The sequence below is a fragment of the Bradyrhizobium sp. BWC-3-1 genome, from assembly GCF_032917965.1.
GTDB classification, from domain to species: Bacteria; Pseudomonadota; Alphaproteobacteria; order Rhizobiales; family Xanthobacteraceae; genus Bradyrhizobium; species Bradyrhizobium canariense_D.
Window position 1 is genome coordinate 7,281,360 of the sequence record NZ_CP136625.1, and the last position, 113,588, is coordinate 7,394,947.

At 64.2% G+C, this 113,588-nt stretch carries 105 protein-coding genes, 2 tRNA genes and 4 pseudogenes (1 of these 111 only partly in view); 55 read left to right on the forward strand and 56 right to left on the reverse strand.

The annotated features are described in order from the left end of the window. The 4 genes from RX329_RS35030 to mobB all read right to left on the reverse strand — a co-directional run. Positions 1-963, reverse strand: the 5' portion of a protein-coding gene (locus RX329_RS35030; RefSeq protein WP_018456153.1) for an OFA family MFS transporter. 693 nt of this gene lie to the left of the window's left edge; 963 of the gene's 1,656 nt are visible here — the first part of the coding sequence; it begins with the start codon at positions 961-963; its stop codon lies off the left edge, out of view. A 318-nt stretch (positions 964-1,281) separates the two neighbouring features. Then, a complete protein-coding gene (locus tag RX329_RS35035; protein WP_018456154.1) occupies positions 1,282-1,545 on the reverse strand; it encodes a sulfurtransferase TusA family protein in 264 nt (87 codons plus the stop codon). A 66-nt stretch (positions 1,546-1,611) separates the two neighbouring features. Then, positions 1,612-2,868, reverse strand: coding sequence for a gephyrin-like molybdotransferase Glp (gene glp / locus RX329_RS35040; RefSeq protein ID WP_317245032.1), 1,257 nt, complete (start codon positions 2,866-2,868; stop codon positions 1,612-1,614). Between the two features lie 9 nt (positions 2,869-2,877). Then, complete coding sequence (gene mobB, locus RX329_RS35045) at positions 2,878-3,405, reverse strand: molybdopterin-guanine dinucleotide biosynthesis protein B (RefSeq protein ID WP_085350470.1); 528 nt, start codon at positions 3,403-3,405, stop codon at positions 2,878-2,880. 207 nt (positions 3,406-3,612) lie between these two features. Between mobB and fdhD the strand changes: the two genes are divergently transcribed. After that, positions 3,613-4,503: a formate dehydrogenase accessory sulfurtransferase FdhD gene (fdhD, locus tag RX329_RS35050; protein ID WP_018456157.1), complete on the forward strand. Its 891-nt coding sequence runs from the start codon at positions 3,613-3,615 to the stop codon at positions 4,501-4,503. Next, the gene (mobA, locus tag RX329_RS35055; RefSeq protein WP_317245033.1) at positions 4,448-5,125 is read left to right on the forward strand and encodes a molybdenum cofactor guanylyltransferase MobA; all 678 of its coding nucleotides are present in this window, start codon (positions 4,448-4,450) and stop codon (positions 5,123-5,125) included. Before fdhD ends, mobA begins: the two co-directional genes overlap by 56 nt. A 7-nt stretch (positions 5,126-5,132) precedes the next feature. Here the strand turns inward: mobA and RX329_RS35060 are convergent, their stop codons facing one another. From RX329_RS35060 to RX329_RS35070, 3 genes are read right to left on the reverse strand one after another with little or no spacing between them, the layout of a single operon-like run. Next, positions 5,133-7,082, reverse strand: coding sequence for a molybdopterin biosynthesis protein (locus RX329_RS35060; RefSeq protein WP_018456159.1), 1,950 nt, complete (start codon positions 7,080-7,082; stop codon positions 5,133-5,135). A gap of 12 nt (positions 7,083-7,094) precedes the next feature. Continuing rightward, complete coding sequence (locus RX329_RS35065; protein ID WP_018456160.1) at positions 7,095-8,201, reverse strand: molybdopterin-binding protein; 1,107 nt, start codon at positions 8,199-8,201, stop codon at positions 7,095-7,097. Positions 8,202-8,255: 54 nt separating this feature from the next. Then, a complete protein-coding gene (locus tag RX329_RS35070; protein ID WP_018456161.1) occupies positions 8,256-9,089 on the reverse strand; it encodes a substrate-binding domain-containing protein in 834 nt (277 codons plus the stop codon). Positions 9,090-9,390: 301 nt separating this feature from the next. On the opposite strand from RX329_RS35070, the gene RX329_RS35075 reads away from it, so the two are divergent. Together RX329_RS35075 and RX329_RS35080 are read left to right on the forward strand one after the other, a co-directional pair. Beyond that, positions 9,391-10,284, forward strand: coding sequence for a helix-turn-helix transcriptional regulator (locus RX329_RS35075; RefSeq protein ID WP_018456162.1), 894 nt, complete (start codon positions 9,391-9,393; stop codon positions 10,282-10,284). A 99-nt stretch (positions 10,285-10,383) separates the two neighbouring features. After that, on the forward strand, positions 10,384-11,613 hold the full coding sequence (locus RX329_RS35080; RefSeq protein WP_317245034.1) for an ABC transporter substrate-binding protein: 1,230 nt from the start codon (positions 10,384-10,386) through the stop codon (positions 11,611-11,613). A gap of 184 nt (positions 11,614-11,797) precedes the next feature. Here the strand turns inward: RX329_RS35080 and RX329_RS35085 are convergent, their stop codons facing one another. Continuing rightward, positions 11,798-12,775 carry a TAXI family TRAP transporter solute-binding subunit gene (locus RX329_RS35085; RefSeq protein ID WP_317245035.1) on the reverse strand — a complete coding sequence of 326 codons (978 nt, stop codon included), beginning with the start codon at positions 12,773-12,775 and terminating at the stop codon, positions 11,798-11,800. A gap of 106 nt (positions 12,776-12,881) precedes the next feature. Here RX329_RS35085 and RX329_RS35090 point away from each other — a divergent pair, with 106 nt between their 5' ends. The 5 genes from RX329_RS35090 to RX329_RS35110 all read left to right on the forward strand — a co-directional run bounded on the left by RX329_RS35090 (position 12,882) and on the right by RX329_RS35110 (position 20,391). Further along, the gene (locus RX329_RS35090; protein ID WP_317245036.1) at positions 12,882-13,856 is read left to right on the forward strand and encodes a tripartite tricarboxylate transporter substrate binding protein; all 975 of its coding nucleotides are present in this window, start codon (positions 12,882-12,884) and stop codon (positions 13,854-13,856) included. 378 nt (positions 13,857-14,234) lie between these two features. After that, a tRNA-Ile gene (locus RX329_RS35095) sits at positions 14,235-14,310 on the forward strand. 206 nt (positions 14,311-14,516) lie between these two features. Further along, positions 14,517-16,256: a restriction endonuclease gene (locus RX329_RS35100; protein ID WP_317245037.1), complete on the forward strand. Its 1,740-nt coding sequence runs from the start codon at positions 14,517-14,519 to the stop codon at positions 16,254-16,256. A 746-nt stretch (positions 16,257-17,002) separates the two neighbouring features. Next, entirely contained in the window at positions 17,003-18,556 is a 1,554-nt protein-coding gene (locus RX329_RS35105; protein ID WP_317245038.1) for an ATP-dependent nuclease, read from the forward strand. Positions 18,557-18,636: 80 nt separating this feature from the next. Further along, complete coding sequence (locus RX329_RS35110; protein WP_317245039.1) at positions 18,637-20,391, forward strand: amidohydrolase; 1,755 nt, start codon at positions 18,637-18,639, stop codon at positions 20,389-20,391. A gap of 34 nt (positions 20,392-20,425) precedes the next feature. Here the strand turns inward: RX329_RS35110 and RX329_RS35115 are convergent, their stop codons facing one another. The 4 genes and pseudogenes from RX329_RS35115 to RX329_RS35130 form a co-directional block, all read right to left on the reverse strand. After that, positions 20,426-20,998, reverse strand: coding sequence for a CGNR zinc finger domain-containing protein (locus RX329_RS35115; RefSeq protein WP_085350352.1), 573 nt, complete (start codon positions 20,996-20,998; stop codon positions 20,426-20,428). Continuing rightward, complete coding sequence (locus RX329_RS35120) at positions 20,995-21,849, reverse strand: DMT family transporter (protein WP_317245040.1); 855 nt, start codon at positions 21,847-21,849, stop codon at positions 20,995-20,997. The genes RX329_RS35115 and RX329_RS35120 overlap by 4 nt, the downstream gene beginning before the upstream one ends. A gap of 41 nt (positions 21,850-21,890) precedes the next feature. After that, on the reverse strand, positions 21,891-22,217 hold the full coding sequence (locus tag RX329_RS35125) for an antibiotic biosynthesis monooxygenase family protein (protein WP_018455651.1): 327 nt from the start codon (positions 22,215-22,217) through the stop codon (positions 21,891-21,893). 63 nt (positions 22,218-22,280) lie between these two features. After that, a pseudogene (locus RX329_RS35130) lies at positions 22,281-23,156 on the reverse strand (alpha/beta fold hydrolase). Between the two features lie 262 nt (positions 23,157-23,418). On the opposite strand from RX329_RS35130, the gene RX329_RS35135 reads away from it, so the two are divergent. The 5 genes from RX329_RS35135 (at position 23,419) to RX329_RS35155 (ending at position 25,072) form a co-directional block, all read left to right on the forward strand. After that, on the forward strand, positions 23,419-23,547 hold the full coding sequence (locus RX329_RS35135; protein ID WP_018455653.1) for a hypothetical protein: 129 nt from the start codon (positions 23,419-23,421) through the stop codon (positions 23,545-23,547). A 139-nt stretch (positions 23,548-23,686) separates the two neighbouring features. Then, positions 23,687-23,896 carry a hypothetical protein gene (locus RX329_RS35140; RefSeq protein WP_018455654.1) on the forward strand — a complete coding sequence of 70 codons (210 nt, stop codon included), beginning with the start codon at positions 23,687-23,689 and terminating at the stop codon, positions 23,894-23,896. A 120-nt stretch (positions 23,897-24,016) separates the two neighbouring features. Further along, the gene (locus RX329_RS35145; RefSeq protein WP_018455655.1) at positions 24,017-24,196 is read left to right on the forward strand and encodes a hypothetical protein; all 180 of its coding nucleotides are present in this window, start codon (positions 24,017-24,019) and stop codon (positions 24,194-24,196) included. 240 nt (positions 24,197-24,436) lie between these two features. Beyond that, complete coding sequence (locus tag RX329_RS35150; RefSeq protein ID WP_204513728.1) at positions 24,437-24,670, forward strand: hypothetical protein; 234 nt, start codon at positions 24,437-24,439, stop codon at positions 24,668-24,670. Positions 24,671-24,775: 105 nt separating this feature from the next. After that, positions 24,776-25,072: a hypothetical protein gene (locus RX329_RS35155; RefSeq protein ID WP_026232997.1), complete on the forward strand. Its 297-nt coding sequence runs from the start codon at positions 24,776-24,778 to the stop codon at positions 25,070-25,072. A 69-nt stretch (positions 25,073-25,141) separates the two neighbouring features. On the opposite strand, the gene RX329_RS35160 is transcribed toward RX329_RS35155, so the two are convergent. The 5 genes from RX329_RS35160 to RX329_RS35180 form a co-directional block, all read right to left on the reverse strand. Further along, entirely contained in the window at positions 25,142-25,432 is a 291-nt protein-coding gene (locus RX329_RS35160) for a hypothetical protein (RefSeq protein ID WP_085350348.1), read from the reverse strand. Positions 25,433-25,588: 156 nt separating this feature from the next. After that, positions 25,589-26,080 carry an Hsp20/alpha crystallin family protein gene (locus tag RX329_RS35165; protein ID WP_317245041.1) on the reverse strand — a complete coding sequence of 164 codons (492 nt, stop codon included), beginning with the start codon at positions 26,078-26,080 and terminating at the stop codon, positions 25,589-25,591. Positions 26,081-26,445: 365 nt separating this feature from the next. After that, positions 26,446-27,318 carry an RNA polymerase sigma factor RpoH gene (gene rpoH, locus RX329_RS35170; protein WP_317245042.1) on the reverse strand — a complete coding sequence of 291 codons (873 nt, stop codon included), beginning with the start codon at positions 27,316-27,318 and terminating at the stop codon, positions 26,446-26,448. Positions 27,319-27,343: 25 nt separating this feature from the next. Next, the gene (locus RX329_RS35175; RefSeq protein ID WP_018455661.1) at positions 27,344-27,526 is read right to left on the reverse strand and encodes a hypothetical protein; all 183 of its coding nucleotides are present in this window, start codon (positions 27,524-27,526) and stop codon (positions 27,344-27,346) included. Positions 27,527-27,646: 120 nt separating this feature from the next. Then, a complete protein-coding gene (locus tag RX329_RS35180; RefSeq protein ID WP_247294627.1) occupies positions 27,647-28,198 on the reverse strand; it encodes a TetR/AcrR family transcriptional regulator in 552 nt (183 codons plus the stop codon). Between the two features lie 115 nt (positions 28,199-28,313). Here RX329_RS35180 and RX329_RS35185 point away from each other — a divergent pair. From RX329_RS35185 to RX329_RS35195, 3 genes and pseudogenes are all read left to right on the forward strand, one after another. After that, positions 28,314-29,156 (forward strand): annotated as a pseudogene (locus tag RX329_RS35185) (oxidoreductase); the annotation flags it as partial. Between the two features lie 61 nt (positions 29,157-29,217). After that, positions 29,218-30,219: an NADP-dependent oxidoreductase gene (locus RX329_RS35190; protein WP_317245043.1), complete on the forward strand. Its 1,002-nt coding sequence runs from the start codon at positions 29,218-29,220 to the stop codon at positions 30,217-30,219. A gap of 212 nt (positions 30,220-30,431) precedes the next feature. After that, positions 30,432-31,265 (forward strand): enoyl-CoA hydratase-related protein, encoded by an 834-nt coding sequence (locus RX329_RS35195; protein WP_317245044.1) that lies wholly within the window; start codon positions 30,432-30,434, stop codon positions 31,263-31,265. Between the two features lie 15 nt (positions 31,266-31,280). Here RX329_RS35195 and RX329_RS35200 read toward each other — a convergent pair whose 3' ends face one another. The 6 genes from RX329_RS35200 to RX329_RS35225 all read right to left on the reverse strand — a co-directional run bounded on the left by RX329_RS35200 (position 31,281) and on the right by RX329_RS35225 (position 36,289). Then, positions 31,281-32,078 carry an adenylate/guanylate cyclase domain-containing protein gene (locus tag RX329_RS35200; protein ID WP_247294637.1) on the reverse strand — a complete coding sequence of 266 codons (798 nt, stop codon included), beginning with the start codon at positions 32,076-32,078 and terminating at the stop codon, positions 31,281-31,283. Positions 32,079-32,211: 133 nt separating this feature from the next. Beyond that, positions 32,212-33,396 (reverse strand): adenylate/guanylate cyclase domain-containing protein, encoded by a 1,185-nt coding sequence (locus tag RX329_RS35205; protein ID WP_085350341.1) that lies wholly within the window; start codon positions 33,394-33,396, stop codon positions 32,212-32,214. A gap of 149 nt (positions 33,397-33,545) precedes the next feature. Further along, the gene (locus RX329_RS35210; RefSeq protein WP_317245045.1) at positions 33,546-34,127 is read right to left on the reverse strand and encodes a HutD family protein; all 582 of its coding nucleotides are present in this window, start codon (positions 34,125-34,127) and stop codon (positions 33,546-33,548) included. A gap of 73 nt (positions 34,128-34,200) precedes the next feature. After that, positions 34,201-35,049 carry an SDR family oxidoreductase gene (locus tag RX329_RS35215; protein ID WP_317245046.1) on the reverse strand — a complete coding sequence of 283 codons (849 nt, stop codon included), beginning with the start codon at positions 35,047-35,049 and terminating at the stop codon, positions 34,201-34,203. Between the two features lie 9 nt (positions 35,050-35,058). Beyond that, positions 35,059-35,610, reverse strand: a complete 552-nt coding sequence (locus RX329_RS35220) for a carboxymuconolactone decarboxylase family protein (RefSeq protein WP_317245047.1) — start codon at positions 35,608-35,610, stop codon at positions 35,059-35,061. After that, on the reverse strand, positions 35,588-36,289 hold the full coding sequence (locus RX329_RS35225) for a TetR/AcrR family transcriptional regulator (RefSeq protein WP_317245048.1): 702 nt from the start codon (positions 36,287-36,289) through the stop codon (positions 35,588-35,590). The genes RX329_RS35220 and RX329_RS35225 overlap by 23 nt, the downstream gene beginning before the upstream one ends. A 117-nt stretch (positions 36,290-36,406) precedes the next feature. Between RX329_RS35225 and RX329_RS35230 the strand changes: the two genes are divergently transcribed. From RX329_RS35230 to RX329_RS35240, 3 genes are all read left to right on the forward strand, one after another. Then, positions 36,407-37,396, forward strand: a complete 990-nt coding sequence (locus RX329_RS35230; protein ID WP_317245049.1) for a tripartite tricarboxylate transporter substrate binding protein — start codon at positions 36,407-36,409, stop codon at positions 37,394-37,396. Positions 37,397-37,421: 25 nt separating this feature from the next. Continuing rightward, entirely contained in the window at positions 37,422-37,958 is a 537-nt protein-coding gene (locus RX329_RS35235; RefSeq protein ID WP_247410398.1) for a VOC family protein, read from the forward strand. A 114-nt stretch (positions 37,959-38,072) separates the two neighbouring features. Continuing rightward, the gene (locus RX329_RS35240; RefSeq protein ID WP_247294648.1) at positions 38,073-38,885 is read left to right on the forward strand and encodes a class I SAM-dependent methyltransferase; all 813 of its coding nucleotides are present in this window, start codon (positions 38,073-38,075) and stop codon (positions 38,883-38,885) included. 24 nt (positions 38,886-38,909) lie between these two features. On the opposite strand, the gene RX329_RS35245 is transcribed toward RX329_RS35240, so the two are convergent. From RX329_RS35245 to RX329_RS35255, 3 genes are all read right to left on the reverse strand, one after another. Beyond that, a complete protein-coding gene (locus RX329_RS35245) occupies positions 38,910-40,466 on the reverse strand; it encodes a L,D-transpeptidase (RefSeq protein WP_317245050.1) in 1,557 nt (518 codons plus the stop codon). A 329-nt stretch (positions 40,467-40,795) separates the two neighbouring features. Beyond that, on the reverse strand, positions 40,796-41,845 hold the full coding sequence (locus RX329_RS35250; RefSeq protein ID WP_018455677.1) for a fatty acid desaturase: 1,050 nt from the start codon (positions 41,843-41,845) through the stop codon (positions 40,796-40,798). Positions 41,846-42,026: 181 nt separating this feature from the next. Beyond that, entirely contained in the window at positions 42,027-43,463 is a 1,437-nt protein-coding gene (locus RX329_RS35255) for a lipopolysaccharide biosynthesis protein (RefSeq protein WP_317245051.1), read from the reverse strand. A 305-nt stretch (positions 43,464-43,768) separates the two neighbouring features. Between RX329_RS35255 and RX329_RS35260 the strand changes: the two genes are divergently transcribed. Next, the gene (locus RX329_RS35260) at positions 43,769-44,836 is read left to right on the forward strand and encodes an endo-1,4-beta-xylanase (RefSeq protein ID WP_317245052.1); all 1,068 of its coding nucleotides are present in this window, start codon (positions 43,769-43,771) and stop codon (positions 44,834-44,836) included. 3 nt (positions 44,837-44,839) lie between these two features. On the opposite strand, the gene RX329_RS35265 is transcribed toward RX329_RS35260, so the two are convergent. The 3 genes from RX329_RS35265 to RX329_RS35275 form a co-directional block, all read right to left on the reverse strand. Continuing rightward, positions 44,840-45,790, reverse strand: a complete 951-nt coding sequence (locus RX329_RS35265) for a DUF6492 family protein (protein WP_317245053.1) — start codon at positions 45,788-45,790, stop codon at positions 44,840-44,842. A gap of 95 nt (positions 45,791-45,885) precedes the next feature. After that, on the reverse strand, positions 45,886-46,680 hold the full coding sequence (locus tag RX329_RS35270; protein WP_018455681.1) for a protein-L-isoaspartate O-methyltransferase family protein: 795 nt from the start codon (positions 46,678-46,680) through the stop codon (positions 45,886-45,888). Beyond that, positions 46,677-50,147: an ATP-binding protein gene (locus RX329_RS35275; RefSeq protein ID WP_317245054.1), complete on the reverse strand. Its 3,471-nt coding sequence runs from the start codon at positions 50,145-50,147 to the stop codon at positions 46,677-46,679. Before RX329_RS35275 ends, RX329_RS35270 begins: the two co-directional genes overlap by 4 nt. Before the next feature lie 142 nt (positions 50,148-50,289). On the opposite strand from RX329_RS35275, the gene RX329_RS35280 reads away from it, so the two are divergent. The 4 genes from RX329_RS35280 (at position 50,290) to RX329_RS35295 (ending at position 59,003) form a co-directional block, all read left to right on the forward strand. Beyond that, a complete protein-coding gene (locus RX329_RS35280; RefSeq protein WP_085416059.1) occupies positions 50,290-56,739 on the forward strand; it encodes a non-ribosomal peptide synthetase in 6,450 nt (2,149 codons plus the stop codon). 141 nt (positions 56,740-56,880) lie between these two features. Next, entirely contained in the window at positions 56,881-57,051 is a 171-nt protein-coding gene (locus RX329_RS35285) for a hypothetical protein (RefSeq protein WP_162847227.1), read from the forward strand. Between the two features lie 243 nt (positions 57,052-57,294). Continuing rightward, a complete protein-coding gene (locus RX329_RS35290; protein ID WP_018455684.1) occupies positions 57,295-58,026 on the forward strand; it encodes a 4'-phosphopantetheinyl transferase family protein in 732 nt (243 codons plus the stop codon). Next, positions 58,023-59,003, forward strand: coding sequence for an LLM class flavin-dependent oxidoreductase (locus RX329_RS35295; RefSeq protein ID WP_085357886.1), 981 nt, complete (start codon positions 58,023-58,025; stop codon positions 59,001-59,003). The genes RX329_RS35290 and RX329_RS35295 overlap by 4 nt, the downstream gene beginning before the upstream one ends. 138 nt (positions 59,004-59,141) lie before the next feature. Here the strand turns inward: RX329_RS35295 and RX329_RS35300 are convergent, their stop codons facing one another. The 3 genes from RX329_RS35300 to RX329_RS35310 all read right to left on the reverse strand — a co-directional run bounded on the left by RX329_RS35300 (position 59,142) and on the right by RX329_RS35310 (position 63,264). Next, positions 59,142-60,167, reverse strand: coding sequence for a histone deacetylase family protein (locus RX329_RS35300; RefSeq protein WP_018455686.1), 1,026 nt, complete (start codon positions 60,165-60,167; stop codon positions 59,142-59,144). A gap of 126 nt (positions 60,168-60,293) precedes the next feature. Continuing rightward, complete coding sequence (locus RX329_RS35305; RefSeq protein ID WP_026233001.1) at positions 60,294-61,235, reverse strand: SMP-30/gluconolactonase/LRE family protein; 942 nt, start codon at positions 61,233-61,235, stop codon at positions 60,294-60,296. Then, entirely contained in the window at positions 61,192-63,264 is a 2,073-nt protein-coding gene (locus RX329_RS35310) for a PQQ-dependent sugar dehydrogenase (RefSeq protein ID WP_085350474.1), read from the reverse strand. Before RX329_RS35310 ends, RX329_RS35305 begins: the two co-directional genes overlap by 44 nt. Before the next feature lie 206 nt (positions 63,265-63,470). Here RX329_RS35310 and RX329_RS35315 point away from each other — a divergent pair, with 206 nt between their 5' ends. The 3 genes from RX329_RS35315 to RX329_RS35325 all read left to right on the forward strand — a co-directional run bounded on the left by RX329_RS35315 (position 63,471) and on the right by RX329_RS35325 (position 65,707). After that, the gene (locus RX329_RS35315; RefSeq protein WP_007606355.1) at positions 63,471-63,704 is read left to right on the forward strand and encodes a DUF6894 family protein; all 234 of its coding nucleotides are present in this window, start codon (positions 63,471-63,473) and stop codon (positions 63,702-63,704) included. A gap of 9 nt (positions 63,705-63,713) precedes the next feature. Continuing rightward, positions 63,714-63,890, forward strand: a complete 177-nt coding sequence (locus RX329_RS35320) for a hypothetical protein (protein WP_162847226.1) — start codon at positions 63,714-63,716, stop codon at positions 63,888-63,890. 227 nt (positions 63,891-64,117) lie between these two features. After that, positions 64,118-65,707: a gamma-glutamyltransferase family protein gene (locus RX329_RS35325; protein WP_317245055.1), complete on the forward strand. Its 1,590-nt coding sequence runs from the start codon at positions 64,118-64,120 to the stop codon at positions 65,705-65,707. A 2-nt stretch (positions 65,708-65,709) separates the two neighbouring features. On the opposite strand, the gene RX329_RS35330 is transcribed toward RX329_RS35325, so the two are convergent. Genes RX329_RS35330 through RX329_RS35345 form a run of 4 tightly spaced genes read right to left on the reverse strand, consistent with a single transcriptional unit; the run spans position 65,710 to position 69,179 of the window. Continuing rightward, a complete protein-coding gene (locus tag RX329_RS35330) occupies positions 65,710-66,996 on the reverse strand; it encodes an NAD(P)/FAD-dependent oxidoreductase (RefSeq protein ID WP_085357882.1) in 1,287 nt (428 codons plus the stop codon). A gap of 12 nt (positions 66,997-67,008) precedes the next feature. Next, entirely contained in the window at positions 67,009-67,740 is a 732-nt protein-coding gene (locus RX329_RS35335) for an amino acid ABC transporter ATP-binding protein (protein ID WP_018455692.1), read from the reverse strand. Further along, entirely contained in the window at positions 67,737-68,390 is a 654-nt protein-coding gene (locus RX329_RS35340; RefSeq protein WP_317245056.1) for an amino acid ABC transporter permease, read from the reverse strand. The genes RX329_RS35335 and RX329_RS35340 overlap by 4 nt, the downstream gene beginning before the upstream one ends. Positions 68,391-68,420: 30 nt before the next feature. Further along, on the reverse strand, positions 68,421-69,179 hold the full coding sequence (locus RX329_RS35345) for an ABC transporter substrate-binding protein (protein ID WP_018455694.1): 759 nt from the start codon (positions 69,177-69,179) through the stop codon (positions 68,421-68,423). A 180-nt stretch (positions 69,180-69,359) separates the two neighbouring features. On the opposite strand from RX329_RS35345, the gene RX329_RS35350 reads away from it, so the two are divergent. Then, positions 69,360-70,016: a helix-turn-helix domain-containing protein gene (locus tag RX329_RS35350; protein WP_018455696.1), complete on the forward strand. Its 657-nt coding sequence runs from the start codon at positions 69,360-69,362 to the stop codon at positions 70,014-70,016. Positions 70,017-70,122: 106 nt separating this feature from the next. On the opposite strand, the gene RX329_RS35355 is transcribed toward RX329_RS35350, so the two are convergent. Next, positions 70,123-71,388: a D-amino acid dehydrogenase gene (locus tag RX329_RS35355; RefSeq protein ID WP_085350328.1), complete on the reverse strand. Its 1,266-nt coding sequence runs from the start codon at positions 71,386-71,388 to the stop codon at positions 70,123-70,125. Between the two features lie 69 nt (positions 71,389-71,457). Continuing rightward, positions 71,458-72,786: an aspartate aminotransferase family protein gene (locus tag RX329_RS35360; RefSeq protein WP_085350327.1), complete on the reverse strand. Its 1,329-nt coding sequence runs from the start codon at positions 72,784-72,786 to the stop codon at positions 71,458-71,460. A gap of 149 nt (positions 72,787-72,935) precedes the next feature. Between RX329_RS35360 and RX329_RS35365 the strand changes: the two genes are divergently transcribed. Both RX329_RS35365 and RX329_RS35370 read left to right on the forward strand, forming a co-directional pair. Beyond that, entirely contained in the window at positions 72,936-73,484 is a 549-nt protein-coding gene (locus RX329_RS35365; protein ID WP_007600574.1) for a cupin domain-containing protein, read from the forward strand. A gap of 140 nt (positions 73,485-73,624) precedes the next feature. After that, entirely contained in the window at positions 73,625-73,777 is a 153-nt protein-coding gene (locus RX329_RS35370) for a hypothetical protein (RefSeq protein WP_018455699.1), read from the forward strand. A gap of 42 nt (positions 73,778-73,819) precedes the next feature. Here RX329_RS35370 and RX329_RS35375 read toward each other — a convergent pair whose 3' ends face one another. Genes RX329_RS35375 through RX329_RS35385 form a run of 3 tightly spaced genes read right to left on the reverse strand, consistent with a single transcriptional unit; the run spans position 73,820 to position 77,617 of the window. Continuing rightward, on the reverse strand, positions 73,820-76,075 hold the full coding sequence (locus tag RX329_RS35375; protein WP_085357880.1) for a xanthine dehydrogenase family protein molybdopterin-binding subunit: 2,256 nt from the start codon (positions 76,073-76,075) through the stop codon (positions 73,820-73,822). Then, positions 76,062-77,123 carry an FAD binding domain-containing protein gene (locus RX329_RS35380; RefSeq protein ID WP_085357878.1) on the reverse strand — a complete coding sequence of 354 codons (1,062 nt, stop codon included), beginning with the start codon at positions 77,121-77,123 and terminating at the stop codon, positions 76,062-76,064. Before RX329_RS35380 ends, RX329_RS35375 begins: the two co-directional genes overlap by 14 nt. Beyond that, positions 77,120-77,617, reverse strand: coding sequence for a (2Fe-2S)-binding protein (locus RX329_RS35385; RefSeq protein WP_085357876.1), 498 nt, complete (start codon positions 77,615-77,617; stop codon positions 77,120-77,122). The genes RX329_RS35380 and RX329_RS35385 overlap by 4 nt, the downstream gene beginning before the upstream one ends. 242 nt (positions 77,618-77,859) lie before the next feature. Between RX329_RS35385 and RX329_RS35390 the strand changes: the two genes are divergently transcribed. Continuing rightward, positions 77,860-78,501: a TetR/AcrR family transcriptional regulator gene (locus tag RX329_RS35390; protein ID WP_026233005.1), complete on the forward strand. Its 642-nt coding sequence runs from the start codon at positions 77,860-77,862 to the stop codon at positions 78,499-78,501. Positions 78,502-78,554: 53 nt separating this feature from the next. Continuing rightward, positions 78,555-78,962, forward strand: a complete 408-nt coding sequence (locus RX329_RS35395) for a DUF4864 domain-containing protein (RefSeq protein WP_085357872.1) — start codon at positions 78,555-78,557, stop codon at positions 78,960-78,962. Here the strand turns inward: RX329_RS35395 and RX329_RS35400 are convergent. Beyond that, positions 78,959-80,224, reverse strand: coding sequence for an MFS transporter (locus RX329_RS35400; RefSeq protein WP_026233006.1), 1,266 nt, complete (start codon positions 80,222-80,224; stop codon positions 78,959-78,961). The genes RX329_RS35395 and RX329_RS35400 overlap by 4 nt on opposite strands. A 152-nt stretch (positions 80,225-80,376) precedes the next feature. Here RX329_RS35400 and RX329_RS35405 point away from each other — a divergent pair, with 152 nt between their 5' ends. The 8 genes from RX329_RS35405 to RX329_RS35440 all read left to right on the forward strand — a co-directional run bounded on the left by RX329_RS35405 (position 80,377) and on the right by RX329_RS35440 (position 87,762). Further along, a complete protein-coding gene (locus RX329_RS35405; protein WP_085383678.1) occupies positions 80,377-80,823 on the forward strand; it encodes a hypothetical protein in 447 nt (148 codons plus the stop codon). Between the two features lie 79 nt (positions 80,824-80,902). After that, complete coding sequence (locus tag RX329_RS35410; protein ID WP_018455708.1) at positions 80,903-81,187, forward strand: hypothetical protein; 285 nt, start codon at positions 80,903-80,905, stop codon at positions 81,185-81,187. Between the two features lie 9 nt (positions 81,188-81,196). Next, positions 81,197-82,618, forward strand: coding sequence for a TolC family protein (locus tag RX329_RS35415; RefSeq protein WP_085357868.1), 1,422 nt, complete (start codon positions 81,197-81,199; stop codon positions 82,616-82,618). A 13-nt stretch (positions 82,619-82,631) separates the two neighbouring features. Continuing rightward, the gene (locus tag RX329_RS35420; RefSeq protein WP_317245057.1) at positions 82,632-83,969 is read left to right on the forward strand and encodes a copper oxidase; all 1,338 of its coding nucleotides are present in this window, start codon (positions 82,632-82,634) and stop codon (positions 83,967-83,969) included. Positions 83,970-84,004: 35 nt separating this feature from the next. Then, positions 84,005-84,460 (forward strand): cupredoxin domain-containing protein, encoded by a 456-nt coding sequence (locus tag RX329_RS35425; RefSeq protein WP_085383679.1) that lies wholly within the window; start codon positions 84,005-84,007, stop codon positions 84,458-84,460. Between the two features lie 16 nt (positions 84,461-84,476). After that, positions 84,477-84,779, forward strand: coding sequence for a copper-binding protein (locus tag RX329_RS35430; RefSeq protein WP_085357864.1), 303 nt, complete (start codon positions 84,477-84,479; stop codon positions 84,777-84,779). 346 nt (positions 84,780-85,125) lie between these two features. Then, positions 85,126-87,267 carry a flagellar biosynthesis protein FlhA gene (gene flhA, locus RX329_RS35435; protein ID WP_085383680.1) on the forward strand — a complete coding sequence of 714 codons (2,142 nt, stop codon included), beginning with the start codon at positions 85,126-85,128 and terminating at the stop codon, positions 87,265-87,267. Positions 87,268-87,561: 294 nt separating this feature from the next. Further along, on the forward strand, positions 87,562-87,762 hold the full coding sequence (locus RX329_RS35440; protein WP_018455714.1) for a hypothetical protein: 201 nt from the start codon (positions 87,562-87,564) through the stop codon (positions 87,760-87,762). 299 nt (positions 87,763-88,061) lie between these two features. Here RX329_RS35440 and RX329_RS35445 read toward each other — a convergent pair whose 3' ends face one another. From RX329_RS35445 to fliI, 6 genes are all read right to left on the reverse strand, one after another. Beyond that, positions 88,062-89,282 carry an NAD(P)/FAD-dependent oxidoreductase gene (locus RX329_RS35445; protein ID WP_085357862.1) on the reverse strand — a complete coding sequence of 407 codons (1,221 nt, stop codon included), beginning with the start codon at positions 89,280-89,282 and terminating at the stop codon, positions 88,062-88,064. 141 nt (positions 89,283-89,423) lie between these two features. Beyond that, entirely contained in the window at positions 89,424-90,383 is a 960-nt protein-coding gene (locus RX329_RS35450) for a helix-turn-helix transcriptional regulator (protein WP_085357861.1), read from the reverse strand. A 351-nt stretch (positions 90,384-90,734) separates the two neighbouring features. Then, positions 90,735-91,790, reverse strand: coding sequence for an anti-sigma factor domain-containing protein (locus RX329_RS35455; RefSeq protein ID WP_085357859.1), 1,056 nt, complete (start codon positions 91,788-91,790; stop codon positions 90,735-90,737). A gap of 51 nt (positions 91,791-91,841) precedes the next feature. Further along, positions 91,842-92,387 (reverse strand): sigma-70 family RNA polymerase sigma factor, encoded by a 546-nt coding sequence (locus tag RX329_RS35460; protein ID WP_018455718.1) that lies wholly within the window; start codon positions 92,385-92,387, stop codon positions 91,842-91,844. A 178-nt stretch (positions 92,388-92,565) separates the two neighbouring features. Continuing rightward, positions 92,566-92,985, reverse strand: a complete 420-nt coding sequence (fliJ, locus tag RX329_RS35465) for a flagellar export protein FliJ (RefSeq protein WP_007606301.1) — start codon at positions 92,983-92,985, stop codon at positions 92,566-92,568. 121 nt (positions 92,986-93,106) lie between these two features. Beyond that, positions 93,107-94,432 (reverse strand): flagellar protein export ATPase FliI, encoded by a 1,326-nt coding sequence (gene fliI / locus RX329_RS35470; protein WP_018455719.1) that lies wholly within the window; start codon positions 94,430-94,432, stop codon positions 93,107-93,109. Positions 94,433-94,847: 415 nt separating this feature from the next. On the opposite strand from fliI, the gene ctrA reads away from it, so the two are divergent. The 4 genes from ctrA (at position 94,848) to RX329_RS35490 (ending at position 97,676) form a co-directional block, all read left to right on the forward strand. After that, positions 94,848-95,549 (forward strand): response regulator transcription factor CtrA, encoded by a 702-nt coding sequence (ctrA, locus tag RX329_RS35475; RefSeq protein WP_007600544.1) that lies wholly within the window; start codon positions 94,848-94,850, stop codon positions 95,547-95,549. A gap of 170 nt (positions 95,550-95,719) precedes the next feature. Next, positions 95,720-96,124, forward strand: coding sequence for a DUF350 domain-containing protein (locus RX329_RS35480; protein WP_018455720.1), 405 nt, complete (start codon positions 95,720-95,722; stop codon positions 96,122-96,124). Position 96,125: 1 nt separating this feature from the next. After that, on the forward strand, positions 96,126-96,512 hold the full coding sequence (locus tag RX329_RS35485) for a hypothetical protein (RefSeq protein ID WP_018455721.1): 387 nt from the start codon (positions 96,126-96,128) through the stop codon (positions 96,510-96,512). A 3-nt stretch (positions 96,513-96,515) separates the two neighbouring features. Then, the gene (locus RX329_RS35490; protein WP_085357857.1) at positions 96,516-97,676 is read left to right on the forward strand and encodes a glutathionylspermidine synthase family protein; all 1,161 of its coding nucleotides are present in this window, start codon (positions 96,516-96,518) and stop codon (positions 97,674-97,676) included. Between the two features lie 173 nt (positions 97,677-97,849). On the opposite strand, the gene RX329_RS35495 is transcribed toward RX329_RS35490, so the two are convergent. The 6 genes from RX329_RS35495 to chpT all read right to left on the reverse strand — a co-directional run bounded on the left by RX329_RS35495 (position 97,850) and on the right by chpT (position 104,578). Then, the gene (locus RX329_RS35495; protein WP_085357855.1) at positions 97,850-98,722 is read right to left on the reverse strand and encodes a CheR family methyltransferase; all 873 of its coding nucleotides are present in this window, start codon (positions 98,720-98,722) and stop codon (positions 97,850-97,852) included. Further along, complete coding sequence (locus tag RX329_RS35500) at positions 98,719-99,921, reverse strand: chemotaxis response regulator protein-glutamate methylesterase (protein ID WP_085357853.1); 1,203 nt, start codon at positions 99,919-99,921, stop codon at positions 98,719-98,721. Before RX329_RS35500 ends, RX329_RS35495 begins: the two co-directional genes overlap by 4 nt. Positions 99,922-99,996: 75 nt before the next feature. Then, the gene (locus tag RX329_RS35505; protein WP_007600538.1) at positions 99,997-100,362 is read right to left on the reverse strand and encodes a PleD family two-component system response regulator; all 366 of its coding nucleotides are present in this window, start codon (positions 100,360-100,362) and stop codon (positions 99,997-99,999) included. Between the two features lie 71 nt (positions 100,363-100,433). Continuing rightward, on the reverse strand, positions 100,434-100,904 hold the full coding sequence (locus tag RX329_RS35510; RefSeq protein ID WP_085409211.1) for a chemotaxis protein CheW: 471 nt from the start codon (positions 100,902-100,904) through the stop codon (positions 100,434-100,436). A gap of 30 nt (positions 100,905-100,934) precedes the next feature. Then, the gene (locus tag RX329_RS35515) at positions 100,935-103,727 is read right to left on the reverse strand and encodes a hybrid sensor histidine kinase/response regulator (protein WP_317245058.1); all 2,793 of its coding nucleotides are present in this window, start codon (positions 103,725-103,727) and stop codon (positions 100,935-100,937) included. 197 nt (positions 103,728-103,924) lie between these two features. Further along, on the reverse strand, positions 103,925-104,578 hold the full coding sequence (chpT, locus tag RX329_RS35520; RefSeq protein ID WP_018458347.1) for a histidine phosphotransferase ChpT: 654 nt from the start codon (positions 104,576-104,578) through the stop codon (positions 103,925-103,927). A 171-nt stretch (positions 104,579-104,749) separates the two neighbouring features. Here chpT and RX329_RS35525 point away from each other — a divergent pair, with 171 nt between their 5' ends. After that, a complete protein-coding gene (locus RX329_RS35525; protein ID WP_085357380.1) occupies positions 104,750-105,577 on the forward strand; it encodes a 3'(2'),5'-bisphosphate nucleotidase CysQ in 828 nt (275 codons plus the stop codon). A 15-nt stretch (positions 105,578-105,592) separates the two neighbouring features. Here the strand turns inward: RX329_RS35525 and RX329_RS35530 are convergent, their stop codons facing one another. Then, positions 105,593-106,078: a YHS domain-containing (seleno)protein gene (locus RX329_RS35530; RefSeq protein WP_085348585.1), complete on the reverse strand. Its 486-nt coding sequence runs from the start codon at positions 106,076-106,078 to the stop codon at positions 105,593-105,595. 139 nt (positions 106,079-106,217) lie between these two features. Between RX329_RS35530 and RX329_RS35535 the strand changes: the two genes are divergently transcribed. The 3 genes from RX329_RS35535 to RX329_RS35545 all read left to right on the forward strand — a co-directional run bounded on the left by RX329_RS35535 (position 106,218) and on the right by RX329_RS35545 (position 108,472). Beyond that, positions 106,218-106,823 carry a DUF1134 domain-containing protein gene (locus RX329_RS35535; protein ID WP_018458350.1) on the forward strand — a complete coding sequence of 202 codons (606 nt, stop codon included), beginning with the start codon at positions 106,218-106,220 and terminating at the stop codon, positions 106,821-106,823. Between the two features lie 119 nt (positions 106,824-106,942). Next, complete coding sequence (locus RX329_RS35540) at positions 106,943-108,241, forward strand: hypothetical protein (RefSeq protein ID WP_018458351.1); 1,299 nt, start codon at positions 106,943-106,945, stop codon at positions 108,239-108,241. A gap of 156 nt (positions 108,242-108,397) precedes the next feature. Further along, positions 108,398-108,472 (forward strand) — tRNA-Val (locus RX329_RS35545). 1,002 nt (positions 108,473-109,474) lie between these two features. Here the strand turns inward: RX329_RS35545 and RX329_RS35550 are convergent. Then, positions 109,475-109,681, reverse strand: coding sequence for a hypothetical protein (locus tag RX329_RS35550; protein WP_231188869.1), 207 nt, complete (start codon positions 109,679-109,681; stop codon positions 109,475-109,477). 520 nt (positions 109,682-110,201) lie between these two features. Between RX329_RS35550 and RX329_RS35555 the strand changes: the two genes are divergently transcribed. The 6 genes and pseudogenes from RX329_RS35555 (at position 110,202) to RX329_RS35580 (ending at position 113,232) form a co-directional block, all read left to right on the forward strand. Continuing rightward, positions 110,202-110,375 (forward strand): hypothetical protein, encoded by a 174-nt coding sequence (locus tag RX329_RS35555; protein WP_231188871.1) that lies wholly within the window; start codon positions 110,202-110,204, stop codon positions 110,373-110,375. Between the two features lie 201 nt (positions 110,376-110,576). Next, the gene (locus RX329_RS35560) at positions 110,577-111,113 is read left to right on the forward strand and encodes an MBL fold metallo-hydrolase (protein WP_317245059.1); all 537 of its coding nucleotides are present in this window, start codon (positions 110,577-110,579) and stop codon (positions 111,111-111,113) included. A 34-nt stretch (positions 111,114-111,147) separates the two neighbouring features. Then, complete coding sequence (locus tag RX329_RS35565) at positions 111,148-111,525, forward strand: hypothetical protein (RefSeq protein WP_317245060.1); 378 nt, start codon at positions 111,148-111,150, stop codon at positions 111,523-111,525. Between the two features lie 169 nt (positions 111,526-111,694). Beyond that, positions 111,695-112,055: pseudogene (locus RX329_RS35570) on the forward strand (hypothetical protein). Positions 112,056-112,092: 37 nt separating this feature from the next. Further along, a pseudogene (ligD, locus tag RX329_RS35575) lies at positions 112,093-113,011 on the forward strand (non-homologous end-joining DNA ligase). Further along, entirely contained in the window at positions 113,011-113,232 is a 222-nt protein-coding gene (locus RX329_RS35580; RefSeq protein WP_231188878.1) for a hypothetical protein, read from the forward strand. The pseudogene ligD and the gene RX329_RS35580 overlap by 1 nt, the downstream one beginning before the upstream one ends. Positions 113,233-113,588: the final 356 nt, after the last annotated feature.

Below are 113,588 nucleotides of genomic sequence, written 5' to 3' on the forward strand. Positions count from 1 at the left end.
ATCGAGCGCGTTGAAGCCCACCTCCGGCAGGCCGATCAGCTTGCCGGCGAAGATCTCCTGCAGCATCGGCGATGCCATGCCGATCACACCGATGCCGGCCGACACGTTCAGGCACAGCACCCACCAGATCAGCCAGAATTGCGGCGTCTTGTGCGCGTCGTTGAGATGGACGTTGGCCTTCGAGATCATCGCGTTGGCCTTCGACGGCGCGGTCCAGCCCTCGGGTTGCCAGCCGGGCGGCGGCAAGCGATAGCGGAACGCGCCGATCATCATGAACACGAAGTAGATGACGCCCATCGTGACGAAGGTCTCCCAGACGCCGACCGAGGTCGGGGTCTTGAAGTAGTTCATCAGGAGGTTAGCCAGCGGCGCGCCGATCATGGCGCCGCCGCCGAAACCCATGATGGCCATGCCGGTCGCCATGCCGCGACGGTCCGGGAACCACTTCACGAGCGTCGAGACCGGCGAGATATAGCCAAGACCGAGACCGATGCCGCCGATCACGCCCGAACCCAGCCACAACAGCCAGAGCTGATGGGTGTAAACCCCGATCGCACCGAGGAAGAGGCCGCCGCACCAACACAAGGCCGAGACGAAGCCGGCCTTGCGCGGGCCTACGCGCTCCAGCCAGCCGCCCCAGACCGCAGCCGCGATACCGAGCAGCACGAAAAAGAGCGTGTACATCCACCCCATGCTGGCGACCTTCCAGTCGCAGCTGGTCGTGAACAGCTCCTGAAACAGTGACATGTCGGCACACGCCTTCGGCGCGGTGACTCCGATGGCGCGCGACAGCGGCAACCAGAACACCGAGAAGCCGTAGGCCATGCCGATACAGAGATGGATGCACAGCGCAGCCGGCGGCACCAGCCAGCGATTGAACCCGGCGGTCGCGATGGTCCGCTCGCGATCCAGAAAACCTGCGCCGGCACCCGAAAGTGTTCCAGCGCTCTCGATGGTAGACATGCATTCCTCCCCTAAAGCCGCCCTTCTGAACGGCCTGCCACGACGGTCCTGTTCCTCAGCCTGCAGCGCAGCCTTTGTCCCTGCTGCTCCGCACAATGATCGACGCGCGCCAGGATCGTCACGCGCATCCGAGACGTTAAACCCCTAACCGTGGGGACTATGCCCGACGCCACGGCCGGGCTTCTTTCGACGGCCCATTTGCTCCGCATATCGCAGGCACGACTCGACCTCCGCGTCTCGGCGGAGGACCTCAATTGGGGCAGAAGTGATGATCGATGTCGATAGACAAAAGGTAGGTATCAACCGAGTGACCGCGAGCTAAGTGGGCGGCGCACCATTGATATTTTCTATCGATCGATCGGCCTTCTCAATCAAGAACACGATGCGCGCGTCGTTGCGCTCGGTGATCTCTACCGTGTCGCCGGTCTCTCGGATCAGGTTCGGAATGTCAATCACCGACAGCGGATCGGTGCAGTACACTTCAAGCTGATCCCCCGGATGCAACGGCTTCAGCGCTTTCCGCGTCTTCAGGGCGGGCAGCGGGCATTTCAGTCCGGTGAGATCGAGCGTCGTTCTGGTCATCGGCGCAACATGGCGGGAGCGACCGATGGCGTCAACGCCGAGCCAGCACCAGCATCACGTTCAGACTCAGAGCAAATCGGCGTAGGACAGGAAACCCACGCTCTGCCCCGGCTCGACACGCGTGACCTCCTCATCGAGCTCGATGAGGCCCTCGGTGTCGACCAGAGAGGACAACAGCCCAGCCCCCTCGCGTGGAAACTTGATTGCCTCGAGTGCGCCGTCCTGCGTGCGCCGCAAGGAGGCGCGAACATATTCGCGTCGGCCCGCCTTCTTCTTGTAGGTGAATGCCGCACGCACCGGGATCGGCAACAGCGGCGCCGGCAGGCTGCCCGCAAGGGCCAGCACCGTCGGCCGCACCACATGCACAAAGGTGACGAAACTCGCGACGGGATTGCCCGGCAATCCGATCAGCGGCGTGCCCTCAATGATGCCCATCGCCACGGGCCGTCCCGGCTTGATCGCCATCCGCCACAACACCAGCGAGCCGATGCTTTCGACCGCGGCCTTGACGTGGTCCTCCTCTCCGGTCGAGACGCCGCCGGTGGTGAGGATCAGATCGTGCGTGCCTGCGACTTGCTTGAGGCCATTCGCAAGCGAGGTACGTTCGTCGCGCAAAATGCCGAGATCGCTGACCTCGCAGCCGAGCCGGCGCAGCATCGCCATCAGCATGAAGCGGTTGGAATCGAACAGCTGCGAGGCCGCGCGCGGCTCGCCGGGCGAGGTCAATTCGTCACCAGTCGAGAACACCGCGACACGGATGCGCCTGACGACGTCGAGCCCGACCAGGCCGAACGCCGCCGCGAGCGCGACATGTTGCGGCAGCAAGCGCTGGCCTGCGCGCAGCGCGATGTGGCCCTGGGGGATGTCCTCTCCCGCAGGGCGGACATTCGCGCCCGGCTTCAGCCCCGGCGGCAGCACGATTCGGCCGGCATCGTCTACGCGCACGTCTTCCTGCATGAAGACGGTTTCGGCATCCGGCGGCATCGGCGCGCCGGTGAAGATGCGCGCAGTGTGGTCGGCCTTGATCGGCGCCAGTGCCAGACCGCCGGCCTGGATGCGGCCGTCGAGCGGGAGTGCCCGCTCGGCGCTGTCCGGAAGATCGGCGTTGCGCACGGCGTAGCCGTCAACAGCGGAATTGGTGAAGGGGGGCAACGGCAGCGGCGCCGCGATATCGCGGGCCAGCACCCGCCCATCAGCATCGATGAGTGTCACGGTTTCGAGATCGACAATCGCGTTGACGCGCGTCGTGATCAGGCCAACGGCTTCGGCGACCGACATCATCGGTCCGCCGAAGGCAAAACAATCGTCCGACAATTGCGCCATGGTGCCTCGTCAGCGCATCGCAGCGCTTTTCGCGACCGCTTCCTCGACCGGCATCGCCGCGCGCAACAGCAATTCCGCGGCGGCGGCGATATCGTCGAGATGGACGGTCGGCAGTCGTGTTTCAATGGCGACATCGGCCGCGATCCCGTAAATTCCGGGATCATCGGGAAACAGCAACGGCTTGTCGTTGGCCGCGCGATGCACCTCGATCTTGCGATGCGGCTCGCGCTTGAAACCCTCGACCACGACGAGGTCGACGGCTGACAATTTGCTCAACAGTTCCGGCAGTCGCGGCTCCGCCGCCCCGCGCAATTCGTGCATCAGCGCCCAGCGATTTGACGAAGCAACCAGCACCTCGGCCGCGCCGGCCTCGCGATGGCGCCAGGAGTCCTTGCCGGGAACGTCGACGTCGAACTGGTGATGCGCATGCTTGATGACTGAGACGCGCAACCCGAGCGCATTGAAATGCGGGATCAGCCGCGTCAACAGCGTGGTCTTGCCCGCACCGCTCCAGCCCGCAAGGCCGATGACTTTCATTCCAGCTCCGTCTCCGCGAGCGACCAGGTCCCTGATGGAACCACTCTCTCTTCCGTCATTGCGAGCGCAGCGAAGCATCTAGGAATGGATCCACAGCGGCAGCCTGGATTGCTTCGCTTCGCTCGCAATGACGAATAGGCGGCATTTCGTTCTCTCGCTAGCATGCTTATATCGGCTTGACCCGAATGTCATGCTAACGTCGCGGCCATGATGAAGATCGACAAAGCCCCAGTGCCCCTGATCGTCCCTGATACCGACGACCCGCGCCTCACCGAGAGCGTGACCGGGACCGACCAGTCCGGCGCCAGAATCGAGATCAAGGTGCCGGTGGAGCGCCCGCTGACGCTCTACCTGAATTCGCAGGAGATCGTCACCATGATGACGATCGGCGACTATCCGGAATATCTGGCGCTGGGCTATTTGCTCAACCAGAACATGCTGAAGTATAATGACGCGGTCACCGAGGTCGAATACGACGACGACCTCCAGGTGGTGGTGGTGCGCACCGAGCATCACACCAATTTCGAAGCCAAGCTGAAGAAGCGCACGCAGACATCGGGCTGCGCGCAAGGCACCGCCTTCGGCGATCTGCTGGAGGCGGTCGAGAGCGTGGCGTTGCCGAAGGCGGAGCTGCGGACCTCCTGGCTGTACCAGATGACGCAGACCATCAACACCATGCCCTCGCTCTATTTGGAGGCCGGTGCGATCCACGGCTGCGTGCTGTGCAGGGAGGGGGAGCCGCTCTGCTACACCGAGGATGTCGGCCGTCACAACGCCGTCGACAAGATCGCGGGCTGGATGTACCGCCACGGCGTCGATGCATCCGACAAGATCCTCTATACCACGGGACGGCTCACCTCTGAGATGGTGATCAAGACGGTCCGCATGGGAATTCCGATCCTGGTGTCGCGCTCCGGCTTCACCGCCTGGGGCGTCGATCTCGCCCGGCAGGTGGGCTTGACGCTGGTCGGCCGCGCGCGCGGCAAACGCTTCATCGCGTTGTCGGGGGAAGAGCGCATCGTCTACGACCAGAACCTCGCTTATGTCGAGGAGGAATCGGCCAAGCACAAGCGCAAGGGTGAAGGTGGTGACGATTAGCTTTCCGACCACGCAAGGCGTGCTGCTCGCCGGTGGCCTCGCGCGGCGCATGGGCGGCGGCGACAAGCCGATGCGCACCATTGGCGGCCGCACCATTCTGGAACACGTGATCGCGCGCCTATCACCCCAATGCAGCGGGCTGATCCTCAATGCCAACGGCGATCCCGCCCGCTTCGCCACTTTCGGTTTGCAGGTCGTCGCCGATGACGTGCCCGGCTTTCCCGGTCCGCTCGCCGGCATCCTTGCCGCGCTCGACTGGACCGCGGCGAACCGGCGTGAGGTGGAATGGGTGCTCAGTGCCGCCGGCGACTGTCCATTCCTGCCGCGCGATCTGGTCGCGCGCTTGCATGACGAACGCATCGCGGCGAATGCCGAGCTCGCCGTTGCGGCGTCGGGCGGCCAGTCGCATCCGGTGATAGGCTTGTGGCGCGTTGGCTTGCGAGACGAACTGCGTCACGCGCTGGTGGTCGAGGATCTCCGCAAGATCGACCGCTGGACCGCGCGTTATCCGCTCGCGACCGTGACGTGGCCGACCGAACCGCTCGATCCGTTCTTCAATGCCAATACGGTCGAGGATATCGCGGAAGCCGAGCGGCTCGCCGCACTGGATGCGGCGTCCTAACCAAGCTCTACGCCGGCCGGAATCCGGCCCGCTCCAGCGCGGCACGCGCTTCGTCCGAGCCGAGCGCATCGAGAAAGGCCCGCACCGCCGGACGCTGCTTCCGCGCCGTCACCAACGCGAAGTCATAATGCTCCTCCGCGAGCGGAATGAAACCGAGGCCGACCGCCTTGGCGACCGGCGCAATGGTCATGCCCCAGTCGGCGCGATGCTGCGCGACCGCCGCGGCCACCGCGTTGTGCGAGCGTGGCTGGTTCCAGTAGCCTTCCGGGCGCGCACCACCGAGCAACCGGTCGATCAGGATGCGCGTGCCGGCGCCCTGGTTGCGGTTGACCATGATGCAGGAGGGATCAGCGAGCGCCGCGACGACGGCGTCCTTCGCGCTGTGGCCTTCGAAACGCTTGTCGCCCTTGCGGAACACGATGCCCTGCATCCGTCGCCAGCCCGGCACGAGTTCGAGACCTTCGACGAGGTAAGGCGCATTGTAGGTCTCGCTCTTGTCGTCGAACAGATGGATCGGCGCCAGATCGCATTCGCCGCGCCGCGCCGCCGCAAGTCCACCGAGACTGCCGACCGCGATCGAGCGCACGGTCAGCCCGGCATGCGCGAGTTGCGCCGTGACGAGATCGAGGCCGGCGCAATGACTGCCGACGATGACGAGATCGGGCACCCGCACATGCGGCGTGAACAGCGTCACCTCGGCTTCGGTCCCGGCCGGCATCTGGTCGGCGAGTGCGTCGATGCGCAGAAAACCGTCGGCCTGCGCGAACGACGTGATCGCACCGGACCCCTTGCCGGAGGGATAAGCGATCAAGCCGTCCTTGCCTTCGACCAGCGAGACCATGACGAATTCGGTGCGGCCGAGCTCGGAAGCAATGCGCACCGGCACGGTCGCGCTCACCTTGGCATCGGAGCGCGGCGGCAGTCCGGCCATTTTGCGCAGCACCGGTACGATCATGTCGTGAAAGGTGAACATCGCCGAGGTCGGAAAACCCGGCAGGATCACCACCGGCTTGCCGTCGCACACCGCAAGACACAGCGGCTTGCCGGGCTTGAGCGCAATGCCATGCGCAATGATGCCGGGCTGGCCGAGCCGGCCGATGATGCGATGAGACAGATCGCCCGCGCCTTTCGACGTGCCGCCGGAGAGCACTAGCATGTCGGCGTCCGCCAGCGCACGCCGCATGGCGGCTTCGAGCTGAGCTTCGTCGTCGGGAATGGCGCCGAGGAAAACCGCCTCTCCGCCGTTCTCGTCGATCGCAGCAGTGACGATCGCGCCGTTGGTATCGTAAATCGCAGCAGGCGCGAGCACCTCGCCGGGCTGAACCAGTTCGTCGCCGGTGGAGATCACGGCCACACGAGGTTTGCGCACGACGCTCACCTCGGCAAGACCGCAAGCCGCCAGCATGCCCACCTCGCGCGAGCCCACGATCGTGCCGGCGCGCAGCAGCGCCTCGCCGCGCGCGATATCGGATCCTGCGTAGGATATGAATTGCCCGGGCGAGGCGGCGCGACGGACGTCGATGGTGGCCGATCCCGCCGGCTGGGTATGCTCGACCATGACCACGGCATCGGCACCGCGCGGCAGCGGACCGCCGGTGGCAATCGGCGTTGCCGTTCCCGCCGCCACTTGCAGCGCGGGTACGGTGCCGCAGTGAATAGTCTCGCCATTCAGCCCGAGGCGAACTTGCGCACCTTCGCCGGCTGTCGCAAGGTCCGCTGAGCGCACCGCGAAGCCGTCGACGTTGGAACGGTCGAACGGTGGCACGTCGATTGGCGCAGTGATGTCTTCAGCAAGCGACGCGCCGAGCGCTGCTGCGAGCTTGCGTCTTTCGCTTGGGATCGCGCGAGGGAACAGCGCAGCCTCGAAGCGTGCCAGGGCCTCCTCGCGGGAAACGATTTTCAGGAACTGTTCCTGTTCGAGTGCGCTGCGGACTTGCGATTGCGGGATCATGGTCATGCTAAACCCATATCATTCCCGCATCAGATAGGCATCGACCGGCGCGCCCGCTGCAAATCCCTCGTGGCCGGCGGGAACAAGCAGCCATGCATCGGCACGGGCCATTGCCTGGAGCGGCCATTCTCCTACCGCAAGCGGCACCCACGCATGATGTTCCTCGGCCAGCAGGACCATTTCGGCGATGCCGACGCTGGATGCAATCTTTCGCGCGAGCGGCAAGACTATCTGTCGGCGCGGCTGCCGCGCCGACAGAAGGTCGACGAGCGGCAGCACGAGCGCGAGCCAGACCGCGAGCGCATGGTCCGGCGATCCGGGCAAGCCGACGACAGGAATGGTTCCCAGCCGCCCGATCGCGGCGGTGCGTCCGGGCTGGAGCGCAAGACCATGGGCAATCACGTCACCACCCTGGGCCAGCGCCGTGACCGCGGCATCCTTGCGACCGACGCCGCTGCCGCCGATCGTCAGCAGGAGATCGCAGGTAGGCGTCCCCAACGTCTCCGCGATCGATCCCGCGTCTCGCGCGCCGGCCTCGCTCGTCTGCACATCCAGTCCAGCGGCGCGAGCAATGTCCGCGATCAAATGCATGGTCAGCGTTGCACCTGATACATTGACAATGCGCAGCCGCGGACGGCGCACGCTCAGCCGGTCCAGCCCGGCGGCGCGCGCGAGCAAAAGAGCGGCAGGACCGACCGGATACCCCTCTGCGGCGGCAGGCGTTCGTCCGTCGATGTCGCTTCCTGCGCGCCTGACGCCCTGCCCCGGCACGCCCTCCGCCAACACCTGGGCGAGCGGACCAGACACCTCGACTGAATCGGCATCGAGCACACAGTCGCATCCCGCTGGCATCGCGTCGCCGGCATCGACCCAGGCGGGCGCTGTCGGCAGCGGCAGCGGTGAATAGGAGGACGCGCCGACCAGATCATTGGCGCATAACGCCCAGCCGTCCGCGGCAGCGACGTCACAGGATGGTCGAGGCGCGAGCAGCGGATTGCCCGCGGCGATGCAGCCGGCCGCTTCGCTCAGCGGCAACTCCACCGGCGTGAGCGGATCAAGCCCCTTCAGCAACGCGGCGAGCGCGGTGTCGAGTGGCGTCAGCGATGGCGGCAGGCGCTGGGTCATGCGCCATGATGGACCATGCATCGCCCGGTTTGGCAACCGCTGGCGACACGAACGTCAGCCGCCCGATTTGTCCGCATTGGGGAAGAACAGTTGTTGTCCGTCGACCTTGTATCCGGCGATCGCCGCCTGCCCGTCCGGCGAGATCAGCCAGTCGACGAAGTCTTGCCCCAATTCCTTCTTGACGTTCGGAAACTTCGCGGGGTTCACCAGCATCACGCCGTACTGATTGAGCAGCCGCTTGTCGCCTTCGACGACGATGTCGAGATCGCCGCGATCCCGAAAAGCGATCCAGCTGCCACGGTCGGACAGCACATAGGCGTTCGCCGTGCGCGCTGCATCAAGGGCTGAGGCCATGTCCTGCTTGGCTTCGCGATACCATGCGCCCTTGGTACGGGCGATGTCGATGCCGGCGACGATCCAGAGCGCGAGCTCCGCGGCATGCGTGCCCGAGCGGTCGCCGCGCGTCACGAACGGCGCGCCCTTGGCCTCGATCGCCTTCAGCGCGGTCGCGATGTCCTTGCCCTTCACGCCGGCGGGATCGCTCTTCGGCCCGATCAGCACATAGTCGTTGTACATCACGTCAAAGCGCTTCACCGCAAAACCGTCGGCAACGAATTTCTCCTCCTGCGGCCGTGCATGCATCAGCACGACGTCGACTTCGCCCCTTCGTGCCCCCTCGAGCACCTCGTCGGCGCGCCGCGCGATCACCGTCACCTCGATGCCGGTCTTCTCACGGAACATCGGCAGCAGATAGTCGAGCAGGCCGGACTCCTGCGTCGCTGTGGTCGTGGCGAGCACGATCGCGCGGTCCTCCGCGGATGACGCTGCAACGCCGGCGACGAGGCCGCAGAGAAGCGCGAGTGCAACGGAGAGGCGGCGGACGGCCATGATCGGGTTCCCACTGGCTATGACGCGATCATGATGCTGATGGATTGCGCCGCACTCGTGACGCGTTTGCACATTGTGCCCGCAGCGTCGGGAAATTCCGGCAATGCGCCGCGCGCGAAGACCGCAAGATCCGCACCACGCGAGCGATTCAGGATCGTTCACCAAGGCAGAGATCGCGCGTGGGGATGTGTTGCAAAGCAGCGAGATGATCGGGCATGGTCGTGGCGGACAAAACTTGAAATGCAGAATTCCACCTGCGTCGAACGTCAAAAAGAAGCAAGAATTTGCATAGGAATGCAGGATGGAATTCCTGACGACCAGCGAAGCCGCCGACTATCTTCGGCTCGGCGAACGCAAGCTTTACGAACTCGTCACCACCGGTGCGATCCCCTGCACCAAGGTGACCGGAAAATGGCTCTTCCCGCGGCACGAACTCGACCTCTGGGTGCTGTCCGGACTGGCGCGCCCGGCCGGCATGCTGATCGCGGAGCCGCCGCCGGTCGTCGGCGGCAGCCAGGACGAGCTTCTAGATTGGAGTCTGCGCGAATCCGTCTCGGGCCTGGGCTCGATGAGCGAGGGCAGCGCACGCGGGCTCGAGCGCTTACAGCGCGACGAGGTGATGGCCGTGGCAATGCACTTCCACAGCGTCGACGCCGACGGCAATCTTGCGGCCGAGGCCAATGCGACGGTCCTGCGAGACGCTCCGGACCTGCATGATGCATTGCTGGTCGCGTTCGCGCGCCGCGAGCAGGGTCTCGTGCTGCCGCCGGGCAATCCCAAGCGGCTGCGCGGCCTTTCCGACGTGCTCGCGCTCGGGGCCAGGATGGCGATGCGACAGCAGGGCACGGGCGCGCAGATGCTGCTCGATGTGCTGCTGAAGCGCGCCGGCGCCTCGACGCGCGATTTGCGCCGGATCGAGATGCCGGCCCTGACCGGGCCGGATCTCGCCGAGATCGTTCGCGCGGGACAGGCCGATTGCGGCATCGCGACGCGTGCGTCCGCGCGCTCGGCCGGCCTCGATTTCGTGCCGCTGGTCTGGGAGAACTTCGACCTCGCGATGCGGCAGCGCAGCTATTTCCGCCCCGCCATGCAGGGCCTGATCCGGTTCCTCGGCGAAAAGCGGTTGGTCCAGCGCGCCGAGGAGCTGACCGGCTACGATCCCTCCCCGGCCGGACAAATCCGCTTCGCCGCCTGACGTTGACGCCCGCCCCCAAATAGTTGCAAAAGAAACCAATTCAGCCGGGCCATACCCGGGGGTACACCGGCCAACGCGCCGGATCAGGGGAGGACAAATATGAAGCCAACGAGATTTGGACTGCCGGTCGCTGCCGGCTTTGCAGCGACGCTCCTGGCGGCGACGCTGCTGCCGGGCGCCGCAATGGCGCAGGTGTCCGACGACGTCGTCAAGATCGGCGTGCTCACCGACATGAACGGTCCGGCCTCGGCGCCGACCGGCCAGGGTTCGGTGACGGCGGCGCAGATGGCGATCGACGATTTCGGCGGCACCGTGCTCGGCAAGCCGATCAGCATCGTCGTCGGCGACCACCAGCTCAAGGCCGATATCGGCGGCGCCATCGCGCGGCGCTGGTACGACGTCGACCAGGTCGATCTGATCGTCGACGTACCGGTCTCCGCGGTCGGGCTCGCGGTGCAGAACATGGCCAACGAGAAGAAGCGGCTGTTCATCACCCACTCCACCGGCACCGCCGATTTCCACGGCAAGTTCTGCTCGCCCTATGCGATCCAGTGGGTGTTCGACACCCGCGCGCTCGCGGTCGGCACCGCGGACGCGGTGGTCAAGCGCGGCGGCGACAGCTGGTTCTTCATCACCGACGATTATGCCTTCGGCCATTCGCTGGAGCGCGACGCCTCGGCGGTCGTGACCGCCAATGGCGGCAAGGTGCTGGGCTCGGTGAAGCCGCCGCTGGCCACGCCCGACCTCTCCTCCTTCGTGCTGCAGGCGCAGTCCTCCAAAGCCAAGATCATCGGCATCGCGGCGGGTCCGCCCAACAACATGAACGAGATCAAGACCGGCTCCGAATTCGGCGTGTTCAAGGGCGGCCAGCAGATGGCGGCGCTGCTGGCGCTGATCACCGACATCCACGGCCTCGGCCTGCAGGCAGCCCAAGGGCTGTTGCTGACGACATCGTTCTATTGGGACCTGGACGACAAGACCCGCGAATGGTCGAAGCGCTACTTCGCCAAGATGAACAAGATGCCGTCGATGTGGCAGGCCGGCGTCTATTCGAGCGTGATGCACTATCTCAACGCCATCAAGGACACCGGCACCGACGATCCGCTCAAGGTGGCCGCCAAAATGCGGGAAAAGCCGATCGAGGATTTCTTCGCCCGCAGCGGCCGCTTACGCGAAGACAATCTGATGGTGCACGATCTGTGGCTGGTGCAGGTGAAGACGCCGGAGGAAAGCAAATATCCGTGGGACTATTACAAGATCCTCACCACGATCTCGGGCGACAAGGCGTTCGGTCCGCCGGACCCGGCGTGTGCGATGGTGAAGAAGTGAGGGTGTAGCGAAGCCGCGCTGACGGTGCACCCTCTCCCCTTGCGGGAGAGGGTGCATTCGCGAAGCGAAGCCGGGTGAGGGGTCGTCTCCGCGAGTCCAACTCGCTGTTGAGTTCGCGGAGAGATACCCCTCATCCGGCGCTTCGCGCCACCTTCTCCCACAGGGGGAGAAGGAAGGAAGCGCCCTACTTCAGCACCCCGATCTCGCGAAAGTACTTCATCACGCCGGGATGGATCAGCTCGGGCTTCGGCGCGGCGGCGACCGTGTTCGCGGCCGTGGTCTCGCAGGCTTGGGCGAGCTGCTTGCAGAATGTGGGCTCGACGCCGTGCAGCGTCTTCGCCAGGCGATAGGCGACATCGTCAGGCAAATCTTCGCGTGTCAGCACAAAGCTCCAGGAGCCGAGCGAGGCGATCGGCTCGGACTGGTTCGGGTAGCTGCCGGCCGGCACGGTGAGCGGCTTCAGGAACGCATGCTTGGCGCGGATGCGCGCGATCTCCTCGGCACTGGGCGCGATGAAGCGCGCGCCTGATACGCTCGAGGCCACCGCGGCGAAGCCGGGCCAACCGATGCCGGCGCCCCAGAGTGCGGCGACACGGCCATCCTCGACCATCGCGGGGCCATCGCCGGCGCGGTCGAGATAGATCGCCTTGAAGTCCTCGTCCTGCTTCAACCCGAGACCATCGAGCACGTAACGCGCCAGGATCGGCAGGCCGGAGCCCTTGGCGCCGAATGCAACGGGCTGACCGACCAGATCGCGAATGGTCTTGGAGGAACTGTCCGCGCGCACCACGAACATGCCGGGGTTGGAATAGATCGCCGTGAGAATCTTCAACGAGACCTTCGCACGGCCGATGCCGGCGAAGGCTTCATAGGCCGGCTCGCCCGCGACCAGAGCGAGATCGAGCTCGCCCTTCTCCAAGAGCGGAATGTTCTCGTTGCTGCCCTTGGTGTTGCGCGGGGCGATGATCACTTGCGGATCGGCCGCGTTCATCGCTTGCGCAAAGGCGTTGCCATAGAGCGGAAAGCCGCCGCCGGGCGTCGCGGTGCCCAAGCTGAGCGTCAGGGCGGGTGTCGTGGTCGGAATGGCGTTGCCTCCGGTTTGAGCGGCGGCGGGGCTTGAAAGCAGCGCCGCGCCGAGAAAAAGGGTGATCGCGAATCTCATGGTCGGTCCCGGCGGGGCGCGTCAACATCGACTTGCGGCGATGTAGGCAGCGCCCCGTTTTTGTGAAAGCATGCAGCCCAACGACAATAGAACAATGGGAGGCGTCATGTTGCGAATTTTGCGTAACAGTGTTTTCGGGCTGGTTTTCCTTTCAACGCTGTTGGGCGCCGCACCTCCCGCCTCCGCCGCTTATCCCGACCGTCCCGTGCACTGGATCATCGGCTTCTCCGCCGGCGGCCCGGTCGACATCGTGGCGCGGATCATGGCGAACTGGCTGTCGGACCGCTTCGGCCAGCAATTCATCGTCGAGAACCGCGCCGGCTCCGGCGGCAACATCGCGGCCGGCGCCGCGATCAACTCACCGCCGGACGGCTACACGCTGCTGTTCGTCGCGCCCAACAACGCGATCTCGACCTCGCTCTACAAGAAGCTGCCGTTCGACTTTTTGCGCGACACCGTGCCGGTCGCCAGCATCATGCAGCTCACCAACATGCTGGTGGTCTCCAACGCGTTCCCGGCCAAGACGGTTCAGGAGTTCATCGAGTACTGCAAGGCCAATCCCGGCAAGATCTCCTTTGCCTCGTCCGGCAACGGCACCTCGGTGCATATGTCGGCGGAGCTGTTCAAGGTGATGACCAAGTGCGACATGGTGCACGTGCCTTATCGGGGCTCGGCGATCGCGTTCCCCGACATCATCTCCAACAAGGTGCAGCTGATCTTCGACAACCTCCCCTCCGCGATGGAGCAGGCCAAGGGCGGCAATGTCCGCGCGCTCGGCGTGACCTCGCCGCAGCGCTGGCCGAGCGTGCCTGACGTGCCCACGATCGCCGAGACGGTGCCCGGCTTCGAATCGGTCGGCTTCTACGGCATCTCCGCGCCGAAGGGCACGCCGGCCGACGTGATCGAGATCCTCAACAAGGCCGTCAACGAGGCGCTGAAGGACCCGAAGCTGGTCGCGCGCCTCACCGAGACCGGCGGCATCCCCAAGCCGATGACGCCGGCCGAGTTCGGCAAGCTGGTCACCGACGAGACCGAGAAGTGGCGCAAGGTGGTGGAGTTCGCCGGCGTGTCGGTGGACTAGCGGCGGGAACTGCCGCGAGCCGGCAGCGCGCCAACGCGACATCGGAGGGGATCGGAAGACCCCTCCCAACAAAATTGCGAAAACAACCCCATGCACAGTAGAAAGATCTAGGGATCACAATGGGTTACGGAATCGAAAAACCGCCCCCCTTGCGATTGCCAGAAGGCGGGGGCGAAGGCTCGGCGAAGGTGGGCTTGCGCCGTCGGGCAAAACAGGACTATAAGGGCATCATCGCGAATTTCGGTTATTCAAAAACCACAGACCTTGCCGCGCCGGCGTTTCCATTCGCCCGAGCCAGCATTGCACCCCCGCTTCCGTCCCTGTAAACGAACCGCGCACCGTTGCCGGCCACGCATTCCCGCGGGCCGTCTCGCGGCGGGGCCTGTAGCTCAATGGTTAGAGCCGGCCGCTCATAACGGTCTGGTTGCAGGTTCGAGTCCTGCCGGGCCCACCAGCTAGCTTGCGCGGCTCTACCTCGCTTCGTTCGCCACCATCGATCACTTGGTCGACAACCGACCGCAAATGAGCATCGAGACAGGATATCTCATTTGCGGATAAGCAAGCCTCCCATGGCTCGGTCGAAGCCCTAATCTTTCCCAAGCTTTACCTCCGCCGCGTTGCTAGACGAAGGTAGTCAGATCGGCGCGTTGCAAGGAAAGCGTGTTCCGAGTATTGGGTGAACAGCAAAATTGCAGTGCCGCGCAGGACTTAGGGGCTTTTTACGGCATGTTCTCGATCACTGTTTGGCATGAGGCACTTGGAAAGTACCAGGTCGTGCGGGGACGCACCGAGGCCGAAGCCCGCATGAAAGCTGAATTGAAAAAGGCGGCTTGGAACGATCAGTATGCCAAGTCAATTGCGCGAACGCATAAGAGGCAATCTGCAGAAGACAAACGGGCCGAGCGAGAAGCCCTGAAAGATGAAGCAGCCGAGCGCACGGAAGAGGCGGAGCAGGCTATCGCTGAACTCGGAGAAGTCTTGACATCAGTAGTAAACGCTTCGCCCGTCTTCCAAATAGATAAGCAGAGAGTCACTGCACCTTTCAGCGACTTGCTGCCCAAGCCTCCCAAGTACCTCGAGTATCCGCGCGAGCCAAAGAAAGAGGATTGGACCTTCGTTCCTCAGTTCAACCTTTTGGACAAATTATTCGCGTTTCAGCGCAACAAGAAGGTGCGAACGGGGGAGAAGCAAGCCAACGATAACTTCCTGAACGATTACGCGCAGTGGTCAGCAACCGTCGCGCGCATCAAGAAGACGAACGAAGAATTGCACCAATCCTACCAGCGGCAGGCAACTGAATGGACCAACAAAAAAGTTGCTTGGGAGGCTAGCCGAGACAGCACGAATGCAGAACTTGACGCGGCCATTGAAGGTCTAAGGCGTGGGGACGCCGACAAGATTTCTTGGTTGTTTGAAAACGTTTGGAATCTGCTTCCGTTGCCGGACGACTTTGTGTCAGGCGAATATCAATTGCATTTTGACGAGGCGGCTAAGACGCTGATAGTTGACCTCGACTTGCCCGAGTTCGAAAAGACTCCGAGCATCAAAGGTTTTCGCTACGTCGCATCGAGAGGCGAAATTGAAGAAGTAAGACTCAAGGAGAGTGCAGTACAAAAGGTCTACGACGATTTTGTTTATCAGCTAGCACTCGCAGTACCTCATGCGATCTTTTCGTGTGACAGCGAACAAGCGGTGCAAGCCATCGTCCTTAACGGATGGGTCACCTACGTCAACCGAGCGAACGGAAATAAGACGACCGCATGCATTGTATCACTGCACTGCGAAGCCAGCGAGCTTTTGAAGATTAATCTGCGGGAAGTTGATCCAAAGACGTGCTTTCGCTCCCTGAAAGGCGTGGCCAGCCCGCAAATCAACTCTTTGACGCCGGTGAGGCCCATCATCAACGTTGATCGTTCAGACAAGCGTTTCGTGAACAGCCACGACGTTATCGATGGATTGGGGTCCGGGGCTAATATCGCCGCTATCGGGTGGGAGGAGTTCGAACATTTGATACGCCAATTGTTCGAGAAGGAATTCTCGACAGGAGGCGGAGAGGTGAAGGTTACACAGGCTAGTCGCGACGGTGGCGTTGACGCAGTCGCGTTCGACCCCGATCCAATTCGGGGCGGCAAAATCGTAATCCAAGCAAAACGCTACACCAATACGGTCGACGTAAGCGCCGTAAGAGACTTGTATGGCACCGTTTTGGCAGAGGGCGCGACCAAGGGGATCATTGTGACCACCTCGGGGTTCGGCCCAGATGCTCATCGATTTGCAAAAGGCAAGCCGTTAACTTTGCTAGACGGAAACAATCTTCTCTATCTGTTAGCCAAGCATGGCACCGCCGCGCGGATTGATCTGGCAGAAGCCAAGAGGATTGGAAATGCTTTGATGCGCTGACACCTGAGGGCCGATCGACAATGTCGCAACTATAGCACATCTTGGAATTGTTCGCGTTCAACCCCATTTCACGGCGCTGCCAATTTGCGTTTCTTTTCGTTCAATTACGTCTGTCGAAGCCAGACGTCTCCGAGATGGAGACCCGATATCGGCTAGAATTTCCGACCCTTCAGCATGCGAGCGCAATATGCCCGTTTGACGTTGGTGTTGCACCGGCGACTTAGGCTTTCCGATAGGTCCATATTGCGCGACGGGAATGTTTGGACGCATCGCAGTGCACAACCAAATCGCGTTACCCTCTCCTCCATAAACCAAAGGTTTGTTATACAGACTCCTTTGGGCCTTGGCTGGCTGGGGCGCGTTAGCCCCTCACAATAAAGATGGGGAGCGCAACTTGATACTTGACCGGGTGAATATCGAATTTTAGGTCCATCAAATACATCGAGATTAATTTTCAACCGCATTGCTTGATACTCGCCGGCATCAACGAGTCTGGAAAGTCCAATATCTTACGCGCTCTGTCTTCGCTTGGCGACTTTCACCCCACCCTAGATGATCTACGCGAACCAGCGCCAGACGAAGGCCCGATTGCCTCTGCCTATGTCCAATTTCATTTCGTCCTAAGCGCCGCTGACCAGCAGGTCGTGCTTTCGCGCGTGCAAAAACGCATACTTCAGAAGGAGGCCAGCACGAGCCGGCCACTTGTAAAGTCAAAACACGGGAAGATCCTGAGCATAGAGGACTTCGTGTCTAAGTACGCGTACGGCGCTTTTGAAGTCGATGTGATCAAGCGGACCCGCTCAGGCGTTTATTGGGATGTTCCTGACGATCTCTATGAGGTCTTGCCGGAATGGACAAAACGATCAAGCTTGCCATTCGATATCTCGGTGGCACAACAGAAGTTAGCTGATTATCAGCTCATCTCCGTAAGTGCAGTTTCGGAAGCATTGCCAGCTGACCTCCTCGTCCCAGCCACCGTGCAAGATTTATCTCAACTCGTCGGCGAAGAGGTTGCGTCCTTCGTTCAAAACAATCTTCCGGCAGTCCTCCTATGGCAATACAAAGAAGCCAATCTGCTTCCAAGTTCGATTTCGATCGAGGCGTTCGCTGCAAACCCTGAAATCTGTGTTCCGCTGAAGAATATGTTTTTGCTAGCAGGCATCGCCAATGTCGCCGAATCCATTGCGGAAGCGCAAAAGGGCACGAGAAACGCCCTGATTAATCTCCTTTCGAGAGTTGCCCAAAAAACAACAGAGCATTTTCGATCCGTCTGGAAGGAATACGAAGGAATTCAGTTCGAATTGCGACCCGACGGGGAAGATATTATTCCTGGAGTCCGCGAGAGAAACCTTTTTGATTTCTCAAGAAGGAGCGACGGCTTCAAACGTTTTGTGAGCTTTCTTCTACTGGTTTCTGTCATTGTACGTAGCGGGACACTCGTAAATACGATTCTTTTGGTGGATGAACCGGACATAAGTCTGCACCCATCCGGGGCCCGCTATTTGCGAGACGAACTTCTGAGAATTTCGGAGTCGAACGTTGTTCTTTACAGCACCCACTCGATTTTCATGGTCGATAGAGAGCGCGTTGATCGTCATCTTATCGTAACAAAGACGACCGAAGAAACTCGATTAGAGGTCGCGAACGATGACAACCTATTCGCAGAAGAAGTGCTCTACAACGCGCTCGGGTACTCAGTTTTTGAGTTACTGAAGCAAAAAAACATCATATTCGAAGGCTGGCGTGACAAGCATTTGTTTCTAACAGCGCTGAAACGAGTACCAGCTTCGCACAGCCTATTAAAGGCCGCCTTCAAAGAGATAGGTGCTTGCCATGCGAGAGGCGTGAAACACATCAAAAGCATAACGCCCCTCATCGAGCTCGCCAATCGCAATTGCCTCATCATCAGCGATGGTGACGCACCGGCCAGGGAGCATCAAGCAGCTTACGTATCGGAGCGAGGTTATGGAATATGGAAACGTTATGATGAGCTAATCAGCACCAGCGTCGATCATGTCACCGGCGAGGACTTCATCAAGCCTGCGGCATTTCTACCTTTGGCTAAAGAGATAGCTTCTCGGACTCCGGCCCTAGCGCCGCTGAAGGAAGACGATCTAAGACAACATCATTCAAAATTACGCACCATCGACAGATGGCTCGCTGCTGCCGCCGTAACACCTGAGCACCGGAAGGCAGAAATCACCAAACTGAAGGATGCTTTGTTCGACGCCTTGAAGCCGACCGATATCGAGCCAGCATATTACGATCTATTGGCAGAAATGAACAAAATGCTGACGTGAGTGAACGAAGACCTTCGCCAAATGCCCCCTTTCCCCTCAATCATTGGAGCCTCCGACGCTCCTTTTTGTTGGAGCCAATCATGGTCAGGATCACCACACTCCCCGTTGCGACACGCGATGTTCGCGAGCGCATCCGGCGGCGGACGCGTGGCGCCGCTCCGGCCTCTCTCATTCCGGGACTGATAATGCGAAAGCTTCTGGCGATTTTGGTGATCTCGTGCTGGGCCGGTTTGGCTTACGCACAAAAGGCCGACCTCATTGTCACGAACGCAAAGCTCGTGACGCTGGATCCCGCATCGACGATCGCGCAGGCTCTCGCAGTCCGCGACGGCAGGATCGTTGCTATTGGCGGCAACGATGCCGTGGAAGGCCTGATCGGGCCCGCGACGCGCCGGGTCGACGCAGGTGGACGCACCATCATTCCGGGATTGATCGATTCCCATATTCACGCCGTGCGCGCCGGCCTCACCTACGCAACCGAGGTCAACTGGATCGGCGCAAAGACGATTCCCGAGGCCATGGAACGCTTGCGCCAGGCGGCAACAGCGCGCCCGGCATCCTGGATCATCGTGGCCGGCGGCTGGAGCGAATTGCAGTTTACTGAGAAGCGGCGGCCGACGCTCGCCGAGGTGATGGCGGCCGTTCCCGACAATCCGGCTTACATCCAGCTGTTCTATTCGGCGGTGCTGATGACGCCAAAAGCGCAGCAAGCCCTCGGGATGTCCGCGGATCAGTTGCCGGCCGGTATCACGACTGAGCGCGCCGCATCGGGCGACGCCACGGGGTGGCTCAACGGCTCCATCGTCAGTATCTCCGCGCTGTTCGATCGGCTGCCGAGGCCGAATTTCGAAGAGAATGTCGCCGGGACCCGGCAGTTCTTCACGGAGCTCAATCGTCTCGGCGTGACCGGGATCGTGGATCCCGGCGGCTTCAGCATCTATCCCAGCCACTACGCGGCCTTGCAAAAGCTCTGGCGTGACAAATCATTGTCGGTTCGCGTTGCCTTCAGCCTGTTCGCCCAGAATGTCGGCGCGGAATTCGACGAGTACAAGACTCTCACGCCGTTCCTGCCGATGGGATTCGGCGACGACATGCTGCGGTTCAACGGACTAGGCGAGCGGATCACCGGCGCCATGTACAACAACAATGCGCCTGACGCGGCCGCCAAGGACAAGTTCCGCGAGATCATTCGCTGGGCGGCCAAGCAAGGGATGACAATCACCATCCACTGGCAGGAAGACAAATCTGTCCATCACCTCCTGGACCTCTATGACGAGGTCAACAAGGAGACGCCGCTCGCGCCGTTGCGCTGGTCCATCGCCCATCTCGACAACACCTCGCCCGAGACGCTGGCGCGCATGAAAGCCCTTGGTGTCGGCTGGACCATGCAGGACGCGATGTATCTCGGAGGCGACCGTATCGTGGCGCAGGTGGGCGAAGCCGCCCGCAGCATGCCACCCATCGCCACGGCGTTGCGCATGGGAGTCCATGTCGGGGCCGGCACGGATGCGCATCGGGTCGCATCCTACAATCCGTTCGTGGCGCTGCAATGGATGCTCGACGGCAAGACCGTCGGCGGACTCTCGACGCGCGGCCCGGACGAAACACCCAGCCGCGAAGATGCCTTGCGCCTCTACACCGTGGGAAGCGCGTGGTTCTGCTTCGACGAGACGCGGCGCGGCACGCTGGAGACCGGCAAGCTCGCCGACTTCGCGATTCTCGATCGGGATTTCCTGTCCGTCCCCGTCGAGCAGATTGGCGCCACGGCGTCTCTGCTGACGGTCGTGGGCGGCAAGGTCGTCTACGCAGCGGATGCTTTCTCGAGCGCAAAATAGAGCTGGAGGCTTGTTGTTCAAGGCAGCTGTCGGCTTACCGGCGCGATTGCATCTTTGCGCGGTTTCCGCAGGTGGCCATTTCGCACCAGCGACGGGATCTGTTCTTGGTGCGATCGATGAACAGCCAGTGGCAGTCGTGCTGTGGACATCGTTTCAATCGGTCGAGTTCGTCGCCGCGCAGCAGGTCGACCGCAGCCCAGGCAAGCGGACCAAGGATCCGGTCCCCGTGCGTGAATTCGATGGTGGCCGGCGAACCGGTCAGCAATGCGGCCGTGAAGGTACGGGCCGCAACATCGTGGATCACCGCCATGCCCAGCGCCGGCGGTTCATCGCCGTCCGCGATCGCAGCGCCTACTTTGTCGATCGCGTTGCGCAGGCGCCGGCCATCTTCGGCCAGCAACGCCCGCTGCCTTGCATTAAGCGAAAAATCGACGCCCACCAGTCCAGCATCCCTTGCCCAGGCCAGCATTCCCTCGGCGTCGCGCAAGTGATCGACCTCTTGGTCCGTGCCGCGCCAGCTGATCGTGTTGGCGAAATCGAGCGCCAGATTCCCCGCTACGCGGTGAAGCGGCGGCGGTCGATCGGCGATGCTGCGCAAACGCTTCACGTCGGACGTTCTTCCCAAGGCCGGAGCAGCGCCATCGCGGCGGCCACCAGCATGAGGGCAGCGCCGCCGATCTCGAGCCAGCCGATCGCCTCGCCGAACAACCACGCACCGGTGCCAAGCGCGATGATCGGAGAGACAAAGGCATACAGACCTGCGCGCATCGTACCCCATTCACGCAGCAGCACGAGATAGATCGTATAAGCCACGATCGTTCCGAGCAGCAACAGGAACAACAGGCTGCCGATTGCCGCCGGAGTGAGGAAAGCGTCGAGCGTGTCTCTCGATACGGGTTCCAGCACCAGCGAAAGGACGAGCAGGGCGGCGCCGCCGATCGCCGCCTGCACCATCGTCAGCGCCAGGGGCTTCACCGGACCGACCAACGGACGCGCGACCACGCTGCCGACGCAATAGCTTACGGTCGCGGCGACGATCGCCGCGAGCCCAAGGCCGCTCGCATCGGACCCGGCCCCGAGCCGCGCCCAGAACAGCCCGATGACACCGACACAACCGATCGCGAGCACGACGGCATGATGCCAGGTCGGCCTCTCCTCGCCGGTCAACGCGGCGAGGGCAAACAGCACGACCGGAATCAGGGTAAGGTTGACCAGCCCCGACAGCCCTGATGGCACGTGCTGCATCCCCCAGAACAGCAAGCCGTAGGTGCCGGTGTTGACCAGCAGAGCTGAAACGATCGTTGGCCGTGCGCGGCCTTCGGCGAATGCGGCGCCGGTGCCACGCACTCCGATGGCCAGCAGTGCGGCCGCCAGCAGGTATCGCGCGGCGGCGAGCAGCAGCGGGGGCAGATCGCCGAGCCCGACCTTGATGGCGGCCCAGGTCAGCCCCCAGATCAACGACATTGCGGCGAACAGGACAAAGTTGCGCACCGTCGTGCTCAGCGCATGCCGTACCGATCGACCAGAACGCGGTGGATTTCCACCCTTTGAGGGAGTTCGATCAGGAGTTCGGGATCGCGGTCGAGGTGATGCACCTTGGTCGGCTCGCCCTTGGTGAAGGCAGTCATTGCCTGCATGTCGGACCAGTAAGAGATGGTCGTGAACCATGTCTCCTCGTCAAGGTCCTCGCGCAGCAGCTGGACGCCGAGCGCCGTCTTCTCGAGCGGCGGAATGCCTTCAGCGCGCAGATATTGCTCGTAGCTGTCGGCGATGTCCCGCCGGGTACGACCACGCCAGATTCGTGCGATGGAAGGATTGGTTGGCATGCTTGCTTCCTCCTTTAGGCGGCGAAGGGACACCAGCGCGGCGAAGGCCGCGCCGTGGGACGATCAGGCATGGACACGCGCAAGGAAGGCGCGGACCAGTGGCAGCGCCTCATCGAAATGCGTCTCGAGCAGCCAGTGTCCGGCGCCGTCGAGCAGGTGCAGATCGACATCAGGCAAGTCGCGGCGATAGGCGCGGGCGGACTCGGCCGGCATGTATCCGTCTTCGGGGCCCCACACCACGAGCGTTGGAGGACGGTGCTCGCGCAGATACGCCTGCTAGCGCGCGAACCAGCCGAGATTCTCCTCCAGCTTCTCCATCAGCCCGACGCAGACCTGTCGGCGCACTGGCGTGTCCATGAGTGGCCAATGAAGCTTCCAGAGGTCGGGCGGCACCCGGGCAGCGACGTCGTCCGTCACTTCGCCAACGAACTCCGCACGAAAGCCATCCTCGCTAACAGCCTCCTCGAGCGGGCGGTGCCTCGCCGGCGTCTTGTCGGCCCACCAGGCCTTGATGGTCGCGTATTTCGGGCCCAGCACATCCTCATAGATATCGCCGTTCTGGATGATGAGCGCGGCGATCCGCTCGGGGTGAGCGATCGCGTGCCTTAGCCCGATCTGGGAGCCGTAATCGTGGAGCCACAAGGCGTATCGTCCGAGGCCGAGCGCATCGGCGAGGCCGGCCAGCACGTCTGCATAGGCATCGAAATCATAGGCGAATTCCGACGGGTCGGGCGTGTCGCTGTAGCCAAAGCCCGGCCAGTCGAACGCGATCGTCCGCCATTGGTCGGCGAGCGCCGGCATCAGCCGGCGGAACTGGAAGGAGGAACAGGGATAGCCGTGCGGCAGCAGCAGGACCGGCGCGCCGGCGCGTCCCGCTTCGCGATAGAAGATCGACATCCCGTTCAACGCCAAGCGCCGGTGCGCCAGTCCGCTCGCCATTCAAGGCCTCCATCGTCTTTACACCACCTAAATGAATTTAGGCGGTGAACGTTCCGAGGCTAGGGAGCCGTGTGGCGACGAACAATCGGCGCGATCACGCGCCATCGTTGTGCGGGTGGTGCCGCAGCCGACATGAGCGTAGGGCTTATCTGGCACCGTTCGGCTGTTCCGCTGGGCTGCCCACCAGAAACGCTGCGTGTTCTCGCCGAGAACCCGCCCATACAATGCTCAATCAACCGCTCTTTCGCGGCAGGAGCCGTCCATGACCAATGAAAAAGGCCCGAACATCAAGAAGAAGCAGAAATGCAAGAACTGCGAAGGCAAAGGCCTGCTCAAGAAGGGCGACAAGGTGGTGAAGTGCCAGCGCTGCAAAGGCACGGGCGTGCGGTGATGATGAGGTGATGGCCTCCAATGCGGACGGCGTACTTTCCCAGGTTGCGCAGGCTCGCGACTGACGTGCACCGCATCTGACATCACGATTGGCACTTCCTGCGGCAAGACGCGTTGCGGTCTTTTCGAGGGAGCTGCAGATGACCAAGACCGACACGGAGGGCGTAAAGACCGGGACACCGCCGACGGGTTCGGCGGCGCTCAACCCCGGGGATGAAGCCGCACCGGGGACGATGGGCACCGGCGAAGATGTGTGTCCGGATTGCCATGGCAAGGGGCGGATCGACGGCGCGCCCTGCGCGACGTGCGGCGGCAGCGGGACCGTGATCCGGGCCGTCGGCGGGGCCTGAGCAAAGCGCGGGCCGCGCGGCGCTTGCGCCAGGCTGTGGCTTTCGATTGCGCCTTCATTGTTCCAGCAACGAACGGCCCTCGCCCGTGTTTTCCGGATGCGAGACACAATGAGGCGCACCATGACCAAAGATGCCGGACTGAAGCCCGACGATTTCCCCATCGAAGCCGACAAGGACAAGCTCAGGACCCACAAGGGCGAGCCGGTGGCCTCGGCCGAGTCGGAGAAGATCGCGGATCAGATCGCCGAACGGCTGAACGAGCATGCTCACCAGGAAGAGCAGGATCGATGGTCGGCCTAGGCAATTCGCCTTGCCGACACCCATCCGGAAAGAGCAACGGATAGTTTGTAGGACCGAGCTCGCAGGAACGACGTCGTTGGAACGACCTGGGGCCGTTGCGTATTGGGCCGCGCCGGGTCCTTGCGATTCCGGCAATGGCGGCCTCGGCTCGAAGCCCCGCCCCCGGGCCACAGGCCGGGGCCGCCTGACGGGGGATCGGCCCGGCATCTCAGGCCGTCTTGGAGGACTGCGCGAGAGACCATGGAGGCGCCCACACCAGGGATGCAAAACCCGCTTCGACAGGCGCGGCTCTACGGCTACCTGATCGAACGCGAGGGCGCGCTGTTTCATCCCGGCGGCAGCCACCCGCTGTGCAGCGCGGGCATGACGCGACGCATGATCGAGGCGGGCTGGCTGGTGAAAACGGGCGACCGCTACGAGTTGACGCCGCAAGCGCAGGAACGGATCGCTCCGCGCGCGATGAGCTCGGGATGATTCATCGTCGCTTGTCGCGGGATTTCCGCTCCCGTGCAGGAACAGGTGCATGCCGAGATCTTTGCCTCGGCATGGCATGTGACGACGTCAAGCACAGGAGCGGACATGAAAAAACTGGTTCTCGCAGGGCTCGTTGCGGCTCTCGCATTCCCCTCTTCCGCATTCGCGCAAGGCGGCGCGGGTGCGTCCAGGACCGGGTCGAGCATCGACTCCTCAGGCACCGGCGGCACGACGGGAGCGGGAGCCTCCGGCCTCAACACGTCATCGGACAACAATGGCGGCGGCGCGAACGCACCGGCCAAGTCCTCCACGACCCGGCCAGGCGACAACGACACCAGGCAAACCCAGGGCGGTCAGCAGGCCATGCCGGGCTCAGGCTCGACGGGAGCGAACCGCAAATAGGCGCGCCGCGAACCGCTGACCGATTGCCCTCACGCAAAAGGCCCGGATGATGATCCGGGCCTTGTCTCGTCACCACCAGGGATCCCAATAGGGCGGTGGAGCGTAGGCGTAAGGCACATAATAGGCCCGCCGCACGACGCGCGGTCCATAATAGCCGTAGGGCGGGCCATAGTAGCGCGGGCCATAATAGGCATCGGCCGCCAGCCCCGCCGCAAGCGCACCGGCAACAAGACCGAAGCCGATGCCGGGACCGCCCCAATGGCCGTGCCAGCCGCCGCGCCAGCCATGGGCTTGCGCCGGCGAGGCCGCCGCCACGAACAGGGCCGAGATCATCGTCAGGACCAAAGCAAGTTTCTTCATATGCGACTCCCAGAACTTGGAAACCGACCGCAAAACGCCAGACCGGAATTGAAGTTTCCGAGCGTTCCGGAAAATTTTGCAGCGAGCCGACGGACGCGAATGCGGCCGCCGGCCGCGCGCGGGCGAGAGCGGCGGCTCCCGCCCGCCGCTTCATGCTTACTTGCCGTTGATCGCGATGCGCCTCACCTTCTGTTGTGCCGCCGGTGACTTCGGCAGGGTGACGGTGAGAACGCCGTTGTTGAAGGAAGCCGCGACCTTGTCCTGGTCGACGTCATCGACCGGAATGCGCCGCACGAAACGGCCATAGTAACGCTCGCTGAAGAGACGCTCCTTGTCTTCCGTTTCGCTCTTCTTCTCGCCGCTGATCGTCAGCACGCCGTTTGCAAGCTCGACGTTGACGTCCTTCTGTTCGAGACCGGGAAGCTCGGCGACGACCTTGACTTCCTTGTCGCTCTCGTCGAGTTCGACGTTCGGCCAGCCCATTGCGGTCGAGGAGCCGAACGGACTGAGATCAAAGCTGCGGAAGGCGTCGTCGAACAGCCGGTTCATCTCACGATGAAGCGCAAGCAGCGGGTTGCCGGCTTCGCCGCGCTGAACGGCCATATTGCGTGAGCCGTTGTTCCACGGAATGAGATCGCGTAGTGCCATTGTCGTTTCTCCTTATCTCCTGTCTTGATTGTCGATTGGCGCAGCTCGGCGCGCGGCGAGGGCCACGCACGCGCTGCAAAGCCCGGACGATCAACTCGTCAGGCCGCCTGCTTGTGCTCGATTTCGGGTCGGCATTGCCGGCAGCATCGATCGCGATGCGACGCGGCGGAACGGCGGTCGAAACCGATGGTCGAACGCCAGAAGGGAGACATATCGTCGGTTCTCATAACCACATCCTCCTGTGAGCAACATGGATTAAGAGCATCACCGGGGCGAGCCCCGATGGCCTCGCCGGACCCTGCTTTGGCGTCCGGCACCGCACTCGCATGCGGCTGCCAAAAGAATTAGGAGGCGGCGATTTGGTTTCAAGAGCCGGCTGCCAGGCGCCCGCCGATAGCAGCCCGAACCTTTTCGAACGCGCGCATTTCGATCTGCCGCACCCGCTCGCGTGAAACGCCATACCGTGCCGCGAGCTGCTCAAGTCTCAGCGGCGGCTCGGATAGCCAACGCGCCTCGAGAATGTCGCGCTCGCGCGGCTTGAGGACGCCCATGGCGCCGGCGAGGGCTTCACGCCTCCGTCTGGTTTCTTCCCGCTCGGCGTATTCGGCTTCAGGACTGGACGCGGGGTCGACGAGCCAGTCCTGGACTTCGCCGCCGTCGGCGTCGCGCACCAAGGCATTGAGCGACAGGTCGCCGCCGAGGCGCCGGTTCATCTCGATGACGTCGTTCTCCTGCACGCCGAGCCGCCGCGCGATCCGGCTGGCGTGCTCGGGGCGGAGATCACCATCCTCCAGGGCGGAAATTTCCGCCTTGGTCCGGCGAAGCTTGAAGAACAGCTTCTTCTGCGCCCCGCTGTTGGCAATCCTGACCAGCGACCAGGACCGCAGGATGTATTCCTGGATCGACGCCTTGATCCACCACATCGCGTAGGTCGCGAGCCGAAAGCCGCGCTCCGGCTCGAAGCGCTTGACGGCGTGCATCAGGCCGACGTTTCCTTCGGAAATGATGTCCGCAACCGGCAGGCCGTAGCCGCGATATCCCATCGCAATCCTGGCAACGAGCCGCAGATGGCTTGTGACGAGATGATAGGCTGCCTCGCGGTCGCCGTGCTCGCGCCATCGCTTGGCGTAGGCGATTTCCTGATCGGGCCGCAGCATCGGAAACTTGCGAATTTCCGCCAGGTAATGTGTCAATCCGCCCTCAGACGACAGCATCGGAACAGTTGCAGTGCTTCCCATTGCCCACCTCTTCGAGTTGGTCTGCTTACGCTCCAAAATCGACATGACAAAAAATGGTTTCGGCCGACGATGTAACGACCGGTGGGGCCGGCGCGTGAGTTTGCGGCGGCTCTGGCCGGGTCACGAGATAGAGCTCGCCCGCCACCAACAGGAGGGCAGCGACGGCCAGGGCCAACATGCCGAGCACCAGATCGCTGTAGTCATCCATGCGCGTTCGAAAGTATGTCGATGTCGAAGATCGGCAGCCATCGCTTTTGGCTGTCCGCGACGTCGAACGTCGTCACCGGAATTTTGTTCCGGACTTTCGGCGCCCCGCCGGGACGCGGCCTCACCCCGCCAGCGAATTCCTCGTCGCGCGAAGAATATCGTCCGACAGCTTGGGATCGTCCACGGCGCGGGCAAGCACGAGGGCTCCCACCATGGAGGCGGCGGCGGCGAGCGCCTTGTCCTCGCGCTGGCGTGGCTTCAGATCGGTGGCCATTCGGCTGCTCAGCAAGCCGATCACGCCGCGCACGCCGGCGGTGAAACGCTGCTTCAGGCCGCCGCTTTGACGTGACACTTCACAGGCGAGCGCAGCGAAGGGGCAGCCGGCGGCGGGATCGTCGCGATGCCCCGGCGAGAGATAGTGCGAAACATAGTCCTCGAGCTCGAAGGCCTCGGGGAATTCCTGACCCTTGGCGTCGATCGCATGGGCCACCGCCTCCTCGACCAGCCGCTCCTTGGAGCCGAACTGGCTGTAGAGGCTGCCGTGCGTCATCCCGGCCGCCTCGGCGAGTGCGTCGACACCGACGCCGGCGATGCCGCGCTCCCGCAGCAGGCGCGAGGCAGTCTCGAGAATATGCTCGCGATTTTTGGCGGCCTGTTCCTTTGAGACGCGCATGCGACCGATCCTTAGAGGCGGGGCTTGACTTTTATAATTACGATCGTCATGTATATCAATAGTTACGATCGTAATCAAACGATTTCAGGCCCGGTAGTGGCGTCGGAGAGGCATTATGAACAGGATTACACCGAAGATCGCGCTAGTGACCGGCGCCTCCTCAGGCATCGGCCAGGCGACGGCGGAGCGACTCGCGAACGCCGGCTACAAGGTGTTCGGCACCAGCAGGCGGGGCGCGCAGGCGGGCAAGCAGGCATTCGAGATGCTGGCTCTCGACGTCACCAGCGATGCATCGGTGGAAGCCGCCGTCGGCGAAGTGATCCGGCGCGAGGGTCGCATCGACCTGCTCGTCAACAACGCCGGCTTCGGCGTTGCCCCTGCCGGCGCGGAAGAGAGCTCGATGGAGCAGGCGCGCGCGATTTTCGAGACGAACTTCTTCGGCCTGATCCGGATGACGCGCGCCGTCGTGCCGCACATGCGGCGCCATGGAAGCGGCCGCATCATCAACATCGGCTCAGTGCTCGGCTTTCTGCCGATGCCTTACGGCGCGCTCTATGCCGCGACCAAGCACGCCGTGGCAGGCTATTCGGAATCGCTCGACCATGAACTGCGCACGCGGGGCATCCGGGTCTCCGTAGTCGAGCCCGCCTACACCAAGACGCCGTTCGACGCGAACTTCATGGAGCCCGACGCCACGCTCGACGAATATCGCGAGGCGCGCGCCGGCGTGACCAAGCGGGTGAACGAGGTGATGGCGACGGCCGAACAGCCCGGCGTCGTGGCCGATGCCGTGCTGAAGGCCGCGAGCGCGGTGCGCCCGCAACTCAAATACGCGGCCGGCAGCCTTGCGAAGCGCCTGCGATTTCTGCGCCGGTTCGCGCCCGCAGCCCTGGTGGATGCCGGAATCCGAAAGGATTTGCGGCTGGATGCGACGGCGGCGCTGCAGCCCGCCCGCACGCGCGGGCTTTCTGAGGGCCGCAATCTTGCCAGTGCGAAGAACCTTCGGACCGAGAGAAAAAATGAGAGCCCTCGTGTTCAAGCGCTACGGCAAGCCGGACCAGATCGCGTTGGCCGATATCCCGCGGCCGACGCCGAAGCCGAACGAAATCCTGGTCCAGGTTCATGCCGCGGGGTTGAACCCGATCGACAACATGATTCCGAAGGGAACGTTCAAGCCGATCCTGAAGTTTGAACTGCCGGCCACGCTGGGCAGCGACCTGGCGGGCGTCGTCGTCGAGGTCGGAAGCCGCGTGACCCGCTTCAAGCCGGGCGACGCCGTCTTCGCCAGCATCTTTGATCTCGGCACAGGCGCTCTCGCCGAATTCGCGACCGTGCCGGAGGATGCCGCCGCGCTCAAGCCGCCGAACCTGGACTTCGTGCACGCGGCCTCGATCCCGATGGTCGGCCTGACATCGTGGCAAGCTCTTAGGGAGCGCATACGTCTCAAACCCGGCCAGAAAGTCTTCATCCCCGCCGGCGCCGGCGGGATCGGCACGTTCGCGATCCAGCTCGCGAAATATTTCGGCGCCAAAGTGGGGACGACGACCAGCACTGGAAATATCGATCTGGTGCGCAGCCTCGGGGCTGACGAGGTGATCGACTACAAGACCCAGCAATTCGAGGAAGTGCTGCGGGACTACGACGCGGTGCTGGGCACGCTCAGGGGCGATGCGGTCGAGACATCGCTTCGGATCCTGAAGCGGGGGAGCAGGATTGCCTCGCTGGTCGGGCCGCCGGACGCCGCGTTCGCGCGCGACCGCGGGATGAACGTCGTCATGGTGTTCCTGTTCGGATGGCTGAGCCGCAAGATCATTCGCCGCGCCGGCAAGATCGGCGCGGAGTATTCGTTCGTGTTCGTGCACCCGGACGGCAGGCAACTCGCCGAGATCGGCGAGCTTCTCAAGGCGGAGCGTATCCGGCCGGTGATCGACAAGGTCTTTCCGTTCGAACAGGCGAAAGACGCGCTGGCCTATCTCGAAAAGGGACGAGCCAAGGGGAAAATCGTCGTCCAGATGAGATGAGGGCGTGGATCCGCCCCGCGCGCAATCGCCTCAGTCCCCACCCCGCCACCGCTCCGGCACGCTCTTGAGCCCACACCCTCGTTCATCGTCGTTTCGAAAACGCAGATGCGTTTTCCGATACGCACGATCGCCCATGTCGGGCCTGATGCAATCTTCTGCATGATACCACATCATCGCTGCAGCGCTCTCATCAGCACGGGAAGACAGAATCCATGATGTCACAATCTGACGAGTCCGCGCCGATGGCGGACATTCCGTACGGTGAGCGGACGAAGATCACCATCGAGCGCAAAGGCCACATCGTGCTGATCGGCATCAACCGGCCTGGCATCGACAATCGGCTGGACCCGGAGGCGACAGAGAGCCTGGCGAGAGCCTACTACCAGTACGATCGAGATCCCTCGCTGCGTGCAGCGGTTCTGTTCGGCTACGGCGAACGCTTCTCCAGAGGTGTCGATGTCGACGCTTACAAGGCATTTGCTCAATCGGGAAGGACGATGATGGAGGGACCCCGCTTCATCGACCCTCTCGGGCGGACCAAACCGGCGCTCACCAAGCCGCTGATTGTCGCGGTGCATGGCGATACCTGGAATATGGCGCACGAAATCTTCCTCGTTGCGGACATCCGCATAGCATCGGAAGACACGGATTTCGGCCAGGACGAGAACACGCACGGCCGCTTTCCCGGCGGCGGCTCAACCGTTCGCTTCCCACGAGAAGCCGGCTGGGGAAATGCCATGCGGTTCATTCTGACGGGCGATCATTGGGATGCGAACGAAGCGCTCCGGATGGGAACGGTTCAGGAGGTGGCAACAAACCGCGACGCCGCTCGCGCGAAGGCCGTCGAGATCGCCGAGAAGATCGCCGCATGCGCTCCCCTCGGCATCAAGACCTCGATTGCGTCCTCGCACCTTGCGCTCGAAGACCCCGAGGCCGCGCTTGCCCAACTTGGCGACCAATATCGTGCGCTGCTCACGACCAGGGACTTCCAGGAAGGGCGGGATGCCGAGGCACAGAAGCGTCCACCCGTTTACGAAGGACGGTGAGAGCTTCACCCACTCTCACCCCTCCACTCTATAGAGTCTCCATTTTTCCGGCACGCCCTTGAGCCGGTGAATGCCGTGATCTTTCAGGTTGATCGCCGACTGCGACGCCATCAGCTCCTTCACCGCGCTCGACACCAGCACCTCGCCGGCGCTCGCCTTTGCGGCGACGCGGGTGCCGATGTGGAAGGCCAGGCCGACCGCCTCAGTGCCGCTCACGGTGTATTCGCCGGCATGCAGGCCGACCCTGATCTCGAGGCCGAGCGTACGCACGGCCTTCTGGATCGCGGTCGCGCAATTGATTCCGGCGGCCGGCGTCTTGAACGTCGCCAGCACGCCGTCGCCCGTCGTCGTGACTTCCTTGCCGCGCGAGCTCTTCAGCTCCTTGCGGACCGCCGCGTAATAATGGCCCATGATCTTGGTCCAGCGGACATCGCCGAGCTTTGCGGCTTTTGCGGTGGAGCCGACGATATCGACGATCAGGATCGTGGCAAGCGCCCGCTTGAGCTCGGTGTTGCCTGCGGCCGGTCGGCGCCGGAGCACGATCGCGCCGGTCAGCGGTTCATAGCGATGATTGCGGCGCCGCGCGATCGCGGCCTTGGCGTAATCCTGGGCACGCTGCGCGCTGCCGCAGCGAACTGTCTTCTGCTGCGGCAGACGCGTCCAGTAGACCTTTCGTCCGTCACCCGCGCCCTGGACTTCCACGGCGCCCCATTTCAGGAGGATCGCCGTGCCAACGCGCCGGACACACCACGCCTTCGACGTGTAACCCGATACGTTCGACTGATGGATTCCGATGCGGAGGAATTTTGGCATGTACTGCGGCCGATCGATGACACGCTTGGACGAAACGCTTGGTTGCGCTTCGCACCGAGCGTAGTCACACAATCCTGCGTTGGCAACAGGACTCGATGATCGCCCGCTGCTTAGCCGGGGGCCTCCGTCATCTTCAAAACGCAAAAAGCTCGATCGGATCGCTGAAGCCGCGCACCTCATATTTTCCGACATGCTCCAGCTCGAACTCTCGCTCGACCAGCTCGGCAAAGTCGCGTGACAGCAACACTTTCTTTCCCAATTGCTTGGTCAAGGCTTCGAGGCGTGAGGCCATGTTGACGGCGGGACCGATCACGGTGAAGTCGAGCCGGGTGGACGATCCGATATTGCCGTACATGACGTCGCCGACATGGACGCCGATGCCGTAGTTCAGCGGCGCTCGGCCGGTGCCGTCGTTGCGCGCGTTCAACGCGATCATGGCCTGCCTGGCTTCGGTCACGGCATGCAGCAGGTTTGCGCAGGCCTTGGGCTCGCTCAGCGGAAAGATGGCGAGCAGGCCGTCACCGATGAATTTCAGGATCTCGCCGCCATGCCGCGCGATCGGCTCCGACATCGCGTCGAAATAATCGTTGAGCAGATCGATGACGTCGTCGCGCGGCCAATTGTCGGAAATCTTGGTGAAGTCGCGCAGATCGCAGATCATGATCGCGGCGCGCACCGTCGTACCGGTACCGCGCCGCGTGGCGCCGGCCAGGATGAGCTCGCCGGCATGGGAGCCGACATAGGTCTCGAGCAGCGTTCGCGCCAATCGATTCTTAACGCGGATCTCGCTGACCAGCGCCAGCACAGGCAACAAGTTCTTGAGGGCAGCGACATGGGTGTCGTCGAAGCCGCCGGGCCGGTTGGTCGCGAAGGTGACGAGATGGCGCTTGCCGAGCGTATGATAGAGCGGCCAAGCCACATAGTCGGTGAGGCCCTGCGCGCGCATCTCGCGGTAGAGCGCGTGCTTGCGGCCGAGCGCTGGGTCCTGCTCGAGATTTTCGCGCAACTCGGTCGCGCCGTCGAACATTTCGTTGGCGGGACTGCCGATATATTCAGACCGCTCGCGGACGTCATGGTCGACCCGTGCAATCTCTGCCTCGCGCATGCCGTCGGCCCACATGAAGCGGGCGCCCAGCCATTGCGGGTGCTGGATCAGCACGTGAAGGGTTGAGCGCGCCAGCGGAATGCCGGCCTGCTGAAGCCGGATGCACATCTCGGCAAAGATATTGTCGATAAAGCGCTGGTCGCGCGTGCCGTTGATCAACCAGTCGACGACGCCGTCGGACAGCGTGGCGGATTTGTTCTCTGGCGCGGTCATATCTGCCCGTTCATATCGTGGCCGCCCATATCGTGCTTTGGCTTTTGGGCGGCGGCTGCATCAGGGCAGATATCGTGCTCCGGCGCGACGGCGTCAACCTAGCCAGTTGCACGGATTGTGCGCATCGCTCTGGTGGGCTGGAACGCCGTTCAGCCGACGATCTGGATAGAGCCCAGCACGGCCAGCCCCGAGACGAGCGCAAGCGTCGATGCCCCCGTCAGTTCGACTTTCAAGGTGTTTTCGTGCGAAATCGAAAAATCCGTGCCTTCGAGACGGATAGTGCAGTCGCCGCGCGCCGCATAAATTAGATGCGTGCCGGCGGAAAATCGCCGCTCACCGGGCTCCTTAAGCGCTTCGAGCTCAAGCGCGACCGCACCGCGCCGGCCCATCAAATTCACCACCTCGACTCGCCCTTCCTCGAGCCGGGTCACGATCTCGAGCTCGCCGGTGAAGCGCACCGTCGTAAACGGCTCGCGCTCGTCGAATTCCTCGGTGGGCGACTTCAGCACCAGCCCGCGTCCGCCGACCACCATCTGCAGGCGGTCGATGCCGGGCATATGGGAGAATGGCCCCGGCGCCACAATCGGCGTGGTCGCGAAGCGCCAGAGCAGGCTGTCCCAATCCTTCACGGATTCAGCGCGATGGGCATCCGCAATATCGGTGAAGATGCCGCCGCCGTTCTTCCAGGGCGAGCGGGCGTAGTCTTCGGATTTCAGCAGTGTGGTTTTCATGCCTTTGAGGCTTATCAGATGAGCAGGCCCTGCGAAACTGTCGCGTCGAGCCGCAGCCTGTTACGGATCGACGTCACATCCCGCTCAGGCCGCTATCGACCGCGAGCGTTTGCGCGGTGACGTAGACGCTCTCGTCCGAGAGGAAGAACAGCACGGCATAGGCGATTTCCCAGGCGGTGGCCTGGCGGCCGAACGGGACGTGACCCTTGCCGCGCGAGGGGCGGCCGGCGCCGGCCTCGCGACCGTTCGGCGTGTCGACGAGACCGGGATAGACGAGGTTGGCGCGGATGCCGCGGCGCGATCCGAGATGGGCGATGTTGCGCATGAGGCCGCCGAGCGCGGCTTTCGAGGAATCATACACCGCCATCTGCGAGCCGGCCTTCAGAGCGGCGATGGAGGAGATGAAGACGATCGATCCGCCGTTGCCGAATTTCGGCAGGCCCGCGCGGCAGCACAGCATCGGACCGCGAACGTTGACGTCGTAGATCGCATTCCACTCCTCGGGGCTGACGGCGTCGAGGCCGACCTTGCCGAAGGTGCCGATGTTGAGGACCATGCCGTCGAGCCCGCCCATGGCGCGATGTGCTTCCTCGATCATGCGCTGGACGTCGGATTCAGAGGTGACATCGGCCGTGATGGCAAAGCCCTCGTCGCCTTCGTCGGTGATGTGCTTGACGGTCTGCTGCGCGGAGGTGTGGTTGAGATCGGCGACCGCGACCTTCGCGCCCTCGCGCGCGCAAAGAATGCTCATGGCGCGGCCGTTGCCGATCGGATCGGTGGCGGCGTCGAACACACGCTGGCCACCGCCGACGATCAGGATGCGACGCCCCTCAAGGCGTCCCCTGCCCGGCGCTTCGCCCAGCGATTCCGTACTCGGCGCGCGAACATAGCGCTCCAGCCTGGTCTCGGAATTCTCACGCATGCGCGCCGCCTATCTCTTGCCGCTGTCGTAGACCTTCATGCCGGCTGCCGGGTCGAGATCGGTCTCGGTCGCCTCGGTGACACGCGCCAGCATCATGTAGAAGCCGAGCGCGACAATGGATTCGACGATCTCCTGGTCGCTGAAATGCGCGCGCATGGCGGCGAAGATCTGCTCGGGAACGCGAACGTGCTCGACCACTTCGCGGCCGAATTTCAGCAGCGCGCGCTCGGCCTCGCTCAAACCGGCAGCATCGTAATCGGCGCGCTCGACCGCATCGATCTGTGCTTGCGTGCAGCCGACACCAAGCGCGATCGGCACGTGCTGGCGCCATTCATAGGCACCGCCTTCGAGCTGGGCGGCCTGAAGGATCAGGAGCTCGCGATGGACCGCACTGAGCTTCTGCTTGTGCAGGATCGAATTGCCGAGCCGCATCGCCGGGATCATGTTGGCCTCGGCATGGGCCATCATGCGGAAAATATTCAGCTTGACCGGCATGCGGTCGAACGAGGCGCGGATGTCGCCGCTCGTCGTCTCCGGATCAATCAGGGGCAGCCTTGCCACGAGTCTCTCCCTTGGCTTTTCGTTTCTTATTGTCCTGTGTCCCGCCATCCGCCGCGATCAGCGACAGGAAGAAGGTGAGATAGCTGTCGATCGCCTCGATCACCTTCGGCCGCGGCGACGGTGCCGCGCCCATCACGTAATGCTCGAGACGGATGTAGATCAGCCCGGCCGCGAACAGCCGCGCGGTCTCGCGTGGGTCCGGCGTCGAGACGAGACCGGCGAGCGCAAAGCCGCGGAAATAATCCGTCATCATGCTCTGCTCGCGCGCATAGAAATGATCGGCGAATTTGGCGCGGATGCCGGGCACGCGGTTGCGCTCGGCGGTGATCACTTTCTGGAACTGGTGCTCGCGCACATCGGACCATTGCTCGACGAGATCCAGTGCAAACTGGCGGCAGAACGCGGCGGGCTGGCGCGCGAGCTGCTTGTAGCGCGGCTCTTCCAGCCGGCTCGCCGAGCTGGCCGGGCCGTGCTCGCTGACGATCGCCTCGAGGATCGCGGCCTTGCCGGCGAAGTGATTGTAGAGGCTGCTCTCGCGAATGCCGACGCGACGCGCGAGCTCGCGCATCGAGGCGCCGCCATAGCCGCTCTGCGCGAACAGATCGAGCGCCTCGGCGAGAATGCGCGCGCGGGTCGTGGGCGCAGCCGCTTCCGCCGCGCTGGTGGTGTGGACAGCCATGCGGCTTGACTAACGAACGATCGTTCGCTAGTCAAGCGCCGGCACGATCGCTCGTTCGGTCTTGCGCTTCAACTCCGCTCTCAAAAGAAGCGGAGAGCAATCTGGGGAGATCAGGTCATGGCGCGCTTCGTCCATTTTCGTCTGCTGCGCGCCGCAACTTTGTCATTGGTCATAACGTTCTCGGCAGTGCTGCCTGCGCGGGCCGAGGATCCGGCCGCCTATCCCACGCACAAGATCAGGATGCTGCTGCCTTATGCGGCCGGTGGCGGCGGCGACGTGATCGGACGACTGCTCGGCGACAGGATGGGCAAGACGCTCGGACAGAGCGTCTATATCGAGAACCACACCGGGGCTGCCGGCACGCTCGGCACCCAGATGGTCGCGGCGTCGGCGAATGACGGCTACACCATCACCGTAGGCGGCATGACCACGCATGTGCTGGCGCCGGCGATCTATCCGAAACTGCCTTACGATTCGATCAAGGATTTCACCACGATCGGGCGCATCGGCACGTCCTCGATCATGCTGGTGGCGACCAAGGATTTTGCCGCCAACGACATCAAGGGCCTGATCGCGCTGGCCAGGAAGGGCGAGCCGATCCAGTACGGAAGCTGGGGCGTCGGCTCGACCGGACAGTTCTGCGCGGAAATCCTGATGCAGCAGACCGGAATCAAGATGGACCACGTGCCGTTCAACGGCATCGCCAAACTGGCCGGCGATCTGCTCGGCGGCCACATCTCGCTGGCGACACTCGACATGGCGACCGCGACGCCGCTGGTGAAGGACGGCTCGATCAAGGCGCTGGCCGCCTGCGGCGAACGCTCGCCGAGCCTGCCGGATGTCGCAAGCTACAAGGAACAAGGCGTGCCGTTCGACCGCAGCCTGTCCTGGGCGATGTATGCGCCTGCGGGGCTTGCCGAACCGATCGCAAGAAAGCTGTCCGCGGCGCTGAAGGACGCGCTCGCCGATGCCGAGGTGAAGGAGAAGCTGCTGGGGCTTGGCATCACGCCGCAATTCGTGCCGGGCGACGAGCAGCGTGACATCAACGCCCGCGACATCGCGGCCTGGAAGCAGGTTGCCAAGGACGCGGGCATTGAACTGAAGTGATCAAGCTGACAAGAGGAGCGCGGGCATGAGCCGCATCTTCGGCGCGGTACGCCAGAACGGTTATGTGGTGCGGGACATCCACTCCGCGATGAAGCACTGGATCGAGGTGATGGGCGTCGGTCCCTGGTACTACATGGACCGCGTCAAGACCGACTGGTTTTGCCATCGCGGCGAAAACTCCGCCGTCGAGATGAGCATCGCGCTGGCCAATTCCGGCGATCTCCAGATCGAGCTGATCCAGCAGCGCAACGACGCGCCCTCGCTGTACAGGGAGTTCCTCGAGTCCGGCCACGAAGGCCTTCAGCACATGTCCTACTGGAGCCACGACTACCAGGCGCTCTACGACAGGGCGCTCGGGCTCGGCTACAGGATCGGCCACGAGGGCCAGATCGGCGGCGACAAGGGGCGCTTTGCCTATTTCGACACCCAGGCCCATCCAGGCACCGTGATCGAGATCTCCGACATCAGCGGCACCAAGGGGCCGTTCTTCGAGAAGGTCCGGCAGGCTGCTTTGAGCTGGGACGGCACGCGGCCGATCCGCGAGGTCGGCGGGAGCCGATGACGCAGGCGGCCAGCAAGGCGATGCAGGAATCAGCCGGGTTCACCGTGCTGCTGGCGCGGTAGACGGCAATCCATGGTAACGTGAGCCTCGTCTCCGAACTTCAGCGAGGCAAGCATGTCCAACACTGACAAGGTTTTCGCCGGCTCGATCCCGAAGCTTTACGACGAATATCTGGTGCCGATGATCTTCGCCGTTTACGCCGACGACATCGCAAGACGTGTCGCGGCCCGGTCTCCCTCCGTGCTGCTCGAGATCGCGGCAGGCACCGGCGCCGTGACGCGCGCGGTGGCGGCGGCGCTGCCGCGCGGCGTTCGTTATGTCGCGACCGACCTCAACGAGCCGATGCTCGCCGTCGCGGCGCAGCGTCAGGCAGACGACGATCGAATCTCGTGGCGCCAGGCCGACGGCTCGGCCCTGCCCTTCGACGATGCAGCCTTCGACGTGGTCTGCTGCCAGTTCGGCGCCATGTTCTTTCCGGACCGCGTGAAGGCCTACGGGGAAGTGAAGCGCGTCCTCAACGGCAATGGCACGTTCGTGTTCAACGTCTGGGATCGCATCGAGGACAATGTGCTGACGCATGAAGCGACCGTCGCGCTCGAAAAGCTGTTTCCCGACGACCCGCCTCGTTTCATGGCCCGGACGCCGCACGGCTATCACGACAAGGCCGTCATCAGAACCGACCTCGAACGCGCAGGCTTCCGTGACATATCGATCGAAACGCGAGCTGAAATAAGCCGGGCCCCGTCGCCCGAGCACGTCGCGATCGCGCTCTGCCAGGGCACGCCGCTGCGCAGCGAGATCGAGGCACGCGATGCCAGCAAGCTTCAGGCTGCGACCGACATCGTTGCCGAGGCGATCCGAACGCGCCATGGGTCCGGACCGATCGAAGGCAAGATCCAGGCTATCGTCATCGAGGCGCGGCGATAGTGGCGAGCTTCGATCCGCCCGCTCCTACCAGAAGCCCCGCTGCATCGGCTGTGCCGGCTGATAATATTGATACTGGCCGCGCCGGCGCGGATTGACGGGCTGCGGATTCGGATCGCGCTGGAAGAAGAAGCCGAAACCGTTGCCGCCATTGTCCCAGCCGTCATCGCTCGCCATGGCCATCGGAGGCGCGGTCGGCTTGCGCGTGATGAAACCGCCCTGGGGCTGGTTGCTCAGCACTGCGACGAACTCGGTGCGGTAGTTGGTCTCGCTGCTCAGCGGCTCGTCCGAGATGATGATCGAGGAGCGCGGCAACGCGGTCGGCGCGATGCGATCGAGCACCTCCTGTGGGATGGTGATGCGGTCGAGTGCGTTCTTGGCGTTGTCGCTGTCTTCGATCGTGACCACGCTCCAGCGCAGGCCGGTGTCGGTCTTCGCCATCGCGGTGAAGATATGCGTGCCGAGCGGCTGATCCGGATTGCGGATCGTGACGGGAACCTCGATGCTGGTGTCGAACACCTCGCCGCCGCCGTCCGGTGCCGGCTTGTGCGTGTTCCGCCGCACGTAGAGCTTCTGCGTCGCGCGGCTGATGTAGACCGAGACCGGCTCGAGTGCGAGCTTTGCGTCGGTCGCGGCCTTCACGGCATCGGCCTTCCTGGCCGCTGCCGCCTTGGCGGCCTCTTTCGTGGCAGCCACCGCGTCGCGCTTCGGTTGTGCGGCGCTCTTGGCGGCATCGAGCTGCGTCGCCGCGTCGGCGGCCTTGGTGGCGGCCTTCTGCTTCAGCTCCTCGGCCTTGGCGCGGGCCTGATCGGTCTTGGCGGCCGCGAGCTGCCTGTCGGCGAAGGCGAGCTCGGCGTCGGCGCGGGTCTTCTGCTGTTCCAGCTTGCGCAACGAGGCCGGCAGCGATGCCGCCTCTTTCGCGGCCGCCGTCGCGGCCTTCTTGGCCTCGTCGGCCGCCCTTGTGGCCTCCTCGGCCTCGCCGGAGAGCCTGCCAATTTGGCCCGGCGCCGCCGCAATGGCGTCCCGCTTCGGCATGAACAGTGCGGGATGAACGATGTCGATCGGAGCCGCGTCGTTCGGCGAGATGATCACCCGCATCCCGATGTTGGTCTTGTCGAACAGGCCCTCCGCAAAGCCGAACGGCATCCGCACGCAGCCATGCGAAGCGGCGTAGCCGGGCAGCGGCCCGCCATGCAGCGCGATGCCGTTCCAGGTGATGCGCTGCATGTTCGGCATCCAGGCGTCGTCATACATGGTCGAGTGGTGGTCCTTGTCCTTCTCGATGATGGCGAAGACGCCGGCCGGCGTCTCGCGTCCCGTCGTGCCGGTGGACACCGGCGCGCGAAAAATCCAGCCCTCGGCGTCGTAGAAGGTGACCTGCTGGCTCTTGATCGACACGATCGCCATGATCGGTTCGCCAGCCTCGCGCGGTGCCACCGCCTCGGCCGGCTGACGCGCCTGCTTGGCCGCATTGGCCGGAGCCACGGCCGCAAAGGCGAGCATTGCCGCCAGGGTCACAATTCCGGGGGGCCCCCAACGCCGCATCGCCAAGGTGGATTGCGCCGTTGTCATCAGGTTTCTCATGCCATCCTCGGTCGAAATGCCAGTCCGCCGGTCATTGATCAGATTGCGATCTTTGAATTAAGAAATCGCAGCCGCCTTACGTTCCGTCTGTGGCGACATTCGGCACGTTCCGGCGATAAATCTCATATACGACGGATAACGCAGGCGGAAGGGCGCCGCGCGGCCGAAGCTGGCGGTCTATCGCTGCGACAGAATGACCGGGGATCGGTGACACGGCTGCCAGCGCCCGGCGTCGGACGGCGAAGCCACGTTGAACGGCCGCTAGACGCCCATCGCGTTCCGATCGCGCGAATTCACGCCGGTCGGCGGCCGCGCGGGGCGGCGTAAAGCTAAGCCACTGGAGTCAAGGCTGCCTTTTCAAACAAGGCTGCCTTGCCAAACAAGGCTGCCTCTCCAAAGGAGACGAGCCGCTGCCGTTCCTCGTCCCACAAGGTCAGCCGCACGGTCCGCAAACTCTGGAGCAGCGTGATCCGCCCGACACCAGCGAACTGCGGATGGTCGCGCAATACGTCCTGCAAGCGATAGCAGGGAATTCGACTGGACAAATGATGGATGTGGTGGACGCCGATATTTGCCGTGAACCATCGCAAGACGCCCGGCAATTGGTAGTGAGAGCTGCCGTGCAGCGCGGCGTCGTGAAAGTTCCAGGTCTCGTCGTGGGCCCAGTGCGTGTGCTCGAACTGGTGCTGGACGTAGAACAGCCACACACCGATCGACGCCGCCAGGACAACGATCGGCAGATGCACAAGCAGCAACGGCCCATAGCCGACCAGCCAGATCATCGTGACGGCGAGAACCGCGAGGGCGATGTTCGTGCCCATCGTGCTCAGCCAGGGTTTCCAGCCGCGACGCATCATCCCGACCGGCAATCGGTGCTTCAAGATGAACAAATACGAGGGACCGGCGCCAAACATCACGAGGGGATGTCGATACAAGCGATACAGCGTCCGGCGCCATCGCGACCGCCCGAGAAATTCGCGCGTGGTCAACGTATCGATGTCGCCCAAGCCCCTGTGGTCGAGATTGCCGGAATTCGCGTGATGGCCCGCATGGTTATGCCGCCAGTAGCCGTATGGCGTCAGTGTCATCACGCCGATGGCACGGCCGACCCAATCGTTGGCAACGCGGCCGCGGAAGAACGAGCCGTGTCCGCAATCGTGTTGGATCATGAAGAGGCGGACCAGCAAACCCGCCGCGGGCACCTCGAGCAGGAGGGCAAACCAATAGCCCTGGTCAAGAGCGACCCAGATCAGAGCCCAGATGACGACGAACGGGATCGCCGTGATCGCCAGTTCGAGGACACCCCGCGTATTGTCAGGCTCGCGATAGCGGGCAAGCAACTGCGCCGATGCGCGGATTTCCGGCGTTCCTTGGGTCATATCTGCTCTGCTCCCGACATGCCGCCCAAGAAGCACAGTTATGGCCACGGACGCAACAAAATCGCCCTCCGCCCTAGACCCGGGCGGCTGTGCGCTTCCGGTCGGAACCGAGCCATCGCCAGGCCAGGCGGCGCTTTCAGAGCTTCAGACGCTGAGGCCGAGCCTCGTCAGGCATCGCGGCTTAAACGCCCAGCGCCTTGCGGTTGAAGGTTCGCAGGAAACGCAGCGACAGCGTCCGGACGTTTGCGATGTTCAGCAACCACGCGGCAGCGGCATAAGCGAGCCCGCCGGCGAGGCTCACGAGCATGAGCGGGACGAGGCCGATGCCATTGACCTGGGATCGTGCCACGAGGATCGCAGCCGCCATCGCCGCGGCGGAGACCGCAACGCCGGCGAGGCGGTGGAGGTCGAACGGGACCGGATGGGCGCGATGCATCAGCACGACGGCAACGAGGAAACCGATCGCTTCGGTTGCAAGGGTCGCCAGCGCCGCGCCGTAGAGACCATGGCCGGCCACCAGCACGAACATCAACGCCACGCTGACGACCAGCGTCAGGAACGACTGCGCCGCCAGCATGAACGGTCGCTCGGCAAGCTGGAAGCTGATCTGCACATAGAACTGATTGGCGATGCCGAACAAGCGCGCGAGCACCAGGGTCGGCAGCAATACCGACACGCCGGCGCGGAAGTCGACGCCGACGAGCGTGCCGGCGACCTGGTCGGCTACGAGCGCGAGCCAGACCGCGACGGGCGCCACCACGACGAGCAGAAGCTCGAGGCTCTCGGTCAGCCGCTCCCGCGTCGTCTCGGTGTTTTTCTCCGACAATGACCGGAACACCAACGGCACGGTCGCCGCGGCGACGCTGGAGGCGATCATGACCATGAACTGTCGCGGCAGATCGGCGGCGACGCCAAAGATTCCGGCGGCGTCCTTGCCGAGCAAATAAGCCACGATGAGGCGGTCGCAGGCCGAGTAGACCGCAACCGACAATCCGGCCAGCGTCAGCGGCAGGCCGTAGCGCGCGAGCTGCACGAACTGGCTGCGCTGAAAGCGCGCGATCCTGGTGCGGTCACCGACGAGGTTCAGGATGATCCCCGCGAGCGAACCCAGGCCGAATGCGGCGAGCAGTCCCAGTCCACCCCAGCCCAGCCAGATGCCGAGCAGGCCGAAACCGACACTCGACACGCTGCGCACGATCGAGATCGCCGCGAATCTGTAAGGGCGCAGTTTTGCGCGCTCGAACTCCTGGCCGACGTCGACGGCATTCGCCATGATCGCGACGAACATGCTGGCAAGCAGCAGCCCAACGCTGAGATCATTGCGGAACAGGAAAACCAGCGGCGTGGTGGCGCAGAGGACGGCAACGGTGAGCGCGAAGGCGACCATTGCAGTGCCGCGGAAATCCACCTCGGCCGACATCGCCTGATAGCGCGACACCGACAGCTTGATCCAGGCGAAGAAGATCGCGCCTAGAATGCCGGCCAGGCTGATGCCGACGACATAAACGCCGTACTCCGCCGGCGTCAGCAGTCGCGTGTAGGCCGTGACGGCGAAGAAACCCACCGCCGCAGGCAGGATGTAGGCGACGAGATAAATCGAGAAATGGCGGTTCAGCATGCGAGCACGGGACCGACAACATTGTTGCGAGTGTGACGGCCGTTCATCAATTGGACCATGGCGGGGCGAACGAATTGCGCCGCAACATCTCTCAAGAGTGTCACATAAGTCTGGAGATCGGGCGGCGAATCCGGTTTTGAAGCCGCTTTCGCGGGTTAGCGTTAAATTTGCCCTTCCCTGACGGCGCCACGGCCACCGAAAGGAACCGTGATTTCGCACTGGCAAAGTTAACCCAACGAGGGAAATCCCCGGCGTTGCAAGGCGTCGCTTGGTACGGTGGCGCGTTGGCTCCGATAAGGAATGCCGTGACCAGGCTCGACAGACGCGAATTTCTCCTCGGCAGCGCCGCAGCACTCGCGGCAGCCGCATCGGCGTCCGCAGCGCCGGCGTCGAAACTCGCCCAGCGCTATCAGGGATTTGGTGCCGCGGCCACGCTCTGGGATCTGCAAGCGGATCCCAGGCTCGGCGAAGCCATCAGCACCTACTGCACACAAGTCGTGCCGGTGCTCGAGCTGAAATGGCCGATGCTGCGTCCGGACGCGCACACCTTTGCCTTCGAACGCGCCGACGCGATCCTGGATTTCGCCCGGCAGAACGACCTGACGATGCGCGGCCACGCGCTCGCCTGGTATCACGACATTCCGGACTGGACCAAGCAGATCAAGGATACCAAGGGCGTCGAGCGCGCTTATGTCGACCACATCGGCACCGTCGTCTCCTATTACAAGGACAAGCTGACGTCGTGGGACGTAGTCAACGAGCCGATCCCGGACAATCCGCACAGCCCGAAAGACCGACGCGAGTCGTTCTGGACGCAGCATCTGGGCAACCGCTGGATTCCGCTGGCGTTCCGCACGGCGGCCGCGGCCGATCCCTTCGTCAAGCTCGCGATCAACGAATACGACATCGAGTCGGCCAAGGACACGTTCGTCGCGAAGCGCGCTGCCTACCGCCATCTCATCATGGAGCTGCTCGACCAGGGCGTGCCGTTGCACGCCGTGGGACTGCAAGCGCATCTGCATGCCGAGCTCGAGATCGACACCCATGGGCTTGCCGAATTCGTCACCGAGCTGCGCGCCTGGGGCCTCGAGGTGCTCGTCACCGAGCTCGATGTCGACGACCAGAAGCTGACGGGGACGCCGGCGGAGCGCGATGCCATCGTCGCCAAGCGCGCCGATGATCTCTTGACCGCGATCTCGACCAGCGGACCGGTGCGCTCGATCCTGACCTGGGGCCTCTCGGACCGCTACAGCTGGATCAACGGCACCTTTGCCCGCGCCGACAAGCAGCCGAACCGTCCTTTGCCGCTCGACGGCGAGTTCAAGCCGAAGCCGTTCATGAACGTGATCAGCAAGTTCACGAGAGACGTGTAAGGTCTAGCGAGCTTTCGGCACTTCGAACTGAGCCTCGTCGCCCATGTGCTCGGGCGAAAGACTCGGACCGCGACGGTCGCGCGAGCTGAGGCGGAACACGTCGCGGATGTCGTCGATCGAGGTCGACGAATAGGACTGGATGCACAGCGCGACCTGGTCGGGCGAAGCGGCGCGCATCATCGCTTCGATGGCGGGACGGTCGAGGCGGGTGTCGTCCCAATGCGAGACCGCGATGCTGTCCTCGGTGACCCGATGAGTGGCCAGATGCGCGGGCGCGTTCGCGACGAAATGGCCGTACATGAGATATTCCGAGAACTTCTTCTTCCGGCACAGTGCCAGAACCCAGTTCAATCCCGTTGCCGACTTGATCGAATCGGTCATCGCGCGCGCGGTGTCCTTGTCCCAGACCAGCGCGTTGCCGACATAGTCGTCCGCGGGGAAGGACCGGTCCTTGATGCCAAGGAGCTGATCGACGGTGCGGAGCCACAGGACATGCAAGGGGTGGGCGGCGCCGATCCCGTTGCGCGTGACGAACAGCGGGGTCTTCTCGGCGCCGGCATACTCACCGACGTCGAATTCGCGGAAGAACAGATTGTCCGAATCCAGGATGCAAACGCGCTGCTCTGGCGCGTTGAGGACGCCGGCGATCTTGAGGATCTGCTGAATGTGCCAGCCATGAACAGGTGACGACAGCAGCGACAGCCAGACGCGCCGTTTGCTGATGAACTGCAGAGCCGGCGGCAACGCCCACAGCCATTTCGGCAAATAGCGCGAGGCCGGAACGATGACGCGTTTGTCGGAAGCGAACCGCGCGAACAGCGGCAGATCCTCATCGTTAACGAGAACATAATGCCGTGTGTAGCCCGTCAACCAGATGTCGATGCTCTCGCTGAGCAGCGAAAAGCGCTCGATATCCTTGGCGTAGCTGGCGGTCAGCAGGGCAACGGAATGCATGGCGCGCGCTCGTATGGCGATCAGGCCGCAGTCATAGCGGCGCCGAGACGCGTTGGATACTTACATTCGCAATCAAGGTAAAATGAAACGAAGCATTAGCCATCCGACGGCAACCCCTGCGCGATGCCGCGAAAGCGCAGCGGCGCCAGCGCGGAGGCGCGCTGCCACCAGTCGGCGACGCGGTCGTCGAGCGCGGTCAGACCGCGGCCTTGGCCGGGAAATATCCGGATCTGCTGCACCGCCTCGGCTTCGAACCCCCTGCCCTTGCGGGTGATCTTGAGGGCGGCGCCTTCGCGGTCCCGCTGGGTCAGCGGCACCAGAAGCCGGCCGCGCGGACGAAGCGACCGAAGCCAGAGCGGATGCGGCTGCGAGAAGCCGGCATGAACGATGATCACGTCGGCGGGTTCGCCGATGTCCTCGCATCCGTCGCCATGGACGACCGCGACGTTGCGATAGGCGCCAAGATAGGTTGCGGCGCGCGCCGCAAGCCGCTCGTCGCATTCGATTGCCTGCACCCTGCCCTTGGGCCCCACGATCTTCGACAGCACGGCTGAGAAATAGCCGAGCCCGCAGCCGATCTGGACCACACGGTCTTTTTCCCCGACGTCGAGCAAATCGATGAAATGCGCCCACAGGCTCGGAAGTCCGGTATCAAGCTTGCGGCGCGCATCGATCGCGACCAGCACATTGTCCTGGAGATGAACGGGATCAGCATCCGGCGTCAGCCGATAGTTGCGCGCCGCCTCGGTCTTGATGCGCCACGGCCCCTTCGCCAGAAACTTTTCGCGCGGAACAGTGCCGAGGGCTTCGAGCAGGCGCGTTGAAGAGATCCGCTCGCGTTTTGAGATCAGCTCCACGTAACGCGCACGCGCGGCGGCAAGATCGCTCATCTCACGGAATCGGCCTGTTTACGAACAAGCGCGTCCACGCCGAGCTCGTCGATCAGTTGCATCGCCTGTTTCAGGTCCGGCGTGGAAAAGCCCTCGCTGAACTTGGCCACAATCGGTACGAGCAGGAGACGAGCGTGCTCGCGCTTGCCGGCTTGGTGCGACAGGCGCGCGAGGCTGACGGCGGTGCGAAGCTCCCAGGACAGAGCGCCCTGCTTACGCGCGATCTCCAGCGACAGGTTGAACAGGTCCTCGGCCTCCTGCACCGAGGCCGGATTCTCATCCGACAGGGTGATCTCGCCTTGCAGGCGGTAGACTTCGGCGAGGTAGGAGTGGTCGCCGGTCCGTCTTGCGGTCGCGAGCGCACCGTCCAGCGCGCGCAAGGCGGCATCGCGCATTCCGACCTTGGCGTAGGCCTCCGCGAGCAGGCAGCGGAACCAGCAGCCGGCGAGCCAGGAATCCATCGCTTCGTATTCGTCGAGGCCGAACCGCATCTGGCTGAGGCCTTCGTCGGCCTCGCCGAGCTGCGCCAGCGCCCAGCCGCGCAGGATCGCCGCCTGCTGCCTCCAGTGCAGGAAATTGTGCTCCGTGGCGATGATCATGGCGCGGTTGGCATGGTCGCGCGTGCCCTCAACATCGCGCAAATGCTGGCAGAGATAGGCGCCGAACACGAGCGCGAAGGCGAGCGTGAATGGGTGGCGGATCTTCTCGGCGTTCGCGATCGCCTGTTCGCTGTGCTGGCGCGCCGCGTCGGGCCGGCCGAGGAACCACAGGAGGTAGCCGAGATAGGACAGCGAGACGACACCGGGATCGGTGCCGTGCCGCTCCATCAGATCGGAGTGCAGGTCGGGGCTGTAGAGGTTGATGCAGCGGTGCAGATGATGCTGGGACGCGGCAAAGCGCCCGCGATAGAGCATAGTCATCGCGATCGAGCGATGCGCCTCGATCAGATAGCCGGTCTGCTGCGCCGGTTGCGTCCCCTCGTTCAGCCGCTCGCGCTTGGCGAACTTCAACAGCTCGACGCTGAGATCGTGCGCGCGGGTCAGATCGGCGCGGATGAAATGACAGACCCAGAGCCCGCGCGTGGCGGCGAAGGCCTTTTCGTCGTCGTCGAGCTGCTGGCCGAGTTCGAGGGCGCGGACGTAGTTCTCCTCGACCTCCTGCACGGCATAGCCCTTGGCGGCGATCAGCGCGTTGCCGAGCGCGATGCGCAATTCGAGCTCCATCTCATCGGCGCCCTGCATGCGCGCATTGGCCTGCACGACGCCGAGGCCGCGGCCCAGATGCCCGATCGCCTCTAGATTGGCGCCACTCTTGGCCGCCTGCTTACCGGCCTTAAGCCAGAAGCTGGCGGCGCTCTCGCTCTGGCCGGATTCGGTCATATGATGGGCGAGCAGTTCCGGTTCGCGCTCGGTCTTCTCGGGATACATCTCGGCCAGCACCTGGGCGATCCGGGAATGCAGCTTGCGCCGCTCGCTGTGCAGCAAGCTCGCATGCGCGGCGTTCTGAATCATCACGTGCTTGAAGGAGTAGAGCGCGTCGGGCGGATGGCCGCGGCGCATGATCAGTCCGGCCTCCTCCAAATGATTGAGCGCGGCCTCGATCTGTTCGGCGGGTGTGTTGGCGACCGCGTGCAGAGTCTCGTAGGAGAATTCGCGGCCGATGGTGGCACCGATTTGCGCGATCCGCTTGAACGGCCCCATCCGGTCCAGCCGCGCCATCAGCGAGTCCGTCAGCGTCGCCGGGATCGCAAGCTGCCGCCACGGACCCGACAGCACGTAGCGCCCGTGCCGTTCGGTCAGGAGGTTGGATTCGAGAACCGTCTTGGTCAGCTCCTCCAGGAACAGCGGCACGCCGTCGGTCTTGACGATGATCTCCTCGATGACCTCCTTGGGAAGCTCGCGTCCCGCCACGCGCTCGACCAGCGTCGCGCGCAACTGCCGGCTCAACCGGTTCAGCACCAGGGTCGTGATATGCGAATGGGCGTTCCAGCTCGGCTGGAATTCGGTGCGCGCGGTGATGATGACCAGGATTGCCCGGTTCTGTGCCCGGTCGACCAGGAGATCGATCACCTCACGGGACGTCGGGTCGATCCAGTGCAGATCCTCGAATGCGATCACCAGCGGCTGCTCGCGCGCAAGGCCGAGGAAATGATTGACCAGCGCCGCGACGGTCGCATCCTTTTGCTGCTGCGGCGACAGCTCGAGCGGCGGATAGCGGTCGCCGGTCGGAATGGACAACAGCACGGCAAACAGCGGCGCAACCTGCTCGATGTCGCCATGAGCGGCGGCGATCGCGGTCTCCAGGCTCGCCAGCGACTGAACGGACGCATCCTCGCGATCGAGACCGAGAGAGAATTTGAGCTGCTCGGCGAACGGATAGAACGCCGTGGAGGTGTAATAGGGCGAGCACTGGAACGAGACCTGTCCATGGCGATCGCCCGCGATCCGGTCGAAGATCTCCTGGATGATGCGCGACTTGCCGATGCCGGGCTCGCCGAACTTGACCACGACCTGGCCCTCGCCCTCCTTGGCCTGCTGCCAGCGCCCCATCAGCAGCGCAATCTCCTCCTCCCGGTTGACGAGCGGGGTCAGCCGCGTGCCCATGGCGGCGGCGAAGCGGGTCTCCACCCGCGAGGCGCGCATCACGTGCCAGGCCTGGGCTTTCTCCGAGATTCCCTTGAGCACGTGGACGCCGAGATCGCGGTAGTCGAACTTCCCCTTCAGCAGCGACTGGGTCGACGTGGAAATCACCACACCGTTGGGCGGCGCCAGGCCCTGCAGGCGCGCGGCGAGATTGACGGTTTCTCCGACCGCGGAGTCGCGCTCTTCGGTGCCCTGTCCGACGAGGTCGCCAACCACGACGAGACCGGTTGCGATGCCGATGCGGACGGCGGGTGAGTGGCTGAGCGCGCCACGCGGCTCGATCGCGCGAGCGGTCGACAGCACCCGGACGATTTCCAGCCCCGCACGCACGGCGCGCTCGGCGTCGTCCTCATGTGCGGTCGGATAGCCGAAATAGACCAAAATACCGTCTCCGACGAAGCGGGCAGCAAAACCTTCGTAATGCTTCACGACGCGGACACAGGTTTCGCGGAAGCTCGCGATCATGTCGCGCACGTCTTCCGGATCGAACTGCACCGAGAGCGAGGTGGAATCCACCATGTCGCAGAACATGGTGGTGAGCTGACGCCGCTCGGCGCCGACCTCCGTCCGGATTTGCGGGCGCGCCGTCGCGTCGGGCTTCTCCGCGGTTTCGGCCCGGAACAACGCGGTCATGGCGCGCTGGAGCCGCTTCCGATCGCCGAGCGGCAATCCGAGCTCGACCAGATCGGATTCGGTCAGGTCCGCCATGACGTCGAGATCGAGACGGTGCTGCGCGAAGAGATCGGTATAGTGGCTAAGACCGATACCCTCGAGCCAGCGCTTCAGCCCGCCTTCCGCTCCCGTGCCCGGCTCATTCTCCAGCATGGTGATTCCGCCCGACCAATCACTCCGTCGAAGGGCTTAGGGCCCCGCAACCACAGATTTTGGGGCCAAAACTTCACCTCAGACTGGACGCCTTTCCTAACTTCTTGGAAGAATAGCCCAATCGGATCAAAAGGGAACGGAATTGTCGGACGCCACACGCCCAGCCCCGCGGGAAGCGAGCACGACGGCCGAAGCGAAGATATTCGAGGATATCGGCGGTCTTCTCGATTTCCATGCCCGCAAGATGCCGGTGGCCCCCGCCCTCCTCGCCCCCGGCCAGCCGGTCCTCAACTACGGCGGGATTGGCGCGCGGACGCAGGATCTCGTCCGCACGCTGCGCGGGCTCGGCATCGCTCCTACCGACCGCATCGCGGTTGCGTTGCCGCGCGGTGCCGACAGCGCACTGGCCCTGATCGCGGTAGCCTCGAGCTGCGCTTGCGTTCCCGTCAATCCCGATCTGACGGCGGACGAGCTGCAACGCTATTTCAGCGAATTGAAGCTGACGGCGCTCGTCACCCGGGCCGACACGAACTCGGCGGCCCGCGATGTCGCCAAGGCGCTCGATATTGCGGTGATCGATTTCGTGCCGGGGCCGCAAGACGATCTCGGCGGCTGCGCGTTGGTCGGGCCGGCGGTCGGACCGGCGAGCAGCAGCGGCGCCTCGCGCGGCGACGACGACGCGTTCATCCTGCTGACCTCGGGCACGGCGGCGCGACCGAAGATGGTGCCGCTGACGCATCGCAATGTGTGCCTCTCCGCCTACAATGCCGGCCGCGTGCTCTCGCTCGCGTCCCACGATCGTCTGCTCAACGTCCTGCCGCTGTTTCACGCCCATGGTTTGATTTCCGGCCTGCTGACGGCGCTGGCCGCGGGCTCCAGCGTAGTCTGTACCGAGGGTTTCGACGCAGCCTCCTTCTTCGGCTGGATGCGGCAGCTGCGACCGACCTGGTACACGGCAGTGCCGACCATCCATCGCGCGCTGCTGACGGCGGCGGAAGCCAACCCGGATCTTGCCCGATCGTCGTCGCTGCGCGTGATCCGCTCCGCCTCGGCCTCGCTTACGCCTGCGATCCTCGACGGGTTGGAGGCGACGTTCGGCGTTCCCGTGCTCGAAACCTACGGCATGACGGAGGCGGCCTCGCAGATCGCGGCCAACCCGTTCGAGCTGCGCAAGGTCGGATCGGTCGGCCGCGCCGCGGGCCCCGAGATCACAATCATGGACGAGACGGGCCGCGCGCTCGCCAGCGGCCAGCACGGCGAGATCATGCTGCGCGGACCCAACATGAGCCGCGGCTACTATAATGACGAGGCGGCGACGCAGGCTGCCTTCCGCGACGGTTGGTTCCGGACCGGCGATCTCGGCTATCTCGATGCCGACGGCTATCTCTTCATCGTCGGCCGCATCAAGGACGTCATCAACCGCGGCGGGCAGAAGATCTCGCCTCTGGAGGTGGAAGAGGTTCTGCTCAGCCATCCGGCGGTGCTGGAGGCCGGCGTGTTTGCCGTCCCGCACCCGAAGCTCGGCGAGAACGTCGCCGCAATCGTGGTGCTGCGGCCGAATTCCGAGGCGACTTCGGACCAGTTGCGCCAGTTCGCCCGGAAACGGCTCGCGGCCTACAAGGTGCCGAGCCTGATCCGCAGCGTCGCGACGCTGCCGAAAGGCGCCAGCGGCAAGGTCAAGCGCAATGCGCTCGCCGAATTGATTGGAACGGACGGCGGCGAGGAGGAGGCCCGTCTGCCGCGCAACGCGCTGGAGACCGAGCTCGCCGGGATCTGGGCCAATCTGCTGGAGCTGCCGCAGGTCGGGGGCGATCAGGACGTCTTTGCGCTCGGTGCCGACTCGCTCGCGGTGACGCAGATGCGTTCGCGCCTGCGCGAACGCTTCAATGTCGATTTCTCGTTCGAGGACGTTTTTGATTGCGCCACGGCCGCCGCGCTTGCGGCCCGGATCGAGACCGCCGCAATCCATCGCGAAACGATGCTACCGGCCTGGCGCCAGGCCGGGGAAGCAGACGCGCCGCTGTCGTTCCAGCAGCAGCGGATGTACGTGCTCTCGCGGCTCGACCCCACGCGCTACAATTATAACGTCGTCGAAGTCGCGCTCCTCAAGGGTGGGCTCGACGTCGCCGCACTTTCTGCGAGCCTCACCGCCGTATCGGCGCGCCATGAGGCGTTGCGGTCGGTCATCGTCGAACGCGAGGGCGAGCCGGTGCAGCTTGTGCTGCAATCGCCACCGCGGTTCGAGCGGATCAAGCTCAAGCCCTGCCCCGCGAACAAGCGGGTCGCTGTTGTCAGGCGCGAAGCACTCCGGCTCGCGCAACATCCGTTCGACCTTGCGAACGAGGCACCGCTGAAGGTCACGCTGCTCTCGTTCGACAAGAGCAGCCATGTGCTGGTGGTCAACGTCCACCACCTCGTCACCGACGGCTGGTCGCAGCGGCTGTTCTGGGAAGAACTCGCCGTCCATTATTCGGCAGCGCGCAAGAACGACGTGACGGCACTGCCTTCGCCCGCCTTCCAGTACCGCGAGTTTGCGCTCTGGCAGCAGAGCTGGGCGCAGACGCCGGCGGCCAAGGAGCAGCTCGATTACTGGCGGGTGCAACTGGACGGCGTCACCACGCTGCCGCTGCGAACCGACCGCCCAAGGCCGGAGGTCTGGAGCGGCCACGGTGCCCGTCACTATCTCGAATTCTCCAAAACCCTGTCGGCCGACCTGCGCGCGCTGAGCCAGAACCAGGGCGTCACGCCCTTCATGACCCTGCTCGCCGTGTTCCAGTGCCTGCTGTTCCGTCACACCGGACACGAAGATGTCGCGACCGGATCGCTGATCGCCAACCGCAATCAGATCGAGAGCGAGCGCCTGATCGGACTGTTCGCCAACACCCTGATCCTGCGCAATGATTTTGGCGGCGATCCGAGCTTCGGCGACATGTTGCGCCGGGTACGGCAGGTCACGCTCGATGCCTATCGCAATCAGGATCTCCCGATCGAGGAAGTCCTGCGCTCGCTTCAGATCGCACGAAGGACGGACGGCAATCCGCTGTTCCGGATCATGTTCATCCTCCAGAATGCCTCGATCGAGGCGGCACGATTCTCCGGTCTGTCGACGCGGCGGATCGAGATCGATCCAAAAGTGGCGCGATTCGACATCACGCTCGAACTGGTCGAGGCCGACGGCCGTTTCACCGGCTTCTTCGAATACGCCACCGATCTGTTCGACGCGGCGACGATCGAGGGCATGGCCGCTCAGTTCAAAACCCTGCTCAAATCCGTCATCGCCGATCCAGAGCAGCGCATCTCCCGCCTGGCACTCCTGACCGAGGTCGAACGCCGGCAGCTGCTGGCGCAGGGCCGGGGCGTGCCAGCCAATTTCGTCGCGCGCGGCAATTTGAGCGAAGGTTTCGATCGCCAGGTCAAGAAGACGCCGAACGCGATCGCGGTGTCGGACGGCCGCACATCCCTGAGCTACCGCGAGCTGGCGCGCCGCAGCCAAGCGGCTGCGCGCTGGCTCACTCTCGAAGGCGTCGGCGCCGAGGCCGTGGTCGCCTTGCTTGCAGATCGCGGGCCCGACCTGCTCGCCGCGATGATCGCCGTGCAACGCGTGGGCGCCGCCTTCCTCAATCTCGATCCCGACCAGCCGCGGGAACGGCTCGCAACCATCCTCGGATCGAGCGGGGCCCGCATGCTGCTGATCGGACGGGCGCAGTCATCCATGGCGGAGGCGCTGCTCGAACCGCTGGTCGAGCGCATCCAAATGGCCGAGCTCGAGGACGCGATCGCGCCAGCGTCGGCCAAGCCGGCCCGCGCAAAGCGGCGCGCGGCGTCGAGCCTTGCCTATCTCATCTACACCTCCGGGTCCTCCGGCGCGCCCAAGGGCGTCATGATCGAGCAGCGCGGGCTGTCAAACCATCTGGCGTCGCTCATCTCCGAGCTGAACCTCTCGTCCCGGGACGTGATCGCGCAGACCGCGCCACAGAGTTTTGTCATCTCGGTGTGGCAGTTCCTCGCGGGGCCCATGGTCGGCGCGCGCGTCCACATCTCCGGGACCGCGATCGTGCAGGACCCGATTTTGCTCGCGCGCGAGATCGAGCGCGAGGGCATCACGGTGCTCGAGATCGTCCCGTCGCTGCTGCGCGTGATCCTCGATCGCATGGACGAGGCACAAATCCGACGCGCCTTTGCGAGGCTGCGCCTTCTGATCTCGACGGGCGAACCGCTGCCCGTCGATCTCTGCAAGGCCTGGTTCGCCCGCTGTCCGAAAGTGCCGCTGATCAACGCCTATGGTGCGTCGGAATGTTCCGACGACGTCTCGCTGCATCGCCTGACCAAGGCGCCGGCGACCGACATAGGCCATGTCCCGGTCGGCGCGCCGCTGCCGAACATGCAGCTCTACGTGCTCGACGCAAACCTGCAGCCGCAGCCGGTCGGCGTGACCGGCGAGCTCTGCATCGGCGGCGCCGGTGTGGGCCGCGGCTATGTCAACGATCCCGCGCAGAACCGGCAGCGCTTCCTGCCCGATCCGTTCTCGCGCAAAGCAAGCAGCCGGCTGTACCGGACCGGCGACCTCGCCCGCCGCCGTGCCGACGGCACGATCGAATGCCTCGGTCGCGCCGACCATCAAGTCAAGGTCCGCGGCTACCGTATCGAGCTCAAGGAGATCGAGAACGCGCTTGCCGACCATCCCAGTGTGCGCGCCGGCATCGTCGAGCCGCGTCGCGAAGCGAGCGGCGATGTCAGGCTGATTGCCCATATCGTCGCAAGATCCGGCAGCCGGAGCAGCGCCAGCGAGCTGCGCGATTTCCTGAAGAGCCGGCTGCCGGACCATGCCATCCCGTCCGCGTTCTTGTTCCTGGATCAGGTGCCGCTCAATGCCCATGGCAAGATCGATCGGACCGCGCTGCTGGCGCCGGCGCAGCAGGAAACGTTCGAACCGGATGCGGCCGTGCCGGCGCGGCGCTTCACCGAAAAGGTGCTGTCCGACATCTGGATCGACCTGCTGAAGGTCGAGAGCCTCGGCGTCACCGACAATTTTTTCGACCTCGGCGGCCATTCGCTGCTGGCGGGCCAAGTCATGGCGCGGGTCGCTCGGGCGCTCGGCGCGTCGCTGCCGATCAAGACCATCTTCGAGGCACCGACGATCGACGAGCTTGCCCGGCGGGTCGACGAGGTCGTGGCGGCAAAGCCGCGCAAGCCGGCTGCAAGTTTTGCAAGGCTGGCTGGCGCGAGCCTGGCCGAAGGCAGCCCACCCACGCTCTCGATCGCGCAGGACCAGATGCTGCGGATCGAGCAGAATCTTCACGGACTGCCGCTGTTCAACCTGCCTTTCGCTTTCCGCCTCCAGGGGCCGCTGAATCCGGCCGCCCTGGCGCAGGCGATCGACGACATCGTGCGCCGGCACGAATCGCTGCGGACTCATTTCGGCTGGAGCGGCGGGGAGCCCGTCAGCCGCATCGCCGCGCCCGGCGCCCTCGGCCGTGTCCTGAGTGTCGAGACGATCGGCGACGGTCAGCCCCACAATAACAAGCGGCGCAAGGCGCTGGAACTCCGCAAGATCAATCTCCTGATCGAACAGGAGACCTATGTCCCGATCGACACCACGCGCGCGCCGCTGCTGCGCGCCCGGCTGTTGCGGCTCCACGATGGCGATCACGTGTTGCTGCTGACGCTGCATCACGCCGTCGTCGATGGCTGGTCGATCGGCGTGATGTTCGAGGAATTATCCAACCGTTATGCGGCGCTGGCCGGCTATCGGTCGGTGCCGCTGCCGAAACCGCCGCCGGCCTTTGCGGACGTGGCGCGCTGGCAGCGCTGGTGGTGCGGCACCGATGCCGCCCGCCGTCAGGCGGCCGACTGGACCGAGAATTTGCGCGGGGCGCCTCCCCTCTTCGAGGGCGAATCAAGCCCGGGCCCGTCCAGGGGGCACCATCCGGTCAGTCTCGAACGTGAGCTGATCGGCCGGCTCGCGGCTTTCGGCGGCCAGCATAATTGCACGCTCTTCATGTGCCTGCTGACCGGCTTGAAGGCCGTGATGCTGGCGCGGACCGGCCGCGACGACATCTCGATCGCCACCGCCATGGCCAATCGCGCCCAGCCGGACACCGACCGGATCGTCGGTCCGTTCGAGAACACGGTGATCGTTCGCACCAAAATCACGCCGGAGCTGTCGTTCGCGCAGGCCGTAGTCCGGGTCCGCCAGAGCGTGCTTGACGCGCATGCGCGCCAGGAGCTGCCTTTCAACATCCTGGCCGATCATCTGGAGCAGGAGGGGGTCAATCCAGCCTCGCTGCTCCAGGTCTATTTCACCCTGCAAAATCCGCTGCGCCAGCCGCTCGATCTGCCTGATCTCACGACAGGATCGATCGGCAACATCGCCCGCGAAGGCCAGCCGGTGCTGCCGATCGACCAGACATGGCTGTCGCTGATGCTCAAGGAGCGGCCGACGGGAATCACCGGTTCGTGCAATTACAAGAGCGAGCTGCTCGACGGCGCTACGGTCGGCCAGTGGATGGAGGATCTCGTCGCGCTGCTCGCGGCCGCCCTCGCCCAACCCAACACACCGCTCGGCCGATTGCTCAATCGCAGGGCGGCATGACCGGCCGTACATCACGGACGAATACGGGGTCACTCGTCAAAGCTGTGAACGACCAAGTTGCATCTTGATTATTTGGCGCCATCGCGCAAGATTATTCTCGCGTTTTGATTTGGACGAGTATTTTCAACCGGGGAGTTCGTTATGGGTTTCATCAAATTTACCAAGGGCACCTCGTTGAGCGACAAGGACCGCAAGGCCCTGCAGAAGTTGCTCGGCGCCGAGAAGAAGAAGCTGCAGTCCGCGCTGAAGGACGTCGACGCCAGCATTTCGATGTTGGGCGGCTCCAAGAAGTCCAAGAAGAAGAAGACGTAAGACTCGTCGGCCGACGCCGCACGAATCTTCAGGCTTCAGTTTTCGGGCTTCATTTTTCACATTTGGCCGCTCGCGTGTCGAGTTGGGGTCTCGCACAAGCTTGCGCCCGTAAACCGGCCAGCAATCGACAAGGATTCGCCCGAGTGGACCGCTAGAAGCGGTCCGCTTAGTTGATTCTTGCTCAGTTGATTCTTCCGTCATGGCAGGGGATTTGGCCCCGGCCTGGCGCCATGGGCCCAATTGATGGCAGACGACAGAATTGAACTGTTTGTCGGATTGATCGAGAATTTTGACACGCCAGGTGCGATCGATACGTGCCGGCGCCTGCTCTCGGTCGACGAACGGGTACGAGCCGACCACTTCGTGTTCGAGCGGCACCAGCGACAGTATATTTTCGCGCACGCGATGTTGCGCCTTGCGCTCTCGCACGTCGCACCTGAGGTCGCACCGACCGACTGGTCATTTGCGGCCGGGCGTTACGGGCGGCCGTTTGTCGCATCACCCAGGACATCGAGCACGCTGCATTTCAGCCTGTCGCACGCCGACGGCTGCGTCGCCTGCGTCGTGTCGGGGCATGAGACCGTCGGCGTCGATGTCGAGACCGTGTCGCGTCGGGTGGCGCCGCTGTCGACCGCGCTTCGGTTCTTCGCGCCGGAAGAGGTCGAAACGCTGCGCAGGCTGCCGGAGCCCGCCGCGACCGAGCGCTTCTTCGACTACTGGACGCTGAAAGAAGCCTATCTGAAGGCCAGGGGTTTCGGCCTCAATTTGCCGCTCGACGCCTTCGCGATGCAGGTATCGCGCGAGGCCATCGAGATCAGCTTCAAGCCCGATATCCCCGACGATCCGCAAGGCTGGCGATTCCAGCTGATCTCGCCGTCGCCCTCGCATCGTCTCGCGATCGCGGACGGCTCCCGCGCCACCGGCGGCCTTCCCATCACCCGCAATGGATGGCCGCTACAGGAGGCGGCTGAATGACGCCGCGGCGGCTGCGCGTCTTTCCCGCGATTTCGCGCAACCGCGACCCCAAGAAATATGTCGACGAGCTGATGCGGGTGGCGCAGTTCGCCGATCGCAACGGCTTCGAAGGCATCCTGCTATTCGAAGGCAACGACGTGTTCGTCGAGCCCTGGGCGATGGCCCAGCACATCATCGGCGAGACGACCCGATCCTCGCCGCTGATCGCGGTCAATCCGGTCTACATGCACCCGTTCACGGCGGCAAAATTCGTCTCGTCCTTTGCGCAGCTCCACGGCCGCAAGGTCTATCTCAACATGATCACGGGGACGGCGGTCAGCGATCTGCAGGGGCTCGGCGACGAGCAGTCGCACGCCGATCGCTATGTCCGGCTCGGCGAATTCGTTGCGCTGATGCGCCAGCTGCTGGCAAGCCCGCGTCCGACGACTTTCGAGGGCCGGTTCTACCGCGCCAGCAACCTGCAACTTCGGCCGCGCCTGCCGCCGGAGCTGATGCCGGAATTTCTGGTCGCAGGCCAGTCCGAGCCGGCACAGCGCGTCGCAAAGGAGACCGGCTGCATCAAGATGCAGATGTTGCCGCCGGATCTCGACCGCGGCCTCGATGCGCCGGGCGTGAATTTTGGAATTTTCGCCCGCGAGGGACGCGACGAGGCGCGGCAAGCGGCAAAGGCGCGTTTCCGCGATAATGCCGACGATCGCGAGCTGCTCGCGCTCACCGTGGAGAACAGCGATTCCGTGTGGAAACGGCGCCTCTACGAGAGCCAGAGCGGCGAGCTCGCGGACAATGGCTATTGGCTGCTGCCGTTCCTGACCTTCCAGGCCGACTGCCCCTACCTCGTCGGCAGCTACGCGGAGATCGGCGCGAAGCTGAAGGAGTTTGCCGCGAAGGGGCTGACCACGATCATGCTCGACATGGTCGCGGACGAGACCGAGATGCAGCACGTCTGCAAGGCGCTCGCGGCAAGCGGGATGTTTTGAGTTGTGGATGAAGTCGACCTAACCATCCACATCGTCATTGCGAGCGTAGCGAAGCAATCCAGAGTCCCTCCGCGGAAAGATTCTGGATTGCTTCGCTACCCTCGCAATGACGGAGAATGATGGGCTACTCAGCGAGAATCAGCGCGCCTCTTCGAAGCCGGCCAGCACCGAGGTCAGGTTCGCGCCGAGGATGTCCGAGAGGTAGCCGCCCTCCTGCACGAACACGGTCGGCAGGCCCATCTTCGCGATGGCCTGTCCGATGCGGCGGAAGCCCGGCGTGGTGACGGCGAGACCCTTGAGCGGATCGTGCTCGGAGGCGTCGAGGCCGAGCGCGATGACGAGGGCGCCGGGCGCAAAGGACTCGATCGCCTTGCGCGCGACGTCCATCGCCTGGATGTAGCCGTCATCGCCGGTGCCGATCGCCAGGGGAATGTTGAGATTTGTGCCAAGGCCGGGACCTTCGCCGCGCTCATGCGCATAGCCCCACACGTAAGGATAATACGCGACGGGATCGGCATGGATCGAGACCGTGTAGACATCCGGCCGCGCGTAGAAGATTCCTTGCGTGCCGTTGCCGTGATGGACGTCGACGTCGAGGATCACGACACGCTCGTGCCTCTGCCGCAGATGCGCCGCCGCGATCCCGCTGTTGTTGAGGAAGCAGAAGCCGCCGGCCATGTCGCGATAGGCGTGATGGCCGGGCGGCCGGCAGAGCGCATAGGTCGCATCCTCGCCGTCCATCACCATCTGTGCCGCGGTGACCGCGACGTCGGTCGCAGCGCAGGCCGCAGCCCAGGTGCCCGGGCCGATCGGCGCCGCGGTGTCGGCGGTGTGCCAGCCGAGCTTGCCGGTGATATGGGTGGGATAAGTCGCGGCATGGCGCACCGGATGGATATTGCCGATCATCTCCGGGCCGGAATCGCCGAGCGCGGTCCAGGCCTCCCAGGCCTCGCTCAGGAACGACAGATATTCCGGACTGTGGATGCGCGCACGCGGTCCCTGCCCGAATGTGGTCGGCTCGACCAGTTGATGCTTGCCGTCCTTGAGCCCTTTGAGCAGGCGGTCGGCACGTTCGGGCTGCTCGGTGGTGCGCTTGACCACACCGCGAACCAGGAAGAATTGCGGATCGTGGCTGCGATGCAGCTCGGTATGGACGGCTTTCACTCGAACACTCCGTGGTCGCTTTGAGGGTGCCACAGATGTCTAAATCCCCGCGGCGGCGAGATGCAAGCAAGAAGAATGCCGCCCCTGTCGCACCGCCCTGCGCCGGAAGCAGATCCCTCGTGAAGCTCAGCAGCGCCCGCGCTGAAGGCAGTGCTCGCGGCCCTGCTGGTCGGTGCGGAAGGACTCGACGAAGCCGCCCTGACGCTGAGTGACGAAGATCGTCTTGCCGTCGTGGCCTCCGAAGGCGAGGTTGGTCGGCTCCTTGGCTCTCAGCGTGATCTCCCGCTCCACCGCGCCATTGGCCTTCATCAACGTGATCGTGCCCTTGAGGATGCGCGCAACATACAGACGGCCAGCGATGTCGGTGCGCAGGCCGTCGACAGTGTCGGGCTGAAATGCCTTGACGAGTCTTGGACTGGTGAGCTCGTTGCCGGCGACCGTATAGGACCAGATCTGGCCGCTGCTGGATTCCCCGACATAGAGCGTCTTGTCATCAGGGCTGAGATCTATGCCGTTGGTCGTGCCCATCGCGCGCGGCGCCGACATCAGCTGTCCCTGCACCGTTCCGTCGGCTCCCTTCGCGATGCGCCAGATGTGGCCTTCGCGACCTTTCCAGTTCGGATCGCTCGCGTAGATCGTGCCGTCGCGGGCGATGGTGATGTCGTTGGGCTGGTTCATCTCGTCGGAGTGAAACCAGATGGCGGGCTCGGTCGATCCCTTCGGGATCGCGAAGATGTTGTGCTTCTTGTAGTCGGCGATGAACATGGTGCCGTCGCGCGCGAAGCGGATGGCATTGCCGACGCTGCCCTCGGGCAGCGCCGTGAACGGCTCGGACGCCGTGCCGCCGACGGGCAGCTTGCCGATGGTGCCGGGCTTGCCGAAATTGACGACGAAGAGATTGCCGTCGAGATCGGCGGCCGGCCCTTCGATGCCGAACGTGTATTCGCCTGATGGCGTCACCTGCACGCTTTCGAACAGTTTCGTTTCCGCTCGGGCCGGTGCCGTCGCAAGGACGAGAACAACGCTACTGCACAGGCACCAGAAATTCCTGCCGGATGTAATAGCCATCGCCGTCGCTGCACTCGCCATTCAGATAGGCATCGGCCGGTCGGAAGAAGCGGCTGAAACCGGGTTTGTCTACAGCGTTCCTTTGTGTCACGACGACGACCTTGGCAGCCGGTATTTCGCCGCATTCCTTGTTCGTTTTGCCAAAGAACTTGCGCTGCGGCGGGCCGGACTTGATCCGCATCCGGATGCCTGGAACCATTCTTGACACCAGCAGATCCGCCGTGTCGAGCAGGCGCGTGTAACCGGGTTCGGCCTTCGGCAGGCCGTCGCCACCCGGCGGCATCAGTTTCTCCGCGCCCAACCCACGAAGCCGCGTGCGCAACTTTCCGGAATCGGGATCGCCAGGATAGATCCAGCCATCCTGCGACAGCATGAAGCGAAGCACCGTCGCGTCCTTCTGAGCGTCCGATAGGCCCGGCTTCAGGCCGAAATCCGAGTGACAGCCGACGCAGTGCTTTTCGACGAGGCCCTTGCGCAAATTGGTGAGCCGGACGCTGTTCTGCGCGTCCCTGGCCACGAAGACCGCCAGTTGCTCGATCAGCGCCTGGCTACGCACGTCGCAGGGCAGCGGCGACGGCGCATCGCCCGCGGCGCGGTCGATCCGGATCACGGTCTGGTTCTTGTCCTCGACCAGCCAGATTGCGCCGTCCTCCGCGACCGTCATGCCGACCGGCGCACCTTGCGGCCGCGCGCCGTTGACGCGGTGCCAGCCTGCGATCAGCTCCTCGAACGGCGCGGCGGCGACGGCGCCGGCCTCGGTCTGAAAGCTGTGGGTCGGATCGGCCGCGCAACTGACATGATAGCGTACCGGCGCCGGGGCGGGCTTCGGGAAGCCGTGATCGTCGACGTCATAGACGATGACGCGGCTGCCGGTCGGGCGATAGCCATGCAGGCCGACCAGCAGCTTGCCCTCGAGCTCCGGAAATTTCGCGCCGCGATAATAGAGCATCGCGAGCGGCGCGCCGTGCGGCGGCAGCAGCGAGAACGGCGCCTTGTAGAGAGCGTTGGCGGTGCACAGCGATTTGTAGACCCCCGACCGCAATACGATCCTGAATTCGAGACTCGGCGTCGACAAATCGTAGCAATAGGGCCAGCCGTAATGCCTGCCCTGCTCGATCGCGTTGATCTCCTCGTTCGGCTTGAAAATGTCAGGCAGGTCGCGGCCGTTCTCGCCTTGCAGGAAGGCATAGCCCGCATCAGGGAAGTTCGGATGCAGCGCCAGCGCCATCGAGTTGCGCAGGCCGCGCGCATAGACACCGTGCGGCGGGTCGGGTTCGCCAGGCTTCAACGCCGGGAAGATACCGCCCGGGGGCGGCGTGAACAGCCAGATCGACGCCATTGCGGAAACGCCCTCGGCCGCCGCGCAAGGTCTCGTGATCGGCGCCGGCGTGATGCAGTCGTCGCTGTGCGAGCCGACATTGACGAACAGCCGGCCGTTCTTATCAAAGACAAACTGCTTGAATGGATGCGCGCTCTCGTCGAGCTTTTTGCCGTCGGGCAATGTGATCCGGCGGCCGGGCATGTGACGGACGACGGTCTCGACCGTGTCGCGCGGATTGTCGGCGAGCGGATCGAACCGGAAGATCGTCTCCGCGCTCGAGGCATAGAGCTTCTTGTCCGGGCCGATCGCGAGGCCGAACGGATATTCGATTGCAGTCAGCAACTCCTTGAACCGCTGTCCCTGGGGTGCCCGCGGGTCGAGCAACAGCAGCCGGCCATCGGTATGGCCCCAGCCCGCCATGTCGGCGACCACGAACAGGTCACGACCGGGCACCTGGATGATCGAGCGCGGGAATTTCAGCCGATCCTCCTCGCTGGCGACGAGGCCAGCGCAAAATCCCGCCTTCATGTCGATCTGGATTCTGGGAAAGGCGAGATCGGCGCTGCCGCAGGTCTCCGTGCCGATCGCATAGCCGCTCTTGCGGACCGGTTCTGATGAGCCTACCGAGGCGAGGGTCAGGAGGACCACCAAGGCGCCCGTGCATGCGCGCAGGCTTCGGCTTTCACGCCAAAATGTGAGGTGGTTCACGGCGCCTCCCGGACGTTCCGTCCAGGGTTGTTCCATGCCGCGGGAACGCCGTCCAGTTGATCAACACCCCCTTGTGATCAAACCAGCAGGGGGCTTGGCGCCGACCAATCTCCGTAGATTCCCTTACCGGGCTCGACCCGAATGTTTCGCGAAGGCTTGGAATGGTATCGGTTTGCCGTCCCAATCGCTCCCAATAGGAGACGCATATGGTCCAGGTCTATTTTCACTGCTCCAACTTGGACGGCACGCTGATCGATCGCAGCGGCACAGCCGTGACCAACCTGACCGAGGCGCGCGACCGTGCCGCCCAGATCATGAACGCGATGATCCTGACGCCCGGCGCTGAGGATTGGCGCGACTGGGTAATCCATGTCAGCGGCTCCGACGGCGAGGAGATCTTCGACCTCCCCTTCACTGCCATGCTCGGCAAGCCGCACTGAGGTGATGCCATGTTGCTCGCGTCACTGACCCTGTTCCGCCAGCCCCTGAACTTCATCGCCAGCAAATGGCTGACGCTGATCCGGATCGCGGGCAATCCCTACCGCCCCGAGCTCCACTACATGCGCGGGCCTGGCCCGAAATGGCACGCCAGGTATCAGGCCAGCCGGCTGGATCGCGCGCGCTGAGCCCTGCGGCTTCCGCTTCCCACTGATCGGTCTCATAACTCGTCATGCCCGGGCCTGTCCCGGGCTTTCTCGTCTTGGCATCTACGTCTTGCCGACTGCGCCACCCCCGCTGTTACACACCAGCCATGCCGCGTCGCCCTTTCGATGTTCTCGATGGGGGCGATGTGCCATTCTTCGCGGAGCTCAGCGCAACGAAGCCAAACCGAAGACAGCACACAGACATCATCATGCCGCACCAGTTCAGCCACACCCAAACCGTCCGCAAGCCCGCCGTCACATCCAAAGGCGGCATCGTCGCCGCGCAATCGCGGCGGGCGGCCGAAGTGGGGGCGCAAGTGCTGGCGGCGGGCGGCGACTGTGTGGACGCGATCGTCGCCACCACCTTCGCGCTTAACGTGCTGGAGCCCTGGAACAGCGGCATGGGCGGCGGCGGCGCGATGGTGCTCTACCGTGCCGCGGAAAATCTCTACGAGGTGATCGACTACGGCATGTGCGCGCCGCAAAGCCTGCGCGCCGCCGACTATCCGCTCAGCGGCGAAGGCGCGGCTTCCGACCTGTTTCCCTGGCAGCGGGTGAAGGACGACCGCAACATCCACGGCCCCGGCTCGATCGCCGTGCCCGGCGTCGTCGCCGGCATGGAGGAGGCGCATCGCCGTCATGCCAGGCTGCCGTGGAACGATCTGGTCGCGCCGGCCGTCGCCCTCGCCGGCGAAGGCCTGCTGGTCGATTGGTGGACCACGCTGACGATCGCGGCATCGGCGTCCGATCTTCGGCGCTATCCCGCGAGCGCGACAACGTTCCTGAAGGACGGCCTCCCGCCGAGCGCGCCGTGGGGCATCAAGTCCGAGACGCGGCTGCCGCTGGACACGCTGAAGGCGACACTGGCGCACCTCGCCGACGCCGGTCCGCGCGATTTCTACCAGGGCGACCTCGCCAGGAGCATCGCGTCCGACATCAAGGCTGACGGCGGCGCGCTGTCGGTGGAGGACCTCGCCGCGTTCCGAGCCCATCTGCGCGATCCGCTGGCGATCCCCTATCGTGGCGGCAACGTGTTTGCGACGCCGGAACTCACAGCCGGACCGACAATGGCGCATGCGCTGCGCCTGTTGCAGCAGAACCTGAAGCCGGGAAGCGCGCCCGACGCGGCCGCCTATGCCGAATATGCCGCCGCGCTGCAATCGGCCTATCGCGAGCGGCTCAAGGATATGGGCGATGCCGACGGCAAGCGCTCGCTCGGCGCGGAATATCTGGCGCCCGCCTGCACCACGCACTTCTCCGTGGTCGACCGCCACGGCAATATCGCGGCGGTGACGCAGACGCTGCTGTCATCCTTCGGCTCGAAATACGTCACGCCGCACACCGGCATCGCGATGAACAACTGCATCATGTGGTTCGACCCGAAGCCAGGCACCACCAACTCGCTCGCCCCTGGCAAGCGCTGTCTCACCAACTACACTCCCGTCATCGCCGAGGCCAAGGACGGCAGACGGCTCGCGGTCGGCGCCTCCGGCGGTCGCCGCATCCTCCCGTCGGTGATGCAGATCGTGTCGTTTGCGATGGATTTCGGCATGGATCTCGATGCCGCGATCCACCAACCGCGCATCGACGCCAGCGAAGGCGCCATCGTGATCGGCGATACCAGGCTGCCGGCGGACACACGCGAGGCGCTCGCGGCGCGATTCGACTATGAGGAAGCGCGGGTGCAGTCCTTGCCGCAGAAGTTCGCCTGCCCGAGCGTCGTGATGCGCGACGGTGACACCAATTCCGGCGCGGTCGAGATCTTCCAGCCCTGGGCCGACGCGGTGGCGGAGGGCTGAGCCTAGATCCCCAACCGGTCGCGCAGGCGACCAGCGATCACTGCCGTCGTCACGCCGACCGGCCAGAAGGCATGCATCGGGATCGGCTTGATGCCGGTGACGGGCATGTCGAGCTCGGCCTTGGCGCCGCCGATCAGACGCCTCGCGAGCTGCGCGCCCATCGCGGTCGAGAGCGCGACGCCGCGACCGTTGCAGCCGAGCGAGATCAGGATGTTGTCCGCGGGCTCGTGCACATGCGGGTAATGATCCGCGGTGATGGCAAGCCGGCTGTTCCAGCCATGGGTCCAGGCCACGCCCTTGAGCTGCGGCCATAGCCGTTCGGCGTATCGCATGAGATAGGCGACGTCGCGCGGCGAACTGATCCAGCGCATCGGGCCGCGGCCCCCCATCAAGAGGCGGTTCTGCTGATCGATGCGGTAATAGACGGTGATGTGGCCGCTCTCGTAAAGGACGGGACGCGCCGGCATGATCGAACGGGCCACGTCGTCAGAGAGCGGGGCCGTGGCCGCGATCGAGGAAAACACCGGCACGATGGTGCGGCGAAGCGCCGGCCAGAGATCGTCGGTAAAACCGTTGGTCGCGAGCAGCACCTTGTCGGCATGCACCACCGCGCGCGGCGTCTCGATGCGCCAGCGGCTGCCCTCGCGACGGAGTGATAGTGCGGGTGTTTCGCCATACACCTTCGCGCCCGCGGAGATCGCGGCGCGCGCGAGGCCGCGGGCATAGCTGAGCGGATGCAGATCGCCGCCGCGGATATCGAGCATGGCGCCGATGTAGCGATCCGTGCCCGTCATCTCGCGCAATTGCTCGCGATTGAGGTACGACACCGGCATGCCACGGGCGATGCACTGCTGTGCGGTTGTCTCGATCGCGGCGGCGCTGGCCTCGTTATAGGCCGCGCGCAGCGTGCCGTTCTGCCGTGCTTCGCACGGGATCTGGTAGCGGCGGATCAAATCGTGGGTGAAGTTCGTCGTGCCGTAGGAGAACGCGACCATGCGGCGGCCGAGCTCAGCGCCGAAATCCGCCTCGATCTGATCGGGATCGTGCTTCAGTCCGGGATTGGTGTGACCGCCATTATTGCCGGATGCGCCCCAGCCCGGCTCCTGCGCCTCCAGCACCAGTGCCTCGACACCCTGCTCCGCCAGATGCAACGCGGTGGACAGGCCGGTGTAGCCACCGGCGATAATGGCGACCGAGACCGTCTTGTCGGTTTCGAGCGGCGGCGTGGCCACCGGCGCAACGGCGGTGTCGGCATAGAGAGACGGCGGCAGAGGCAGGCGCGTGGTCATGGCGAAGACCGGTCAGAGCGGATGCAGCACGCGGCGCAAAAAGTCCTGCGTGCGCGGATGCTGGGGTTGATTGAGCAGCGACTTGGCCGGCCCCTGCTCGACGATGACGCCGCCGTCGATGAACAGCACGCGGTCGGCGACGTCGCGGGCAAAGCCCATCTCATGGGTGACGACGACCATGGTCATGCCGTCGTCGGCGAGCTTGCGCATCACGCCGAGAACGTCGCCGACCAATTCAGGATCGAGCGCCGAGGTCGGTTCGTCGAACAGGATGGCCTTGGGCTGCATCGCCAGCGCCCGTGCGATCGCGACGCGCTGCTGCTGGCCGCCGGAGAGCTGAGGCGGATGCTCGTTGGCTTTCTCGGCAAGGCCCACCTGGGCGAGCAGCGCGCGGCCACGCTCGAATGCGGCAGCGCGTGGCTCCTGCTTCACATAGAGCGGACCTTCAACCACGTTCTCCAGCACCGTCCGGTGCGGAAACAGATTGAAGCGCTGGAACACCATCGAGACCTGGGTGCGGACTTTCACGATCGACGGCGCGTCGCGGTCGACCTTCAATCCCTCGACGCTGATCTCGCCGCGGTCGTAGCTTTCGAGACCGTTGATACAGCGCAAGATGGTGGACTTGCCGGAGCCGGAAGGGCCGACGATGCAGACCACCTCGCCCTTCTGGACGGACGCCGTGATGCCCTTGAGCACCTCGTTCGCACCGAAGCTCTTGTGGACGTCGGTCAACTCGATCATTTCTTGCCGGCCCGCTTCTCGAAGTGACGGACCAGCAGGATCAGCGGAATGCTCATGGTGAGATACATCAGCGCGACAAGCGTGAACACGTTGGTGTTCTTGAAGGTCGAGGACGCGATCAGCTTGCCCTGAAGGGCGAGCTCGGCGACCGTGATGGTCGAGGCCTGCGAAGAGTCCTTCAGCATCATGATCATGACGTTGCCGTAGGGCGGCAGCACGATCCGCACCGCCTGCGGCAGCACGACCCGGCGCATGGTCAGCCACCAGCCCATGCCGATCGATTGCGCGGCCTCGATCTGCCCTTTGTCGATGGCCTCGATGCCGGCGCGGAAATTCTCCGCCTGATAGGCCGAGTAGGCGATGCCGAGCCCGAGGATCGCGGCCTGCAACGCGGACAGGGTAACGCCGAGATCGGGCATCACGAAATAGAGGTAGAACAACAGCACGATGATCGGAATGCCGCGGATCACGTTGATCAGGCTGGCGCTGAGCAGCGACAGGACGCGGATGCCGGAGACCCGCATCATCGCCCAGACGAGGCCAAGAACCGTCGAAAGCAGCAGCGAGCCGATGGTGGCGACGATCGTCAGCGCGACGCCGCTCATCAGGATCGGGAAGAATTCGGCCGCGTCGTGCCAGAAGCCTTTCATCGATCAGCTTTCATCGATGGCCTCTGCCGATCAACCCTGTGCCTTCAGACCCCATTTATCGAGGATCTTGTCGATGGTGCCGTTGGCCTTCAGCTTGGCGAGCGAAGCGTTGATCTTGCCGAGCAGCGCGGCCTCGCCCTTGCGCACGCCGATGCCCACCGAACCGACGGTGACGGGCTTGTAGCCATCGACCAGGCGCACCTCGGGGAAGCCGCCCTGCTTCAGATTGTAGGCGAGGATCGGATAGTCGGCGTAACCGGCCTTGAGGCGGCCGGTGTTCACGTCGCGCAGGATGTCGGGGATGGTGTCGTAGGCCTTGACATCGGCGAACAGGCCGGACTTCTTCAGCGCGTCGACGAAGGCGGTGCCGACCTGAGCGCCGACCGTCTCGCCCTTCAGATCGTCCTGGGTGGCGTAGGCCTTGGTGTCGCTCTTGGGGACCACGAGGCCTTCGCCATAGGTGTAGATCGGGTCGGAGAAGTCGACGACCTCCTTGCGCGGCGCTGTGATGAACATCGCGGCCGCGATGATGTCGATCTTGCTTGATGTCAGCGACGGGATCAGGGCCGAGAACTGCATCGGCTCGATCTGCACGTTGAAGCCGGCATCCTTGCCCACTTCAGTGACGAGATCGACCATGATGCCCTGGATGCTATTGGTCTTGGTGTCGAGGAAGGTGAAGGGAATGCCTGTCGGCGTCGAGCCGACCTTCAGCACTTGCTGCGCCGAGGCCGGCGCTGCTGCGGCAATCGCGAGTGCCGCGAGCGCGGCCAGACCAAAACGCTTCATCGCATCCCCCTTGGGCCCGACCGATGGCGGCGCTCGCAAACCTCGTCATCGCAGACGTTGCGGGCAAAGCCGTTTCGGCCTATTTTCACCAATATGAAAATTTGGTCACACTTCTGCGGCCGATGCAAGTGGTTTTCATGCACATGAAGGAAGCGGTTTGACGTGAGCGGTGGCAAGAGAATGCACAGGCCGGCCGCCGCAAAGCCGGTGAAGAAGGTGAAGGTGAAAGCCTCCGCCCGGGCTATCGCCAAAGCGGCCGAGCCGGCGATGGATGTTGCGGTCGGCCGCCGCATCCGCGATCTCAGGCGCATCAGGCAATTCTCGCTCGAGACGGTTGCCTCGCGCACGGAGCTGTCGATCGGTTTCCTCAGCCAGATCGAGCGCGGACTGTCGTCGCCGTCGCTGCGCGTGCTGGCCACGCTCGCCGACGTGCTCGGCGTCGGCATCGCCGCGCTGTTCGGCGCGAGCCCGAACGCCGACGGTGCACCAGATCAGGTGGTCACGCGCGGACTGCAGCGGCCCGAGCTGAAGCTCTGGCGCACCGGCGTGTCCAAGCAGTTGCTGAGCCCCGCCAGCCCCGACAACCGGCTCAACCTGTTCCTGGTGCATCTGGAGCCGGGCGGCTCCACCGGTGACGAGCTCTACACCCATGACGGCGAGGAAGCCGGCCTCGTTCTCGAAGGCGAGATGATGCTGACGGTGGACAGCGAGACGTGGTCGCTGAAGACGGGCGACAGTTTTCGGTTTGCAAGCCGTCGGCCGCACCGGTTTTCAAATCCAGCCAATGACGCGAAGGCGGTGGTGCTGTGGGTGAATTGCGTGACGGGGACGGCGTAGCGCAGCCGTCATTGCCAGCGAAGCGAAGCAATCCACATTCTCACCGCGGAGACACTCTGGATTGCTTCGTCCCGAGAGCTCCTCGCAATGACGGGAGGATAGAGTCTTAGCCAAACCGGTACTTGTACCGGTCCACTGTCAGCGCACTCACATCAATGTCCGGCTTTTTGCCTGACAGCATGTCGGCGAGCACGCGGCCGGAGCCGCAGGACATGGTCCAGCCTAGCGTGCCATGGCCGGTGTTGAGGTGAAGGTTGGCGTATTGCGTCGGGCCGATCACGGGCGGGCCGTCCGGCGTCATCGGGCGCAGGCCGCTCCAGAACGTCGCCTTGGAGAGATCGCCGCCTCGCGGGAACAGATCGGTCAGCGAGTGATCGAGCGTGGCGCGCCGCGCACCATAGAGCTGGCTCGAGAAGCCGGAGATTTCGGCGGTGCCGCCGACGCGGATGCGATTGCCGAGGCGCGTGATGGCGACTTTATAGCTCTCGTCCATCACCGTCGATTCCGGCGCGCCGGAAGCGTCCTTGATCGGTACCGTGATCGAATAACCCTTCACGGGATAGACTGGCAGCGAAATATCGAGCGGCGCGACCAGCCGCGACGACCAGCTTCCGAGCGCGAGCACGTAAGCGTCTGCCTGCAACATCCCAGCGCTGGTCGCGACGCCGCTGACGCGCGCCCCGTCGGTGACGATGCGGTCGATGCCGGTATTGAACATGAAGCGCACGCCGAGCGCTTCGGCATGCTTGGCCAGTGCCTGCGTGAACATGTGACAATCGCCGGTCTCGTCCTGCGGCAAGCGTAGTCCGCCCGCGAACTTCTCCTTCACGCCCGCCAGCGCCGGCTCGGCCGCGATGCAGCCCTCACGGCTCAGCACCTCGAACGGCACGCCGTATTGCTTGAGCACGGCGATGTCCTCACCGGTGCCGTCGAGCTGGGCCTGGTAGCGAAACAGCTGCAGCGTGCCCTGTGAGCGCTCGTCATATTGAATGCCGATGTCGCGGCGCAGGTCGCGCAGGCAATCGCGGCTGTATTCCGCGATCGGAATCATCCGGCTCTTGTTGATCGCGTAGCGTTCGCTGGTGCAGTTGCGCAGCATCTTGAGCAGCCAGACCCACATCACGGGATCGAGCTTCGGCCGGATCACCAGCGGGCCGTGCTTCATCAGCAGCCATTTGACCGCCTTCACCGGGACGCCGGGACCGGCCCACGGCGAGGAATAGCCGGGCGACACTTCGCCGGCATTGGCAAAGGAGGTCTCGAGCGCCGGTTCGGGCTGACGGTCGACAACCGTCACCTCATGGCCGGCACGCGCGAGGTAGTAGGCAGAGGTGACACCGATGACACCGCTGCCGAGGATCAGAACTTTCACGCTTGGTCAAACTCCCGCGGCATCACGCTCGCCGCTGCAAGAGGAACTCGGCAACGGCGAGAGCAATTATCAGGCCACCCGCTTGATGGCATCGCCGAGGATCGACACGATATCGTCGATGTGGCTCTTCTCGACGATGAGCGGAGGCGACAGCGCAAAGCTATCGCCGCTCATGCGGAAGTACAGCCCGCGATTGAAGCAGTCGACCATGACGTCGTAGCCACGCACGCCGACGGTGCCGTCACGCGGCGACAGCTCGACCGCGCCCATCAGGCCGCAATTGCGGATATCGACGACGTTGGGCAGGCCCTTCAGCGAATGCAGCGCGTCGCGCCAGTATTCAGAGATCGAAGCACCGCGCGTCAGCAGGCCTTCATCCTTGTAGATGTCGAGCGTCGCGATGCCCGCGGCGCAGGCGACCGGGTGCGCCGAATAGGTGTAGCCGTGGAACAGCTCCATCGCGTTCTCCGGGCCGACCATCAGGCCGTCGTGAACCTTGCGGCTCGCAAACACGGCGCCGCAGGGAACGGTGCCGTTGGTGATGCCCTTGGCCGTCGTCATCATGTCAGGCGTGACGCCGAAGAAGTTGGCGGCGAACGGCGTGCCGAGGCGGCCGAAGCCGGTGATGACCTCGTCGAAGATCAGGAGAATACCGTGCTTATCGCAGATGTCGCGCAGGCGCTGGAGATAGCCCTTCGGCGGCGGCAACACCGCGGTCGATCCGGGCACTGGCTCGACGATGACGGCGGCGATGGTCTCGGCGCCATGCAGGGCCACCAACCGCTCGAGATCATCGGCGAGCTCGGCGCCATGCTCGGGCTGATCCTTGGCGAAGGCGTTGCGGGTGAGATCGTGGGTGTGACGGATGTGGTCGACGCCCGGCAGCAGGGTCGCGAAGGCGCGGCGGTTGGCGACCATGCCGCCGACCGAGGTGCCGCCGAAGCCGACGCCGTGATAGCCGCGCTCGCGGCCGATCAGACGGGTGCGGCTCGCCTGGCCGTTGGCGCGGTGATAGGCGAGCGCGATCTTCAGCGCGGTGTCGACCGACTCGGAGCCGGAATTGGTGAAGAAGATGCGATCGAGGCCCTTCGGCGCGATCTCGGCCAGACGCTCGGCGAAGTCGAATGCCAGCGGATGGCCCATCTGGAACGACGGTGCGAAATCCAGCGTCATCAGCTGGCGCTCGACGGCGGCGGCGATCTGCTTGCGGCCGTGGCCGGCATTGACGCACCAGAGGCCGGCGGAGGCGTCGATCACCTTGCGGCCGTCGACGGTGGTGTAGTGCATGCCCTCGGCCGAGGAGAACAGGCGCGGCGCCTTCTTGAATTGCCGGTTGGCCGTGAACGGCATCCAGAACGAGTCGGTCTTGATGGTGTTCGGAATCTGATGAAGGGTCACGGGCCACGCTCCTTTGCTGACCTGCTACCAGAGGCACGGCTTGAAAAGCGCAACAAGTCCTTTTCTGAGAGGCTGCAAGCCATTGATTTAACTGGGGCTGCCGGTCCATATTTGCGCGATCCGCAACACCTGCAACACGGGACAGGGACATGAGCGTCGATATCGGTGGACGGCTGCGATTCATCCGGGCGCGCCAGAAGCTGTCGCAGCGCGAACTCGCCAAGCGCGCCGGCGTCACCAATTCGACGATCTCGCTGATCGAATCCAACCAGATGAACCCGTCGGTCGGCGCCCTCAAGCGCATCCTCGACGGCATTCCGATGGGGCTCGCCGAATTCTTCGCGCTGGAGCCGGAGAGCCGGCGCAAGATATTTTACCGCGGCGAAGAGCTGACCGAGGTCGGCAAGAAGCCGATCTCCTATCGGCAGATCGGCGACAATCTGTTCGGTCGCAGCCTGCAGATTCTGAAGGAGCGCTACGAGCCCGGCAGCGACACCGGGCGCGTTCACCTCGTCCATGACGGCGAGGAAGGCGGCATCGTGATCTCGGGAAAGCTCGAAGTCACCGTCGAGGACGAGCGCCGCATCCTCAATCCGGGCGATGCCTATTACTTCGAGAGCCGGCGTCCGCATCGCTTCCGCTGCGTCGGCGGCAAGCCGTGCGAGGTGATCTCGGCCTGCACACCGCCGACATTTTGAAGTTATCCGCGATCCTACGGAGCCACCGGTATCTTACGGAGCTTGAGCCATCTCAATTTCCGCAGCCTGATCCTCTATATATTTCGAGCCATAGCCAAGCAGCCTCCGCTTTCCGGAGCCGCTTCGTAACAGGGCTCGCTATGAAGATCACGCTCGCAAATGCAGAGGCCGCACTCGATGAAGTGCAGCGCGACAACGACAAGCTCCATTCGGAGGAGCTGCGCAAGGCCATCGCGAACTACATCGAGTCGCAGCGAGAAGCGCTCAAGGCTCTTCGCAAGAAGCTGCACTAGCAGGCGGAGAGCGAGACGGCCTCGCCCGCCGCTGCTTAAAGGCTACGTCAGCAACTCCTCGATCCGGATCGGGAAACGGCGGACACGGACGCCCGTCGCATGCCACACCGCGTTGGCAACCGCGCCCGCACTGCCGGTGATGCCGATCTCGCCGACACCCTTGATACCGAGCGCGTTCACGTGCGGGTCGTGCTCATCGACCGTGATCACGTCGAGCGGCGGCACGTCGGCATTCACCGGGATATGGTACTCGCCGAGATTGGCGTTCATGATCCGGCCCGTGCGGCGGTCGGTGATGGCTTCCTCGTGCAACGCGAAGGACAGGCCCCAGATCATGCCACCGAACAGCTGGCTCTGCACCATACGCGGGTTGACGATGCGTCCCGCGGCGAAAGCGCCGACCATGCGGGTGACGCGGACCTGGCCGAGCTCGGGATCGACCTTCACCTCCGCGAACACCGCGCCATGGGCATGCATCGCATACTCCTCCATTGCCGCCGGATTCGGCGCGCCGGTGCCACGCGCCTCGACCTCGGCCACGCCTGCGCGCGCGAGAATCTCGGCGTAGCTTTCGCCGCGGCTCTCGTCGTCGCGCCGGATCAACCTGCCATCGCGCGCGATCACCCCGGCATTGCCGGCGCCAAACAGCGGCGAGCGCTCATCGTTGGTGGCGAGATCGGCGAGTTTTGCAATCACGGCGGCGCCTGCGCTGTGGATCGCGGCACCCGCGGTTGCCGTGTGTGCCGAGCCGCCGGCGATGCCGGCATCGGGCAGGTCGGATGAACCCGCCTTGAACTCGACGCGGTCGATATCAAGCCCCAGTTCGTCGGCCGCAATCTGCGCCAGCGCCGTCCAGGCGCCCTGCCCCATGTCATGCGCGCCGATTTCCATGGCGCCGGAGCCGTCGCGGCGAAGCACTGCGCGTGCCTCGGCCTGGAACATCAGCGCCGGGAACGTCGCGGTGCCCATGCCCCAGCCGACCAGAAGGCCATCGTCGTCGCGCATCTGCCGCGGCTGGAGCGATCGCTTCGCCCAGCCGAAGCGCGCCGCTCCCTGCTCGTAGCAGGCGCGCAATGCCTTGGACGAGAACGGCTTGCCGGTGATGGGCTCAACCTCGGCATAGTTCTTCAGACGAAAGGCGAGCGGATCGATGCCGCAAGCCCACGCCATCTCGTCGATCGCGCTCTCTAGCGCGATCGAGCCGGTGGCCTCGCCGGGCGCGCGCATGAACAACGGCGTGCCGGTGTTGACGCGCACGGCATCATGCGAGGTGCGGATCGCGGGCGCCGCATAGAGCGTGTGCGAGGCATCAGCCGCGGGTTCGTAGAAATCGTCGAACGTGCTCGACACGGTCCTCGCATGGTGATCGAGCGCGGTCAGGCGCCCCTCGCCATCTGTGCCGATGCGCAGCCGCTGCCGCGTCGGCGCGCGATGGCCGACCGGGCCGTACATCTGCTCACGGCGCAGCACCAGCTTGACCGGTTTGCCGACGAGCTTTGCCGCCATAATGCCGAGCACCGGAGGGCCGGCCATGAGCCCCTTCGAGCCGAACCCGCCGCCGAGGAACGGGCTGCGGATGTGGATCTTGTCGTGTGCGATGCCGAACAATTCGGCAACGCGCGCCAGCGACAGCATGAGACCCTGGGTCGGCATGTCGATGTGCAGACTGTCGCCGTTCCAGGCAGCCACGATCGCATGCGGCTCCATTGCGTTGTGATATTGCGGCGGCGTTTCGTAGATCGCGTCGATCCGCTTGTCGGCGGAGGCAAGCCCCGCCTCGACATCGCCGCGGTGATTTTCCGTGGGGTTGCCGACACCGACGACCGGCGGCACGAAGCTTTCACCCGCATCGAGGCCGATGAGCGCGGGCAGCGTCTCGTAGCGCGGCGCCAGCAGCGCCGCGCCTTCCGTCGCAGCCTCCAGCGTCTCGGCGATCACGACGGCGATCGGCTGGTTGGCGTAGCGGACCTCATTGCTCTGCAACACCTCCATCCGGAACACGAAGGGGTTGGTCTTGATCTCGGGATCGATCGCGAGCCCAGGCTTGTGGTCTGGCGTCATGACATCGACGACGCCGGGGTGGCGCTTGGCAGCGGCGACATCGAGCGAAGTCACGCGGCCGCGCGAAATGCTGGCGACGGCCATCACCGCAAACAGCATGCCGGGCGGATGATTGTCGGCGGCGTAGGTTGCCTGGCCCTTGACCTTGAGGACGCCGTCGCGGCGGGTCAGCGGCTGGCCGATGTTCGAGCCATGGCGCAGATGGGCGGGTGCGCTGGTGAGATTAAGCTCGGGCATGAATGGCTCCGGACGTCGAGGCAAAGGGAGAGGCCGGCAGCGCGGGGATGCGCACGGGCGTACCGGCGGCGGCGAGGCTCAGCGCGCGCACGACAATCCGGCGCGCGAGCTCGATCTTGAAGGCGTTGTCGCCCGACGGTCTTGCGTCGGCGAGCGCGCGCGAGGCGGCTTCCTGGAAAGCGTCCACCGTGGGCGCGACGTTCCTGAGCACGTCCTCTCCAGCGCGGGCGCGCCAGGGCTTTGCCGCGACGCCGCCGAGCGCAAGCCGCGCCTCCACGATCTTGTCGTTCTCGATCCGCAGCGCAGCCGCAGCCGAGACGACGGCAAACGCGTAGGACGTTCGATCGCGGACCTTAAGATAGCGCGCATGCGCGGCAAAGCCCCGCGCCGCAGGCGGCAGGCGCACCGCGACGATGAGATCACCCGGTTCGAGCGCCGATTCACGCTCGGGCGTATCGCCGGGCAGGCGATGCAATTCGTCGAGCGCGATCTCGCGCCGCCCGTTCCTGCCCTCAATCTCGACGATGGCGTCGAGCGCAACCAGCGGCACGCAGAAGTCGGACGGATGCGTGGCGATGCAGTTTTCGCTCCAGCCGAGCACGGCGTGGGTGCGGTTCTCGCCGTCGCGAGCGTCGCAGCCGCTGCCGGCCTCGCGCTTATTGCAGCGACTTGCGGTGTCGTAGAAATAGGCACAGCGCGTCCGTTGCAGTAGATTGCCGCCCGCGGTCGCGGCATTGCGCAGTTGCGCCGATGCGCCGGAGAGCAGCGCTTCGGCGACGGCCGGATAGGCCTTGGCAAAGTCTGCGTCATGCGCAAGATCGGCGTTGCTCACCAGTGCGCCGATGCGGATACCACCGTCGGCAAGGCGCTCGACCCGATCGAGTCCGTCGAGATGGGTAACGTCGACCAGACGATCCGGACGGCTGACGCCGCCCTTCATCAGATCGAGCAGATTGGTGCCGGCGGCGAGATAGACCGCGCCCGGCTGCGTCGCGGCCGCGACGGCTTCGGCGACCGTGGCCGGCCTGACGTAATCAAATTGCTTCATGCGGAGCGCCTCTGATTGGATTCGTCCATGCCGGCCTGCGCGTCGAGCACGGCATCGACGATACCGGCATAGGCGCCGCAGCGGCACAGATTGCCGCTCATGCATTCGCGAATGCGCTCGGGATCGTTGCCGGCCTGCGCCTCGCTCATCATGCCGATGGCGCTCATGATCTGGCCGGGCGTGCAGAAGCCGCACTGAAATCCGTCATGGGCGATGAAAGCGGCCTGCACGGGGTGAAGCTGGTCGCCGCGCGCCACGCCCTCGATGGTGAGAATGTCGGCGCCGTCATGACTGATGGCCAGCGCGAGACAGGAGTTGATGCGCTTGCCGTCGACGAGAATGGTGCAGGCGCCGCATTGGCCACGGTCGCATCCCTTCTTGGTTCCGGTCAGGTGGAGGCGCTCACGCAGGAGATCGAGCAGCGTGACGCGCGGATCGTCGAGGACGAAGTCGCGCCGCGCACCGTTCACGGTGAGGCTGATGGAGAGGTTCATACAAGGCTCCGATCAGGAATAGACATGAGTGATCGCGCAGCGCGCCACCGCCGTGGCCGCCGTCGATTCCGCGCCGCCCGAACATGATCCGAGCCAAACGTCTTCAGCGAAGATACGGAGGTAGCCTCCGCTTAACAAGGGCCGGCGGGAAATATTTGGAATTCGTCAAAAGCCCGTGCGCATCAACGCGATGCAGCCCCACAAGGGTTCAATCTAACCAATTCGTGATCTACATTGCCTGGATGGACGAGCACACCGACCAGACCCGCAAGCCCCGCGCCGATGCCGTGCGCAATCGCGAGCGCGTGCTCGAGGCGGCCAAGGCAGTGTTCAACGCGGGTGGTCCGGAGGCGAGCCTGGAGGCCGTCGCAAAACGCGCCGGCGTCGGCATCGGCACGCTCTATCGGCATTTCCCGACCCGCGAGGATTTGTTCGAGGCGGTGTACCGGCGCGAGGTCGAGCAGCTCAGCGAGCTCGCCGAGCAGTTGAAGAACGCCAGTGACCCGGTCGACGCGCTCAGGCGCTGGCTGCGCTCAGGAGTCGAATTCGTTGCCACCAAGAAGGGCATGGTCGCGGCCCTGGCACTCGCGGTGCAGAGCGGGTCGGAGTTGCATGCCTTTTCCTTTGAGCGCCTGACCAAGGCGATCGGCTCGCTGCTCGATCGCGCAGCCGCGGCCGGCGCGATGCGCGCGGACGTCAGTCCCGAGGACTTGCTGCGCGCGTTCTTTGGCATGTGCTACATGCACGACCAGCCCGGCTGGCAATCCTCGGTGCTGCGGATGCTCGACGTGTTCGTTGACGGTTTGCGGGTGCAGCCTGCCATGAAAGCCAAGGTCCGCGCGTCCGCCAAGCCTGCGAAGCCGGCTGCAAAGCGGAAGCGATAGCCCTCGAGATGTGCTAGGATCGGCGCCGCCGGGATTTCAACGCGGAGCTTGTCATGCGCATCGCCGCCTTGCTGGTCTTTCTCAGTGTCGCCTTCGGTCCCATCTCAGCGCGCGCCGACGATGTCGCGACGGCACAGAGTATCATCCGCGCCCAGGAGCAGGCATTCGGCCGTGACGACGCGCGCGGGGCCTATTCCTACGCCGCTCCTGCGATCCAGGAGATCTTCCCCGCGCCCGACATCTTCATGTCCATGGTGCAAAACGGCTACCCGCCGGTGTACCGGCACAAGAGCTTTGAATTTGGCGACAGCAAGAGCGAGGGCAGCCGGATTGCCCAGCACGTCCATATCATCGATGCCAATGGCGAGGCCTGGGAAGCGCTCTACACGCTCGAGCAGCAGGCAGACGGCAGCTACAAGATCACGGGTTGTTCGCTGCTGAAGGGGGGACAGGCAGTCTAGGTCGCAAAACCCGGACCGGTCCTGACTGCATTGATCCGCGAGCGGATCAGCAGCGTCAAGACGATGCCGATATTGAGCGCGTTCCACGCCACGCCGTTGGCGAACGCCGCGGCGTAGGAACCTGTCGCATCGAAGATGACGCCCGAGACCCAGCCGCCGAAGGACATGCCGAACACGGAGGCGAAGATCACGATGCCGACGCGGGTTGCGGCTTCGCTCGCCGGCATCGCCTCGCGCACGATGATGGCATAGCTCGGCACGATGCCGCCCTGGAACAGGCCGAACATCGCGGAGATCAAATAGAGCGAGGTCAGGCCGTCGAAGAACAGATAGAACACGAGTGCAAAGCCTTGCGCCACCGCACCGATCAGCAGTGTGGGGATGCCGCCGATCTTGTCGGCGAGGTAGCCGGAGCCGATCCGGCTGACGATGCCGCAGGCCATCATCAGCGACAGCATCTCGGCGCCGCGCGCCACGCCATATCCGAGATCGCCGCAATAGGCGACGATATGCACCTGCGGCATTGCCATGGCGACGCAGCAGGAAATGCTGGCGATCGAGAGCAGCACCGTCAGCGTGTTGGTCGAGAGCTTGAGGTCGACCCGCGGCGGCGCTGCATTGGCATGATCGTGAACCTTGTCGTCGCCCATCTGCGCGCGCAGGACCAGCACCAGGATGGTCATCAGGCTGACGCAGACGAGGCCGATGCCGATATGAGTGAAGCGCCAGCCGATCGTCTGCATGCCCGTGCTCACGAGCGGCGGCCACATCGTGCCGGCGACATAATTGCCGCTGGCGACGATCGTCACGGCCAGGCCGCGATAGCGCTCGAACCAGTGCGAGGCCTCCGCCATCAGCGGCGCAAAGGTCGCCGACGTGCCGAGCCCGATCAGGAAATACGCCGCCACGAACTGCCAGAGCTGGGTCGACAGACCCGCCAGCACATTGGCGACCCCGAGGAAGGCAATGCTGATCGCCATAGCCGCCACGATGCCGAAGCGGTCGGTGATCCTGCCGGCGATGACGCCGCCAAGCCCGAAACCGAACATCATCAGGGTGAAAGCCAGCGACACCGCGCCGCGCGTGGCGGAGAATTCGGCCTGCACCGCGGGAATCATGACGACGATCGCCCACATGCCGACGCCGCCGATCGAGCCGATCAGAAGCGCAATGACGAGGCGCATCCAGGCCTGACGCGAATCAGGGGTGAATGCTTCGGGTGTTTGTCCTGACTGATTTGGTGCGTGCACGGGCGGGACCATGGCCCGCGGATCACCACAGGGTCAACCATTGTGGCGCGATATTGGGCATGCACGGTGCACTGCGGTAAGATGGAGCTTGGCGAACGCGCGTTTTGTCATTATTTTGCAAATCAGCGCATGCAACACGGCGGCGCGGAGAGCATGTCGGCGGAATGTTGCTGCGATTGACACGATCGATGCGGATCAAGGTGGGGCGCTTCATTGCCTTCGCCTATCTGTTCTGCGTGATCGCGCCGGCCGCAAGCCTCGCCTGGGGTAGCGCTCCAGCACCGTGCCTCGACGACGCGCTTCTCGCCGACCGCGTGCCGGTGCATCACCAGATGCAGGCCGGCCACACGCATGACGGCGCCTCGCATGACCACGCCGGGCCGCATGCGCATCACCAGGGCGCCGCGCAGGACGCGCCCCCCACCCCTCATCATCACAGCGGCAAGGGTACGGCGGGACCGTGCTGCGCGATGATGTGCGTGAGCGCGCTGCCGGCCGACCTGCCCAGCGTCGCAAAGCCGCTTCAGCCGGTTTCCGCCTGCTCGCCCGAGATCGTGGCCAGCCTGCGCAGCGCGGCGCCGCCCCTGCACTACCGCCCTCCGATCGCCTGATCTGACGCGCGACGACCTCAGGCCGAGCGCGCATCCGCGCGCGCGCACCTGTGGTCTCCAGACAGATCAGGGATGACTCATGCTTACGCTTTCCGGGGCGAAGTCCGCCGCTGCATCCGCGGCGCGGGGACGACACTTTCGATTCAATTGGCCGCTGCTGGCCGCGACGGCCTTGGCGTTGTCCGGCTGCATGCCGGCAACGATACAAGTCGCTGGCGCTGATCCTGCCGATCCCGCGGCCAAGATCGCGCGCGCCGGCTATCGTTCGACGATTGCGCCCTACACCAGCCTGCGGCCCGCGACGCCGGCACCATGGCGCGAGCGCAACGAGAGCGTCGCGCCGCAGCTCAAGCAAGACCGGTAGGAGCGCGCCATGACACATCGTCTCGCGCTAAGCCTGCTCGGTCTCACCTCGCTTGGACTTGCAGGCTGCGCCGCCTTCTCGCCGGACAGCGGCATGAATGCCGTCTCGAAGCTGACGAGCCAGACCATCAACAAGGATGTCGCCTTCGTGCGAACGGCCGAGGGAGCCGGTGCGGTCGATGCGCGCGTTCGCCAACTGCTCTCGCGAACACTTAACCCCGAGACCGCGGTGCAGATCGCACTGCTCAACAACAAGGGGCTTCAGGCCGCCTATAATGAGCTGGCGCTGGCCGAGACCGATCTCGTCGAGCAGAGCCTGCCGCCCAACCCCGTGTTCTCGGTCTCGCGGATCTCGGGCAATGGCGCTAGCGAAATCGAGCGTCAAATTGTCGGCGACATCCTCGCGCTCGCCTCCCTGCCGTTCCGCTCGGAGATCGCCCGCGACCGTTTCCGCCAGGCGCAATTGCGAGCTAGCCTGGCGACGTTGCGGCTTGCCGCCGATGTCCGCCGCGCTTATTGGCGCGCCGTTGGCGGCAACGAGATGGTGGCATTGCTGACGGATGCGAAGGCGACGGCGGAATCGACCGCGCAGCTCGCGGTCAAGCTCGGCGAAACCGGCTCGATCAACAAGCTCGATCAGGCCCGTGAACAGGTGTTTTACGCCGAAACCACCGCCGACCTCGCCACCGCGCGGCAGACGGCGACGAGCGCGCGCGAAAAGCTGGCCCGGCTGATGGGACTGTGGGACGGCGGCCTCGACTTCCGCCTGCCCAGTCAGCTGCCGCCGCTGCCGCGCCGACCGCAGGCTTTGCCGTCGATCGAAGCCGACGCGGTCGCCCATCGCATCGACCTTCAGATCGCGCGGCTCGAGCTGAGCGCGCTCGCAAAGTCGCTGAACCTCACCGAGGCGACGCGCTTCGTGACCCTGCTCGATCTTGCCGGCATCTCCCGCCGGACCCGGGATCCGGAAGGCGCGCCGTTCCGCGAGCGCGGCTTCGACGTGCAGTTTCAGATCCCGATGTTCGACGGCGGAGAAGTGCGGGTGCGGCAGGCGGCGGAGACCTACAATTTCGCCTTCAACCGGCTGACCGAACGCGCCGTGAATGTACGCTCCGAGGCGCGCGATGCTTATCGGGTCTATCGCTCCGGCTACGACATCGCCAGCCACTATCAGCGCGAGATCATCCCCTTGCGAAAAATCATCACCGAGGAGATGCAGCTCCGCTTCTCCAGCATGCAGGTCGATATCTTCGCGCTGCTCACCGAGGCGCGGCAGCGGCTCGCGTCGCTGCGCGGTGCAATCGATGCCAGGCAAAGATTTTTCCTTGCCCAATCCGACTTGCAGACCGCCGTCAATGGCGGCGGCGCGCCTGCTGACGGCGACAATTCAACCACTCTCGCCGCGGCAGCGCCTGCCGATGGCGGTCACTGACATGGAGGCCAACATGTTTTCCCGCCGAGGATTTTTGGGTAGCGCCGCGCTCGCCGGCGCATCCGTCGTCAGCGGCCGCGCCCAGGCCGCCTCGATTCCGGAAGCCCCGCACATGGACAAGGTCGTGATGCAGCCGCCGCTGCACCCCGTCAGCGGGCCGGACTATCGACCCGTCGTCACGCTGAACGGCTGGTCGCTGCCGTTCCGGATGAACGGCGACTGGAAGGAATTCCATCTCGTTGCCGAGCCCGTGGTGCGCGAATTCGCCGAGGGCATGAAGGTGAATTTGTGGGGCTATAACGGCCAGTCACCGGGCCCGACGATCGAGGCCGTCGAGGGCGACAAGGTCCGCATCTTCGTGACCAACAGGCTGCCCGAATACACCACCGTGCACTGGCACGGCATGATCATTCCCAGCGGCATGGACGGTGTCGGCGGACTTACCCAGCCGCACATCCAGCCGGGAAAAACCTTCGTCTACGAGTTCGAGATGAGGAAGAGCGGGACCTTCATGTACCATCCGCATTCGGACGAGATGGTGCAGATGGCGATGGGCATGATGGGCATGGTCGTCGTGCATCCGCGCGACCCGAGCTTTCGGGCCGTGGACCGCGACTTCGTCTTCGTCATGAGCACCTATCGCGTCGATCCCGGCACTTATCTGCCGAAGGTCAACGAGATGACCGACTTCAACATGTGGACCTGGAATGCGCGGGTGTTTCCCGGCATCGATCCGCTGCCGGTCAGGCTCGGCGACAAGGTGCGCGTGCGCATCGGCAATCTCAGCATGACCAACCATCCGATCCATTTGCACGGCCACAGCTTTGCGGTGACCTGCACCGACGGCGGCTGGATTCCGGAGAGCGCGCAATATCCGGAGACGACGACGGACGTACCGGTCGGCGCTGTCAGGGTGTTCGACGTGCTCGCCGACAACCCCGGCGACTGGGCGTTCCACTGCCACAAGTCGCATCACACCATGAATGCGATGGGACACGACATGCGCAATATGATCGGGGTGTCTCGCAAGGATCTCGCCAAGGCCGTCGGCAAGCTCGCGCCTGACGGCATGGCGATGGGCTCGACCGGCATGGCGATGGGCAACATGGAGATGCCCGCGCCCGACAACACGCTGCCGATGATGACCGGCACCGGTCAGTTCGGCCCGATCGAGATGGGCGGCATGTTCACGGTGATGAAGATCCGCGAAGGCCTCGCGCGGGACGATTATCGCGATCCCGGCCCCTACCAATTCCCGCAGGGCACCGCCGCCTACGAGGTCACGCCGCCGGCCCCGGAGCCCGTGCGGCAACAACCAGGCGGACCGCCGATGAAGAACATGAAGATGTGAGCGTTTCGATGAACCACCACCAACTGGAGCTACCAATGAAGACGACGATCAAGCTCGGTCTCGCGCTGGCCGCGCTTTCCACCGCGCCGGCCTTGGCCCACGACCAGCACGGGCACGGCACCTTTTCGGCCGGCGAGCCCGGCGATCCCAAAAAGCCCGCGCGCACCATCGAGATCCTGCTGAACGAGATGGACTATGCCCCCGCCAGGATCGAGGTCAAACGCGGCGAGCAGATTCGCTTCGTGCTGCGCAATGTCGGTAAGGAGGACCATGAATTCCTGCTCGCCACCACAAAGGAGAATCTCGCGCATGCGGTGGAGATGAAGAAGCACCCGCACATGGAGCATGACGATCCCAACGGGGTCAGGCTCGCGCCGAGCAAGACAGCCGAGATCCTCTGGAAGTTCAGCAAGGCCGGCACGTTCGAATTTTCCTGCCTGATTCCCGACCACCGCGACTACGGCATGGTCGGCCACGTCACCGTGAAGTAACGCAAGGGAGGCTCCCATGAACCGCATCATCCGTATCGCCGCCGCGCTGGCGCTGGCCGTCGGCCTTGCCACAGGTGCCCTGGCAGCCCAGGGCGCCGCGATCAGCGGCGAGGTCAAGAAGATCGACGAGGGCGCCGGCAAGATCACGCTCAAGCACGGGCCCGCGAAGAACCTCGGCATGGATGAACCCATGACCATGATCTACCGCGTCAAGGACCCGGCCGTGCTCAAGCAGGTGAAGGTCGGCGACAAGGTGACTTTCGAAGCCGAAGAGGCGACTTCGGGCTATACGGTGACCCGGATGGAGAAGGCGAAGTAGGGCCACTTCCTCCGTCCGCCGATATCGGCCCCAGACGCTTCCACAAGTCATGGCCGGGCTCGTCCCGGCCATCCACGCCTTCGGCGGGACAAGCCGGGCATGACGACTGCTTGCCTGCCAGATGGCCGAAATACCCCGGTCAGCCCCCATGCCGCACCCTTTATTAACCCTTTGCTAACCATACACCCGGCAAGAATTGCCCAGTGGAGTCGAGTGTCGTCAGCCGCGTAGAACGGGAGCTCCCGTGGACGCCAGTGCGGTGCCTCACTTTCGGAACGGCGGCCCCTCGGCCGCCGCGCAGACATTTGGGGCGCGCGGACGGCAGTCGCGCGGAGGGGCAGCTACCATGGTCGACGTCACCGCAGGACAGGGCGTAGGCAGCACGAACGCCGGTTTCCCGACCCTTGCCGAAGTCGGCAACATCCTCAAGCGCGGCGATATCGCGCTCGCGCTCGGCGTTCTCACCATCCTGGTGGTGCTGATCCTTCCGCTGCCTGCGATCGTGCTGGACCTGTTCCTGGCGATTTCGATCACACTCTCGATCCTGATCCTGATGACGTCGCTGTTCATCCAGGCGCCGCTGGAATTCTCCGCTTTTCCGACCGTTCTGCTGATCTCGACCATGCTGCGGCTGTCGCTCAACATGGCCTCGACCCGCCTGATCCTGTCGCACGGGCACGAGGGCACGGATGCCGCCGGTCACGTCATCGAAGCCTTCGGCAGCTTCGTGATGGGCGGCAATTTCGTCATCGGCATCATCGTCTTCGCCATCCTGATCATCGTCAACTTCGTCGTCATCACCAAGGGTTCGGGCCGTATCGCCGAAGTCGCGGCACGCTTCCACCTCGACGCCATGCCCGGCAAGCAGATGGCGATCGACGCCGACCTCTCCGCCGGCCTGATCGACGAGACGGTCGCCAAGCAGCGGCGCAAGGATTTGGAGGACGAGAGCGGCTTCTTCGGCGCCATGGACGGTGCCTCCAAATTCGTCCGCGGCGATGCCATCGCCGGCCTCCTGATCGTCTTCATCAACGTCGTCGGCGGCATGATCATCGGCGTGGCGCAGCAGGGTCTGTCCTTTGCCGATGCCGGCCGCAGCTACACGCTGCTGACCGTCGGTGACGGCCTCGTCACCCAGGTGCCGGCGCTGATCGTTTCGACCGCGGCCGGCCTGCTCGTCTCCAAGGCCGGCGTGTCCGGCGCCGCCGACAAGGCGTTGATGAAGCAGTTCTCCGGATATCCGCAGGCGCTCGCGATGTCCGCGGCGGTCATGCTGGTGCTGGCGGCCCTGCCGGGCATCCCGACCCTTCCCTTCCTGGCGCTCGGCTCCGGCGCCGGTGCGCTCGCCTGGCACGCCCGCAACCGCAACCGGGCGACTGCCAGGGCTGAGGAAGTCGCGAAGACCGCACCTGCGCCGGGAACGCCGGGCGCAGCCGGCTCCGCTGCGGCGGAGGAGCCGATCTCCGCGGCGTTGAAGATCGACGATCTCAAGATCGAGCTCGGCTATGCCCTGCTGCCGCTGGTCAACGGCCCCGACGGCACCGATCGCCTCACCGAGCAGATCAAGGCGCTGCGCCGCTCGCTCGCGATCGAGATGGGTTTTGTGATGCCCGCCGTGCGCATCCTCGACAACGTCCAGCTCGAAGCCAACACCTACATCATCAAGATCAAGGAGGTCGACGCCGGCACCGGCAAGATCTGGCCGAACCAGTTCATGGTCATGGACCCCGGCGGCAGCCAGGTGCAGGTGCCCGGCATCCACACCACCGAGCCGACCTTCGGCCTGCCCGCGACCTGGGTCGATGCCAGCCTCAAGGAGGAGGCCTCGCTCAAGGGCTATACCGTCGTCGACGCCGCGACCGTGCTCTCGACCCACCTCACCGAGCTGCTCAAGGCCAACATGTCGGACCTGCTCTCCTATGGCGAGGTGCAGAAGCTGCTCAAGGAGCTGCCGAAGGAGCAGGGCGAGCTGGTCAAGGACATCGTGCCCGGACAGGTCACCGTCTCCGGCATCCAGCGCGTGCTGCAGCTGCTGCTCGCCGAGCGCATCTCGATCCGCGACCTCTCGACCATCCTCGAAGGCATCGCCGACTCGCTCGCCTTCTCGCGCAATCCGGCCACCATGGTCGAGCACGTCCGCGCCCGCCTGGCGCGGCAGATCTGTGCGCAGAACACCTCTTACAGCGGCTACCTGCCGCTGATCGCGCTGTCGGCCCGTTGGGAACAAGCCTTCGCCGAATCCATTATCGGCCAGGGCGAGGAGCGCAGCCTCGCGATGCAGCCCTCGAAGCTGTCGGAGTTCATGACCGGCGTGCGCGACGCCTTCGAGCGCGCGGCGCGTGAAGGCGAGGCCCCGGTGCTGGTCACCTCTGCGGCAATTCGTCCCTTCGTGCGTTCCCTGGTCGAGCGGTTCCGGGCCCAGACGACCGTGCTGTCGCAGGCTGAAATCCACCCGAGGGCGAGGTTGAAAACGGTCGGAAGCATCTGATTTGCCTTAAGAAGCCGTGTGTTTTTTGGCCACAGGCAAATGGTTTTTCAGGTTTTGGCGCCTTGCCGATCGACGGCGGGCAAGGCGCTTGGCAGACACATTACAGCTTTGAAATAATTGCTAAATTGCACGATCAAGGGTCGTTTCTGATCGCGGCTTCTCACGTCCTGTCACGCCCTTGTGATCGCCTCTTGGGAACGAATCCCCCCAGTACTAGGTTGTTGGGCACCGGAAGCATGAACCTGCCCAAGCACGCAGGCGACTACTTCGGGTAGATGGCGGCAGGAGCCTTCCATGAACCACTCGATTTACAGCGCAGATCGCTCGACCCACCTCAAGATCGTGGTTGTCGCGCTCGTTGCCGGCATCACGGTGGCGGGTCTCGGGATCACCGCGCGTACGAGTTCAGATGAAGGCCTGACCCAGACCGCTCGCGTCATGAAGGCGGGCAAGCCGATCGCTATCACCAGCTCGAACGTTTCCCTCGTTCGCTAAGGAGATTTGAGTTTCAGGAATTCACGCGGCTCTTTATCAGCCCCCCAAAGTCGCCACGTGGATATGTAGACGACCCCAACCCCAAGTCGACTACAGAAAGCGCCCGCCCCCCACGGGCGCTTTCTCATGTCTGGGGTTTGTCGTCACCGTGAGCGCACGCGCGTGCAGCTGCGTCATTGCGAGGAGCTCTTGCGACGAAGCAATCCAGAATCCCTCCGCAGAGACATTCTGGATTGCTTCGTTACGCTCGCAATGACGATGGAAAACGTACCGCCGTCATCCCGCAACAGGCACGGATACTACCGCGCCCCATACGTCGGCGGCGGCGCCTGCACGGTTGGGACTGCCGCAGCGAATAGCTCGTCCTTGCTGCCCGACAACGGCGGATAGATGCGCTTGCGGTTGATCGTCTGCTTGGTTGCCTTCGCGGCCGCGCCGGTGGCGCGGACTTCGCGGTCCCACCCTTCCGTATAGAGTGCGCCCCAGCCGCCGAGATCGAGCACGGTCACGTACCAGTCTATCCGCAGCGGCAGCATCGGCAGGCCCGCGAGATCGGCGACCACATTGTGGCCGGCGAAGCGGCCCATCGGACGCGCGAACTGGCAGGACATCACGGTCGGATGCAAGCCGTCGACCACGCTCGAGGCGACGTCGCCGGCCGCGAACACGCCGCCGGCATCCGCAACCCGCATCATGGGATCGACCAGAAGACGCCCGAGGCGATCGCGTGCGTCCGGAAAGCTTGCGGCCAAGGGGCTCGCGCGCATCCCGGCACACCAGATCACCGTCCGCGTCGGAATGAACTCGCCCGAGCTCAGACGCAGTCCGGCGGCCTCGACGGAGACGACGCGCACGCCGAGCCGCGTCTCGACGTCAAGCGAGGCCAACGCCGTCGCGATGACGGGACGCGCATGCGCGCCGATCGTGGCGCCCACCGCCGGATTGGGATCGACCAGGATGATGCGGCGGCTGCCGGTGATGCCGGCGCGCGCCAGCCTGTCGGGCATCTCGGCCGCGACCTCGATACCGGTGAAGCCGGCGCCGACCACGACGATCGTCGAGCGCCCCAGCGCGGGCACGCTGCGTCCAAGCGAGGTGAGATGATCCTCGAGGTGGAGCGCCGCTGCATAAGTGTCGACGTCGAAAGCATGCTCGGCAAGGCCGGGAATGTCGGGACGCATCACTTCGCTACCGAGCGCCAGCACCAGCCGGTCATAAGCCAGCGTCTCGTCGCCGCCTCCCGTGACCAGAGAAATCTCCCGCCGTGCCGGATCGATGGCTTCGACCTCGCCGACCCCGTGACTGACGCCGATCGGATCAAGCAGCTGCGGCAGCGGAAGCGCGACCTCGCTGAGATCGGCCTCGTAATTGCGGACGCGGATGTTGTGGTAGGGATTGCGATCGATGACACGGATCTCGATGTCACGGCCGGCCGCACCGATCTCCTCGCGCTTGCGTGCGGCACCGATGGCCGCCCACAGACCTGCAAACCCGGCGCCGAGCACGACGATACGCGCCATGTCCGTTGACTGCATTTCCCAAAAGAGCGACGACGAAACGACGAACGATCAAGCTGTCTGACCGCGCAGACAAATATAGCTCATCCTGCCGGATGGACCAACTGCGGTGGTACCGGCGCGCCGCACAAATTCTCGGTCGGCTCAGGCCTCGCGCAGTTCCGACGGCGTCGCGGCAAAGCGCTTGCGGAAGGCGCGGTTGAAATAGGACAGATCGGAGAAGCCAGACGAGTGCGCGATGTCGCTGATCTTGCGGGTCCTGGCGCGGGGATCGCTGAGCAGCTTGCGCGCCTGCAGCAGGCGCTGTTCCAGCACGAATTCGGTGAAGGTCGTTCCGGCCTGCTCGAACAGGCGCTGTGCCTGACGCGGGCTCAGGCCGGAGCGCGTAGCAATCTCGGACAGGCAGAGATCGTTGCGGCCAAGCGCAGCCATCACGTCGGCGCGCATGAGATCGAGACGGGCCGCCGCATGACCTCGCCCGCGCGCGAGACTTGCATGTTCGGCGTCGGTGCCGAGCAGCAGGCCGACGAGATCGACCATGTGCTGCGCGGTGAGGCGCTGGCCGACGGCATCGAGATGCGGCGCATGATGGGCGGCAAGGGAGTGGTAGCGCAAGATCGTCTCGGCGAGCGCGCCGTCCGAGAGCACTTGCGACAGCTTGTCCTCGGCGCGCGGATTGATCTCGAGCAGCGCGCGGCGCGGCATGCGGATGGTGGTGAAGCGATCTTCCTCGGTGTGGCCGACGGTGCCGGTGATGCCCATGTCGACGAGCACCATTTGCGCGGGCGCAAGCTCCACGGCATGGCCGTTCTGCCCGACGCGGACGAGGCCCGCATGCGCGGCGATCAGGACGAGATCGTCGCTACCGTCGGCAAGGTGGCTCTGGGTACGTGAATATTGTGCGGAGGCGCCTTCGGGAATGGCGAGCGCGATATTGTCGACCACGCTGACCTGGAGCCGGCAATCGATGCTGTCGCCCCGGCTCGGCCCAATATCCAGGCCACAGGCCCCGAAAATCCGCTCGCGCCAATGTTCGAAGGCCGGACCGTGTGGCAGCCCCGCATATTGGTGAATGAAGATGCCCGACGTTTTCGCTGCATCCATCTGATTTCTCGCCCCTCTCCGGCACCATGATTGGGGGGCGCCGACTGCAAATTCCGGGCATTTGACGCCGCGAAACGCGGAGAGGTTCAAATCGGGGGCGGATTCGGCGGAATTTGTCGGAAGACGACGGCGGGACGGACCGTGGCGACAGAACCGATCAGGCATTGCCACCACATGTTGAAGCGTCCAATGCCCCCCGGGTCGTCCTGGACAAGCGAGCAGAGCGAGCGCCGATCCAGGACCCATTACCTCGGGGATTGAGTGGTTGCTCACCCGTGTTGCCATCGCTCACTCTTGCAACAAGCTCTTGGGGCAATGGGTCCTGGCTTTCGCCAGGACGACAATAGAAACCTACTTCTTCGCGGGCGCCTGTGGCTGTGACGATGGCACGGTTTCGATCAGCTTGCCGGAAAACACCGGCGCCGAGGTCGGCTGGCCGTTGGGCGAACCACCCGCCTGCTCGAGCGTGACGGCGTAGGTCGCGCCGTTGACAACGTCGGCATCGTACGAGCCGAGCACCGGTCGTGCGGTGAAATCGCCGGCGCCGATCACGCCGAGCGAACGCGGACGCGGCAGCTTGTCGGAGATCAGCCAGAGCTCGAAACTCTTGCCGGGCTCCGGTGTCGCGCCCACTTTACGCACCGTAAAGTTCTTGGTCGCGCCGTCGATGGTGAGGATGAAGGCGGGACCTCCGCCCTGGCCCTGCAACAGGGCGACATATTGCGACGACGCCGGGAGCGGCGCCGGTGTCTTCACCTCGACGGTCTGGATGCGCGGTGCCGGTCGCAAGCCGCCCGGCAGCGCGTCGGGCAGGAAGATCTGAAGCGACAGCGTCACGAGCAGCGCGGCCGCGAGCGCGCCGACGGCGGATGCGATGGTGCGCCAGCGCTTCACGCGGCCCTCGAGCCGGATCACGTTGCTGTTGTCGGCAACCGGCGGCGGTGGCGCACGCGCGACCTCCGGGTCCGGCGCGTGGACCTGCGGCATGAATAGCGGCACGACGTCGGGAATCGCATCGGTCTCAAGTCGCGCCGGGGCAGGCTGCTCCGCTTCGGGAGGCGGCGGCGGTTGCTGCATATTCTCCGACGGCACCTGCGGAGGCACGGTGTCGGGCGAGGAATATTCCGGCACAGGTGGCGGCGGCGCTGCGTCCGGCAGTGCTGGCGGATCCTGCGCAAAGCCTGTCCGCGCGAGCTCGGACCTGATGTTCTCCCACACGATCGGCCGCGGCTCGATCGAGCCGACCATCTGGTTGAGGACGCCGAGCCGGAATGCCCACGCCTGCACGACATCGGCGAACGCCTTGTCCACCGCCATCATGGTCTCGACCTGCGCGCGCTCGCCGGCGTCGAGCGTGCCGAGCGCATATTCCGCGGCGAGCGCGATATGGTCCTCCGTATAGGCCATCACTTGCGGTCCAGACCCACCCTCACCGTATGAGCTCCCGTAGCCCGAATCTCATAGCCCGAGACATTCGCGAATATCCATCATGCTGCGCCGAAGCCACGTCTTCACCGTGTTGACGGGCGCCGCGAATTTCTCCGCCAATTGCTCGCGGCTCCAGCCGTTGTAATAGGCGAGAAGCACGAGCCTCTGACGGTCCGGCTCGAGCCGGCCGATACATTCCAGCAGCCGCTTCAATTCCTCGGTCATCTCCCTCCGCGCCAGCGGATCGGGGCTGTCGCTTGCGACTTCCATCGCCTGGGGCTCTTCCTCGATGGAGACTTCCGTCTTCTTGCGCACGATGTCGATGGCGCGGTTGCGCGCGATCGACGCCATCCATGTGATCGGCGACGCGAGAGCGGGATTGAACTGGCCGGCGCTGTTCCAGATCTTGACGTAGGTCTCCTGAATGACCTCCTCTGCGAGATCCTGTCGGCGCAAGATACGGAGCACGACGCCATAGAGTTTCGCGCGCGTGGCGACGTAGAGGCGCTCGAACGCGGCCTGATCGCCCTGCGCCATCGCCCCAATCAGCCCGACCAGCTCTGCTGGCGTCAGCATTCAGCCCCCCAATGCGCGGCCCGTCGCATTCCGCGCAGGCGCTGGCACTCCGCCACCATAGCGCGCGAAAAAGCCGACCACCAAGGGGGCGCGGCGCCACACTGTGGACAGGGCATGCGAAAACCCGGACCTTGGGGTCCGGGTTCTGCAAATTCTCGCAGGTCTGGCGGCTAGCGTCTCAGGCGACGGCGCCCATGCGGGCACGCATCAGGCCGATGCTGTCGAGATCGGCCTGCTCGCGGGCGTTTTCCTCGGCGCGTTCGCGGGCCTGATCGCGCTCGTCAAGGAGCTCGACCTTCTTCAGCTCCTCGAAGGCTTCGGCCAGCGCAGCCTTGGCTTCGTCGAGCTGGCCCTTCAGCTCGTCGGCCGAGCGGGTCAGGTTCTCGCGACGCTGGATGGCAGCCTTGGCGTAGGTCGGATAGGCGAAGTGCGAGGGATCGTTGATCCCGGCGCGCTCCTGCTCGGTCGAGATCTCGCGTTCAAGATCGGTCGACATCCGCTGGAAGTCGGCGATCATGGTCTCGATCTGGGTGACCCGGCGGCGCTTCTCGTCGACCTGAAATTTCTTCAGGCGGATGAGTGTATCACGTGACTTCATCGACTCGTACTCCCCAGAAGTCCCTTGGCTGCACGTGGGACAACACCGGTCTCCCCACAGGCCCGACGGGGGCCAAGACCGGCTCTACTACTCTGTGGGATGGGATGATGACGGGACAAAGTTAGCGTTCCGTTTCCAAATCACCAAGGATTTGCGCCAACTGGCGGTAGCCGTCCGCCAGCGATGCATTTTCATCCTTGCGCTGGCGCAGGAAGGCCTCCAGCGGCTCGTGCAGGCGGATCGCCTCGTCGACCTCGGGGCTGGAGCCGGCGCGGTAGGCGCCCAGACGGATCAATTCTTCCATGTCGGCATAGGTCGCCATCACCGCCCGCGCCTTCTGGATGGTCGGCCAGAACTGCGGGTCGGCCGATTTCGGCATGGTGCGGGAGATGGATTTGAGGATGTTGATGGCGGGGTAGCGGCCGCGCTCGGCGATCGAGCGCTGCATCACGATGTGTCCGTCGAGGATGCCGCGGACGGCATCCGCAATCGGCTCGTTATGGTCATCGCCATCGACCAGCACCGTGAAGATCGCGGTGATGGCGCCCTCCCCGAGGCCCGGACCGGCGCGCTCCAGAAGCTTCGGCAGCTCGGTGAACACGGTCGGCGTGTAGCCCTTGGCGGTCGGCGGCTCGCCAGCGGACAGGCCGATCTCGCGCTGGGCCATGGCAAAGCGCGTCACCGAATCCATCAGGCAGAGGACGTCCTGCTCCTCGTCGCGAAAATACTCGGCGACCGCAAGCGTCAGATAGGCGGCCTGGCGGCGCATCAGCGCCGGCTCGTCGGAGGTCGCGACCACGACCACGGAACGGGCCAGGCCCTCCTCGCCAAGGTCGTCCTGCAAGAATTCCTGCACCTCGCGGCCGCGTTCGCCGATCAGCCCGATGACGCTGACGGCGGCATCGACGTTGCGCGCAAGCATCGACAGCAGCACCGACTTGCCGACGCCGGAGCCTGCGAAGATGCCCATGCGCTGGCCGCGGCAACAGGTCAGAAAGGTGTTCATCGCGCGCACGCCGAGATCGAGCGGCGCGCCGACGCGCTTGCGCGAGTGCGCCGGCGGCGGCGAATTGCGGTACGGCATCGGCGCCGGGCCCTGCGGCAGCGGCCCCTTGCCGTCGATCGGCTCCCCCAGCGCATTGACGACGCGGCCGAGCCAGGCCGCGCAAGGCCGCACCTGATTTGCGGCATTGGCGATGACGGCCTTGCAGCCGCGCCGTACGCCGTCCAGACCGGCGAACGGCATCACGACGGCGTTGTTGCCGGAGAAGCCGATCACCTCGCAGGGGATGGAACGGTTGCCGCCGGTCTCGATCACGAGCCGCGCGCCGACCGACATCGCATGGATCGGACCGGCGACCTCGACCATCAGGCCGCGCACGCCGACCACACGGCCATAAATATTGATGCCGTCAATGTCGCCGATCTGTTCGGCAAGAGCCTTCACAAGAGGGCCTTCATGAGGTGATCGCCTTCATAATCCGGGGTTTCGTGGCGAGAACCTTAAGTTTCGCCATATTTCTGAACGGCGCTTAACTTCGTGTTTACCCGCATCGTTAATCATTGCGTCACTGTCTTTGTGACTGAGCGTGGCTCCCCTTCAGAAGAAGGCTGAGTCGCGGGAGTCGGTTAGGCCCGTCTCTTAAAGTGGAACTTGAACGCAACCGGATAACGAAAGCTGCTTCGCACACAAGACCTTAGGGCGATTCGACGAAAATTGCATCTACAGGGCTTGCGTTCCAGAATCAGAATTTGTTAACCATCTGTTGTCAGGATCCGAATCAGTTGTTCAAAGGCGTTTTGTTGTGTGCCGCGAATGCGGCCGACCTGACGCCCAGGAGCGGCGACTATGGGGAACTGGCATGCGCGTTTTGCTGATTGAAGATGACAGCGCCGTCGCGCAGTCGATCGAGCTGATGTTGAAGTCTGAGAGCTTCAACGTCTACACGACCGATTTGGGGGAAGAAGGCGTCGATCTCGGTAAATTATACGATTACGACATTATCCTTCTCGACCTCAACCTGCCCGACATGTCCGGCTACGACGTGCTCAAGCAGCTTCGGGTCTCCAAGATCAAGACACCCATTCTGATCCTCTCCGGCCTCGCCGGCATCGAGGACAAGGTCAAGGGTCTCGGCGTCGGCGCCGACGACTACATGACCAAGCCCTTCCACAAGGACGAGCTGGTTGCCCGCATCCACGCGATCGTGCGCCGCTCCAAGGGCCATGCCCAGTCGGTGATCCAGACCGGCGACCTCGTCGTCAACCTCGACACCAAGACCGTGGAAGTCGGCGGTCAGCGCGTGCATCTGACCGGCAAGGAATACCAGATGCTGGAGCTGCTCTCGCTCCGCAAGGGCACGACCCTCACCAAGGAAATGTTCCTCAACCACCTCTATGGCGGCATGGACGAGCCCGAGCTGAAGATCATCGACGTCTTCATCTGCAAGCTCCGCAAGAAGCTCGCCAATGCCTCCGAAGGCCGCAACTTCATCGAGACCGTGTGGGGCCGCGGCTACGTGCTGCGCGAGCCGCACGAGGTCGAAGAGCGCATCCCCGCCTGATCCTGGGTTTTACCCGCGAGCCCTTCGGGGCTTGCTCCTCCCAGCCTGGACCCCGCCGCAAATGGCGGGGTTTTGTTTTTTGGGGACGCGAACGGGGCCTCATCGTCCTTGCGCCGTTGAACCGCTATCCTTCCCCCGCCGACGAATGGTCGCTGCACGATGGGGGAACGATGATCCTGCAATCACTGGCCGGCCTGCCCGCCTTCCTGGTCTATTTCTGCACCGGGCTGATCGCGATCGTGGCGTACCTGTTCGTCTACACCCGCATCACGACGCATAACGAATTCCAGCTGATCCGCGACAACGATCCGGCTGCGGCGATCGCACTCGGCCTCAGCCTGCTCGGCTTCGTGGCGCCGCTTGTCAGCGCGATCGCGCATTCGGCCAATGTGCTGGACTGCCTGATCTGGGCGATGATCGCGCTGATCGTCCAGATCGTCGTGTTCTTCCTGGTGAGAGTGCCGGTGCCGAACCTGTCGGCGCGGATTGCCGCCGGCGAACTTGCAGCTGCCATCTGGCTCGGGCTGTCCTCGCTCGCCGCAGGCCTGCTCAACGCCGCCTGCATGATCTACTGACATGACCGACAAGCGCTCCAAAAAGGAGTTCGGCAAGCGCCGGCCGGCGGCCGGACCGCCGCCTGCACAACAGCCGGTGAAGCGCTCCGGCCATGTCGCGCTGCTGGTGATGGGCACGATCGCGGTCGGCACCACCGCCTACACACTGATGCCGCGGCAGAATTGCGAGCCCTCCCCTGCCGGCATGGACCCGGCGGTGCAAGCGAGCACCTCGTGCAGCAGCAGCCGCAGCTCCTCCAGCGGCGGCGGCAGTTCGTCGCGATCGAGTTTCTTCAGCAGCGACTCCTCGAGCCATTCCTCGTCCGGAACGTCGTCCGATTCAGGCTCCGGCGGCGTGAGCCGCGGCGGCTTCGGCTCGTTTGGCCATGGCTTCTCCGGCGGCGGCTGACCCATGCAACGCATCGTCTGCCCCGAGCGCGACGACTGGCGGCAGACCGCCGAACAATGCGGCTTCGCCTTCCACACCATCGACGGTGAGCGCTATTGGGACGAGCGCGCTTATTACGCCTTCACGCTCGACGAGATCGAGCGTGGCATCGAGGCGCCGACCGGCGAGATCGACGCGATGTGCCTGGAGCTCGCCGGCCGCGTGATCGGCGACGAGCGCCATCTGCAGCGCTTGAAGATACCGGAGGCGTTCTGGAGCCTGATCGCCGAGAGCTGGGCACGAGACGACCGCAGCCTCTATGGCCGGCTCGATCTGAAATTCGACGGCAAGGGACCGGCAAAGCTGCTCGAATACAACGCGGATACGCCGACCTCGATTTTCGAAGCCGCGGTCTTTCAATGGACCTGGCTCGAACAGGCGATCGAACGGCGCATCATCCCGTCGCGGGCCGACCAGTTCAACTCCATCCACGAACGATTGATCGAAGCCTGGAAGCAGATTGCCGCTACCCGCCACGTCCATCTCACCGGCACCACGGGCAATGAGGAGGACGCCGGCACGCTCGCTTATCTCGAAGATACCGCGCGCCAGGCGGGACTGACGACCACGCTATTCGACATCGAGGCGATCGGCTGGCGCAATGATACCGGCGGCTTCGTCGATCTCGACGACCGCGACATCACGCTCGCCTTCAAGCTCTATCCCTGGGAATGGATGTTCCATGACGCCTTTGGCGCAAAGCTCAAGGATGCACAGACACGCTGGATCGAACCGCCGTGGAAGGCGGTGCTCTCCAACAAGGGCATCCTGCCGCTGCTATGGGAGATGTTTCCGAACCATCCCAATCTGCTACCGGCGTTCTTCGAGGACGATCCGCGGGCAGCCGAGCTCGGTAGCTCCTATGTGCGCAAGCCGCTGCTGTCGCGCGAAGGGGCCAATGTCACGCTGGTGTCTGGTGGAATGCCGCTCGACGAGCAGGCAGGCCCCTACGGCGCCGAAGGATTCGTGCGGCAGGCGCTCGCGCCGCTGCCGAATTTTTCCGGCTTCTATCCCGTGATCGGAAGCTGGCTGGTGGATCACGAACCCTGCGGCCTGTCGATCCGCGAGGACGAAAGCCCGATCACCGGCAACGGCTCGCGGTTTCTGCCGCATGCGATCTTGTGAGGTGCGCTCTTCATTCCTTCTCCCCTTGTGGGAGAAGGTGGCGCGAAGCGCCGGATGAGGGGTTCTATCCGCGAGTTCAAGTGTCGGTGGGCTCGCGGATAGAACCCCTCACCCGTCTCGCCGCTACGCGGCGAGCCACCCTCTTCCGCAAGGGGAGAGGGGAAGAACGCATCTCACCGCGCCGCTGCTACCTTCAATGACGGCGGCATCAATCCACCCATCGGGCGCCCGGAGCGCGTCGGATTGAGCTGATAGAGGCCACGACGATCGGCGATCGGGCGGAACGCGTCGGTAATTCCGACGACGGATTCGGCGGCGCCCAACAGCAGCGTGCCGTCGGCTTCCAAAACCTTCGCCATGCGCTCGAAGATCACGGCCTTGGTGTCCTGGTCGAAATAGATCAGCACATTGCGGCAGAAGATCACGTCGAACGTGCCGAGATGGGAGAAGTCCTGCAACAGATTGAGCTGGCGGAACTGCACCATCGCGCGAATGTCGGCATTGAGCTGCCAGACTTCGCCCGCTTGCGTGAAGTATTTCATCAGGTGCTGGATCGGCAGGCCGCGCTGCACCTCGAACTGGCTGTAAACGCCGGCCTTGGATTTCTCCAGTACCTCCTGCGACAGATCGGTGGCCACGATCTCGATGCGCCAGCCGGCGAAGGCTGCGCCCATCTCCTTCACGCACATCGCAATCGAATACGGCTCCTGTCCCGTCGACGACGCCGCCGACCAGATGCGCAGCGACTTGCGCGCCGCGCGCGCTCGAAGCAGTCCCGGCAGAATCGTTTCGCGCAAGTGATCGAACGGGATCTTGTCGCGGTAGAAGAAAGTCTCGTTGGTGGTCATCGCTTCGACCACATCGCTCGCAAGCCGTCCGTCGCCATTCCTGATCTTCAGCACGAGATCGGGAATCCCGGCGAGGCTCGCCTTGCGGGCCAGCGGCAGCAGCCGGCTCTCGACCAGATACTGCTTGTCCGGCGAGAGATCGAGGCCGGAGCGCTCTTTCAGGAACTTGCGTAGATAGTCGTAGTCAACAGGCGTCACGAACGGTCTCCCGCAAACAGGCGATTGACCCTGGCGCCGATCTGGTTGAGCGGCAGGATCGCCGCGCAGATGCCGGCATTGGCGGCTGCGCCCGGCATGCCCCAGACCACGCTGGAGGCTTCGTCCTGCGCGATCACGCTGCCGCCGGCGGCGACGATGTCCTTGCCGCCGCGCATGCCGTCCGAGCCCATGCCCGTCAGGATCACGGACAGGATGGCGCCATGCCAGATGTCGATGGCGGACGTGAACAGCGGATCGACCGCGGGCTTGCAGAAATTGACGGCGGGACCGTCGTCGAGCGCGATCGCCACGTCGGCGCCGCTACGCACGACGCGCATGTGCTTGCCGCCCGGCGCAAGATAGATGCGGCCCGGCTTCACCGGCTCGCCGTCGACCGCCTCCGCCGCCGGCTTCCGGCTCGTGCGTGCCAGATGCTCGGCGAGAATGGTGGTGAAGGTAGGCGGCATGTGTTGGGTAATCAGCACCGGGACGCGGTCGATCACGGGGCCAAGCTCGGCGACGAGCGCCATCAGGGCCTGAGGACCGCCGGTCGATGAGCCGATCAGCAGCACCCTCGGGGCTTGGGTCGAGAACGGACGCGTGGATAGCGGCGAGGACGACGACGGCGCATGGACGGCCGGAGCGGCCGCGGACGCGGCAGGCCGCGCGACAACCGGCCCACGTGTCGCCGGAGCCGGGCTTGCGGGCGCGAGCGGCGGGCTCGCAACCGCGGCCTTGCGGCGCAGCCGTGCGCCGAGGTGGCGGATTTTCTGGATCAGGTCGTGATGAAAGATGTCCGCAGCCGAAGCCTCGCGCGTCGATTCCGGCTTCGGAATGTAGTCGGCGGCGCCGAGCGACAACGCCTTGAAGCTGATCTCCGCGTTGCGGCGGGTCAGCGTCGAGGCCATGATGATGACGAGATCGCGCTTCTTCGCCAGGAGTTGCGGCAGCGCCGAGATGCCGTCGAGCTCGGGCATTTCGATATCGAGCACGGCAACATCGGGATTGATGCGTTCGATCTGGTTGACCGCCTCGAGCCCGGTGCGCAGCGAGGCCGCGACCTCCATGTCGTGCTCGGCGCCGATCCAGCGCGAGATCAGACCGCGGATGACGACGGAGTCATCGACGACCATCACCCGCAACGGTCCGGCTTCCCGCGACGAGCCCGGGGTCGAATTACCTGCGAACGCAACACTCATTACTCACCAACTCAGACTGAAACGGTCAGTTGAAAACAAACGCCGAAGGAGCCGTTCAGCCTCCAGGGCGGTCGCTCAGATAAGGCCGACTTCCTGGAATTTCGCCGTCACGATGTCCTTGTCGAAGGGCTTCATGATGTACTCGTTGGCGCCAGCGTGCAGCGCGCGCGCGATATGCGCGACGTCGTTCTCGGTGGTGCAGAACACCACCTTGGGCTGGTCGCCGCCGGGCATGCGCCGGAGATGGCCGAGGAACTCATAGCCGTCCATCACCGGCATGTTCCAGTCCAGCAGCACCGCATCGGGCAAGCCGCGCTTGCAGGCCTCCAGCGCCTTCTCACCGTCCTCGGCTTCGAGGATCTGGAAGTCGAGGCCCTCCAGGATCCGGCGCGCAACCTTGCGGATGACGCTGGAATCATCAACGACGAGACAAGTTCGCATGTGAACCTCTGCTTCCCCCCTTTTGCGGGGGCACTTCCAATTGCAGGTGCGTCGGCGGATGTGCCGGCGTATCAGGCCGCCATCATATCGGGCGCGAGCTCGAGGACGCGATCGACGTCGAGGACGACCATGAGCTGGCCGTCGAGACGGTGGACACCGCCGGCGAGCTTGGCCATGCGGGGGTCGAGATTGACGGGGTTTTCTTCCATGCCGTCCTCGGCGAGCCGCAGCACTTCGCCGATCTGGTCGATCAGCAGACCATAGGATTCACCGCGCAGGTCGACGCCGACCGCCATCGGGATCTTGCCGTCCTCGGGCTTGGGCAGGCCGAGCCGGGCGCGCATGTCGACCACGGTGACGATGCGGCCGCGCAGGTTCAGCACGCCCGCAATCTCGCGCGAGGACAGCGGCACGCGGGTGACGCGCTCGGGCATGAACACGTCCTGGACGCGGGAGATCGGCAGGCCGAACAGCTGGCCGCCGATCATCGCGGTGACGTATTCGACCATGGCGCCTTCGCCGGACTGGGTCTTCTTGGTCATGTGCGTATCTCCTGATCCATCCCGCTGGGGTTAGGCGGCTGCGCGGCTCAGCTCGGAGGCGCCGGCGGCGCCCGCGGTCTGTTCCTTCAGCGCCGCGATCAGACCGGGACGGTCGAACTTGGCGACATAGTCGTGGAAGCCGGCCTGGCGGCCGCGCTCGATCGCCGCCGGCGACACCAGCGCGGAGAGCCCGATGATCGGCATCGCGCCCAGATTGCTGTCGGAGCGAATCGTCTCGGCAAACTCGAACCCGTTCATGTCGGGCATCTCGATGTCGGTCAGGACCACGTCGAAGCTCTGCGCGCGCAGCGCCGCCAGGCCCTCCTGCGCGGTCGGCGCGGTGCGGACGCGGTAGCCGGCGGCCTTGAGCACCGGAGCCAGCATGTTGCGGAAGAACGCCGAGTCGTCGACCAGCAGCACCGATTGCGAGTGCAGCGACGGCTTCATCTCCTTGCGGGTGAACCAGTCGGCGAACGCCATCGGCAGGAAGTGGCCGACGTCGATCACTTCGGTGGCCTGGCCCTTGATCACGGCCGAGCCGAGAATGCCGGAGGAGGATCCGCCGACCTCGATGTTAAGCCGTTCCTCGACGATGTCGATGATCTCGTCGACGACGAGGCCCATGGAGCGGCCGTCGTCGGAGAACACCAGGATCGGCTGGGCGCCCTGGCTCGCGATGGTGACGCTCTCCATGGCAACGAGCGGCATCAGCTGCTCACGGTACTGCACCATGTAGCGGCCGTTCGAGAACTCGATCTTGTCGGCCGGAAGCTCTTCCAGGCGCGTGACGAGTCCGAGCGGGACCGCCTTGGGCTGGGCCGAGCCGGCGCGGAACACCAGCAGCGAGGTGGTCTGCTCGCCCGATCCGATGCTGTGCGTCCCGTTCTCGTTGTTCATGTCATGGGCCGAAGAGCCGGCGGCGCCGAGCGCCTTGGCAATGCCGTTGGGGTCGATGATCATGATGACCGCGCCGTCGCCCAGGATGGTATTGCCCGAGAACATGTCGATGTGGCGCAGCTTCGTCGACATCGGCTTGACCACGATTTCTTCGGTGTGGAACACGCCGTCGACGACGATGCCGAAGGTCTGGCTGCCGACCTGCGTCACCACGATGAAGCCGTTCTCGGGATCGGAGACGGCGCCGTCGTCGATCTTGAGCAGCTTCTTGAGATGGATCAGCGGCAGCAGCTTGTTGCGCAGCCTGAGGACCGCGGTGTCCTTGATGCGCTCGATGCGGTGCTCCGAGTTGGCGCGGGCCCGCACCAGCTCGACCACGGAGAGCTGCGGGATCGCAAAGCGGTCGCCGGCGGCTTCCACGATCAGCGCGGAGACGATGGCGAGCGTCAGCGGGATCTTGATGGTGACGGAGGAGCCTTCACCGGCGACCGACTTGATGTCGATGGTGCCGCCGATCTGGTCGATATTGGTGCGCACCACGTCCATGCCGACGCCGCGTCCCGACACCGAGGTGATGGCGGCCGCGGTCGAGAAGCCCGGCGCGAAGATGAACTTGTGGATCTGGGCTTCGCTCATCTTCTCGAGCTCGGCCTCGGTGACCAGACCTGAGGAGATCGCCTTGGCCTTGATCCTGTCGGTGTTCAGGCCACGGCCGTTGTCGGCGATGCAGATGATGATGTGGCCGCCCTCGTGATAGGCGGACAGGCGAATGGTGCCCTGCTCGCCCTTGCCGCGGGCGAGACGCTCGGCCGGGGTCTCCAGGCCATGGTCGGCGGAGTTGCGCACCATGTGGGTGAGCGGGTCCTTGATCAGGTCGAGCACCTGGCGGTCGAGCTCGGTGTCGGCGCCGTGCATCTCCAGCTCGATCTGCTTGCCGAGTTCGCTCGAGAGGTCGCGAACGATGCGGGGCAGCTTCTGCCAGGCATTGCCGATCGGCTGCATGCGCGTCTTCATGACGCCTTCCTGCAGCTCGGCGGTGACGTTGGACAGCCGCTGCAACGGCACCTTGAACTCGGTGTCCTCGTTGCGGCGGGAGATCTCCAACAGCTGGTTGCGGGTCAGCACCAGCTCCGAGACCATGGTCATCAGATGCTCAAGCGTATCCACGTTGACGCGGATCGACTGGTTGGCGATGCTGGCTCCCTCGGCGGCGCCCTCGTCGGCGATCGACTTCTTCGGCACGGCCTTGTCCTTGGGCGCCTTGGCTTCCTTCGCTGCTTCCTTGGCAACAGGCACCGGGGCTTCAGCGGCCGGCGGAGGCTCCGCCTTGACTTCGGCCTTGGCAACCGGGACCGGCACTTCGATCGCGGTCTCGCGGAAGGCACGCTCGAGCTCGTCGAGCGAGACTTCGCCCGGACGCAGCGGACGCTCCAGGCTCTGGTCGGCCAGCACGCCGGAGGTCGGCGCGGCTTCAACGGCGACAGGCGCGTCCGGCACCAGCGGCGGCGCTTCGGCAACGGCAGCAGCAGCGCCGGCCGCCATGGCGGCCATGCCCTGCTCGACCATCGCTTCCAGCTTGTCGATGAGATCGCGGTCGGTGCCCTCGGGCTCGGCTTCGGTCGCCTCCAGCCCGGCCAGAATTTCCTTGATGCGGTCGATCGAGGACAGGATCACCGTCACCGCCTGCCCCGTCACCGGCATGCCGTCACGGAATTTTCCCATCAGCGTCTCGCCGGCATGCGCCAGCGCTTCCAGTCGCGGCAATCCGAGGAAGCCGCACGTGCCCTTGATGGTGTGGACCAGCCGGAAAATGTTATCCAGGATCTTGGCGTTGTTCGGCTCCTGTTCGAACTTCACCAGCTGATTGTCCACGGTGTCCAGGCTCTCGCTGGTTTCCGTCAAAAACTCCCGCAACAGATCATCCATGAAAACAGGCCTTCATACAGGGAGGGCGCGCACACAAGACGTGATGCGCCAATTCGGAATGGGGCCAGCTTCACCGCAAAGCGTTTAATAATGGTTGAGTATGTGGAAAAGAACGGAACCAACAAAGAGATAAGGCGCTCCGGACAAGCCGAAGCGCCTCGTAAAGATTCGATTAACGTTTGAGAGCGGCGGCGTGTCTACGACGCGATAATGGTGATGGCCTCGCCTTCGTGCGCGAGCCTCACGGTCAGCCCGCAAGCCTCTGCCAACAGCCGCGTATAATAAGGCTGGATCGCATGTGCATCCGCAGCCGGGCCGCGCTCGCCGCTCAGGAGCTCGGAGATGTTCTGCGGCAGGCGCGCATTATGTCCGGTCGCGGTGATGCGGAAGCTCATGGTCTCGCCCTCGCCGATCGGATCGATCGTCAGCGTGCCGCCGCGCGGGATCGTGTGCTGCGAAACGACCAGCATGTTGAGCAGCAGCTTGACGCGATTCTTCGGCAGCAAGATCCGCGGCAGATTCCAGGTGATCGAGCACTTGCCGTCCTCGATGTGGCCGCGCGCCATGGTCTGGGCATCGCCGAGATCGATCTGCGCGCCGGACGAGCCGGCCGCACCAAAAGCGAGGCGGCAGAACTGGAGGCGAGCGGAGGCGGTTTTCGCGCTCTTGCGTATCAAGTCGAGTGCGAACTCGCGGTCGTCGGGCTTGGGATCGTCGTCGAGCACTTCGAGCCCATTGACGATGGCGCCGACAGGGCTGATGAGATCGTGGCAGACCCGCGAGCACAGCAGCGCAGCGAGTTCGAGCGCATCTGGAGCGGTGGCGGTAGCGGGTGACGAAGCGTCAGACATAAAGGGTTCCTGGAATTGCACGGCGCGGACGCAGCGAATCAAGCATGCTTGACGAATGCCGCAGGTTCTAACATTCGCTGGCACGTGGCAGCTAGCTTGCGATCGGTTCGAAGCGGCCCTAATGCCGCGGCGAATCACTCGCTTAGGGATGGAATTGCCGATGAATGAGGCATGCAGGTGAAGCGGATCATCGACGGCGCGGCCGCCTCCCACCTGATGGAGCCGCTCACCGCCCTGGTGGTGAAGGCGGGCGAAGCCATCCTCGCGGTCAACCGCGCAGCGATGCGGGTCGACGGCAAGCAGGACGGCTCGCCGGTGACCGAGGCCGACCTTGCGGCCGACCGCATCATCGCGGACGGGCTGGCACAGCTTGCGGGCGACATCCCGACGCTCTCGGAAGAGCGGACCCAGCTCGCCTCGCCGCCGTTCCGCGCCAGCTTCTTCCTGATCGACCCGCTCGACGGCACCAAGGAGTTCGTCGCCGGGCGCGACGAGTTCACCGTCAACCTTGCCCTGGTGACATCGGGCGTGCCGCTGCTGGGCATCGTCAGCGCGCCGGCACTCGGGCTGCTCTGGCGCGGCATCGTCGGCCGTGGCGCCGAGCGCGTCGGGTTCGACGGCGCAACCATCGGCGCTGCCGAGCCGATCCATACCCGCAAGCTGCCGCCCCTGGGCGAACCCTGGATCGCCGCGGTGAGCCGCTCGCATGGAGATCCCCGAACCGAGGCGTTCATCGATCATCGCCCCAGCGCCGTCAGAAAGGCGGTCGGCTCGGCCGTGAAATTCGGACGGATCGCGGAAGGCAGTGCCGACATCTACCCCCGCTTCGGGCCCACTTGTGAATGGGACGTCGGGGCCGGCTACGCGGTCGTGACCGCGGCCGGCGGCAGCGTGACCGATGGCAAGGGCGGCGTGCTCCGCTTCGGCGAGCGGCACGATGGCGGCTTCATCATCCCGGAGTTCATCGCCTGGGGTGACCCGCAGGCGGCAAGACTCTGAGGTCGTAAAGGGCGCCTACTGGCTGAGCTTGTCCTGGAGGGCCGGCCAGCGCTTGCCCACCTCATAGAGGAAGCGCTCGGGATTGGCGGCGAAGGCGTCGCGATTGGCTTCCCGGCTGAACAGATAGAGCCGCTGCGCCGCGATCGCGAAGAAGCGGGGGTTACCGGCGATGATGACGCCGCGGGCGATATCGACCGGATCGTAGCCGCCGAACTGCGGCCCGTAGACCTCGGGATGGGCGAGGAAAGACGCCCGGTTGCCCTCGTTCCGAAAGCGCCAGACGGCGCCCCACAGGTTCGCCTCGAACTCGGCCGTCCCCTGCACGGCCGTGCCAGCGACGAAATAGGCCACGGGGTCGAAGCCCTCGATCGCCACGCCGCTGAAGCGGTTGACGACGATCCGCTCGGTGGTGGCCGCCTGCGCCGGCGACCCCACGCAGAGGATCCAAATGCCCGACAGCATGCAGACCAGAAGGCCGATCAAGGCAATTCCGGGGCGCAAAGGGCTGGCTTCCTGCCGTTGTGCCGTCATAGTTGCTGCGGATAACATCCGAGTCGAGGGGACATCCGGCGCAACCTAGAGCCGCGCCTGTTGGCGCCAGGTTAAGGAAGCGACCGGATTCGATACCAGGGGTTCTTTTATGACTTTCGCATCACGCCTTGCCGCAGTCGCGCTTGCCGCGATGGTCGGGTGGATCAGTCCGGCTTCCGCCCAGCAGCCGCCGCCGCCCGACTTGCCGCCGCCGCAGCGGACCCAGACGCCCAGCACCTATGGGCCGGACGAACTCGTGAACGCCGGGCACCGCTTCTTCGGCAACGTCTCGCGCGGTCTCGCCTCGATCATCGAGAAGGCGGTCAGCCAATGGGGCCTGCCCAACGGCTATATCCTCGGTGAGGAAGGGTCCGGCGCTTTCGTCGCCGGCCTGCGCTACGGCGAAGGCACGCTCTACACCAAGAACGCCGGTGACCTCAGGGTCTACTGGCAGGGTCCCTCGCTCGGCTTCGACTGGGGTGGCGACGGCGCGCGCACCATGACGCTGGTCTATAATCTGCCCGCCACCAACGCGATCTACCAGCGCTTCGCCGGCCTCGACGGCTCGGCCTACATCATCGGCGGCTTCGGCATGACGGCGCTCACCGCCAACAACATCGTGCTGGTGCCGATCCGCTCGGGCCTCGGCCTGCGGCTGGGAGCCAATATCGGCTATTTGAAATTCACCCCGCGCGCGACCTGGAACCCGTTCTAGCGTTCCGCTTTCCGCTCCGGCGACGGATCAAGGTTAACGACATGTCGGGGCTGGCTTTTTGCCAGCCCCGCATGCAATGTCCTTGGTAAATTTTTCCTTAGCTTTGGGAGTTCTGGCCCATGGTCGAACCGATCATGTACCTGGCGATCGGTTTCCTGCTCTCGATGCTGTGCGGGCTCGCGATCGTGCCGCTGGTGCATAACCGCGCCGTGCGCCTGACCACGCGCCGGCTCGAGGCCGCCACGCCGTTGTCGATGGCCGAGATCCAGGCCGACAAGGACCAGCTCCGCGCCGAGTTCGCCATGTCGGCGCGACGGCTGGAGATGAGCGTCGACCAGCTCAAGAACAAGACCACGAGCCAGCTCGCCGAGCTCGGCAAGAAGAGCGACGCCATCAACCGCATGAAGATCGAGCTCGGCGAGAAGAACGCCACGATCTTCGCGCTCGAAGCGCGCGAGAAGGCGGTGAAGGAGCAGCTCCGCGCCACCGAAGAGGAATTCAACACCAAGACCGCAGCCCTGCGCGCCGCCGAGCTCGCGCTGACCGACAAGCAGGGCGAGCTCGCAAAGATCAATTCCGAACTGTCCGACCGCTCGATGATGGCGGAGAGCCGTCAGGTCGAGCTGGTCGCGGTCCGTGCGCAGATCGAGGAGCTGAAGCACCGCGTCGGCGACGCCGAAAAGGAATTTGCCGCGACGCAGGCGCGGCTGGCGCAGGAGCGCACCGAGTCCGAGACCGCCTCGCGCGAGCTCGGCGACGCCCGCGGCCGCGTCGAGAATCTGAGCCAGCGCGTCACCGACCTCGATCGCCAACTCATCGTGCAGGTGAAAGAGGCCGAGATGTTGTCGGGCCGCGTCGGCGATCTCGAGGGACGCCTTGCCACGCAGGGCAAGCTGCTCGCCGAACGCGACTATGAGAACAACCAGCTCCGCCAGGCCAACGAGGCCAATGAGCGCATCATCAAGGAGCTGCGCGTTGAGATCGCGGCGTTGAGCGGCGGCAAGTCCTCGGCCGCAATGGAATCGATCCGCGCGGAAAAGACCGCGCTCGAGGAGCAGCTGCGCACCGCCCGCGACGAGCGCGCCAAGCTCCAGCGCGACATCAACGCGATCCAGCAACAGGCCGAGAGCTCCTGGGCGACCGAGCGGATGGAGAACGCGCTGCTGCGCGAACGCATCAACGACATCGCAGCCGAGGTGGCCAAGCTCGCGATGCAGCTCGAAGGGCCGAACTCGCCGATCGAGGCCCTGCTCGCGGCGGAGGCCGGCCAGCCGCCGAGGCCGGCGCCACGCCCGGCCAACGACGCCCCTGCCAACGGCACCGCCGCAGGCACCCTGCCCGAAGGCGGCGGAACACTGGCCGAACGCATCCGCGCGCTCCAGGCCCACGCCTCCCGCGCCCGCCAGCAGGGCGCGTAAGCGGCCCCAAGATGGTCTGACCGCCGAATTGCGGGTCCGGGGGAAGGTTTTCCGGCCCGGCAGCGCCTCGAAACTTGACACCTTCGGCCTGCACTTCTAAATCGCGGGCTCCAAAGCATCGGCGGCCGAAACTCGGGTCGCCTGCATGATGGTTTCGGGTGCATAGCTCAGCGGGAGAGCGTTCCCTTCACACGGGAGAGGTCCAAGGTTCGATCCCTTGTGCGCCCACCATTTCTCCAGCATTTTTAGTGACTTAGCGACTTGCTTCCCCTACATTGTGCCCCGAAAAGTCTGGGGCACAACCCGGGCACGCTGCAAAAAAGATCATCCCTCTACCTTCGCCCGCCGCTCCCGGCCCGACGGCAAACAAGAAAGCTCGTCGATCTTTCACCACGAGACGCGTCGTCGCGCGACCTTTGGGCACGGGTTTCGTTGGCGCTCGATAGGCGCGAGCACGTTGTGCTCGAGGCAACCTTCGCCGAGGTACCACGGAGGAAGGTATAGTGGTCCCGCCGAGTCCTTTGAGGCTCCGCTCTTGCCGCTCATTGGCTGGGTTGTCCACTAACGCCATGAGTTGCCGCCGCGTCGGCTCGGCAATGTCGCTCGAAGTGGTTCTCGAGACCACGTCGCCAGAGCAGATAGTGCTGGTTTCCAGTGACGACCTGCCGTCCGGTGAGGGACACCACATAGGGCCGCCTTCAATCATCAGGTTGCCAGCTCATGCACTGCTTCTCCGCCAGCTGTTGCCGTAAGCCTCGCGCCCGACTTAGTTCGGACGGCTGGCGCTGGTGACGACTACGACGAGAGCCCTGTGGCAATATTGTAAGCGATAAGGACCAACGGAGCCGGGAGTTCGCTTTCGGCATCCCCTACCTCGGGGCCGGCTTATGGTCATCGCTCTTCCAGATCGTGGTGCTATTCGGGCGTATTGACCGGTTGCCGTGCCGTAGTGCTCGCATGGCTCGCAACGAAGGGCCCAGTTCGCCCCTTCCTGGATCACGACCGATTATCAAGCCTGCATCGAGCATTGGCGGATCGGGTCTCACCAGCTCCGTGGTGCTCACACCCGCATTCAGATCAACTGCCGTGTCGGAGTCTGGTTCAAGCAGTTCTCGCAGGCGCTCGATGCGTGCGAACCGGAATGGATGGACTGGTTTGATCATCGGGCTAGGCCCCTCGGGTCGAATGCGAGCAATCGGATGATGAAAACGATGAGCGCGCGACAGGTGATGCTCATGAGTCGAGCTGTCGGTTCTCCGCCGAATGCCAGTCCGCGCCATGGAGGCGGATCATCTCCCGACGGGACCGCTCGATGAAGATGCGCTCAACGCAAAAGCCGGCTGCAACTGAAGCCGCCAGCGCAAGGCCATAGGCCATATAGTCGTTCATGAAATTCCAAAACATGTTGCAGCCGGCAACTCCCACAAAAGTAAGTGCCATGATCAAATTCCGAAATGCCTTAACCATCCTGCCCCCAGTAAGTCGGCGAAGGAACTTTTACCATTGCAACCACGGCGATTGGCAGCGTTTGACCCTTGTGATGAGCCGTCTTTCTGCTCGATCAGCCTGGGTCCGGCCGCGCTGCCGACCGGCGTGGGGCTCGCTCCTATTAGTTAAGAGGGCACCCGGGAACGGAGCAGTGATAGCGACGCCGGCATACTTCATCACGGCGGGCCCTTTCTCGAGTGCCCCCGGTGAGGAGCTCCGAATCCCTTCCCGCGAGGGTCTACGCCGCATGGCGTGCGCCGTTGTGGCGTGGAGAAGAAGGGCGCATTCGAACTATGGAGCCTGCTGGTTACACGATAGCCCGTACGTCTTCCCGTCCACTCGGGGCAAGGGCGACAAGCCGATTGACCGACATGCCCTGTCGCAAGCTGTGCGCCGTCTCCGGCTGAAGTTGAAAATGGCCGAATGGTCTCCGCATGACGCGCGCCGGTCAGCCACGACCTGGGCGCGGACGATGGGAATCCCGCGCGACACGACGGAGGCGCTCACGCATCATGCCATTGTCGGCAGCGGAAAGACCTATGACCGTTACGACATGCAGGCTGAGAAGCGGCAAGCAGTGGATGCCATTGCGGACTATATTTCGCGCACACGACGCAGCGATGCAGCCACCAAAGAAGCGGCTTAGTGCAGCATGCCTCAGGTCTGCTGACGTATATATAAATCAAGTGTCAGTGGAAGACTGCGCGATTCCTCCTTTCTTACTATTGCTTCAAAAGGCAGACGCACCACATAGCTGCAGCTAGGGGCCTACACAACTTTCCGATTTTTGCCCAGATCGCCTCAGCTCACGACCGTCCGAGACGACGGCCGTGCATAGGAGCGTGCATTGCCGTACGAAATCGATTTCCTCCGGGCTGGTGACAGCAATGGCGACGCTATTGTCGTCCGATGGGGCGATACCAAAGACAGCGCATTTTACATCAACATTGTGGATGGCGGCTTTACCGACACTGGCGAGCAGATCATTTCCCACGTCGAGCGGTACTACGCGAAGCCCGCCAACATCGCCAATGTCGTCTTGTCCCACGCAGACAATGATCACGCGTGCGGCCTGATAAAGGTGCTCCAACATGAGGGCTTTACCATCCACACGCTCTGGATGAACCGCCCCTGGGACTACGTGGACGAAGTGCTCGATAAGTTTCACGGCGCCTACACTCGTGAGGGCCTCGTCAAGCGAATGCGGGAAATGCATCCCTATCTGGTGGAGATGGAAACAATTGCGGCCGAGCGAGGCATCCAAATCCGTGCACCTCTGCAAGGTGCTCAGATAGGTGCTTTCAAAGTCTTGGCTCCTAGTCGTGAACGCTACGTTCGTCTCATTCCTGATCTCGACAAGACCCCCACAAGCTTACCGGAGTGACACGGCCGGACTCGGATCGGTCTTCGGAAGCGCTTTGCGCAACGTGGTCGAAAAAATAAAGGAGCGTCTCGACCTCGAAACGCTGAACAACAACCCTCCAAGCACCTCCGCTTCGAACGAGACTTCGGTAGTTCAGATGGGGACATTCGGTACTAAGAGCATCCTGCTGACCGCCGATGTTGGTCCAGACGGGCTTAACGAAGCAGCCGACTACGCTGAGAACAATTTTCCCAGTCTTCAGCCAACTCTCGTTCAGATTCCTCATCATGGCAGCCGACGCAACGTCACCCCGGCAGTCCTCAACCGGTGGCTCGGCGCGTTCCCAGCTCAAGGTCGCGGCAACGCAATCGCATCTGTAGGCAAAAACGAAGATATCTACACTCGTGTTCGCACGTGTTCATGCGCGGAATAAATACCTTGAGATAGCTCAAGGTAAGCACCTGCGGAACACAAGAACTGAGGCCGCCTCAATAGGCGGCCTCTTTCATGGTTGGTCCCGGTCCTGGCTCAGCCAGCCAGAAGGAGCGGCCGGAACGATCCGCCAGCCGGACAATTGCTCCTCTTTGAGTAGGAGTTGCGTCATGCGTCATGCGCCGTCGATCGTGCCGCTGGATCGGCTCGATCGGGGACATTTACCTCGTCTTGGAAGGCTTCGGCGCCCGCGCCGGCTGCTCCTAGCGCGAGACCGACGAGCAGGACACCAACGTCGAGACCATCATCCGCGACCTGATGTCTGGCCAGTACGCCTATCCAGTCCGCATCGTCGCCTTCAATACGACTTAGGGCTGGTCTCGCGATGCCACCAGCGAGATCGCCGACGAGTTTGCCGAGCGCGTCACAGGGCGCGCCGAGATCACGCCAGCCTTACAGGCGTTGATCGAGGCCAACGCTTCCAGGCCGTTTGCCGTTCAACTGGCGCTGCCTCTACGGGGAGCCGCCTGACCTCAATCTGTAATCTGATGTTGCGTGGAGTCTGTGAGTGGCGTCCCAGCGTAAGAAGGTCGTGCCGATCGGGGTGAAGGCGCCGTATCCCGGCTTCATCGAGCCTCTGCTGGCCGAGCAAGTCGAGCGGGTTCCTCGCGGTGACCGCTGGCTGCATGAGATCAAGTACGACGGCTACCGCGCCCAGCTCCACGTCGTTGGCGAGGAGATCAAGGTCTTCACCCGGCGCGGCCACGACTGGACCAGGCGGTTTCGCAAGATCGCCGAGGACGCAATCCCGATCACAGCCAGCTCCGCCATCGTCGACGGCGAGATCGTCGTCCCCGGTGAAGGCGGCAAGACGGACTTCTCGCAGCTCCAGAACAGCCTGAGGGGCCGTGCCCAGAACATCATCATGGTGGCGTTCGACCTGCTGTACTTCAAAGGTCGAGACCTTCGCCGCTTGCCCCTGGACAAGCGCAAGGCGATTCTCAAGGAGCTGATTTCCGACACGCCTATCCAGTACAGCGAGCACTTCGGTGGACGGCGCCGAACTCTATCAGCGTGCCTGCCAAGCCGGACTGGAGGGCATCGTCTCCAAGGTGGCGGACTCACCTTATCTCGGCGGGCGCGGCGACTACTGGGTCAAGACGACCTGTGCTCATCGCGAGACCCTGGCCATCGCTGGCTTCGCCCTGGACGGCAGCAAGTGGGACGGCATCTTCCTGGGTCGGCGCAATGGCGAGGACCTCGTCTATGCCGGCAAGGTCGACCATGGCTTCGACAAGTCGGCAGAGGCCGAGCTGCGGAAGCGGCTTAAGCCGCTGATCCGGAAGACGCAGCCCTACGCCAAGCGCGTCGCGCACAAGGGCATCTGGGTCGAGCCCAAGCTACTCGCTGAGATCGAGTACCGGGGCAAGTCGGCCGAGGGCAAGGTCCGGCATCCATTCTTCAAAGGCCTGCGGGAGGACCTGTGATGGCTCGCCTGACCCCAGCCGAGCAAATCGAACAGAGCTACGACCTCGCCATGATGGCGCTGGCCGACTACCTCACGCACGAGAGCGACGCGGAGGCGACGGTCGACCGGCTGATCCGCATCCTCGATCGCGACGGGCTTCGCGATGCCATCACCGAGGTCTTGGTCGACGCGCGCGTGCATCCGAGGCCAAGATCGGATGGCCCGAAGGTTGATCCATGAACTGCGCCGCCTGCGAAGACACTGGCTGGGTCTGCGAAGCCCATCCAGACCGCTCTTGGGATGGGCCGCACGCCTGCGGCTGCGGCGCAGCCGGCGACCCTTGCCCACACTGCAATGCCACCTCGGAAGACGACCGACCGCGACCGCCAGCGGGCTTCCGGTTCAGCTTCGGCCTATTGGCGGATTTGGCCCAGTTCTTCCGGAAGAGATAGGCGGCGAGCCTCCGAGGTCACTTACGCAAAGGCGTGGTGAGCGTCTAGCTTCGCTCGCTATTCCGCGCAGCTAATTCCTGGTCCAACTCCTTCAAGCGAACGATCAGATTTTCCACTATCTCCATGCAATCGGAATGCCGCAAT

Bases quoted from the DNA above. Each gene is read 5' to 3' on its own strand.
- RX329_RS35335 (WP_018455692.1), bottom strand. From the start codon at position 67,740: ATGATCGAGTTGACCGACGTCCACAAGAGCTTCGGTGCGAACGAGGTG.
- RX329_RS35135 (WP_018455653.1), top strand. From the start codon at position 23,419: ATGACCAATGAAAAAGGCCCGAACATCAAGAAGAAGCAGAAATGCAAG.
- RX329_RS35395 (WP_085357872.1), top strand. From the start codon at position 78,555: ATGCGCATCGCCGCCTTGCTGGTCTTTCTCAGTGTCGCCTTCGGTCCC.
- RX329_RS35215 (WP_317245046.1), bottom strand. From the start codon at position 35,049: ATGCGTGAGAATTCCGAGACCAGGCTGGAGCGCTATGTTCGCGCGCCG.
- RX329_RS35145 (WP_018455655.1), top strand. From the start codon at position 24,017: ATGACCAAAGATGCCGGACTGAAGCCCGACGATTTCCCCATCGAAGCC.
- RX329_RS35370 (WP_018455699.1), top strand. From the start codon at position 73,625: ATGAAGATCACGCTCGCAAATGCAGAGGCCGCACTCGATGAAGTGCAG.
- RX329_RS35515 (WP_317245058.1), bottom strand. From the start codon at position 103,727: ATGGATGATCTGTTGCGGGAGTTTTTGACGGAAACCAGCGAGAGCCTG.
- RX329_RS35160 (WP_085350348.1), bottom strand. From the start codon at position 25,432: ATGAAGAAACTTGCTTTGGTCCTGACGATGATCTCGGCCCTGTTCGTG.
- RX329_RS35195 (WP_317245044.1), top strand. From the start codon at position 30,432: ATGATGTCACAATCTGACGAGTCCGCGCCGATGGCGGACATTCCGTAC.
- mobA (WP_317245033.1), top strand. From the start codon at position 4,448: ATGTCGAGGAGGAATCGGCCAAGCACAAGCGCAAGGGTGAAGGTGGTG.
- RX329_RS35290 (WP_018455684.1), top strand. From the start codon at position 57,295: ATGGCAGACGACAGAATTGAACTGTTTGTCGGATTGATCGAGAATTTT.
- RX329_RS35325 (WP_317245055.1), top strand. From the start codon at position 64,118: ATGCCGCACCAGTTCAGCCACACCCAAACCGTCCGCAAGCCCGCCGTC.
- RX329_RS35235 (WP_247410398.1), top strand. From the start codon at position 37,422: ATGAGCCGCATCTTCGGCGCGGTACGCCAGAACGGTTATGTGGTGCGG.
- RX329_RS35490 (WP_085357857.1), top strand. From the start codon at position 96,516: ATGCAACGCATCGTCTGCCCCGAGCGCGACGACTGGCGGCAGACCGCC.
- RX329_RS35265 (WP_317245053.1), bottom strand. From the start codon at position 45,790: ATGCATTCCGTTGCCCTGCTGACCGCCAGCTACGCCAAGGATATCGAG.
- RX329_RS35175 (WP_018455661.1), bottom strand. From the start codon at position 27,526: ATGGATGACTACAGCGATCTGGTGCTCGGCATGTTGGCCCTGGCCGTC.
- RX329_RS35085 (WP_317245035.1), bottom strand. From the start codon at position 12,775: ATGAGATTCGCGATCACCCTTTTTCTCGGCGCGGCGCTGCTTTCAAGC.
- rpoH (WP_317245042.1), bottom strand. From the start codon at position 27,318: ATGGGAAGCACTGCAACTGTTCCGATGCTGTCGTCTGAGGGCGGATTG.
- RX329_RS35035 (WP_018456154.1), bottom strand. From the start codon at position 1,545: ATGACCAGAACGACGCTCGATCTCACCGGACTGAAATGCCCGCTGCCC.
- RX329_RS35340 (WP_317245056.1), bottom strand. From the start codon at position 68,390: ATGAAAGGCTTCTGGCACGACGCGGCCGAATTCTTCCCGATCCTGATG.
- RX329_RS35420 (WP_317245057.1), top strand. From the start codon at position 82,632: ATGTTTTCCCGCCGAGGATTTTTGGGTAGCGCCGCGCTCGCCGGCGCA.
- RX329_RS35400 (WP_026233006.1), bottom strand. From the start codon at position 80,224: ATGGTCCCGCCCGTGCACGCACCAAATCAGTCAGGACAAACACCCGAA.
- RX329_RS35270 (WP_018455681.1), bottom strand. From the start codon at position 46,680: ATGAGCGATCTTGCCGCCGCGCGTGCGCGTTACGTGGAGCTGATCTCA.
- RX329_RS35510 (WP_085409211.1), bottom strand. From the start codon at position 100,904: ATGACCAAGAAGACCCAGTCCGGCGAAGGCGCCATGGTCGAATACGTC.
- RX329_RS35190 (WP_317245043.1), top strand. From the start codon at position 29,218: ATGAGAGCCCTCGTGTTCAAGCGCTACGGCAAGCCGGACCAGATCGCG.
- RX329_RS35365 (WP_007600574.1), top strand. From the start codon at position 72,936: ATGAGCGTCGATATCGGTGGACGGCTGCGATTCATCCGGGCGCGCCAG.
- RX329_RS35430 (WP_085357864.1), top strand. From the start codon at position 84,477: ATGAACCGCATCATCCGTATCGCCGCCGCGCTGGCGCTGGCCGTCGGC.
- RX329_RS35060 (WP_018456159.1), bottom strand. From the start codon at position 7,082: ATGACCATGATCCCGCAATCGCAAGTCCGCAGCGCACTCGAACAGGAA.
- RX329_RS35070 (WP_018456161.1), bottom strand. From the start codon at position 9,089: ATGGCCGTCCGCCGCCTCTCCGTTGCACTCGCGCTTCTCTGCGGCCTC.
- RX329_RS35440 (WP_018455714.1), top strand. From the start codon at position 87,562: ATGAACCACTCGATTTACAGCGCAGATCGCTCGACCCACCTCAAGATC.
- RX329_RS35445 (WP_085357862.1), bottom strand. From the start codon at position 89,282: ATGGCGCGTATCGTCGTGCTCGGCGCCGGGTTTGCAGGTCTGTGGGCG.
- RX329_RS35305 (WP_026233001.1), bottom strand. From the start codon at position 61,235: ATGGCTATTACATCCGGCAGGAATTTCTGGTGCCTGTGCAGTAGCGTT.
- RX329_RS35555 (WP_231188871.1), top strand. From the start codon at position 110,202: ATGGGAATCCCGCGCGACACGACGGAGGCGCTCACGCATCATGCCATT.
- RX329_RS35180 (WP_247294627.1), bottom strand. From the start codon at position 28,198: ATGCGCGTCTCAAAGGAACAGGCCGCCAAAAATCGCGAGCATATTCTC.
- RX329_RS35075 (WP_018456162.1), top strand. From the start codon at position 9,391: ATGGAATTCCTGACGACCAGCGAAGCCGCCGACTATCTTCGGCTCGGC.
- RX329_RS35205 (WP_085350341.1), bottom strand. From the start codon at position 33,396: ATGACCGCGCCAGAGAACAAATCCGCCACGCTGTCCGACGGCGTCGTC.
- RX329_RS35255 (WP_317245051.1), bottom strand. From the start codon at position 43,463: ATGCTGAACCGCCATTTCTCGATTTATCTCGTCGCCTACATCCTGCCT.
- RX329_RS35580 (WP_231188878.1), top strand. From the start codon at position 113,011: ATGGCTCGCCTGACCCCAGCCGAGCAAATCGAACAGAGCTACGACCTC.
- RX329_RS35405 (WP_085383678.1), top strand. From the start codon at position 80,377: ATGTTGCTGCGATTGACACGATCGATGCGGATCAAGGTGGGGCGCTTC.
- RX329_RS35480 (WP_018455720.1), top strand. From the start codon at position 95,720: ATGATCCTGCAATCACTGGCCGGCCTGCCCGCCTTCCTGGTCTATTTC.
- RX329_RS35485 (WP_018455721.1), top strand. From the start codon at position 96,126: ATGACCGACAAGCGCTCCAAAAAGGAGTTCGGCAAGCGCCGGCCGGCG.
- RX329_RS35285 (WP_162847227.1), top strand. From the start codon at position 56,881: ATGGGTTTCATCAAATTTACCAAGGGCACCTCGTTGAGCGACAAGGAC.
- RX329_RS35535 (WP_018458350.1), top strand. From the start codon at position 106,218: ATGACTTTCGCATCACGCCTTGCCGCAGTCGCGCTTGCCGCGATGGTC.
- RX329_RS35210 (WP_317245045.1), bottom strand. From the start codon at position 34,127: ATGAAAACCACACTGCTGAAATCCGAAGACTACGCCCGCTCGCCCTGG.
- RX329_RS35500 (WP_085357853.1), bottom strand. From the start codon at position 99,921: ATGAGTGTTGCGTTCGCAGGTAATTCGACCCCGGGCTCGTCGCGGGAA.
- RX329_RS35385 (WP_085357876.1), bottom strand. From the start codon at position 77,617: ATGAACCTCTCCATCAGCCTCACCGTGAACGGTGCGCGGCGCGACTTC.
- RX329_RS35525 (WP_085357380.1), top strand. From the start codon at position 104,750: ATGCAGGTGAAGCGGATCATCGACGGCGCGGCCGCCTCCCACCTGATG.
- RX329_RS35125 (WP_018455651.1), bottom strand. From the start codon at position 22,217: ATGCCAACCAATCCTTCCATCGCACGAATCTGGCGTGGTCGTACCCGG.
- RX329_RS35245 (WP_317245050.1), bottom strand. From the start codon at position 40,466: ATGAGAAACCTGATGACAACGGCGCAATCCACCTTGGCGATGCGGCGT.
- RX329_RS35425 (WP_085383679.1), top strand. From the start codon at position 84,005: ATGAAGACGACGATCAAGCTCGGTCTCGCGCTGGCCGCGCTTTCCACC.
- RX329_RS35350 (WP_018455696.1), top strand. From the start codon at position 69,360: ATGCACAGGCCGGCCGCCGCAAAGCCGGTGAAGAAGGTGAAGGTGAAA.
- fliJ (WP_007606301.1), bottom strand. From the start codon at position 92,985: ATGAAGTCACGTGATACACTCATCCGCCTGAAGAAATTTCAGGTCGAC.
- RX329_RS35230 (WP_317245049.1), top strand. From the start codon at position 36,407: ATGGCGCGCTTCGTCCATTTTCGTCTGCTGCGCGCCGCAACTTTGTCA.
- RX329_RS35415 (WP_085357868.1), top strand. From the start codon at position 81,197: ATGACACATCGTCTCGCGCTAAGCCTGCTCGGTCTCACCTCGCTTGGA.
- RX329_RS35550 (WP_231188869.1), bottom strand. From the start codon at position 109,681: ATGGCACTTACTTTTGTGGGAGTTGCCGGCTGCAACATGTTTTGGAAT.
- RX329_RS35380 (WP_085357878.1), bottom strand. From the start codon at position 77,123: ATGAAGCAATTTGATTACGTCAGGCCGGCCACGGTCGCCGAAGCCGTC.
- RX329_RS35275 (WP_317245054.1), bottom strand. From the start codon at position 50,147: ATGCTGGAGAATGAGCCGGGCACGGGAGCGGAAGGCGGGCTGAAGCGC.
- RX329_RS35080 (WP_317245034.1), top strand. From the start codon at position 10,384: ATGAAGCCAACGAGATTTGGACTGCCGGTCGCTGCCGGCTTTGCAGCG.
- RX329_RS35330 (WP_085357882.1), bottom strand. From the start codon at position 66,996: ATGACCACGCGCCTGCCTCTGCCGCCGTCTCTCTATGCCGACACCGCC.
- flhA (WP_085383680.1), top strand. From the start codon at position 85,126: ATGGTCGACGTCACCGCAGGACAGGGCGTAGGCAGCACGAACGCCGGT.
- RX329_RS35155 (WP_026232997.1), top strand. From the start codon at position 24,776: ATGAAAAAACTGGTTCTCGCAGGGCTCGTTGCGGCTCTCGCATTCCCC.
- RX329_RS35460 (WP_018455718.1), bottom strand. From the start codon at position 92,387: ATGCTGACGCCAGCAGAGCTGGTCGGGCTGATTGGGGCGATGGCGCAG.
- mobB (WP_085350470.1), bottom strand. From the start codon at position 3,405: ATGAAAGTCATCGGCCTTGCGGGCTGGAGCGGTGCGGGCAAGACCACG.
- RX329_RS35345 (WP_018455694.1), bottom strand. From the start codon at position 69,179: ATGAAGCGTTTTGGTCTGGCCGCGCTCGCGGCACTCGCGATTGCCGCA.
- glp (WP_317245032.1), bottom strand. From the start codon at position 2,868: ATGGCGCAATTGTCGGACGATTGTTTTGCCTTCGGCGGACCGATGATG.
- RX329_RS35295 (WP_085357886.1), top strand. From the start codon at position 58,023: ATGACGCCGCGGCGGCTGCGCGTCTTTCCCGCGATTTCGCGCAACCGC.
- RX329_RS35375 (WP_085357880.1), bottom strand. From the start codon at position 76,075: ATGCCCGAGCTTAATCTCACCAGCGCACCCGCCCATCTGCGCCATGGC.
- RX329_RS35225 (WP_317245048.1), bottom strand. From the start codon at position 36,289: ATGGCTGTCCACACCACCAGCGCGGCGGAAGCGGCTGCGCCCACGACC.
- RX329_RS35200 (WP_247294637.1), bottom strand. From the start codon at position 32,078: ATGCCAAAATTCCTCCGCATCGGAATCCATCAGTCGAACGTATCGGGT.
- chpT (WP_018458347.1), bottom strand. From the start codon at position 104,578: ATGTCTGACGCTTCGTCACCCGCTACCGCCACCGCTCCAGATGCGCTC.
- RX329_RS35165 (WP_317245041.1), bottom strand. From the start codon at position 26,080: ATGGCACTACGCGATCTCATTCCGTGGAACAACGGCTCACGCAATATG.
- RX329_RS35065 (WP_018456160.1), bottom strand. From the start codon at position 8,201: ATGACCCAGCGCCTGCCGCCATCGCTGACGCCACTCGACACCGCGCTC.
- RX329_RS35240 (WP_247294648.1), top strand. From the start codon at position 38,073: ATGTCCAACACTGACAAGGTTTTCGCCGGCTCGATCCCGAAGCTTTAC.
- RX329_RS35090 (WP_317245036.1), top strand. From the start codon at position 12,882: ATGTTGCGAATTTTGCGTAACAGTGTTTTCGGGCTGGTTTTCCTTTCA.
- RX329_RS35455 (WP_085357859.1), bottom strand. From the start codon at position 91,790: ATGGCCTATACGGAGGACCATATCGCGCTCGCCGCGGAATATGCGCTC.
- RX329_RS35150 (WP_204513728.1), top strand. From the start codon at position 24,437: ATGGAGGCGCCCACACCAGGGATGCAAAACCCGCTTCGACAGGCGCGG.
- RX329_RS35390 (WP_026233005.1), top strand. From the start codon at position 77,860: ATGGACGAGCACACCGACCAGACCCGCAAGCCCCGCGCCGATGCCGTG.
- RX329_RS35110 (WP_317245039.1), top strand. From the start codon at position 18,637: ATGGTCAGGATCACCACACTCCCCGTTGCGACACGCGATGTTCGCGAG.
- fdhD (WP_018456157.1), top strand. From the start codon at position 3,613: ATGATGAAGATCGACAAAGCCCCAGTGCCCCTGATCGTCCCTGATACC.
- RX329_RS35540 (WP_018458351.1), top strand. From the start codon at position 106,943: ATGGTCGAACCGATCATGTACCTGGCGATCGGTTTCCTGCTCTCGATG.
- RX329_RS35140 (WP_018455654.1), top strand. From the start codon at position 23,687: ATGACCAAGACCGACACGGAGGGCGTAAAGACCGGGACACCGCCGACG.
- RX329_RS35315 (WP_007606355.1), top strand. From the start codon at position 63,471: ATGGTCCAGGTCTATTTTCACTGCTCCAACTTGGACGGCACGCTGATC.
- RX329_RS35320 (WP_162847226.1), top strand. From the start codon at position 63,714: ATGTTGCTCGCGTCACTGACCCTGTTCCGCCAGCCCCTGAACTTCATC.
- ctrA (WP_007600544.1), top strand. From the start codon at position 94,848: ATGCGCGTTTTGCTGATTGAAGATGACAGCGCCGTCGCGCAGTCGATC.
- RX329_RS35250 (WP_018455677.1), bottom strand. From the start codon at position 41,845: ATGACCCAAGGAACGCCGGAAATCCGCGCATCGGCGCAGTTGCTTGCC.
- RX329_RS35505 (WP_007600538.1), bottom strand. From the start codon at position 100,362: ATGCGAACTTGTCTCGTCGTTGATGATTCCAGCGTCATCCGCAAGGTT.
- RX329_RS35410 (WP_018455708.1), top strand. From the start codon at position 80,903: ATGCTTACGCTTTCCGGGGCGAAGTCCGCCGCTGCATCCGCGGCGCGG.
- RX329_RS35450 (WP_085357861.1), bottom strand. From the start codon at position 90,383: ATGGATGCAGCGAAAACGTCGGGCATCTTCATTCACCAATATGCGGGG.